This is a genomic window from uncultured Succiniclasticum sp. (assembly GCF_902793885.1).
Classification (GTDB): Bacteria; Bacillota; Negativicutes; order Acidaminococcales; family Acidaminococcaceae; genus Succiniclasticum.
On the sequence record NZ_CADBFF010000012.1, the window covers coordinates 1 to 115,237 of the forward strand.

Here is a 115,237-nt window from a genome sequence, read left to right on the forward strand (position 1 = left end):
GCCTAGGAGATCCACCCCGTTCGACAGTACAAACATCTCCAAGTTTTTTATAGTTCCATTTTTTATTCACGACATTCATCCCTACAAACCCGAATTTATTGACTTAAAAGTTTTTCCAATTCTGCGGTTTCCAATTCAATTTGTTTATTGAGAACCTTGATTTCTTCCAGAATTTGACTGGTAGGCGGATATTCAACCGACTTATATTCAACTACTTTGTATTTGTTAATTGACAAATCATAGCCATTGTCAACAATCTCCTGTTTGGGAACAAAGAAGGATTTTTCTGTTCGTTTACGAGTTTTCTCATCCTCAAGATTCTGGAATCGGTTGATAATATCAGGAATATCATTATCCTGGATGGCTGTACGTTTATCGTCTAAAGAATAACCGTCAGCCTGCATATCATAGAACCAAACATTATCAGTACCGCCGTATCCGGTCTTGGTAAAGATTAAAATAGCAGTAGATACACCTGCATAGGGCTTAAACACGCCACTTGGCATAGAAATAACAGCTTCTAACCGATTTTCCTCAATAATAGCTTTGCGAATTGCCTTATGCGCATTAGAGGAGCCAAACAAAACTCCATCAGGAACGATAGCTGCACACCTTCCGCCGTTTTGTAAAATGCGCAAGAATAAAGCTAAGAAAAGTAATTCTGTCTTTTTGGTCTTACAGACTCTCAACAAATCCGAAGATACAACATCATAATCCAGACTTCCTTTAAACGGTGGATTGGCCAAAACTAAAGAATACTTATTATTATCAGTGTTTTGATCAGACAGACTATCTCTGTATTGGATATTTGGATTCTCAATACCATGCGTCATCATATTCATGGCCCCAATACGAAGCATAGTCCGATCCATATCGAAACCGAAGAACATATCGTTATTATAGTGATTCATTATTTTTTCGTCATAAGAAATATCATCACTATACTTTTCATTGATGTACTCACCAGCTGATACCAGAAAACCACTGGTGCCGCAGGCCGGATCACAAATGATATCGTCAGTTTTTGGTGCAACCAGTTCAACCATCATGCGGATAATATGTCTTGGCGTACGGAACTGACCGTTTGTTCCGGATGTTGCAATCTTAGACAGCAAATATTCATATAAGTCCCCGCGAATATCGCTGTTCTTCCAATCAATATCATCCATGGCGGTAATGATTTTTTCTAACAGCTGCGGGGTCGGTATTTTAAAAATGGCATCTGCCATGTATTTAGAATATGTACTTTCTTTATCTGCATGGAGATTTTTAATAAACGGGAACACTTTGTTTTGGACAATATCATACATTTTCTCTGCCGGAAAATGCTTAAATTTTGACCACTTGCATAATTCATTTCCCTTAAAACGGCTTTCAAATTTAGTACCAAAGAACTGAGCATCGTGACTCTTTTCATCGTCAATAATATCCAATTCCCTTATAAAAATTAAATACGTGATTTGTTCAATCACATCTAACGGATTGGTAATTCCACCAGTCCAAAACATTTCCCATAATTTATCAACTCTGCTACGCAATTCACCGGCAATCATGTTTACACCTCATTAAGTGCATTAAATTTGCATTTTCAGATAGTTTCACTTTATTTTTATCTTAATTAATTATTTTATCATTCCTTACTACTAAAAACAATAATCAGCTCGGCATTTGTTTTTCCATATTATTTCCAGCCTTTCAGTATTTTCATGTTCAAAGCGGATAATCATTGTTTCCTAAGACATTTTTTCAAGCATTCCCCTTGAAGGAATATCGTTAACAGAAAGAATCTTCAAATTTTGATTCCCGTCCAGGTTCATGGCATGCTCCACCAATACTTCCTGAAACAGTTTGTCAATATACCGTCCGTTACCAAAATCTTTCTGCGATGATACTCCCTTCACGCATTCGCCAATCTTTTCTTTTACTCCTTTTTCAAGAACAAACCCTGCTTTCTTTGCCTTGCGGCAGAAGATTTCCACCAGTTCCGCATCGCTGTAATCGTGGAACTCAAAGGTGTAACCGATACGGGATTTCATGCCGGGATTTGTATCTACAAAAGTTTCCATCTTATCCTTATAGCCGGCAAAAATTACAACAATCCTGTCCTTATAATCCTCCATCATCTTAATCAGAACGGCCAGGGCTTCCTTGCCGTAATCGTTGGAGCCGGAACCGTCGCCATCCGTGATTGCATAAGCCTCGTCAATGAACAATACGCCATCCATAGCGTTCTCAATCAATTCTTTCGTCTTCGGCCCGGTCTGTCCCAAATACTGGCCCACCATATCCGTACTCTGGACTTCCGTAAATTTATCCTTCCTGCAAATGCCGCAGTCATACAGCATCCTGGCTACGATACGGGCCACTGTGGTTTTCCCGGTACCCGGATTCCCTGTAAACAGCATGTGGAAATTGGACGCAGGTATGTCCATCCTGGATTCCTTCGCCTGCTGTACAAACCGTACATAATGGCTGAACCGAATCATCTGCTCCTTTACGTTTTCCAGTCCGACCATTTCATGCAACGCTTCTTCAAAGGTTTGCTCATTGCGGGTATTGAAATCAGCCGGCAAATATCCGGTCGCTTTCACGCAATCGGAAAGATAGCAGACCAGCGAATCATTGTCAAACGGAAAATAGTCAAGATTTCTAACTACATACGATATGAATTCATTTTTATCAACAGCTATCTTTGTGCCATCCATCATGGATGTAAACTGACGATACACCTCTTCCGGCGACATATCGGTTACTGCAATCCGATGTTCACCGAACAGTGTTTTGAACGAACTGTCCAGATGCATAAAGCTATCCATCTCTTTTTGGTTTCCCGTCAGGATAATATAAGAACTGGGACGGTACTCGCGTAGAATCTGCAAACAGTGTTTCAACATGCGGGAGCGGTTATTGGTATAATCCGGATTTGCAAACTTCAACGAATACTGCATCCAAAACGAAATCCCGTCCAGAATATAAATCATGTTCCTCTTCGGTTCCAAAAAGTCCACATGGAAGGAATCGGAAGAACCATCACCGCCGCCGGCCATCAGGGATTCCATAAAATCGGTGAGGGAAATAAAAGCGCAGGCAGGACTCAGGTACGGACACTTTGCCTGCAACGCGATTGAAAGCATCGCCGCCTTTAGCATAACAGACTTCTTGTCAGAACCGACAACGGAACCGTAAAAACCATTCCTGTTTTCCCCCAGCCGGAACTCTTTTTCAATCTCTTTCACTGCAGCTTCCTCTTCCTGAAGACAGCGTGTCATATAGGATACATACTTGCCCTGCTGCAGCAAATCATAAACAAATGTCACGAGGCAGAACAGCATCGCCACATTGTCTATCATCTGACCATGGAACACTTTCAGAAAGAATTCATCCTGTTCGATGCCAGCATTAGGAATCGTAATCGTTCGCCAAAAATAATAGGGGATGAGCGGTTTTCCTTCACAGAGTTTCAGCAAATACTCTTCCGAGAATTCGCCATTATAATCCTTCGAAAACAACTCTTCCAGACAGGGAGGGTAAGCCAGGACAAGGCGATACGTTCCTTCTGTTACGTTAAGTGTAACATGGGGCAGAACCGCTCCCATATCAATCATTCTTTTGGCAAAACGCAAAGAAGCAGAAGAAACCGTAAGCTTTTCCAAAAAGTCATCAGAGAAATGGAACGGCAGGGCCTCCATATCCTGATACGTTTTGACTGCCTTGGCCGCGTATTTCATCCGCTGCCGCTTTTCCTCCTCCGGATCCGTCTGACGCAAATAATGAATATACGAAGCAATGTTGGCAAGGCAAAATTTACAGGTCCTGGCCAGATAACAACGGGGTTCTGTTTCTTTGCTGCAAGAGCGCAACGTTAAGAATTCATGGACAAACCCGTCTTTTTTACGGTTTGCTGCTTTAAAACGACGGTTTTTTAAAAGACACGTCTGATTCCGCTTTTCTATACAACCTGCCACACAGGATGCCACATTCATATCCATGTCAGGAGCGTACCACCCCTTGATGGTTACCCCGTCATTATCTTCAGCAATAAGCTCCGTATCATCTGCTTCCATATTAAGAATATAAAATAAATCGCAGGCTGGCTGTATCTGAAGCAAATCCTTCTTATTTTTTGAGCGGTAAAAACTACAGAATTGTTGCATATAAGAGGCAATACGATACCAAGGCTCCGGTATATCAGATAAATCGTACTCATCATGTAACATCCATTTGATTTCGCCCGGAGTTTTTATCGGCTGAATCCCCATCTTGAGATTTACGTTAACGCGAATAGGAGCAGAGTCAGAAATAATTACATCTTTCGTATCAGTATGCGGCATTTGTTTTCCGTTTATTATAACATTCGAGTTCTTGTCTGATCCATTATCCTTGCCAGTCGTATTTAATTCTTTATTTCGGTCTTTTTCATTGGAACCTTTTGCAAGTCTGTCAAAGAACATTATAACTCCTTCTCCCTTCTTTACAGGTCCACATCTTCATCCATTTCTTTTCGCACATCATAAACAGAGTTATCTATGTTAGCACCGCGATTTCTATCAGTCTGCGTATCTTCAATGGCTTTAGCCAACAATTCGATTTCCAAAGCATCATTGTATTCTTCAATTCGTTTCTGCAAAAACACGAAATCAACCAGCCAGCCAATTATAAATCCGCCAAGAGTAAAAAATAACAGAATGCCTTTAAAGAAATCACCGACATAAAACCGATGGACACCAAAAATCCCCAGGAAAAGCCATAGAATATAAGCTATTACAGAACTTTTTTTCTGATTGTCATATTCTTTAGCGTATATGAGGTAACGATTTGTGGAGATTTTATAATTGCCACCTGTGCCTGTTTTTACGGTGTACATTAAAGTATTTTCATTATAAATTACTTTCCGGTATTTCAAAACGGTTTTATCCATCCCTGCTTCATCTCTTTTCTGCATTTGCATTTTTTCCATTAATTATATTTATTATAACTATTAAATGTGACAATGCCATGTCTCTGAGCCAATATGCTTCATTTTCTTGTCCTTTTTCCTGTCACTTCTTTCATAATTATCTTGTAAAAACCTGCATTGTTTCTGCGAAATCAAAAAGGGGGGAACCTCCCCACTATCTACATTATAAATCATTGTGAGTCCAAAAGTCTCCTCTTGCATGCGCAAATTAAAAATCCCTGCCAACCCACCAGTGACGCGTGTTGACAGGGATTAACCTTTTTCTCGTTTTAAAATTCATCAATTTCATGCTTTCATTGATGAATACTCAACGTTCGCTTATTTTGCTTACTAACCTACTTTCTCTTGACAAATAATAAAACCTGACGATTACTATTTATCCAAAAGAACCAGGCCTAACTGTTTCAAAAAACTATCTTTCCTTCACTGCCTCCAGTAAGCCTTTACACCCCTTTACTACATCTTCATAGGTTTCATCAAAATTTCCCGTGTACCAGGGGTCGGCCACCTCCCGGTTTTCCCCGGCAAACTGCAACAACATGGTTATCTTTTTCTCCGGGTCGCCGCCAAACAGCCGCAGCATATCGTGAACATTTTCCGCATCCATGGCAATCAGGTAATCATACGCGGCGTAATCCGCTTTACTGAGCAGCGTGGCCCTGCGTTTCGCAAAAGGAATTCCCATCTGCCGCAGCTTGGCTCTGGTTCCATAATGCGTGTCATTCCCCAGCTCATCACGCCGGGCCGCTTTGGATTCAATCACAAACCTGGTTTCCAGGCCGGCCTTACGCACCATATCTTTCATTACAAACTCTGCCATAGGTGAACGGCAGATGTTGCCATGACAGACAAACAGAATTTTAATCATATGATTTACCCTTGTAAAAAAGATAACGCGGAACTATTCACTGTCTTATTCAGGTTCCGGGAAAAAGGCGGCCCCTTTTACAATATCAAACATTTCTTTCTGGCTGTTTGTTTCCATAATCTTCGCCCGTTCCGCCTCTGTAAACCGCGAGGCGGGCCCGGCCAGGGACAGTGTCAGTTCGCCTGCGCAGGCATCCATGCTTGCTTCACCCGCGGCAGCGGCGGCACGGCGTTTTTCCCACTCCTGACCGGCCAAACGGGATGCCGTGAAGGCAAAAATCTCCCGGATCTCGCCGCAGAATTCCCGGAAATAGTCATCATACGCGTTGCTGGAACGGGAAGCGCAGCCGCCCCGGCAGATAAAGGCATACGGGCAGCTCTGGCAGGCCGGTATCAGGTCCACGGTACGGGTACGCCACTTTGCCTTATTGAAATTCCATAAGAACCGGCTCATACCAGGCTGGATATACCCAGTCGCCTGGTCGTCTTTCCCTACGACGTCCCAGCAGGAAAAGACTTTCCCGAAGGGGTCCACCACCAGCATTCCCATCTCGGCGCCGCAATACGCCGGGGAGAAATCCGGATACCCTTCCTTCTTAAAGAGATTCTTCATCCGGTTCCAGATCATGTTGTACTGGCTCTGGCGGGCAACTGCTTCCTCCGCTGTGAAGCCGATCTTCATCATTTCGTCAATGGTATCCTGCTCGCTGATATTCTTTTCCGGATGCGCGTCATCGGTGGTCGCCTTAAAGTAATACGAGAACTCGCCCCGCTTTGTCTTCGCCTGGGGGTCGGTTTTCCTGAGTTCCTCTTCCTCTTTGGCCCGTTCTTCTTCTTTCGCGATAAAGCCCCGGGCCTTCAGGTCATCGATCAGTTCCTTCATCCCGTGCAGATTCTCTTTGCCCACGTTCACCCGCAGATTTACCCTCACGCCCCGCTGCAGCGCCAGCTCCACATTGCGCAGGATGCGGTCGTAGGTGGGCAGACCGTCCTTGTGGAGACGCCGGCGGTCATTCAGCTCCGCCGTGCCATCCACCGTCACCTGTAAGCTTCTCAGCTTGTATTCTTCTATGAAGTCCAGATACGTTTCCAGATCGTACCCGTTGGTAATGGCGCCCATAGACAGGCCCATTTCCCTGCATTTGTCGGCAATCTTTTTTACCACGCCGAGGTTCTTTGCCAGGAACGGTTCCCCGCCATAGAACGAGCAGCCGTTCACCATATAACCCCGCGCTCTGTAGTCCTTCAGCGCGCCGAAAACGGTTTCTATCATCTCATCGCTTATGGTGTTATCGAGCCAGTCCTGCCCTTTCTTCAGCCGGTGCTGTTCAAAGCAGTACGGGCAGCGGAAATTGCAGTCATAGGTAGGCATGATGACCAGTCCCACACCGCTGCGGCCCTGAATGGTCTTGAAGATGCGTGAAAGAAGTTTCAGGTCCGCCAGTTCGCCCGCTTCGTCTTTTCGGGTGATATGTCCGCGCAGCATAAGCCGTTCCCGCAGCGCGGCGGGCAATCCGGCAAAATCTCCTGCCTGCAGCTTGTCCGCGTCTTCCTTCGGCACTACGTCCACGGCGCCGTACAAGCCGTTCGTCAGCAGCGTGTACCCCTCAATCGGTTTTTCATCCGTACCGACCAGCGGCAGGATGATTTCATAGGTGCTTAGTCTCATGATTCACATCTCCTTTTACTAAACATATTTCTATTATATATACAAGGCAGGGTCATTAAAATTGACGCTGATAAATTTTTTAAATTATATCATGACAATCTTTACTGTGTAAAACATAATTAAACACAAAAAATACATATTTTCGTCAAGCTTTCGCCCTTTTTTTCGATTACTATAATCACAACGAACAGGATTGAATCAATCCGACAAATTCTACAAAACAACGTAAACGATTAAAAGGAGGCGAAACAAGATGAAATTCAACTTCAAAAAAATAGTAACAGCCGCATGCATGGCCGCTTTTCTTGCCACTTCGTTCTTACCGGGAATCAGTGAAGCCGCCAATGGCCGCATGAGCCTTGCGCAGGCACAGCAGCAGGTGAAACGTCCGCTGCACCGTCATTACAAACCCACTGCGAAACCGGGTCATAAGCTTCATGCCAAACACATGCAACACCGGTATGCTAAGCACAGACCGGCCATGCATACCAGAGGTCCTGTCTCTCACACCTGGAAACCCGTACGGCATGCCCCGCTCCACCAAATGAAACGCCACAGCCCCGGTTTTAAATCATACGGCAAAGTACATCGTATGGCGTCGGCACATCATACGCATCACGGTTTCAGACGATAACCGCACTCATAGCCGCCCGTCACCAAACGGGCGTTTTTTTTATTACAGGAAACGCTGATTCATTCGTCTCCTTCATAAAAAAGTTTTCTAAAACTCACACAAATCATTGAATCATTTATGGGCATGCGTTATAATAATAGGGTAAGCTTCCCGTAAGTTTACATTACCTATGATAATTTTAAAATCGTATTAAAATTTTAAAAATCAAGGAGGAGAAGTTTTATGAAAAAAACGTATGTTGCTGGTTCCCTGATGCTGGTTATGGCTCTCATGATGGCCGGTTGCGGCGGCGGGGACAAAAAGCCTGATGCCCCGAAGAAAGACGCTCCGAAAGCAGCGGCGGCCACCGATACCGTAATGCTGTATTCGTCCATGCAGGAAGACCAGCTGAACGCGGTTAAGAAAGCCTTTGAAAAGAAATATCCCAACATTAAGATGGATTATTATTTCGCAGGCACCGGCAAAGTTAAAACCAAAATCTTCACCGAAGCAAAAGGCGGCCAGGTTGCAGCTGACGTAATCTGGGTTGGCGACCCTGCCGACTACATCGGATTCAAAGCCGACGGGAAGATCCTCCAGAAATATGAATCCCCGGAAGCCAAGAACATCGATAAGGCCTTTATCGATCCGGAAGGCTTCTACACCGGCGCCCGTATGATGAACATGGGCATCGCCTACAACACCACCAAAGTAAAGAAGGAAGAAGCTCCCAAGACCTGGAACGATTTGCTGGATCCGAAATGGAAAGGCCAGATCGTTATGACCGACCCTGGCACAGCCGGCACCACCAAATACGCGGTTGGCGCATTGATGGCCAGCAAGGATTACGGTCCTGCTTTCTTTGAAAAACTGAAAGCCAACGGTACGGAACTCCAGTCCGGCACCACCGCTTCCCACAACCAGATCGCGGCCGGCGCTTACAAAGTCGGCATGTGCCTGGACTATGTTACCAACAACCTGAAAGCCAAAGGCTCCACCATCGACTTTGTATATCTGGACAAAGACATCGTTTCCATTTTCAGCCCTGTAGCTTTGGTTAAAGGCGCCAAGAACGAAAAGAACGGCAAACTGCTGATTGACTTCATCCTCTCCAAGGAAGGCCAGGAAGTTCTGGTTGCCAACAACCTGCTGTCCGTCCGCAAAGACGTAAAACAGAAGGGCGAAAGCGCCGAAACCATTGCCAAACGCGCTATGAAGGTTGACCTGCAGGCACTGGCAACCGGTTCCAAAGATATGCTGAAACAGTTTGACGGCATCTTCAAGAAAAAATAATCCGTAACGTTAATTGCAAAGGGCAGCAATTTAGTTGCCGCCTATCCGATTCTAAGGAAGCACTGATGTAACAAGTGTCTCCTGAAACCTCATGGTGAAGACAGGGGATGCCCTGCCTTCACCATTTTTCTATTTCACCATTAATGGAGGAAGACCTATGGCTGATGTCCGTTTTGAAAACATCACGTTCCACTATGGGGATAAATGCATTCTGAAAAATTTTTCCCTCACCGTGGAAGAAAGCCAGATCATGTGCCTGGTAGGTCCTTCCGGCTGCGGCAAGACCACCCTGGTGCGCTGCCTGTTAGGGTTTATCAAACCCGAGACAGGCGCCATCTATGTGGGTGACCGCTGTGTATTCAGCGCCAAAGACCGGATCGACGTGCCCCCCGAACGCCGCCACATCGGCGTGGTGTTCCAGGATTACGCAGTCTGGCCCCATCTGACCGTTTTAGAAAATATCCTGTATCCTATGAAGAAGATGCGGATGAACCGGGACGAAATGGCCCGCCGGTCCAAACATGCCCTGGAACAGGTCCGCATGGTAGGATATGAAAATCATCTGCCCAGCCAGCTTTCCGGCGGGCAGCAGCAGCGCGTGGCCATCGCCCGTGCGCTGGTAAGCAGCGACGAAGTCATCGTCATGGACGAACCCATCACCAACCTGGACGCCAAACTCCGGGAAGAAATGCTGCAGGAGATCCGGGTGATCCAGCACGATATCGGCACCACCATCCTGTACATCACCCACGACCAGGAAGCGGCGCTGCAGCTCTGCGACAAAATGGCGATCATGGATTACGAAGGCAATCTGTGCCAGCTGGGCGCCGACGAGGATATCATCCTGCGTCCCGCCAACCGTTTTGTCTTTGAGTTTATCGGCGTGTCCAATTTCCTTTCCCTGGTGCAGCAGAACGGCCGCGCCTATATCGACGTAGGCGAAAAGTATCCGTTGGATGACTGCCCCATGGACATTTTCGCCGGCGGGCAGAAAATGGAAATGGGCGTACGTTCCAACGATATCGCTTTCGACAACACATCCCCCATCCGTGCCAAAGTCCGCAGTTCCGTCTTTCTGGGCAGCGAGTACAACTACTTTATCCAGTTAGGCAACCGGGACCTGCGGGTACAGCAAAACGCCCTGGATGTAATCCAGCACGGCGAAGTGAAGGAAGGACAGGAAGTCGGCCTGCGTTTTCTGCAGCCCCGTTATTATCCGGCTAAAGAGCAGAAAGGAGGCAACGCATGAATATCGGTAAATCACGCAAAACGTCAGACTTAGCTGCTCTGGACGGCGCAACCTTCGGACTGGATAAGGCCATGACCCTGGTCAGCTTTGTCCTGCTGTTCGTCATCGTATTTATCCCCATCTTCATGATTGTGTACAATGCGTTCTTCTTTGAGGGGAAATTCGATATTGAAATGTTCCAGACGGTGGTATTCAGCAAAGACAATGTGGAAGCCATGACCAACACCGTCATCATCGGGGTTGCGGTGACCATCTTCGGCACCATCGTGGGCCTGTTCTACGCCTGGCTGCTGGGCCGCAGCGACATCCCCTGTAAAGGCCTCATGCGGGCCCTGTTCATGATCCCTTACATGTTCCCGCCTTTCTTCGGGGCCATGGCCTGGGACATGCTGCTATCCGGACGCGGCGGCTATGTGAACACCTGGCTGATGAACACCTTCGGTTTTGAAACCGCCCCGCTGAACATCAACTCCCTGTGGGGCATCATCTTCGTGGAAGTTTCCTACTATTTCCCCTTCGTGTTCATGCAGGTGGTTTCTGCGCTGGAACGCATGGACCCCACCCTGGAAGAATCCGCCCGTATCGCCGGCGCCTCACAGGGCACGGTTATCCGTAAGATCACGATCCCGCTGGTGACCCCGGCCATTTCCGCCGGCGCTCTGCTGATCCTGATCTCCTCCCTGGCGCACTTTGGTGTTCCGGCTATCTTAGGTTTCTCCAAACAGATCTACACACTGCCCACCGTAATTTACGCCTGCATCGACCGGGCGGGCGGCAGTTTCGAAGGCATCCGTCAGGGCGCGGCCCTCTCTATCCTGCTGGTATTCGTCGTAGCCATGGCGCTGATTTTACAGAAGATCGTCCTCAGCTCCGGGTCCTACGACATCATCAAGGGCAAGAGCATGCGTCCTACCCTGATCAAACTGCGCGGCGCAAAATATCCGCTGCTGTTCTTATCGGTCATCACCCTGATCGTCATCGTACTGGTTCCCCTGATCATGATTTTCCTGGAAGGCCTGGTCAAAGCCTATGGCCTGCCGCTTATCCCGGAAAACTTTACGCTGGAGAACTTCCAGAATCTGGCTACCAGCAAGGCGACCATGGATTCCATCCGCAATTCCCTGTTCCTTTCCATCTCCGCCGGTGTCATCTGTATGTTCCTTGGCGTTATGGTGGCGTATGTTGTTATTAAGATCAAACCCAGAGGGAAAGAAATTCTGGAAATGCTCTCCGTACTTCCTTACTCCATTCCCGGCACCGTACTGGCTATCGGCGTAATCCTGGCCTGGTCCGGCGCGCTGTGGGGCATCAGCCTCTACAACACCATCTGGATCATCCTGGTAGCCTACATGGCCCGTTACCTGTCCTTCTCCATGAAGAGCGCTTCCGCCTCGCTGCAGCAGGTGCATCCTTCCCTGGAAGAAGCGGCAAGGGCCTGCGGCGCGTCCCATACGGAATCCCTGAAAGACGTAACGCTGCCGTTGATCCGTCCCGCCATGGTAGCAGGCTTCTTCCTGATTTTCCTGCCCTCCATGCGCGAGCTGACCACGTCCATCCTGTTGTACGGTCCTTATACCCGTACCCTGGGCGTGCAGATCTTCGCACTGCGTGACTCCGGTCAGATTCCCCAGGCATCCGCGCTGGCTGCCATCGCGATCCTCATCATTATCGTCTGCAACTTTATCGTAACCCAGATTACCAAAGACAGAAAGGGTGTGTAAAACATGGCGGAAGATCAGATTATCTTAAAACATGTAACCAAACGTTTTACCACCAAGACCCTGGGCACGGTAACGGCGGTAAACGATTTCAATCTCAACATCCACGAGGGCGAATGCTTTTCGTTCTTAGGTCCCTCCGGCTGCGGCAAGACCACGACCCTGCGTATGATCGCGGGTTTCGAAGACTTGTCGGAAGGTGAGATCCACCTCTGCGGCCAGCCGGTTTCCATCAAAGAAAAAAACCTCTACGTTCCTCCCGAAAAGCGGGGACTGGGCATGGTATTCCAGGCTTTCGCAGTCTGGCCCCACATGAATATTTTTGACAACGTGGCTTTCCCCCTGCAGATCAAAAAGGTTCCTCACGATGAGATCCGCAAACGGGTAAAGGAAGCGCTGCATCACACCAGTCTGGACAACATGGAAGACGTGTATCCTTCTGACCTGTCCGGCGGACAGCAGCAGCGTATCGCCTTAGCCCGGGCCATCGTCACCAACCCCAAGGTCATGCTGCTGGACGAACCGCTGTCCAACCTTGACCCCAAACTGCGGGAAAGCATGCGTTTCGAAATCAAGGCCCTGCAGCGCAAGTTCGGTTTCACCGTTATCTTTGTAACCCACGACCAGAGTGAAGCCATGGCCATCTCCGACCGGATGATGGTCTGCGACATGGGCAACATCATGCAGATCGACACCCCGTCCAATCTGTACAACAAACCGGTGAACCGTTTCGTGCACAACTTCCTGGGCCAGTCCACCTTCCTGCACGTAGTGCTGGATCACGGCCAGGTCTACGCCCGGGGCGACATGCAGAATCCGCTGCCGCTGACCATTCCGGAACATGCCGACAGGGAAATGGTGGTAGCCACCCGGCCCAACGCCATCGACCTGAACCGGGACCACGGTTTCAAGACACACATTTACAGCCGCGTGTTCCTGACCGATACCACCGAGTATCTGGTACCGATGGGCGACCAGCTTCTGAAGATCCAGACGCCGCACCGCATTGCCTTCGGCAAAGGCGAAGAATGTTATGTGGACTTCACCCACGTTATGTGGTATCCGGAAGAAGATGAAAGCGCTGAAGCGGAACGCGCGAAACGGCAGTTAGTGTAAGTTGTGTCACCGTAAGTCATTTTTCAATTTTTACCCGACACATGCTGACAAACCGTTGACGCGAAACCGAAGCGTCTGTTCTGTATCTCAATAAAAATTATTCCCCCAATTACAACTTCGTAATTGGGGGATTTTTTTCACCACGGTAGTATGTTTTGAAAATGTAATAGTCTCCTGCGCTATTTGCAACGCAGGAGACTTCAGCGTATCGTATTTTATTTTGCGTATCCGTGGGCAGCGTCATAGTCTTTGTTTTCCTTTAACGCTTCGGCCTGGGTTGCTTTATCCCGTTCCCATGCGGCATTCTTTTCCGCCTTAATCTGCTCTTCATTTTTCGCTGCCGCTTCTATTTTCTTTTCTGCGGCTTCTTCTTTCAGCTGTTTGACAGATTCATTCTTATAACCGTGGGACGCGTCATAGTCTTTATTTTCTTTTACCGCTTCTTTCTGGGTTTCTTTGTCCCGTTCCCACGCGGCATTCTTTTCCGCCTTAACCTGCTCTTCTTTCTTTTCTGCCGCTTCCTTTTTCAGTTCTTTGGCAGCTTCATTCTTATAACCGTGGGCTGCGTCATAATCCTTGTTTTCCTGCGGCGCTGCCGTCTGGGTCGCCTTATCCTGTTCCGGGCTCGGCGTTACCGTTTGCGCAAGCGCTGTAGAAGCAAACAGACAGGCCAGAACGCCTGCAACCATCATAGATTTTTTAACTACGTGTTTCATGAAACACACCTCCTTCAGTATTTTAATTATAACACTTAACAAGAAATTTTACATTATTTTTTAGAGAGTGCGGATCACAAAAAATGCAAAGGGCGCTGACCGTAAAAATCAGCGCCCTTGTTCATAACTTTATGAATCCATGCTTCCCTCTTTTCAAGCCTTTTCGACTTCACTGAGTATCTTCCGTTCGAATTCAGCAGCAGGCAGCGGTGCGGAGAAATAATACCCCTGCACCAGATTGCAGCCCGCGTTCCGCAACAGGTTCAGCTGCCCTGCCGTCTCCACGCCTTCGGCGATAACAGGAACCTTCAGGGAACGGGCAATGTCTACGATCAATTCCACAAGACGGAAATCCTTTTCATTCCGTTCGATGTTCCGGATGAACGCAATGTCCATCTTTAAAACGTCAATCGGCATGGAAGAAAGCATGTTCAGGGAGGAATAGCCGGAACCGAAATCGTCCATTTCGATTTTATACCCTTTGGCCCGCAATTCTTCAATAACCTGAATCAGCTGCTCCGCGTTTTCGGTATAAGCGGATTCGGTGACCTCCAGCTTGATATCCCCGGCCTGCAGCTCATGCCTTGCGATGATCCCGTCAAGAATTTCCATCAGGTTCGGGTCGAACACATCCACCCGGGAGAGGTTGACGGATACCGGCATGACCACGCCGTGCCGGCTGCGCCAGGTGGCAATCTGCCGGGCAGCTTCTTTCCATACATAGTTATCCAGTTCGGTGATCTGCCCGCTTTGCTCAAACAGAGGGACAAAATCGGCCGGTGAAAGCAGGCCCAGTTCCGGATGCCGCCAGCGGACAAGCGCCTCAGCGCTGGACAGGCGCGGATGTTCCGCCTGAATATCATATTTGGGCTGGTAGTAAACCTCCAGCTCTCCCTTCTCCAAGGCACGGTTCAGGTCATTTAGAAGACGCTGATCCCGGTTTTCCCGTTTTTCCATCTTAGCGTCAAAAATCGCCGCCTGGGTTTTGAACGTTCCGCGCATCTTGTTGCAGGCGGTACGGGCCAGGTCAAACTGGGTAACCGGTTCCATATCCTTTTGCCAGGGCTTCACCCCCATGCGCAGCGAGATGTTGGCATTATGGAAGAGTTTGTCCATGCGTGCCTGGAACCGTTCCAGCTGTGCCTGCCAGTCTTCCCGGTGAGGGCTGTAGATATCAAAACGGTCCGCCTCATACCGGCTGGCTATACTGCCCGTTTCCTCAGCGAACCGGCTGATCTCATCGCCCAGTTCACGTAATACCTTGTCCCCAAAGTCCCGTCCATGCAGCGCGTTGATGGAATGGAACCGTTCAATATTCATGACGACCGCGTCCCTTGGCTGCTCGGGATGTTCGCGACAAAGCCGGCTGGCGTATACGAGGAAAAAGTTCCAGTTATACAGCCCGGTCAGATGGTCGTGTTCCGTTTCGGAAATAATCTGACGGCCTTCTTCCGCTTTTTCTTCCGACTGCATATTCCGTATCTGCATCCAGAAAACTATGGCGACAATGCTGGCAACCAGAGCCACTACGTAGCCCAGATTGTCTCTCACAAAATCGGACAACGTAACCTTCGTATCCCGGAAAGCATAATTGTTCAGCGCGGAATTGAGAGACGTTTCCGGAATGACATGATTGATTTTGTTGAGGATCGAATACAGGCAGTCGTCTTTTTTGCGGACTGCAAAAGACAAATCCCGGTTTTTGTTAGTTGTGAGGACAGACAATTTGTATTTTTCAAACAAATTGCTTTCCAAACCGATACGGTAGTTGCTCACCAAACTATAATCTGCCTCGCCGTTGGCCACCGCCTGATAAGCAGACTGAATATCTTTATAATATTTTGCCTTCCATTTGGGGAAATGATCTTTCAGAAAGGTATCGTACCCGGGGTTACCTTCCACGACAGCAACCTTCATTTCCTTATCCACTACAATGCCCCTGTGATCATCCGTACGGACTACGGCGAACATTTCCGTACTGATAAGAGGATCGGTAATAATGATGCCCCGCTGCTCGCCGTCATAGGCGCTGAGAGCTATGGGGAACACACAGTCGATTTCGCCTTTGGCCAACGCCTGCAAGGCGGCTTCCGTTGTAGCATACGCCCTGGGTTCAAAGGTGGGTTTCGCATTCTTTTCTGCTTTCTCCGCAAACGTGATATAATCCGCCAGGGCGCCCACAAGTTTTTTACTGTTCTCGTCCTGCTTACAGAAGGGGAGAAAATGATCCCGATACCCTACACGGATCGTACCGTGTTGCGACAGCCATTCCCGTTCTTCCATCGTAAGGAACTTGTTTACGGCACTGGACCGGTTAAACTTCTGGGTCATCTGCTGGTTAAAATCCCGGTTCTCTTCAAAAATGCGGTTCATGGCAGTGTCCAGATCGCTTTTCAAATCGGGACGGTTCTTGTTAATGCCAAAGAACGATTCCGCAAAGCCGACCTTGACTACCGGCACCACATCGGCAGAGTTGCCATAGGTGTCCAGGGTCACCAGCATATCGATTTCACCGTTTTTAAGCATCTCCAGCAGCTTGGGGGTTTTGGCCGTCAATTCTACGATGATCGGGTGCACATTATGTTTTTCGACCCACTGCTTAAAAAGCTGCTCCTGAATACTGTTCTTGTTAACGCCCACACGTTTTCCATTAAAGGTGGAAAAGTCGTCCGGCCTGATTTCATTGTTATTGGGCGTAATAAAGACATGATATCCCTCCGCGCCCATCGCTTCTGCGGAATAGAGAATCTTTTCCGCCCGCTTCGGAGTATAAGACACATCGCTGAGGATGTCGATTTCTCCCGCAATCAGTTTTTCCAGCAGTGTTGACCAGCTGCCTTCTACATATTCATACTTCCAGCCGGTGTAGGTTGCAATGCGCTGCTGGTATTCGTAGCCGTAACCGGAGCGCCGCCCGAACTGATCCCGGCGGTGAAACGCCGAATCGTACCAGCCAACCCGCACAAGCTTTTGCGCCCGTTCATGCGCACATGCTGTGAAAGATACTGCCATGGTCAGCAAAGTGATTACACTCAGCAAAACCCCGAGCATCCTTTTGCATCGCATAATATCCGCCTCCGTGTCCATGTATAAAACAGTAATATTTTACTGCATGAATATAAAAAATATATACGACGAACGATTCTTAAAAATCAAACTACTTAATTATTATAACACTTTTTAAGGAATTTTTCCAGCCTGAAGGAAAACAAAAATAACCACGCAAGCCTTATACCTGCGTGGTTACCGAATCCTTTGCAACTGTCTGGTCAAACTTTTCTTTCTCTATCGGTTTCTGCAAAAATTTGCGTGTGCTGTGTCGGATCTTAATCAAAGTCAGAGCATCCATGCGAATCATCTTCTAATTTCTTCCTCACAGTGCCGCAGTATTTTTTCCACCGGCGCACCTTCGATATCAAGTCCTGTCGCTTTGATCAATTTAACGTCCTTAATATGATAAAAGTTTTGCGCCAACGCTTGAATGTACCCAAATCCATATTGTTCCGGGAAGAAGTCCCCGCCGGCCGTCGTGACATAGTACAGCCGTTCCGCCCGGCACAAGCCTTCCGGAATCCCATCCGGCGTGTACCGAAAGGTTATGCCGACCACGTTGATCTGCTCCATATACGACTTCAGAACTGCAGGAAAGGACAGATCCCAAAAAGGAGCAGCAATAATGATCTCATCGGCTTGCGCGAACTGCCTTGCATAGGCAAAGACAGGATTGTCAAAATCCCCTTCCCGCAAAAGGCGATCCCTTTTTTCAAGAAACGCCTCATCCACCGTCGGGAAAACACATTCCTCCAGACGCAGCCGCGTATACGGAGCGTTCAGCGTGTTCAAAAGACAGTCCGCAAGGCGTCTTGTACGTGAGTTTTTCCGAACACAGGCATCAATATATAAGACCATGATAAAACGCCCTTTCTGATTGATTGAAAATAAAAATAGCTATGCAGTTTGAACTCTGCATAGCTACTGGATTTACAATGGTGGCCCCGGAGGGATTCGAACCCCCGACCTTTTGGTTCGTAGCCAAACGCTCTATCCAGCTGAGCTACGGAGTCACATTATCGCTGATTTCAACAGCAAAGCTATTATAACTAAAATGAAAGGGATTGTCAATACTTTTTACAGAAATTTATTGTATCAGCACCGGCGTAAAATTTTGCGTATCGGCGGAAACCAGTTTATAACGGCAGCCGTCCCGTTCCCCTTCAAAGATGGAAGCCGCCCCTTCCGCGCCGTGAATGTGACCGAACACGCAGGTCTTCACGTTGTATTCGTCAATCATCTGTTTGAAAACAGAGTCCTCTTCCGCCGAATAAAAAGGCGGATAATGCAAGGCCAGCAGGATTTCATCGTACCCTTCTTTTTTGGCAGCGTCCAGCGAAGCTCTGATCCGCAACGCTTCATGACGGAGGATACTGTCGTCGGTTTCCGGCTTGTAACCTTCACAGGCGGGCGTCAGCCAGGCCCTTGAACCGCAGATGGCAAGCTTTGCTGTTTCCGTGTTTACCGGATAAAAATTATTTTGCAGAAAGAAGAAGGCGTTTCCTGTCGCCTGTTTCATTTTGGAAAGACCGGTCCACCAGTAATCGTGGTTGCCACGCAGCATCACTTTCTTCCCCGGCAGTTCCGCTATAAAACGCAGATCATCCTGCACCGCGTCCGTCAGCTTCATGGCCCAGGAAATATCGCCGCAGAGAATGACCACGTCTTCCGGTTCAACGGTCTGTTTCCAGTTTTCCATAATGCGTTGCCGGTGATGCTGCCAGTGCTCCCCGAACACCGTCATGGGTTTTGTTTCGGGAACTCCGGAAAAATGCAGATCCCCTATGGCATAAATGTGCACGTTGTTCTCCTCCGCTCATTGATTCCGCAACCATCCAAAGATGAATACGTGAAAGCTTTCCTTCTCCTGTTTTTATCATTGTATCACAAATCCCGCGAAACAAAAACTTTTTGAAAATGAACGGCATGCACATTCCATTTGCTCCCCATACCATGTACATAGTTTCTTCACAGTTTTGCCTAACTTTTGTTACAAATTCCCATACCATTTTCCTTATAATGAAGTCGGTCCGGCAGAGATGCTTGTCCGGTCCCTCTCGATAACACATTAGCGTATGCGCACAGGCGCACGGAAAACGGCTGAAGCCCGCAGCATCTTTGCAGTCCGATTTGAAATCACAGCCGGCTTTCCGCATTATGTATCGTTTCAGGAGGAACAACAATGGACGCACAGACCAGATTGGAAATTCAGAATTTAACCGAACAGCAGCAGCAGTATGTAATACAGACGCTGCCTGTAAAAGAAAAATCTCTTTCGTCTGCTTATATTTTCTGGGTACTGTTCGGGGCGCATTATTTTTATTTGAACAAACCGTTCAAAAACATCTTTTTGTGGGCGCTGTGTTATATTTACATCGGCTTTGCCTGGTGGCTCATTGATCTTTTCCGCATGAAAAGCCTGGTCGCCGAGTGTAACCGTGAAATTGCCAAACAGGTCATTCACGATGCCATTCTGCTTTACCCCAAGCCGCAGAAACTGCACAGCGAAACGATTGACGCGGAGTATAAAGCTTCCTGATCATTCCGGCAGATTTTTCAGGCATGCTTTACTCTGAAAGTCATCAAAAACAAAACCGGCATCTGCAACATGCCGGTTTATTTTTTATGGATTTGTCATGACAGAATTTGTGTTTACTCACATTTCCGCGCTGTCAAACAGCAGCGTAACCGGTCCGTCGTTTACGGAATGTACCTGCATGTCGGCGCCGAATTCTCCGTGTTCCACTGCAAAACCTCTGGCGCGGCAGGTCTCCATAAATTTTTCGTACAGGGGAACCGCCTGCTCCGGTTTGGCCGCGTGGGAAAAGCCGGGACGGCGTTTCTTCAGGTCAGCATAGAGGGTGAACTGGGAAATCACCAAAAGGGCGCCGCCCACCTGGTCCAGGCTCAGATTCATCTTTCCGTTTTCATCTTCAAAAACGCGGCAGTTACAAATCTTTTCCGCCATCTTATCCGCTATGGCTTCCGTATCTTCAGGCCCGATGCCCAACAGGATCAGAAAACCCTGCCCAATCTTTCCCGTAACGTTTCCTTCAATTACTACCGACGCTTCTTTTACCCTGGTTACTACGGCTCTCATCGAATCACTCCTGCTCCTTGTTTTTTATTTTTCTTACATGTGTTATATATAATATCATTGCATACATCGGCCTGCAACATTTTTTCTGTACAATCCCTGCAAAAAACGATTCCCCAATTGCAATCGCAAACTGCAATTGGGGAATTTGTTTATAAACAATATGTAATTACCATGCGCTGAGAATGCTGCCCTTGAAATGGTCAATAATAAACTTCTTGTTTTCTTCCGAACGGTACACTTTCTCAATCTGTTTGATCCGCGGATCGTTGAAATTCTTTTCCGTTGTAACAAAAATATTTACATAGGGATTGTCCGCGCCTTCCACAATGATAGCGTCCTTCAGAGGATTCAGTCCCGCAGGCAGCGCGTAGTTTACATTGATGCAGGCAATGGTCACGTCTTTAATGCTTCTGGGAATGCCGGCTGCGTCCAGCTCCTGGAATTTAAAGTTGTGTTTGTTTTCCACCACGTCCGTTAATGCGGTAACGGAATTTGTTTTATCTTTCACTTTGATCAGTCCCGCATTGTCCAGCATCAGCAGCGCGCGGCCGCCGTTGGACGGATCGTTGGGAATTGCAACCGTTGCGCCGTCGGGAATGGTCTCGCCCTTTTTCACTTTGGTGGAATATACGGCCATCGGGAAAATTACGGTCTTAAAGCATTCTTTTAACTTAAAGCTGGGTTCCTTTTTCAGGGTCGCCGCCAGATACGGCGCATGCTGCATGCTGTTGGCAAACAGTTCGCCCTGGTTCAGGGCTACGTTAGGCGTTACGAAATCGTTAAATTCCACCACTTCGATCTTCAGGCCCTGCTTTTCCGCCAGTTTCTTTACGTTGTCCATGATTTCCGCATGCGGTCCTGCGGTTACGCCAATCTTGATCGGCTTATCTGCTGCCGGTGCTTTCTTTTCTTCTTTCTTGTCTCCGCCACCGCAGCCCGTCAGGCTGAACGCCAGAAGAGCCGTTGCCAGAATCAGTGAAACTTTTTTCAAAAACATATGAAATCCCCTCCAATTTCCTTTTCTTCTCATATCATATGTAAAAAGTATGATATAGAACTATTATTTCAAATTATAACCAACTTTACTGTTCTGTCAATAAAATTTGTGAATCAGTTAACAATTTTATCCAGCGAATCCGAATTCTTTGACAGATTGTACAGGAAGTTACACTCAACAGACTTCCGAAAGCAAAGTCTCCTGCTTTTCCACGCTGATTAAAAGGCTATTTCGGTCTGCCAAAAGGCTGTTTCAATCGGAATTCTTCCGGAATATGATCGTCCCGGCTCCAGTCTGTAATGACCGCTTTGCGATCCCCATCCACTTCCACAATATTTAAGGCGCCATTGCCGATGGGATGCTGCCAGATTTCATCCAGCGGAATGCCCGCAATGGTCAGAAGGATACTGCTGATACACATCATGTGAGATACGATCAGCACGGTTTTTCCTTCATGCTTTTTTACAATTTCCCAAAAGGTTTTCCAGGCCCGCTTCTGTGTTTCCGTAAACGGTTCTCCGCCTTTGAGTCCGACTTTTGTGGGAGCGGTGCGCCAGACATCATACCAGCCCGGATACTTTTCATCTATTTCCGATACCAGCAGGCCTTCCCACTCGCCCACGCCCATTTCCTGCAGCCCTTCTGTGGGATACACAGGAATCCTTCTGTCGCCCCGGATAATCTCCGCGGTTTCCACCGCCCGCTGCAACGGACTGGTGTAAATAGCGTTCAATGTTATATTCTGCAGACCGTTTTTTGCAAAACCGGCCTGCTGCCTTCCCGTATCATTCAGGGGAATGTCCGAAAGGCCCTGAAACCGGTGCAGTACATTCCACTCTGTTTCCCCGTGACGAATCAATATGACTGTTGTCTTCATACAATAATCCTTTTCTCCCGCAACGCAGCCTGCATTACAGTAAAGCAGGTGATTCTCCCGAAACAGGAAAACCACCTGCATTTTTCCTTAACAAACCGTACATTAAACTATCTGTGCACTTGCCGGAATGATTGTCAATCCTTTTGCCGCATTCTCTTACTACAACACCGAAAACACAGCAATATTTATTTTACAGCTTCCCCAAAGGCACGGCCGTACTGACGGCACTCTTCCATGTGCGCTTCATCCGGCACCCACTGGCAGCGGATTCCGTCATTGACAATCGCAAAGCCTGCGCCCTGCAGCAGTTCCGTCATCTGTTTTACCGCTTCGCCGCTCCAGCCGTAGCTGCCAAACGCCGCGGCCTTTTTGTTTTTGAACTTCAGGCCCCGGATCAGCTCCAGCATGCCGCCGATAGAATAGGCGAACCCATAATTGATGGTAGGCGAACCCACCAGGATCGCTTTGGACTTAAACACTTCCGTGGCAATATCGCTCTTGTCTTCTTTGGCCGCGTTCATCAGCTTGATGACCACGTCCGGGTCAGCCTGCCGGATGCCTTCCGCGATACACTCTGCCATACGGCGGGTAGACTCCCACATGGTGTCGTACACAAAGGTGATCTGATTCTCCTGATAATTGGCCGCCCATTTCTGATAGGTCTCCACGATCTGCATGGGATTATCCCGCCAGATGATGCCGTGGCTGGGGCAGATCATGTCAACCGGCACGTTCATGGCCAGGATTTCCTTAATCTTCCGGGTCACCATGGGGCTGTAGGGATTCAAAATGTTTACGTAATATTTCATGGCTTCGCTGTACATTTCATGAACATCTACTTTATCGTTGTACAGTTCTTCGCTGGCAAAGTGCTGCCCGAAGCCGTCGTTGCTGAAGAGAATATTTTCTCCGGTCATGTAGGTGAACATGGTGTCCGGCCAGTGCAGCATGGGCGCTTCAATAAAAACAAGTTTGGAGTCACCCAGGTCCAGGGTGTCGCCGGTCTTTACGTTCACAAAGTTCCAGTCCTGATGATAGTGTCCCCGGATAATGCTTTCGCCTTTTTTGGTGCAGTAAATGGGCACATCCGGAATTTCCCGCATCAGGGCAGGCAGGGCGCCGCTGTGATCGATCTCGTTGTGGTTCATGATCACGTAATCGATCTTCTTCAGGTCGATCGTTTCTTTTAAATTGGTTACATATTCCTCATCGTAGGGTTTCCAGCAGGTATCGATCAGCGCCGTCTTTTTGTCCTGCACCAGATAGGAATTATAGGAAGAACCTTTGTAGGTGGAGAGCTCATGTCCGTGAAAATACACCAGCTCCCAGTCAATCTTTCCTACCCAGGTTACTTTATCGGTAATCTTTTTAGCCATGCAACGTCTCCTTTCCGGCTTATCCGCCGGCTATTGAAAAAAATCAGCCAGGTTGTTTTCCTTATCTTTGAAATATTGAGAAACCGTCTCTGTAACAACGCGAAACCGTGTTTTCCTGTCAATTATCTGTGACTGCGGAAATAATTTAACGCAACATCCGGGAACAGCGCGTAAGACAACACGTCTTCTACACTGAGGCCGGGATAGCCCGCTTCATCCAGACGGTCGCGCATGGTCTTAAGCTGGGGCTTAATGTCATCGGCAGGACGGTGGTCAATGACCGGCTCGTCTCCGATGGCCAGCTTCCGCACTTCCGGATTGATAGGTCCGGCCGTTTTGCCGTACCGGCCGCGGATCAGTTCCTTTACTTCGCGGGGAATCATTTTGTAACGGCCCATAGCCACGTTCATCACCGCCATGGAACCGACGATCTGGCTGGTAGGCGTAACCAGGGGCGGATAGCCTAAATCTTCCCGCACCTGGGGCATTTCCTTCAGCACTTCGTCCAGCTTGTCGCCGATGCCCATGCCTGCCATCTGGCTGCGCAGGTTGGACAGCATGCCGCCGGGAATCTGATACAGCAGCACTTTGGGATTTACGTTAAAGTTCGGGTTCACATGGAACTCATTGACAATTTTACTCTTGACGCCGGTGAAATATTCTGCCAGCTCATTTAACGTTTCCAGATTCAGTCCCGTATCCCGGGGGCTTTCCGCCAACGTGGCCACCATGGCTTCGGTACAGGGCTGGCTTGTGGTTCCCGAGAACGGGGCCAGCGCCGTATCCAGAATATCCACGCCGGCTTCCGCCGCTTTCAGCGCGGTCATGTGACCCAGACCGGTGGTACAGTGATTATGAAGTTCCAGCGGAACCGCAATTTCTTTTTTCAATGCTTTAATCAGATTTTCCGCGCCGTAGGGGCTCAACAGACCCGCCATATCTTTAATGCAGATGGAATCGGCCCCCATCTGTACCATTTCCTTGGCCAGCCGCACAAAGTCCTCCGGTTTGTGATACGGACTGGTTGTGTAAACCAGCGCGCCCTGCATATGGGCTCCGGCCTTCTTGCCTGCTTTAAAGGAAGTTTCCAGATTTCTCGTATCGTTGAGCGCGTCAAATACACGGATAATGGAGACGCCGTTTTCCACGCTCTTTTTAATGAACTCAGACACTACGTCGTCCGCATAATGGTTGTAGCCTAACAGATTCTGGCCCCGCAACAGCATCTGGATGGGTGTGTTCGGCATCCGGTGCCGCAAAATCCGCAGACGGCCCCAGGGGTCTTCATCTAAAAAACGCAGGCAGGCGTCAAAGGTCGCGCCGCCCCAGGCTTCAATAGCATGATAACCAACGTTGTCCAGTTTTTCCAGAACCGGAATCATATCCTGCACCCGCATCCGGGTCGCAACCAAAGACTGCGGGCCGTCCCGCAATACGGTTTCTGTAATTTTCAAGGGTTTTACTTCTGTCATCTTAACACTCCTTTACCGGATTTCGTAAAAATCAAATTTAAATAATTTAAAATTTGTCAAAAATTATGTCCATACATACAACCTACGCGCCTTATTATAACACAAAAAGCCGGTCATGTATACAAAATACACTGAGAATAATTCCTGATTAAAATAGAAATATTTTTTTACAGAAACAGGAGCCTGGAACTTTTATGACAAAAACCTTTTGTTATTAATCGTACGCCATGCAATTATCTTTGCAAAACTGTAATATAAAAAACTGTCATATAAAAAAGACTGCGGAATGTACCGCAGCCTTTCCTGAAAAACCGGAAATCGTATACGCAATCGAAAATCCTTACGCTTTCTGCTTTTCCGCCCGGTTGATAGCGCACAGGATTCCCAGCAGGGACGCCACAACGATACCGCTGTGAATGCCTACACCGAAAATGTGATTTCCGTCCGGTTTCTGAAGTTCAATATAGCAGATAGCCTTGGCATTGGAGCCGACGCTGATTGCATGTTCGTCGTAGTTAATAAACTTATAGCCGGTAATGCCCACTTTGGAAAGCGCATTAAAGAACGCATCGATAGGACCGTTCCCCCGGCCCATCACATCCTCCGGTTTGCCGTCCACAGCAATTACGCCGGTAAAAATCGTCGGGTTGTCGTTATCCTGTTCTTTGTGCTTCTCATAAATAAAATGGCGCTCGATGATTTCGTATTTTCCCTTCAGGTCGATAAACTCTTTCTGGAAGAGTTCCACGATCTGCAATTCGTTCAGTTCATCACCGTACGCATCCGCCGCAGCTTTGACGATGTCGCCGAATTCCGGCTGCATGGCCTTGGGCATGCGATAGCCCTTCGCCTTTTCCAGCACAAAGGCTGCGCCGCCTTTACCGGACTGGCTGTTGATCCGGATGATGGGTTCGTACTGCCGGTTGATATCCGCCGGATTGATGGGAAGATAGGGAACTTCCCAATACTCCGTGCCGGTTTGTTTCATGTAATCAAAGCCTTTTTTGATGGCATCCTGATGGGAACCGGAAAAGGCAGTGAACGCCAGCTGGCCCGCATAAGGCTGCCGGGGCGGGATTGACATCTTCGTACACTCTTCGCAGACTTTGCCCACCGCCTGGATGTCATGGAAATCCAGTCCGGGGTCTACGCCCTGGGTGTACATATTCAACGCCACCGTTACAATATCCAGGTTACCGGTCCGTTCCCCGTTGCCGAAGAGACAGCCTTCAATGCGTTCCGCACCGGCCAGGAGGCCCAGTTCCGCACAGGCTACGCCGGTACCCCGGTCATTATGGGGATGCAGGCTGATAATCGCGGCTTCCCGGTTGGGCAGATGCTTGATAAAATATTCAATCTGGTCTGCATAGGTGTTGGGCGTACACATTTCCACCGTGGCAGGCAGGTTAATGATAACCGGATTTTCTTTTGTCGCTCCCAGCGCTTCCATAACCTCATGACAGATACGGACGGCAAAATCCTGTTCCGTACCGGTGTAGCTTTCCGGTGAATATTCGTAGCGGATATTCATGCCGCTGCGGGCAATTTCTTCTTCCGTCAGTTTGCGGATCAGCTTTGCGCCTTCCACCGCAATCTCAACGATCCCGTCCATATCTTTCTGGAACACAATCTTGCGCTGCAGGGTGGACGTAGAATTATAAAAATGGATTATCACATTTTTAGCGCCCTTCACTGCCTCAAACGTCTTCCGGATCAATTCCGGACGAGCCTGCACCAACACCTGCAGCGTCACGTCATCCGGCACCAGGTCCTGTTCGATCAGGGTACGGATAATCTCATACTCTGTTTCGGAAGCAGAAGGGAAACCGATTTCAATTTCCTTAAAACCGATATCGATCAGCATTTGGAACATGCGCAGCTTTTCATCCAGCTGCATGGGCGTTACCAACGCCTGGTTGCCGTCCCGCAGGTCTACGCTGCACCATACGGGCGCTTTGTCAATTACATGATCGGGCCAGTCCCGGTGTTCCAGCGGAATCTGTGCAAACGGGATGTACTTCTTGGCAGGTGCTTTCATTTTCTAATCCTCTCTTCTCCTTAAACGGGAAAAAACTCCCATGTATGTAACAGAAATTATATCAATTTGTAAAAAATAAGTCAATTTCTGTTGCAGCCTATCCTGAAAAAACCAGTCTCCCGGTTATTTTTCATCAGGAGTTTGCTTTCCGTTTCCGGCTAAATGGGTCACAATTATTTTCTTCAGTCTGTGCTGGTCTACTTTCGTAACCTCAACTTTTAAATCCCGGTAGGTAAACGTATCTCCCTTTTGGGGTACTTCCCCCAGGGATTCCACGACCCAGCCGCTGATGGACTGGTTTTCCAGATTGTAAAGGTCAAAGTCCAGCTGGATGTATTCGAACAGGTCGCGCAGGCTGGCATTCCGGGAATTGCTGTCGCAGGAGACCAGGTACCTGTTGTCTCCCAGTTTATGGAACACGGACACGGCTTCATCGTGTTCGTCCCAGATTTCCCCAACCAGTTCTTCCAGTATGTCCTCAATCGTAATGATGCCGGCAACGCTTCCGTAACTGTCAATGACCGCAGCCATCTGCAGTTTATTGTGCTGGAGATTTTTCAGCAGCAGAGAAATTTTCGTGGAGCGATGGACATACGCTATATTTTTTAAAATCGTTTTAATGTTAAACTTCGGGTCTTTTAAATAGGAATTGTAAAAATCTTTGGCATGGAGCAATCCGATAATATTGTTTTCTTCCGCATCGTAAACGGGAATCCGGGTAAAATGGTTTGTGGTAAACAAACGATAGATTTCCGCATTGCTGTTGGTCACACTACAGGCTACCATATCAACCCGGGGCGTCAGGATTTCTTTCACCCGGATGTCGTTAAACTCGATAGCTGATTTGATCAGATCGCTTTCTTCCTCACTGATGGTTCCTTCGTTTTCCACTTCGTCAACCATAACTTTCAGTTCAGCTTCCGTAATCGTTGGCTTGGCTTCCCCTTTCCCAGAAATCTTATGGCTGAGAAAACCTTTCAGTTGTTTAAAAACAAAATTGAGGGGAGCAAACAGCCAGGTATTCCACCACAGGAGCTTATGTACGGACAGCAAAAACGGTTCGGAATATTCTTTCGCCAGGCTTTTGGGCGAAATTTCTCCCACAACAAGTACAACTACGGTTGTAATAGCAGTAGCGATGGAGACACTGCCCTCATCCCCGATCAGTTTAATACACAAAAGGGTAGCAATGGAGGCCGTACCTATATTGACAATATTATTGCCCACCAAAATGGTGGAAAGAACTTCGTCAAAATGATCCAGCAGTTTTAATATCCCTGCGGCATCCTTGTCCCCGTTCCGGGCCAGATGCTTCATGCGAATCTTGCTCACGGTACTGAGCGCCGTTTCCGACGCGGAATAAAAGGCGGAGCCGCACAGAAAAAAGATAAGGATCACAACATATTCATACAGTTCGTTTTCAACAATCATGAAACTAATTCCTTCCTCATTTGTGATTGCTTTTAACGTCACCAGAGTTCTTATTTAAGGAGATGCTGCCGGAACACTTTACGCAGCAAGTCAACTATAATGATGGACAAAGCGCAAATAATGACGACGCCCCACTCCTGTCCGTGCAACGGGGCCGTGCGAAGTACGCTTCCGCCAAACAGCGTCAGAAGATACTGGATGAGAACGATGCCACCCATGACCTGGATAAACCCTTTATTATCCAGAATATGGTCAAACAGGTCCAGTCCTTCTACCCTGACGTTAAACCCGTTGGCCACCGCCATGAAAATGTAGGCGCAGAAAAAGCCGGTGTAGGTGTAAATATGGTCTGGCGCGTCACGGAAGAGGGAATCCACCCACGCGCTTTTGTAAAACGCAACCGCTACCAGCGTCATCCATAAGCCGCCCAGTACAATTGTTGACATCATGCCTTTGGAAACGATGGGGCCGCCCCGTTCCTTGGGCCGTTCCTGCATATATTTTTCCAGCGCCGGCTCGCCGCCGAAAGCCAGGGCTGCCAACGTATCCATCACCAGGTTGATCCACAAAATCTGGATAATGGTCAGCGGTTTTTCCACACCGATAAAGGGCGCGATGAAGTTAATCAGCACCGCGGAAAAATTGATGGAAAGCTGGAACGTAATAAACTTACAGATAGAATTGTAAATGGTACGTCCGTACAAAATCGCCTGCTTGATGGACAGGAAATTGTCATCCAGGATCACTATATCGCCGGCTTCTTTGGCCACTTCCGTGCCGCTGCCCATGGCAAACCCCACATCCGCCCGTTTCAGGGCCGGGGAATCGTTGACCCCGTCGCCGGTCATGCCCGTTACCAGATTCATTTCCTGGGCAATACTGACAAGACGCAGTTTGTCCAGAGGCAGTGCCCGGGATACCACCCTGAGGAAAGGAAGATTGAGTTTTACCTCTTCATCGGACATAGCCGCCAGTTCCTGACTGGTCCACACCTGCTCTTCAGGCCGCTGCAACAGTCCGGCATCTCTGGCAATAGCCACAGCCGTTTCTTTCCGGTCTCCGGTGATCATGACAATCTGCACGCCGGCTTCGTGTACTTTTTGAATGGCTTCCACCGCTTCCGGACGCACTTCATCCCGAATCGCCAGAATTCCCGTCAGGGCCAGTCCTTTTTGCGGCAGTTCCGGTCCGTAAACGGATTTTGGGAAGGTACATAAGGCCAGCATGCGGATGGCCCGGCCTGCCAGTTCCACCATCTTCTCATCCAGAGCCTGTTTCATGGCCTCTGTAAAAGGAAGGCAGTGCCCTTTTTCGTCCCAGTAATAATCGCAGTACTGCAGCAGTTTTTCCGGCGCGCCTTTGGCCAGGGTATATTCACTGGTCCCCTGTACTCCCGCAAAGGAGTATTTGGTGGCGCTGTTAAAAGGAACAAACGTATTCCGTAACGGCATTTGCAGCTTACGGTAATCGCCAATATACCGGGTCAGGGCCCGTTCCGTAATATTTCCGCCTACAATGGCGCCTTCCGCAACAGCAGCCGACGTATTAAGGACCACATTTTCATAGGTCATTTCCCGAATCGGAACAGGGAGCCGGTCAAAGGACAGGTATTCTTTCAGATCTCCGGTGATAAAGTCCACAACCTCCAACTGTCCTTTGGTGATGGTACCGGTTTTATCCGTAAACAGCAGGTTCAAACTGCCTGCCGTTTCAATCCCGTTCAGTTTGCGGACCAGCACATGGTCGTTAAGCATCTTCCGCATATTCAGGGAAGAAACGATAGCGATCATCAGGGGCAGTCCTTCCGGCACCGCCATCACGATGATGATGACAGCCAGGATCAGCGCCTGCACCACATCGCTGAGGACCTGGGCCGTATTGGCAACATAAAGCGCCCAGCCGCCTGCCAGGAACATCTTGTGCAGCAACACCGCAATAAAAACCAGCAGGCCTCCTGCATAGCCGAAGTAACTGATCTTATCCGCCAGATGCTTCAGTTTCAGTTTCAGCGGGCTGTCCCGTTCCACTTCCTTTAATTCCTGTACCAGCTGCCCGTAGACGGACGCGTCGCCGACCTTCTCCGCCCGCATCAGGCCCTGTCCTTCCACTACGACAGAACCGCGATACAGGCAGTACGGATTCAGGAAATCCGTCTCTGTCCCCCAGGAAAAATCAGGAGAAGCCGGCTTTTTCTTCGCTTCCTCGCTTTCCCCGTTCAAAGCAGCCTGATCCAGTTTCAGGGACCCTTCCAGCAACAAACCGTCCACCGGGACCTTGTCCCCGCTTTCCAACTGCACCGCATCCCCGACTACAATATCGTCAATGCGCAGTTCCACCGGTTTTCCGTCGCGCCATACCTTGCAGGTGATGCGGCTGGCTTCCTCCTGCAGCTTCTGAAAGGCGTTCTCATTGCTGTATTCAGACAGTGTGGACACAAACGTCGCCAGTATAATCGCGACAAAAATACCCGCTGTCTCAATCCAGTCCGCGTAACCCATATACACAAAAACCACATTGACAAGCAAAGCCACAATGAGGATACGGATGATGGGGTCCCCGAAATTGTCCAGCAGTTTGTCAAAAAACGTCTGTTGCGGCGGTTTGCTTAAGGCATTGTTTCCGTATTTTTTTAATGACTGTGCAGCTTCTTCGCTGGTCAGACCAATTTTAGTCATGGAGTCTCCTAATAGTTAAGACAGATTGTTACTGTGAATAAAAATAAGCAGTAAGGAAAAGATATGAGCAAAACATCGGAAACGATTGCGTTATTCCATGAGATGAAATTCGCCGCCGTGGCGAGGCTGTCTGAGGGACAAAGTCCCGAGTTCCGAAGCCACAGGTGAATGAATCCATGGAATAGCAATCGTAGACGGTTTTGCGATATCTTATCCTCACCGCATCATTATTAATGTACCGGATGAATCGGCCGTTCGTCTTTCTCTTCTTCTTCTACATTAACGCCTACCGGGCCGCCCACTACCGCAGGCAGACGAAGCAGTTCACTTTCCAGATGAGGCTGGATTACGTTCAGCAGCATGACCATGATTGCTTCCGGATCAAACGTCTCATCATTGGCAATCAGGCTGCAATCCAGTTCCAGATTTCCGTCCGGGGTCACGATGTATTTGAACGCGCCGAACCGGTTGTTCAGCTGGTTCAGGTATTCCAGCACTTTAGCCTGGTTCTGTTCATTCACCACTTTATGACCCACCAGCACTTTAATCATACCGTAAATGGAATCATTCAGAATAACCTGCACAAACTGCTGCTGTCCTGCCGTCTGCAGTCCGCTGAAGTACACGACGGTACGGAACTGATCGTCGTACTCTTCCCTATGGAAGCCGCTGACTTCATGGTCCTTCATAAACTGGTCAAACCGTTCCGCTTTCACTCTGGGCGGATTCGTATTACCCATCTGATCTTTCACATTTTCCAATGCCATGTTAAACACCTCTCTACATATATTTGAATAAAATTTATTTTCCGGCTGCCAATCACTGTCATCCGGTTTTAAAGGAAGCGCCGATCAGGCAGCATTTCCTTACAAAGCATCATTATATACAATCTGCGATACTGTTTATTGTATCACAAAAGAGTCTTTTCCTGCCAGTACAGGGAATGGGTTTCTTTATCCAGATACAATACTTTCTGATGATATTTGTTCAGGGTACTGCGGTGGCCTACGCTGACCAGGGTAGTCTGTTGCGCTTCTTCCATCAGCAGCGTGTAGACCTTCGCTTCGGTTTCTTCATCCAAAGCGGAAGACGCTTCATCCAGGAACAGCCATACCGGTTTGTAAATCAGAGCACGGACAAAAGCCAGCCGTTGCTGTTCGCCTACGGAAAGTACGTGGCTCCAGTCCGCTTCCAGATACAACTTTTCATACAGGTATCCGATACAGCAGTCTTCCATCAGCTGTTTCAGTTCCTCATCGGTCCGGCTTTCCGTCCCGGGGTACAAGAGGGATTCCTTCAATGTGCCCAGCGGCAGATAGGGACGCTGGGGAATGAACATCAGCTTGCTCTCTTCCGGAATTTCCAGCGTGCCTTTCACATAGGGCCAGATTCCGGCCAGCGCACGCAGCAGTGTACTCTTTCCGCTGCCGGACACGCCTTTGATCAGCACATTGGTGCCGGGTTTCAGCGTGAAGGAAACGTTTTGCAAAACAGCGGATTCATCCGGCAGCGTGACATCCATATCCGTTGCCACAATAGCGTCAGAAGCACCGGGCTTGCGCTGTAAATCCTGCTGTGCATTCTCCTGCTTCACCTGCTGCATATGGAGGCCAAAACCGGTGAGACGTTCTACCACAGCCTGCCATTCCGCAATCGACGAATACATATCCACAAAATAGGAAAGGCTTTCCTGCACACGGCCAAAGGCGCTGGAAATCTGCATCAGACCGCCCAATGTGATTTCTTTGGCCAGATACCGGGGCATGGCCACTACCAGCGGGAAAATGATAGCGATCTGAGAGTACCAGCTGTTCAGCCAGGTCAGTTGTTTCTGCTTCTTGATAATGCTCCAGAAATTATTCAGCAACAGAGAAAAGCGTTTCTTAAAAACGCTGCCTTCATGGCCTTCCCCACTGTAAAAGGCTACGCTCTCCGCATTTTCACGCATACGCATCATAGCAAAACGGAAGTCTGCTTCGTATTTTTGCTGCACGAAGTTAAGGCCGACCAGTTTGTTGCCTACCTTATAGGTCAGCCAGGTGCCGATAATGGAATACAACAGGGCCGTCCATACCAGATAACCCGGGATATGAATATCCATTCCGGCCAGTTTGAACTGCAGCGGACCCGATAAATTATACAGGATTACCACAAAAGATGCAAATGTAGTAAACGCTTTCAGGATGCCGATGCCAAAACGCAGGGTGTATTCCACAAACATCCGGACGTCTTCACTGATACGCTGGTCCGGGTTATCGGTTGCCGTCCCGAACATCTGCAGGCGGTAATAGGTCTTATGGTTCAGCCACTCGTCAATGTATTCATTGGTCAGCCAGCGGCGCCAGTTGATGATCAGCACCTGTTGCAGGTAAAAGGCGTACACGGCCAGGATAATATAAATAAAAGCCAGCCAGCTGAAATGGAACAGTTCCGAAAAAATTTTTTCTTTTTCATAATTCTGCAGCGCGCTGTAAAAAATATTGTACCACTGGTTGAGCTGCACCAACATGAACACCACGCCCAAGGTCAGCGCAATGATGGCCAGCAGCAGCAGGTAGGCTTTTTTCTTTTCCTCGCTCTGCCAATATGATTTTGTCAGCGCCCAGACATTTTTTACAAAGCGGACGCTTTCATCCATTTTTTTCATTTGAAGACACCTTTATATAATTACAAGTACTGATAATTAAGGGTGCTGACACCCGTATGCACGTTTTCCCGTGGTCTTTTGTCTTAGCATCAGTTATGCCATTTCTTTCTGATAAATAATCTGTCTTAACCGTATGTATCATTTTTAAGGAGACAAATTACATTCCTATTTTATAAGAAAGAAAAACGTCTGGCAAGTGTTTCCACATGCCAGACAGTAATATTTACGGATTTTTCACAACCGTGATGTACATGAACCAACAAATAAACAATCATACATGATAAAACAACTGTCACGAATCGTCATTACAATAATAACAATGAGTTACAGGTCAGCCATTTCGTCTTTATGTTTGCCGCGGCTGAAGAACCGTTCCACCACCACGAACAGTACAGGGATCAGGAAGATGCCTACGAATGTATTGAAGGTCATTCCGCCTACTACTGCGTTACCCATGGATACACGGGAACCGGCACCGGGGCCGGTAGCGATAGCCAGGGGCAGACAGCCCAGAATAAATGCGAATGAGGTCATCAGAATGGGACGCAGACGGAGATGGGCCGCATTGATGGCTGCCGTCACCACGTCCTGCCCGCCTTCCAGATTCATCTTGGCATATTCCACAATCAGGATGGCGTTCTTGGCCGCCAGCCCGATCAGCATAATCATGGCAACCTGCATATAAATATCATTCTGCTGGCCTCGCAGGAACTGGGAACCCAGGCAGCCCATAACCGCCGGGGGAACCGACAGCAGTACCGCAATGGGAATGGTCCAGCTTTCGTACAGGGCACACAGCACCAGGAATACAAAGACCAGAGAAATCGCATACAGACCGTAAGCCTGGTCGCCGGCTTCCCGTTCGTCACGGCTCTGGTCGGTCCATTCATAGGTGTAGGTGGTCGGCAGTACTTCGTGGGCCACTTCTTCCAGCGCCGCCATGGCCTGACCGGTAGAATACCCGTCTGCCGGGGAACCGGCAATCTTAAAGGCGCTGGCGCCGTTAAACCGGGTAATGGAAGGAACTGTCATTTCCGGTTCCACAGTGACAAGAGAGTCCAACGGAACCATTTCGCCGTTGTTGCTGCGGACAAAGAAGAACCGCATATTCTTGACATCATCACGGTATTGGGGCTGGGCCTGCATAACTACTTTCCAGGTACGGCCGAAGTTATTGAAGTCATTCACTTCCATACCGCCCAAAAATGCCTGCAGCGTAGTGAACACGCTGGCTACTGGAACGTTCAGGGATTCCGCTTTTTCGCGGTTGACGTTGAATTTATAACCCGGGGTATCCGTATTAAACGTGGTATACGCGATTCCGATTTCCGGACGCTGGTTGGCTTTCATGACAAACTGTTGAGCGTACGTATTCATCTGCTCAATGGAGTCACCGGCCAGATTCATGATATACATACTCAGGGAACCGGTACTGGACAGACCCGGCAGCGCCGGCTCGTTAAAGGCCATGATATTCATTTCCGGCGTCTGGGCTGCCAAGGCGTAGGTGCGTTGGATCAGTTCGAACGTACTGGTAGAACGTTTGTCGTACTCTTCCATCATCACAGGGATGATACCGGCGCTGGCTTTCGGTGCATTGCTCAGAATATCAAAACCGTTAATGGGCATTACATACCGGACGCCCGGCAGTTCACCCAGCTTTCGGGCGAAATCTTCCATCTGCTTCATGCCCCGGTTGGAAGACGCACCTTCCGGCAGATTGTAGGAAATGATATACATGCCCTGATCTTCATCCGGCACATAACCGGACGGAGTAATTTTAAACAAAAGGCCGGTCAAAATACAAATAACCAACAGACCGCACATCATCAGCTTGGAATAGCGGATGCACTTGCCCACCTGAGTCGTGTATTTCGCCAGGGTATTGGCATACCACACATTAAACCGGTAAATCACTTTGCCGATAAATCCTTTATTGGCTTCTTCACTTGCCGCGCTGGAATGGGGCTTCAGCAGCTTGGCGCAGAGAGCCGGGGTCAGCGATAGCGCAACCACAGCGGACAGCATCATGGATACGGAAATGGTCAGGGCAAACTGTTTGTACAGCTGGCCGGTAGAACCGCTCATGAAAGAAATCGGCACAAACACGGCTGCCAGCACGCAGGCAATGGCCACAACCGGGCCGGACACTTCTTTCATGGCCCGGTAGGTCGCCTCTTTCGGAGACAGGCCGGTTTCCTGAATGTGATGTTCCACGGCTTCCACTACAACGATAGCGTCATCCACTACCAGACCGATAGCCAAGATCATGGCAAACATGGACAGGGTGTTAATGGAAAAGCCTAATAATACGAAAGCGCCGAAAGTACCGATCAGAGAAACGGGCACTGCCAGCATGGGAACCAGGGTAGCCCGGAAATTTCCCAAAAAGATGTACACTACAATTAAAACGAGGACTAATGCTTCAAAGAACGTGTGGGCAACTTTTTCCAGAGATTCCCGTACAAACTGCGTCTTGTCCTGGGCAACGATCAGTTTCATATCCGGAGGGAACCGGGTTTCGGCATCCTCCAGTACTTTTCGGATTTCGGCAACGGTTTCAATCGCGTTGGCATCCGAAGTCAGGGAAATGGGATACACGACCGATTCACCGCCTACGCCCTTATCCAGGAACAGGGAAGCAGGTGTATCCATACGTTCGCCTTCGTAAATATCGGCGATGTCTTTTAATTTTAAAATCTGTCCATTCTGTGCCCGGACAATAATGTTACTAAACTCTTCCGGGGTTTTCAGACGGCCCTCGGCACTGGCAGAATATTTGAATTCCAAATCGTTGGTGGTGGGTTTGGAACCGATGGAACCAACGGGAGCCTGGATGTTCTGTGTCTGAATCGCTGCGGCAACATCGGATGCAGTCAGCCCCAGCTGAGCCATAAGGTCCGGCTTCAGTTCCACACGCATGGAGTATTCCGGGCCGTATTCACCAACGGAGGACACGCCTTTAACACGCTTAATCGGGTCTACTACGTTAGAAGCCCCGTAGGTTTTCAGGAACATGCCGTCGTAGGTTTTATTCGGGGACGTCAGTACAAAATACATGATCGTCTGGGAAGACATCTTGGCCGTGGTAATACCGTACTGGGTAACCTCGGTAGGCATGGAAGCCTTGGCCTGGTCTACACGGTTCTGCACTTCTACAGAGGCAATGTCTCCGTTCTTTTCCAGATTGAAGTTAACATCTAATACATAACGGCCGGTATTAGTAGAAGTAGAACGCATGTCTCGCATGTTTTCCACGCCGTTTACCTTCTGCTCAATAGCCTGGGCTATCGATTCTTCTACAGTGGAAGCGTTAGCGCCCACATAGTTGGTCTCCACTTCAATCTGGGGTTTTGTAATATTGGGATACTGTGCAATAGGAAGACTGAACCCTGCAATTACGCCGGCAAAGACGATGACCAGGGAAAGGGCTATTGCAAATATCGGTCGGTCGATAAAGAACTTAGCCACTTAGGTTACCTCCTATTGTTTGCTTTCGTTGCTCAGGTCGGCTTCCGTCATGGCGGCGGGTTTTACTTCAGACCCTTTATTCACTTTCTGGACACCTTCAACTACCAGCGTCTCATCGCCGTTCAGGCCTTTTTCCACCAGCCACAGCTTGCCGACACGGGCACCTAAGGTAACTTCCTTCATATCTACTTTGTTATCGCTGCCTACAACGAACACGAATTTTTTGTAAAGCATTTCACGAACAGCGCGCTGGGGAATCAGCATAGCGTTCTTAATGGTTCCCGCATTGGCCTGCAGGCGGGCAAACATGCCCGGCATCAGCCGATTGTTATCATTGCTGAACCGCGCCTTTAATGTCAGGGCGCCTGTACCGCTGCCGATTTCCCGGTCTACCTGATCCACTACGCCGGCGCCGGTATAAACGCTGCCGTCAGACAGTATCAGTTTTAAATCTTCCAGCGCTTTCGCGCCAGAATCGGAATGAGCCTTGGAAAGCTGCAGGTATTCGTTTTCCGACATACTGAACTTGATGCGTACCGGGTTCGTATTGCTCATGGTGGCCAGCACGGTCTGCCCGGCCGCTACGAAGTTGCCGACAGACAAATCGCTGGTACTGATCCTGCCGGAGAAAGGAGCCTTTACTTCCGTATCGCCCATGTTAATCCGGGCATTTTCCAGAATTGCTTCGTTAGCCGTTACCTGAGCCTGGGCGGAATCCCGCTGGGCAATGGAAAGATCATATTGCTGTTTGGAAACTGCATTCTGTTCATATAACTTTTTGTAACGTTCCGCGTCGGCCACCAGGCGGTTGTACTCCGTCCGTGCCGCAGCCAGGCCTGCCTGGGCATTCAGCAGGTTGGCCTGATAAGTCCGCTGGTCAATCGTGAACAATACCTGACCGGCTTCTACCCAGTCGCCGCCGTTAAAACTCTTACTGGTAATCTTGCCGGAAACATTTGCCGTCAGCTTCGCTTCCTGCTGAGCTTCCACAAAACCGGTAAACTCATGCACATTCGGTGTATCCCTCTTGATTACCTGCATGGTCTTGACCGCCACTGCAGCCGGCGCTTTCTGCTGCGCCTGTTTATTACCGCACCCGGCAAAAAGCAGCAGTCCGGAAACCGCCAGGGCAACAGCTAAACCTTTACCCCATTTACCACGAACATCACGTAACATAAAATAGCTCCTCCTGAAATTGGCACTTGTGTATCATTCAAATATTGTTATTAAAATTAAATTGCAAGAATTCAGCTTGAAACACTTTCGCATTTTTCAGCATGTGTAATATTATAATGTAAAACAAGGCAAAATGCAAATTCGATTAAACTAATTTACATGGATATTTCTCTGATTTTCTTTTGTTTTGTCCCGTTTTCTTTTTATTCTGACTGATTAGTCAGAATTTTTATTTGTCTACTATTGATTTATCTTTGACAAAGGGAAGCAGGTCTTTTTTCTCAATAACGGCCAAATGGATGGCCGCCTCATCCTGGAAGTTTTCTTCAAGCAAACGATCCTGCAGCACAAAATGCCTGCCGGTAAAATGCCAGAATACCGGCTTTACTGTAAGGAAACAGTTTTTTGGCTTTCCAAGCAGGTTTAGGACTTTTAAAAAATCCGGATTTTTGGTGTTAAACATTTCATCCAGTTTAACCAGTTCGCCGTTCCGCATATTAAAATTGTGCAATTCCCGGATTACTTCGCCGTTTTTATTCCTGTAGCCCAGTTCCAGGCTTAACAGGTTCTCACCGGCATATTTCACCTGAAAAGCTCTTTCGTCTTCTTCCGGTGCTTTGGCATACCAGGCGTTCAGCTTATCATTGATTTTATTCTGCAGCTCCGGTTTCTCCTCCACAGCGACAACGGGACGACTGATCACCCGGTCTCCGATAAACGCCCGACGCGGATACAGCTTCCAGTTTCCTGCCCCGTCAGGCCGGTTCGCATCATCGGCATCGGGTTTGAGCAGTTCATCCAGGGTATCCGTCAGCGTAATTTCCTCCGGAATCCACTTTTCTTCTTTCAGCACCCACCTGACCGCAAGGCGCCCCAACAGATCCTGCCCGTTGGCAGCGAGTACATTCTGCTCCGTAAACAGACGACCGCCCAACATGGTTAAAGAAGCAACCTCTGTTACCAGCGGACGCAGGTACGGTTTCGCAATGCTGCCGTCCTTTCTGTAAAGTTGCAGCACGTTTTTCGCACTTCCTGAAAATGATAGTGTTTTTTTGTTTCCGTCTGCTTCTGGCCAGACGCTTTCTACCGTAAACTGATAATCCGGTTTATATTCCGCTTTTGCAGCTATGCCCATACTGTCTGCACCGGAAAACACGGCACGCACTTTCTTATAATCGGAAAAATCCAGAATGCGGCAGCCCACAGCCGCATTCTTACCGCCCTTGGCAGCCATCAGGAGAATCTGATCGTGAGGTTTGTCCGAAATTTTTGCTTTCTTCTTGTCCGTTCCTTCGCCTGTTTCTTCTTTTAACGATTCCAGAAGTTTTGCAAAGCGCTTCTCCGTGTCCTTTTCGTCAGTTTCCTCTTTCTTTTCGGAAAGAGCATCTGTTTGGTTTGTTTCCACATCTTTCATAGCTGCCGCAGCGTTTTGCTGTTTTTCTTTAATCTCTTTCTGCTTTGCTTTTGAATGATTCTGTTCCGCTTTGGCATTCACCGGCACTTTTTCCAGCAGGCAATAATATCCGCCATCCAGGTCGGCCTTCCAGGCGGTCAGCATTTTACCTTCCGCATTTTTCACCATAACCCACAAATTGGAATAATAATTGCTGCCAGGTATTCTTTTATCCCCGGTCAGTTCAACAACTTTTTTCTGACCGCTGCCATCTACATCCGCTTCCACTTTGGCCAGCAACGCTGCCTCTGCCGAAGAAAAGGGCGCTGTCAGCAACAGCCAAGCACTAATTCCGGTCACCACACGTTTTAACATCGTTATCCTCCATCCTGCTGTCCCTTCCGACAGCATGAACATCTTATCTGTATCGTTACGGCGGTCTTTGCTGTTACCCGCCGATAAAATTTCTGTTTTATACTACATTTTATTTTTCCTGTTTGCCTTTATAATCCGGCGGAACTGCAGTCAGCCACTGACGCCTCTTTTCTTTGTCGCGAAACAGATGGGCGTCGAACCACATATAATAGAAACGTGAAGCGGAAATAATGTTATATCCATCCTGCGCATGGTCTGTGGTATCATAGGGATCCGCCAAAATCAGCACATCATTCATCCCTTCCCGATCGCCCAGTGTATCATGGCCGATGATCACACGCCAGTGACCGCCCCAGTCAACATTTTCCACCATGAGGGGAATGCCCTGTTTAAGATTGCTGTCCACAAAATCCAAAAACTTTTCATAGGTTTCCGGAGAACCGTCTTTTAAGGCGTTTTTAACTTTCCATCCTTTTTGTTCAAAATACCGGCTCATACCACGGGTATTCGTGCCAGGATCTTTCATACCGGCCGAATGGGTTCCCATGATTTTTGCCATTTCCATTTCCGAATCGGGCGCGTTGCCAAGAAAATGCTGTACCACCGTCAGCGCCGCAGCCGGGCCGCAGGTGTAGTCCGTATGCTGCTGATATGTTTTATATTTTTCCAGCAAAATCAGCGTACCGCCCGACTTCATGTTATAAACGTCTATTTTTTTAAAATAGGGGGAATCTTTAATATCAGCCTGACTTTGAATGGCAGCCGAACCGCCAGTGTCTTTTCTCAACAGCAGGACAGCTTTAGTGCTTACATCCTCCAGCAAGCCGGATTGTTCCGACTTGCCGGTCGATGTTTTATTAGTGTAAAAATTCAGTAGGGCAACTGCAATAACTGCCGCTGCCAGCAGAATTGCTTTTTTATTCACAGCCATGCCATCATCCTTTGTACATCTCATGATAGAAAAGTTCTGACAATGTTATTCTTTGTCAGTTTTGTTACGAAAACAAGGATTACACTTTTCCAGTTTCCGTTTCAATGCCTGCAGCAACGCAATCTTTTCGTTAGGAATACTGCCGCTCTGCACACGGGCCAGCAGATATTTCATAGCCTCGCCCACAGCCAGGGACGGTAAGGTCTGTGACGATTGCAAAGGCCGTGCCCCAGCACAATCTATTTTTCCCGCACCTGCTTCTGAAAAAGCTTCTCTCGTTTCTTTCGAATTACATGCAACTTCCTGCGCCAGCAGTTCCTGTATTTCACTGCCCCGTACTTTTAAATCCGAAGTGTGCACCGGCATCCGTTCCCGGGCTATCAGCACGGCTTCTTCTCCCAGCCTGCGGCCTTCCTCCATCACCGGCTCCTGCAGTACACCGGCCCAGGTGGCGCCCATATCCGCCAAAAACACTTCGGTCAGCTGGGAAAAAGCCTCTGTCATTTCCTTTTCAGTACGGAACACACCGCTGGTTGCTTCGCTGCGAATCCAACGCAGCAATGTATTGTTTTGATAAATCATCATCGGTGCAAAGCGCATGTGCTTGGCCACCAGCCAACACACCCGCTGCACAAACGGACGGGGGTAACGCAACCGCGTCAGGATTGTTTCCGCTATGATCGCGCTTTCCTTTTCGTGCCCGTGATCGTTGGGATAACCGTCAGGCGTGGTGCCCCGGATCCCCGGCAGCCCCTTTGCCACATCATGCAGCAACAAGGCCCATCGAAGGGTAAGTTCCTGTGGGCCCTGATCCACGGCCGCCAGAATATGCTCCCATACATTATAACAATGAAACCGGATATTCTGTGGCAGGCCCGGAAGGTGAACCAGTTCCGGCAACACATCCACAAAGGCTTCGCTGCCCTTCTCCCTCACCCGGCACTGCACATCTGCCAGCCCGCTGGAAAGAAACAGGGCCAGTCCTTTGCCAGCCGCTTTACCCAGCAGCATTTTATCCAGTTCCGTTTTCACCCGTTCCAAAGAAAGATTGTGGCACCGGCTGACATCAAAGACGTAACGCTTCTTCAGATAATATTTTGTGCCGGGCTGGCCGAACGACAGAGTTTTGGTTTCTTCGACTCCGCGCAATACATCGTACCGCAACAAACCGTCCTGAGCCGAAACGCTCCGTGCCCTGTCGTCCTGCAACGACCCGTTTCGTGCCGCACCATCCTGCAATACGCTCTTAGTCCCGCTGATTGTCGGGCCGTGGGTCAGCTGGGCGTCCGGTCCCATGGTCTTCATGTTTGCCGGAACGATTTTCCCGGCTTTTTCCATGGCAATTCGCAGATTTTGTTCCACTGTCAGGCTTTCATCATACTCGCCGAGCACATCTTCTGCCGTATCGTTTCCTTCCACGTACGTAAAATCCAGCTGCGCCACAAAACGGCAGGCACGGTACATACGCAATGCATCCTCCGCAAAACGCTTCCGGGGATCACCTACCGTACGCAGCAGTTTTGCCTGAAGGTCCTGCTGCCCGCCATAATAATCAAATAATTTTCCCTCACTGTCCATAGCCATGGCATTCACGGTAAAATCCCTGCGGGACAAATCTTCTTTCAGTGTGTCACAGTACCATACTTCCGCCGGCCGGTGAGCATCCTGACCATAGGCATAGCGCTCGTTACGAAAGGTTGCAATCTCCAGCGCACGTCCTTCCGTTACGGCTACTACCACGCCAAAATTTTCCCCTAACTTTTCCGCCAGAGAATAACCGGAAGCACGAAGAACCGCCGCAACCTGCTCCGGACGCCCGCTGGTCGTGACGTCGTAATCTCCGGGCTCCAGTCCCAGCAGCAGATCGCGCACAGCGCCCCCTACCACATAGGCTTCATAACCGGCAGCGTTTAAAATCTGTAAAGTTTTTAAAACATAAGCAGGAAAACGATTTTGCATGGCAGGCTCTTACCTCATTCATATTATCTATATATTATATCATACAAACTGTGAGCCGTTTATTTCTTTTCAAACAAATTCGTTATAAACCTGTTGTTTGATAAAAAACCTGATGCGTGTACTATCCCGCATCAGGTTAGATGACAAACCAAATTTAATTATATTACCGGTTCTGCAAAGCCTCATCTATCGCAAGGGACAACTGGTCTGCACAGGAAGTGCCGCGTCCGCCGCAGTCATTGCCCCGCAGCAGCGCCGCAATTTTTTCCGCTTCCGCGCCTTCCACCAGTTTGCCGATGGCCTGCAGATTACCCGGGCACCCGCCCGTGAATTTTATATTGTGAAGCCTGCCTTCCGCATCCATTTCGAAATCAATCTTGCGGGCGCAGACCCCTTTGGGTAAAAATGAATAGGTTTTCATAACAATTGCCTTTCCGTTTTACGCTTTCAGCAGCGCTTTGGCTACCAGGTCTCCCATCTCCTGAGTGTTGACCTTTGTCATGCCCTCGCCGAACAGATCCGGTGTGCGGTAACCATCTTCGTACACTTTTTCAACGGCGGTTTCCACTGCGTCAGCCGCAGCCTGCTGGTCCAGGGAATAACGGAACAGCATGGCAGCGGAAAGGATCGTGCCCGTAGGATTGGCAATGCCCTGTCCCGCGATATCCGGCGCGCTGCCATGGATGGGCTCATAGAGACCGGTGCCGTCGCCCAGGCTGGCGCTTGGCAAAAGGCCGATGGAACCGCCCAGCACGGATGCTTCGTCCGACAGGATGTCGCCGAAAATATTATTGGTCAGTACTACGTCAAACTGGCCGGGGTTCAGCACCAGCTGCATGGCGCAGTTATCAACATACAAATGATTCAGTTCAATTTCAGGATATTCTTTCGCCTGCATTTCCGTAACGATTTTACGCCACATACGGGACTCCGCCAGCACGTTGGCTTTATCCACGGAGGTTACCTTGCCGCGGCGCACTTTAGCCGCTTCAAAAGCCTTCCGGGCAATCCGTTCCACTTCCGGACGGGTGTAGAGGTCAACATCCGACGCAGTCTCCACGCCGTCAACCATAGCCGCTTCGTTATGGGTGCCGAAGTAAATGCCGCCGGTCAGTTCACGGACGATCAGCAGGTCCGTATTTTCCACCCGCTCCGGTTTTAACGGAGACAGATGTGCCGTAAACTTGCTCACCTTCATGGGGCGCAGGTTACAGTACAGTCCTAAATCTTTACGGATACGCAGCAGCCCTTTTTCCGGACGGATGGACGGATCTACGTTATCCCACTTGGGTCCTCCTACTGCACCTAACAGCACAGCGTCTGCTGCGTTGGCAGATTTTTGCGTCACTTCCGGATAGGGATCGTTATAGGCGTCAATGGCACAGCCGCCCAGCAATTGATGATCGTATTCCAGGGCAAAACCGAACTTTTTAGCCGCCGCGTCCATAACTTTTACAGTAGCAGTTACAATTTCCGGGCCGATGCCGTCGCCCGGTAATAACGTGATTTTCATAACCGACAGTCTCCTTGTCATTGTAATTTCTATGGAAACGCTGATTAAATGAGTTTGTGCGATGACCGAGGGCTTTTTGCGACTGACAAGGAAATGGCCCGAGGGCGCAGCCGTAGCTGCGTTGAGGGACATTGACGCAGTCAGTCACAAAAAGCACCGGTCAGCGTGCAGACGAATTTGTTTCCATATATCTGTTCAGATAAACTTTGTAAGGCGAAGCCGAAATGACTTCGCCTATTTATTGTACCTTTTCTTTCACTTTGCCTGCGCTTTTGCATAATTGACCAGGCCGCCGCAGTCTGCAATCTTCTGACAGAAATCCGGCAAGGGTTTTGTTTTGATGACCAGATTCTTATTCACAATTTTAATTTCGCCGGTCTTCAGATCCACTTCCACATCATCGCCCTTTTCAATTTTCTCTACCTCAGCGCCAATTTCCAGCACCGGCAGACCGATGTTGATGGCATTGCGGTAGAAGATGCGGGCGAAGCTGTCCGCGATGATGCACTTGATGCCTTTTACTTTGATTACCACGGGAGCATGCTCACGGGAAGAGCCGCAGCCGAAATTTTTTCCCGCCACCATGATCTCATCTTTTTTAACATTGGGAGCAAAGGTGGTATCAATATCTTCCATGGCATGTTCTGCCAGTTCTTTGAAATCAGAAATATTCAGATAACGGGCCGGAATGATTACATCCGTATCCACATGATCCCCGTAACGCCAGATCTTGCTCATCCTAATACCTCCTCTGCCGAAGCGATATAACCTTTTACCGCACTGGCTGCCGCCGTGTAGGGGCTGGCCAGGTACACTTCACTGTCCACGTGGCCCATACGTCCGCGGAAATTGCGGTTGGTAGTGGAAACGCAGCGCTCGCCTGCTGCCAGGATGCCCATGTAACCGCCCAGACAAGGTCCGCAGGTAGGCGTGGAAACCGCCGCGCCGGCATTGATGAAAATATCCACATAGCCCAACCGGATGGCTTCCTGGTAAATTTCCTGGGTAGCCGGTATGATGATGCAGCGGACATTTTCGTTCACTTTATGGTCTTTCAGCACTTCCGCAGCCTGGGCAATGTCTTCCAGCCGCCCGTTGGTGCAGGAACCTACCACGACCTGATCAATCTTGATATGATGGGATTCACTGACCGGATGTGTATTTTCCGGCAGATGCGGATATGAAGTTACAGGTACCAGTTTTGACAGGTCAATCTTTACGACACGTTCATAAACCGCGTCCGGATCTGCTTCCACTGCTGTCCACGGACGAGTTACCCTGCCTTTCAGGAAAGCTTCCGTCTTGGCGTCCACCGGGAAGATGCCGTTCTTACCACCGGCCTCAATGGCCATGTTGCAGATGGTGAAACGGTCGGACATGTCCAGTTCCGCTACGCCGGGGCCGGTGAATTCCAGACTCTGGTAACGGGCGCCGTCCACGCCGATCATGCCGATGAGGGTCAGGATCAGGTCTTTGCCTTTTACATATTTGGGCAATTTGCCGGAAAGCTCTACTTTGATGGCAGCGGGAACCTTGAACCAGGTGGTACCGCTGGCCATGGCGCAGCCGATATCCGTCTGGCCCATACCGGTGGACAAAGCATTTAATGCGCCGTACGTGCAGGTATGGGAATCCGCGCCGATGACGATCTCACCGGGGGCTACCAGGCCTTTATCCGGCAGCAGCGCATGTTCGATGCCCATGCGTCCCACTTCAAAATAATTGGTAATATTATGCTTTCTGGCGAAATCACGCATCTGTTTGCACAGGGTAGCGGATTTGATATCCTTGCAGGGAGAAAAATGATCCGGCACCAGCGCGATTTTATCTTTATTAAAAATGGGACGCCCAATTTTTTCAAACTCATTGATTGCCGGAGGACCGGTAATGTCATTCGCCAGAATCAGATCTACCTGGGAAACCAGCAGATCCCCGGCCTCCACAAATTCCCGGCCCACATGCATGGCGAGAATTTTCTGTGTCATTGTCATGCCCATAAGAAACCCCTCCTCATAAACCAAAATGTAAAATTGTAAAAACAAAATAAGGATTTTTGGGAAACAAGAATCAAATCAGCACATATTTTGCAATGAATATCACCGCTAAAATATACAACAGCAGACTCACACGGCTTGTATGACCGGTCAGCGTATTCACGAGCACATAGGAAATGATGCCAAAGGAAATACCTTCCGAGATGCTGTAGGCAAACGGCATGGCGATGATGCACATATAGGCAGGAATTGCTTCCGGCAGATTACGGAAATCAATCTGAGAAATAGAAGAAACCATCAGAAAACCAACCATGACCAGCGCGGGAGCTGTCGCAAACGCAGGAATTGCCATAAAGAAAGGCGACAGAAACAGAGAAAGGAAGAACAGCACCGCCGTAGTGACAGCCGTCAAACCGGTACGCCCGCCTTCACTGACACCGGAAGCCGATTCCACAAACGTCGTAATGGTACTGGTCCCCATCAGCGCACCGGCCACCGTACCCACGGAGTCAGCCATCAGGGCGCCCTTAATATTGGGAAGCGTTCCGTCCTTGCGCAGCATATTCGCCTTGGAAGCAACACCCATCAAAGTTCCCAGTGTATCAAAAAAGTCAACAAACAGGAAAGACATAACGATTACCAAAAAATCAAGGGAAGCAACCTTGCTGAAATCCAGCTTCAGGAAAATCGGAGAAGGATCCGCCGGCAGGAAAGAAGCCAGGCCTGCAGAAAAGTCAGGCAGCACGCTGAAGGCTCCCACTTTGGGATTCGGCACATACAGACCGGTCACTTCACAGAGTATACCCAAGATCCAGGTTGCCAGAATACCCCAGAGAATACCGCCTTTTATATCCCGTGCCAGCATAATGCCCGTGATGACAATGCCAATAATTGCCAGCAATACCGTAATGCCCACTGTATGAAAGGTTCCGCCCGCCATAGACTGTTTAAAGTTAAACAAGGCGATTTTTGTCGCCGGATTACCTACAATAATCTGCGCGTTGAACAAGCCGATCAGGGCGATAAACAAACCGATGCCCACGGATACTGCCCGTTTCAGGCTAAGAGGAATAACGTCAAACACTGCCTGCCGGATATTAGTCAGAGACAGGACAATAAAGATGAGGCCTTCCACGCAGACGGCAGCCAGGGCCATCTCCCAGGAATAACCCATCTGTTTTACTACTGTAAAAGCAAAAAAGGCATTCAACCCCATGCCCGCAGATAACGCAAAGGGATAGTTGGCGAAAGCTGCCATCAGCAGCGTCGCAAAACAGGAAGCCAGTGCCGTAACTGTCAGCAGTGCTCCCTTATCCATGCCTGTCACACTCAGAATCGACGGGTTAACAGCCAGAATATAAGCCATGGTCATAAATGTGGTGATACCGGCCATGATCTCTGTTTTTACCGTGGTGCCATTCTCCCGCAGGTGAAATAGTTTTTCCAATGTTCCGTCCTGCATGATTACCTCCGTTTCCCAGGCTAGGTCCTTAACTTTTGTATTTCAAAATACAATGCCTGGTCCGAATTATCGTACTATGTCTTTTTTCCGTTTCTCAGGTTAAAACTGCCTCATCCCGGTATTTCAATTACACAATGTTAATCCCGCAAAAGCAGTTCCACAAATGCAGAACGGCTGATGACGCCCAAAAGATGTCCTTCTTCCGCTACAAAAACACGTTTCACCTTATCATCAAGCATTACCTGGCCAACTTTTTCAATCGTATCGTCAGGACTTACACAAATTGCGGGAGACGTCATGGCGTCCTCCGCGGTTTGCGCATTCCAGCGGGCCATCGCCTTGCGATATTCCAGCACTTCATTGCTTGAAGCAAGAGCCGCATGGAACAGGTATGTCATGAGCCCCGGTTCATGGGGTTTAACGATTTTACTGATTAAATCGTTCTCACTAATTACACCCACAATTTCATTATACTTATTTACCACAGGAAAGGCAGAAATTTTATTTTCAATCATAAGACGTGCAACTTCCTTGACCGTTGTTTCCGGCGACACAGAAATAATCTCGGTTTTCATTACGTCTTTAGCCAAAATTTTCTCGTTAGCATTTGCATCCATATAAAATAACCTCCTTACAAATCAGAAAACAGCATTGACAACAAAAAGGGCTGAACTAAAATTACATTTTATTATAACATTTTATAAAAATCCTGTGAATCAAATTTTACGATATATAAAGACAGCAAGAAACAGTATCACCTGTCAGAAACAATGTTGCATTCGCTGCTATGTAACTTTCTTATGCAGTTTCCATTTTTAAACGAGAGAAGTACAGGCGAATTAAAATTCAACGCCTCGTAATAATTTTTGGCATCCACCACGATAAAGCTGCCCGGTTTCCCAGGTTCAATTCCATAACGGTCAAGCACATGCAGCGTTCTTGCTGCGTTGGTCGTAATAAACCGGTAACTGTCCATAATATCCTGATAGCCCATCATCTGACACACATGCAGTCCCATGAACACCACGTCCCGCAAATTGCCGTTTCCCATCGGATACCAGGGATCACAGATATCATCGTGCCCGAAGGAAACATTGACGCCTTCCGACAACAGTTCTTTTACGCGGGTAACGCCCCGCCGTTTCGGATACGTGTCTGCCCTTCCCTGCAAATGCGTATTCACCAGGGGATTTGCCACAAAATTGATACGGCTCATTTTCAGAAGCCGCATCAGCCGCTGCACATAGGCGTTGTTATACGAATGCATGGCAGTGGTATGGCTGGCCGTAACACGGTCATACAGCCCCAGTTCCAACGCACGGGTAGCCAGTGTTTCCAGTCCCCGGGACGCTTCATCATCAATTTCATCACAGTGCACATCCACCAGAAGTTCATGCTCCGCAGCCAGATGTAAAGCAAAATTAAGGGATTCCACACTGTATTCCCGGGTAAATTCAAAATGAGGAATAGCCCCCACCGCATCTGCCCCCATGCGCACCGCATCCCGCATCAGCTGCCTGCCGTTGGGATAACTGAGGATACCTTCCTGGGGAAAGGCCACGATTTGGATTTCCATTAAGTCTTTCAGTTCTTCCCTGAGCTCCAGTATGGTTTCCAAAGCCATCAGCGATGGATCGGTCACATCAACATGGGTGCGTATATACTGGACTCCGTGATCCGCATACATGCGAACCGCGCGGCTGACCCGCTCCCGTATATCAACCTTGTTCAGCTTACTTTTCCGTTTCGTCCAGCATTCGATACCTTCAAACAGCGTCCCGGACCGGTTCCAAACCGGATCACCCGCTGTCAGGCAGGTATCCAGATGGACATGGGATTCAATAAACGGAGGAAGAACCAGCCTGCCCCGCAGGTCCGTCACAGTTTCGCCTGCTTCCGGCAGCAGCTTTGTTCCGATTTCCGCAAACAAACCGTTTTTAACCCTGATATCCTGTAGTTTCGTTTTGTTTTCAATACACGCATTGGTAAACAGCATGACAGTCTCCTGTTTTATCAAATCACATCAGCGGCCTGCAACTTTATCATACACAAGATAGCAGAAGCATCCCACAATCATGGCGTTGATACTGGCAATACCGGCATGGAGAAAATTCCCGGTCAGTGCGCCGGCAATGACACCAGCCACTGCACCCCAATGAACGCCCGGGGCCGCTTCTGCCCCTTCTTCGTAATGCTGCGGATGCCCAAAATAGTCAAAGATAATGATGGCGCCTATCGGCGGCAGCGTTGCATTTAAAAAGCTGAGCCAGCTTACAAAGTTATTGTAAAGATAGACGGAAGCTAACGTACCAATCACACCGCTTACGATTACCAGAGGACGCTTGCGGATCCCTGTTATATTCGAAAGACTGAGCCCCCCGCTGTACAGCGCGTTATCATTCGTCGTCCAGATGTTGGCGCCCAGCACAACAAGGGCAGGAAGCAGAAGTCCCTGAGCCATCATCACATAAAAAATATCATCTTTCCCGGTAAAGGCTCCGCCTACCGCGCCGAAAGCAAACATCAGCGAGTTACCGATCAGAAACGCAACAACCGTAGTGAACACAGCGGTTTTTTTATCTTTGGCAAAGCGGGTAAAATTCGGCGTCGTCGTTCCGCCGCTGACAAAAGAACCCACCACCATCCCAATGGCGTTAAACACTGTGATACCGCCTACGCTTCTGGCAAAAACCGCTGCAAGCCCGCCGCCGGCATGAGTAGCCGTAACCATTGAGTACGTACCCAGAACAAGGATCAGCGGAACGGAAACATAGCTGACAATTTCCATGCCCCGTATGCCAAAGTACGCAGAAGCGGTCATACAGAAACCGCCGGCAGCAATCAGCAGCAACGGATTTACACGGAGCACTTCCGCAGCGGGAAACGCAAACATGGCAACCCCCACGCCGAACCAGCCAATCTGCGTCAGACTGATCAACAGGGACGGAAGGCGGGAACCGGCCACGCCAAAGGAACGCCGGGCCAGCAAGTCAAACGAAAGCCCCGTGCCGCAGCCGATATATCCTAAAATGCCGGTGTAGACAGCAAGGATAATGCCTCCAAAAAGGACAGAAAAGATAAATTCAGTAAGGTCCAGGCCGTTGCCCATGGTAGCGCCTACCGACATGCTGGCTGAAAAGAACGTGAAACCCAGCATGATAAAAAACATGGACCAAAAGGATTTTCTTGCATATAACGGAACCGGTTCAAAGCTGAAATCTTTGTCTTTATGCAGCTGTTTATCAGATGACATGGCAAACCTCCCCCTCAATCATGTTTGTCTCATCTTTTACCAGTCTTGTTTGCCTATCTTATACCAGTCTGTAATCATTATAACAAAACAGTCATGGAAAAATCTATGGCAAACAGAAAATACTTTAGGATACGCTGACTAAAAAAGAGGAAACGCAGAGTTCCCCACGTTTCCCCTTAAGATAGTTTTGATGTAAATCAGATTTTAATCAGCTGAACTTTCGTAATGCCATCCAATCCCTGCAGCAGCTTCAGGGTTTCCTTGCCAACCTCACTGTCCACGGTCAGGAACATCATAGCCACACCGTTCTGCTGGTTGCGGCTTACCTGCATGGTAGCAATGTTAACTTTGGAAGCACCCAGAAGCGTACCGATCTGGCCGATCATGCCGGGTTTGTCTTCATTATTGACAGCCAGCATGAAAGCAGCGGGTTCAATGTCAAACTGGTAGCCGTTGATATCTTTGATGCGGACTTCTCCTTCCGGATTCACATTGCCGGCCGCTGTAAACGTACCTTTCTTTGTGTGTACTTTTACCGTCAGCAGGTTCACCGGACTGTTTTCCTTGCTTTCAATCACTTCCACACCGCGGCCTTCCGCCGTCAGTTCCGCATTGACATAGTTTACACGTTCTTTCAGAACAGGCTCAAACAGCCCTTTCAGTACGGCACGGGTCACCATATCGGTTTCGATTTCAGCCAGGGCTCCGCTGTAGATTACCTCAACCTTTTCTACTGCGCTATGCTCCAGCTGATAATACAGTTTGCCCAGGTCTTCGCCAAGCGCCATGAACTTTTTCACGGTATCCAGTTCGCCAGCCTGCAACGCCGGAAGGTTTACAGCATTGGGTACCATTTCACCCCGCAGCGCGGCAATCACTTCTTCTGCAATGGCAATACCTACGTTGTCCTGCGCTTCCTGTGTGTCGGCGCCCAGATGGGGAGTCAGCACGCACTGGGGCAGATCGATCAGCGGGGAGATGGGCTTCGGTTCGTCTACCAGCACGTCGACACCGGCGCTGGCCACCAGACCCTCACGGATCGCTTTTGCCAGATCCTGTTCATTATACAGACCGCCGCGGGCGCAGTTTACCACACGAACCCCCTTCTTGCATTTCTGCCAGTCTTTGTAGGTAATCATATTCATAGTTTCTTCGGTTTTCGGAGTATGAATGGTGATTACGTCGGATTCCTTCAGCAGTTCGTCCAGCGTTTCACATTTCTTAACATTGTATTTTTTGAACCGGGCATCCGCAATGTACGGATCGTAAGCAATGACCTTCATGCCAAAGGCCTGCATGCGGGTGGTAACCAGACCGCCGATGCGGCCCAGACCGATAATGCCCAGAGTCTTTCCCATCAGTTCCATGCCTTTCAGGCCGTCACGGTTCCAGACGCGGCTTTCAATCATCTTATGAGCTTTTACCGTATTGCGGCAGGAAGACAGCATCAGACCGATGGTGTGCTCGGCAGCGGAAACGATATTGGATTCCGGTGTATTTACGACAATGATGCCCCGCTTTGTAGCGCCTTCCATCTGGATGTTATCCACACCGTTACCGGCACGGCCTACAACCTTCAGGTTGGTTGCATGTTCATAAAACTCTTCATTGATTTTCGTTACGCTGCGGACAATGATGGCATCGTACTCAGGGATCCGTTTCAACAGTTCTTCCCGGGAGAGATTCATCTCCACATCAACCTGCAGATCTTTCTGCGCCTTTAACAACGCAACACCTTTGTCCGAAATTTTTTCCGTCACAATAATTTTTTTCATTTTCATTTTCCTCCTTTTCTTTAGGCAGCGCATGGCAATCTCGTTGGCTGCCGATAAGGACCGAAGCAAAAGCAATTAAAAAAACTCCCGTCCTTTCATAAGGACGGGAGTTCGTATGTCATATGAGCTCGCGTGGTGCCACCTTAGTTCACTGCAACCTTTCTTAAAAGCCGGATCACCTGCGTTTTTCGCAAGATGCCTGCTCTCATTGTAAACGTTACAGCCTCATTCCCGGGATATCGGCCGGAACCGGACAGGTTGCAACCCCTGCCTTCTCCAGAGCGGAATTCAATCTTCGACAGGACGGTTCGCACTGCCCACCGTCTCTCTGTAACAGTCTGGGATTTACTTTTCTCTTTCATAAAGTTGCATTTTGCTTTTATAAAAGAGATTATAGGCGTTTCCTCACAAAAAGTCAAATGGAAGTTTTGTAAAATTTGAAACAAAAACAGCATCAGGCAGCGTATAAGCAAAAACGTCAATGATTGCTATTCCATGGATTTATGTGCCTATGGCTTCGAAACTCGGGCTTCGGCCCTCAAACAGTCTCGCCATGACGGCACATTTCATCTCATGGAATGACGCAATCATTTCCTATATTTTGCTTATACCCTGCCTGATGCTGTTTTTGCTACCATTACTTGCCAGCCAAATCTTTCTGATTCAAAAGATCTGTCAGATAGTGAATGGTTTTCAAGGCGGCGCCGCGATTCTCCCGTATGATCTGGATGGAAGCGTCCCCCATTTTTTTACGCAGGACATCGTCATCGGCAATTTCCAGAAACGCTTCTGTCAGACCAGCTGTATCAGATACCATACGACAGGCACCAGCTTTGCTTAACAGGGCGTACGAGTCTTTAAAATCTTCCATGCTGGGGCCCACCAAAATGGGTTTGGCATGAGCCGCCGGTTCCAGTACATTGTGGCCGCCGTAACGCACCAGGCTGCCACCGACAAATACAATATCCCCTATGGCATATATGCGGCCCAGTTCACCAATGGTATCAAGCATAAGTACCGGAAATTCAGGCCGGCTCCCTTCCATTTCCTTCAGTTTGGAACGAAAGCCCATCTCATAACCAAATTTGGCATTCACCTTTTTAATCTCTTCAATCCGGTTCAGCTTACGGGGCGCAATAATCAGGCGGGCATGAGGATACTTCTTGCGCAGGGCGGTAAAGGAAGTCAGCACGGCTTCCTCTTCCGTACGGTGGGTGGAACCTGCCACAATGACAGGATAGTCATCTTCCCCCAGCCCCAGTTCTGTTTTATAGGTTGCCAGATCTTTCGGGGAAACCTCCGCGTAGGTCTGGTCAAATTTCGTGTTGCCGGTGACAATGATTTTTTCAGGATCCGCACCCAGTTGGGTTATATATTTGGCATCAATACTGGACTGCATGCAGAAGAGGTTTATGGTATTCAGCATATCACGCAAAAGACCGGACAGATACCGGTAATTTTTAGCGGATTTTTCCGAGATACGGCCATTCATCATCATCGCGGGGATATTCCGTTTCCGGATGGCCCGCAGGAAATTAGGCCATAATTCCGTTTCTACCATTATAAAGATGCCCGGGCGGATACGACTCACCATGGATGACGCCACAAAGGGCAGATCCAGCGGAAAGTTGATGATGGCATCTGCTTCCGGCATAATCTGCCTGGCCATATCGTAACCGCCTACCGTAACGGCGGAAACCAACACTTTCCGCTCCGGCATTATTTTTTTGATTTCTTTTACCAGAGGACTGATGGCCACCATTTCTCCTACTGACGCACCGTGAAGCCAGATGCAGTTAGTATCCGCTACAGGAGCAATTTCTTCCCTGCGAACCAGTCCCATGTTTTGCCGGAAGCGGTTTCCAAAACCTTTTTCCTTGACCAGCCGGTAGAGGAAATACGGAAGCACTATGATAATAAACGCCAGAATGATTAAAATATTGTAAAGAATATACATAAGTTATAATCAGCTCTCTTCCTTGTTGCGCTACTTCCCGGCCAGATACTCCAGCGCCAGCAAATAGCCCTGCAATCCTAATCCGCAGATCTGCCCGGTACAGCCGGCCGTAGTAACACAGCGATGGCGGAATTCTTCCCGCTGGTGGATGTTGCTGATGTGCACTTCCACTGCAGGGATGTTTACGGCTTTCAGTGCGTCCAAAACTGCCACACTGTAGTGGGTATAGGCGCCGGGATTAATAATAATGCCATCTGTTTTATTATAGCAGATTTGAATCCAGTCTACCAGTTCCCCTTCGGAATTACTTTGTTTAATTTCTACTGCGATATGCAATTCTTCTGCTTTCTTGCGAATCATTTCACACAGGTCTTCATAGGTTGCCGTTCCGTATACACCGGTTTCCCGAACGCCCAGCATATTGATATTAGGTCCGTTCAGCACTAAAATTTTCTTCATGGTCGCACATCCTTTTCTATTTTATAATTCCGCTTTCTTTGCCGCTTCCGCCAATGCGGCCAGTACATCTCTCAGACTGCCCTTGTTCCGCACCGTCACGTCTGCTGCCGCACGGTACAATGCTTCCCGCTGCGCATACAAATCATAGATTCGTTGCCGCCCTGCTGCCAGCAGGGGTCTTGTTTTTGTATCCACGTCACCGATGATATCTTCCGGAGAACGATCCAAAAATATGACCAACCCGTTTTCTTTTAAGCTGCTTATGTTTTCCTGCCGCAAAACGACACCGCCCCCCATGGCCATCACCTTATTCTGTAGCGTAGCCAGACGCTTCGTTGTCAGGGTTTCCTGTCTGCGAAAGCAGTCCTCGCTTATCGCAAACAATTCCGGTATGGTCTTTCCGGCATCCTTTTCAATTTCCGGATCGGCGTCAATAAAATCTCTGCCCAGCCTTTCCGCCAAACAACGCCCCAGCGTACTCTTCCCGCAGCCGGGCATACCAATCAGCACTATATTTTTCATTACTTCCACCAATTATGTACAAACAAAAATTTCAGGTATTGTCAACGCTGGCGCCGCATACGCTTCAGAAACTATAACAATGTTGCAATCGTATCTGTCACGCCCGCTATTAATCCGGCGTCCAGCTTACGCTCCAGCCAGATTTCATCTGCCGCTACCGCCTGGGCAACCAGCATGAACAGTCCGTTTACTGCCGGTTTTCCCTGCTGCCGCGCCAGCTTCATAAATTTTGTTTCTGCCGGATTATAGATAATATCCACTGCCGCCGCAAAGTGTTCCATGACCGCACCGTCCACAGGCGAAGCCTCCACATTCGGAAACATCCCTACCGGCGTACAGTTGATCAGCAAATCGCCATCCAGTGTCTTCAAATCTTCATAGGTTTTTACCGTATAATGCGCCCGTATATCTTCCGGAGCGTTTTCGATTACCCGGGAAATCACCGTGATGCTTTGGGCCTGCATATCCTTAACGCACTGAAGAATCGCCCGGCTGGCCCCACCGGTTCCCAGCACACAGACATCTTTTCCTTCGGGCACCAGTCCATTATGTTCAAGCAGCCGGGCAAAGCCGAAATAATCCGTATTAAAACCTGAAGCCCTGCCGTCTTTAAACAAAATCGTGTTTACTGCACCGATAGCCCTCGCCTCGGCTGCAATATAGTCCAGACTGTCCATTACCGCTACCTTGTGAGGTATGGTTACGTTCAGTCCCCTGTAATTTTTCCGCAGCTCCGCTACTTTATCCGCCAGTTTTTCCGTTGGAACTTCAATCAGTTCGTAAGTCGCTTCAATGCCCAGTTGTCGGAACACTTCCTGATGAATCTGCGGCGACAGGCTGTGCCCCAGTCTGGCGCCTAACAATCCAAATTTCATTTATGCATTCTCCCCATCGGCTACGTAGTTACCCAAAATTTTGCAGTAAGCACTGTATTCCGCCACGTCCTGCAACCCCCGCCGCACTTTGGGATCTGATAAATTGCCCGTCAGGTCAATATGGAAGAAATACTCCCAGGAACGCCCTTCCATAGGACGGGATTCCAGGTTCAGCATATTCAGGCCGCCTTTATAAAAATGCTGCAGCACTTTGTACAGGGAGCCCGGTTCATGCTGTGTAGCGATGACCACGGTAATCTTGTCCGCATCCGGCCGGTGCTCCGGCTGATCGGCGATGATGATGAACCGGGTGCGATTCGCTGAATTGTAATTGATATTAGCCGCCAGGATCTCCAGCCCATACAACTTGGCCGCCTGACGGGAGGCCACTGCGCCTTTTGCCGGATTGCCGCTCTCGCTGACCATCTGGGCGCTGCGGGCCGTATTGAAGAACGGAATCAGTTCAATTGCAGGATGCTTCCTGAAGAATTCCCTGCTCTGTTCCAACCCCTGGGGATGGGAATAGACCTGTTTCAGATTATCGATGCTGGCGCCGGGAAGGCCCAACAGGTTCTGATCTACCTTGATGATCTTTTCCCCGACGATATGACAGTCATACTTTCGCACCAGGTCATACACTTCCGTGATGCCTCCGGTGGAAGAGTTCTCAATGGGCAGTACGCCGTATTTGATTTCGTGATTCTTAACTGCTGTCACTACATCCTCAAAATGGACAAAATTCATCTCCACTTTGGCAATGTCCGCAAAGTAGTCTTCCAGCGCCTGATGGCTGAAAGAACCTTTCACTCCCTGATACCCGACACGGATCGGGTCGGCGTTTTTCTCTTTCTGTTTAATATTCGCCGCCAATATGTCAATCTGCAGATTACGGCTGGTCTCCATAATCTTTTCCATAATCTGTTTCATATGCGGGGCATAGGCAGGATTTTTCAGCATTCCCACCACTTTGGCAGTGACCTGCTCTTCTCTCTCCCGGTCCAGCACCTGCATATTACGGGCATCTTTATACGCGGCAACCTGCTGCACCACATCCATCCGTTTTTCCAGCGTATCGGTCAGGATTGCGTCCAGCCGGTCGATTTCCTGTCGCAGTTTTGTTAAATCCGGTTCCGCCACGTTCGTCATCCTTTCATTATGCGTTCTGCCTTAGCAGCAAACATATTACTACCACACTGAGATAAACAAAACTCAAATCTTTTTAACTGATTTTTACAGTATCAGTCCAACAACATGTCCAGCAACACCCACGCAGTAACCGCTTCGATTACCGGAACAGCTCTGGGAACGATGCAGGGGTCGTGCCGTCCTTTAACTTCCAGAATCGTATCTTTGCCTTCCGTCACGTTCACAGTCTGCTGGGGCTGACCGATGGACGGTGTAGGCTTGATGGCTACACGGAACAGGACAGGCATTCCATTGGTGATGCCTCCGGTTATGCCTCCATTATTGTTGCGGGTCGTTCTGACCTTTCCTTTGTCAAACGTCATCGGGTCGTTGGCCTCGCTGCCTTTCCGTGCCGCCAAAGCAAAGCCTGCGCCGAATTCTATGCCTTTTACTGCCGGAACGGAAAACAGTGCATGACTCAGGCGGCTTTCCAGTGAATCAAAAAAAGGATCTCCGACGCCAGGGGGCATCCCTGCAGCCATCACTTCCACAATGCCGCCCACGCTGTCCATCTGCTCCCGGGCAGCCAGGATTTCTGCTTCCATAAGAGAAGCTTTGCCGTCATCCAGCACAGGCAGGGTAAATTTACGCAACGCCTGCAACCGTTCTGCCATTTCACCCAACGGATTAAACAAATCATCTGTAATCTTTCCGATACGGGCAACATGAGCGCCCACGACGATGCCCTTTTGTGCCAGCACGGTCTTGGCTACGGCGCCGGTAAACACCAGCGGTGCTGTGAGACGACCGGAAAAATGCCCGCCGCCCCGGTAATCGTTAAAGCCTTTATAGCGAACCTTGCCAGCATAATCCGCATGTCCGGGACGCATCACATCTTTCAGAAGACTGTAATCTTTGGAATGCTGGTCACTGTTAGGAATCAGCACACATAGAGGGGTCCCCGTTGCCTTACCCTCAAACACACCGCTTTCTATGATGAAAGCATCTTTTTCCTGGCGCTGGGTACTCATCTGATTCTTCCCCGGAGCCCGCCGCGCCATTTCTTCTTTGATAAACTCTTCCTCTATCGGTGTCCCCGGCGGCAGACCGTCCAGCACCAGACCGATTCCCTTGCCGTGGGATTCCCCGAAGATCGTCATACGCAAGTTGCGTCCAAAGGTTGCACTCATTTCTTTACGTCACCTCAACTCTTCCGCTTTACCTCCCACGGAAGCATAATCGTTCCAGAATTCCGGATAGGATTTGCTGACGCTTTCGCCTCCTGTCAGGGTAACCGGTTCTTTACACGCCAGTGCGGCAACAGCCATGCTCATGGCAATCCGGTGGTCGTTCCAGGCATCCACAACCGCTCCGCCTTTCAATCCTTCCGGCTTGCCTTTAATCAGCAGACCTTCCGGTTCTTCTGTAATGTCCGCTCCCAGTTTCGTCAGTTCCGAGTGCATAGCAGCCAGACGGTCGCATTCTTTGATTCGAAGCCGTCCCGCATGGATGATGTGGGTAGTTCCTTCAGCCACTGCCGCTGCTACCGACAGGACCGGTACCAGGTCCGGACAGTCCGACGCATCAATTTCACAACCGTGCAGCCGGGCCGGAAGAACGGTAATCATGTCCTTCCGTACTATAAATTTTGCGCCCATTCTGCGCAATATTGTCAGAATCGCCCTGTCTCCCTGAAGAGAATCTCTGTTCAATCCTTTACAGCGTACTTTTTCCCCACTTCCGATTGTGCCAGCCACCAGCCAGAACGCCGCCTGGGACCAGTCTCCCTCCACCTGCACACGTTCCGACGGCGCACGGTAAGTCTGCTTGCCGTATATTTTGTAATAGAACCGATTTTTACGCTCTATGTTTATGCCAAACATTTGCAGACTGCTCAAGGTCAGTTCAATGTAACTGGAGGATTCTAACGGAGGCAGAATCTTCAGTGTGGAGTCATCCGGCAGCAACGGCAACGCGAATAACAGTCCGGAAACGAACTGGGAACTCACATCTCCCGGCAGTACATAAGCTCCCGGTTTCAGCCTGCCGTATACTGTTAAAGGCAGTTGTCCGTTTTCAGCGGTATAATAACGCAGTTCCTGTTTATCAAATATATCATAATACGGTTGCAGAGGCCGCGAAACCAGTTTCCCCTGGCCCTTAAACGTAAACGGCCTGTTGCACAGAGCGCCTAACGGGATAAAAAAACGCAGCGTAGAACCGGATTCCCCACAATCTACAGTAACCGGCCCTAACGAGAACTTGTGAAGCCAGTAGAACTGAAATGCAGTGCGCCCTTCATGCCGGGAAGCCACTTCTGTAATTGTGACGCCCAGCCCTTCCAGGCAACGGTTGGTCGCTTCGATATCTTTGGAAATAGCTATATTGTCCACTATACAATTACGGCCGGACAGTCCCGCACAGATGCACATACGGTGCCCCATGCTTTTGGAAGACGGAACCAGCACGCTGCCGTTAATAAACTGAGGGGTAATTTTATAAATCGTCATAACCAATCCTTTTCAAATTTTCTTAATACCTTTTGTTCTAACTATCTCATAGAATAAAATTTTAACCTTAGGAAGCACAGACCGACCAGCACATCACGTACCGAACTGCAACATTAAAAGCCTTCATGTACTTGCCTAAGCCGGTACAACAGTACAACAGGTATTCCATGCTTCTTTTCTTACGGAAGATACCGGGTCAATTCATGGAACGCAACGTTTTGCAGGAAACTATCCCCGATTTCTTTCAGCAGAATCAGAGTCAGATGTGAACCGCGCTTTTTCTTGTCCAACGCAATGGCTTGCAGGAAATCATCCCGTCGCATATCCACAGCAATTGGAAGCTGGAATTTCTGCAGTAACGCAGCAATCCGGTCAGCAGTGCCCCGTTCTGTCAGCCCGAGTTCTTCAGACTGACGTGTCAGCAGCACCATACCGATACCCACGCCTTCCCCGTGACTGTATCTGTCAAAATGGAATGTCTTTTCCACCGCGTGGCCCAGGGTGTGTCCGAAATTCAGCAGCATCCGTTCCCCCGTATCGAACTCGTCATGCTCCACAATGCGCGCCTTTATGTTGCAGCATATTTCTATAATCTCGTCCACATGATTCAGCAGTTCCTCATCGCTTTGTATCTTCTCCAGCATCACAAACAACTCTTTGTCCATGATGCAGCCATATTTTATCACTTCTGCCAGCCCGTCATGAAGGTAACGTACCGGCAGCGTTTTCAACAAGTCCGGATCAATAAAGACTGCCTTAGGCTGGTAAAAAGCGCCCACCAGGTTTTTACCTCCAGATAAATCAACGGCAACCTTTCCGCCCACGCTGCTGTCTACCGTAGCCAGAAGAGATGTAGGAATCTGGATAAAGGATATACCCCGCAAAAAGGTCGCCGCCGCAAGGCCGCCCATGTCACCGGTCACACCGCCGCCCAAAGCAATCAACGCGTCACTGCGGGTCAGGCCGGCTGTCGCCAGACCGTCGTACAGGGTTCCCAGTGTTTGCAGATTTTTGCTTGCTTCTCCGGCAGTAAAGGTAAGCATCGCAACAGAGAAACCTGCGTTTTCCAAAGATTCCTGCAACAGCGAAGCATACAGCGGCCCTACGTTACTGTCCGTAATGACTGCTACTTTTTCTACTTTGGGAAGAAGCGTTTTAATTCTGCTGCCAACATGAGGCAGCAGTCCTCTATCAATTACTATATCATAACTTTTTGATCCTAACTCCACATGCACGTTTCGCATATAATCTCCCTTAAACCTGTCAGGCTATATTATACCTCATCCGATGACTCTTTAAAAGATGATATGATCAGTACAGCTGTCTTCTTCTGGGTCCGGCTTCCCGCATAATTTCCTTCAGCGTTTCCCTGTCATTATTCTCAATCGCCTTTTTCCAGCGTTCCAGCTGATTCTGATAATTCTCAATCTCTGCAATCACATTGGCCCGGTTAGACAGGAACAAATCGCTCCACAGGTCCGGATTAATATCCGCGACCCGGGTAGCATCCCGGAATCCGCCCGCAATGAAGTACTGTGTGTTTTCATTATAGGATGCGCTGTTCACCAGCGCCACTGCTGTAATATGAGGCAAGTCACTGGTATACGCAATGATTTTATCATGGTCTTCCGTGGAGACCTTTACCGAACGGGCACAGCCAAGAGCTTTTGCAAACTCTTCCAGCCAACGGACTGCTTCCGGTGAGTTTTTTTCCGTAGGCACGATAATATAATTGGAATTGTTAAAGATGGCGGCATCCGACATGCCCAGACCACTGCCCTGCCGCCCCGCCATGGGATGACCGGATATAAACTCACAGCCTTCCGGCAGCAGTGCCTGAATATCATGCGGCATTGTTCCCTTGACGCCGGTGGCATCCGTCATCAGCATGCCTTCCGCAAAATTCTGCACATTCTGCCGCACAAAACCCACGATAGCCTCCGGATACACACTGCAGATAATCACGTCCGCTTCTTTCAGATTACTGCCATCCGCTTCTACTATTTCGTCAATCATATTGGCGTTCAGGCAGGCCCGGGCAATGCCATGACTGATGTCCATGCCAAGAATCTTCCTGACTTTTAAATTGCGCAGCGCTTTTGCATAGGAACCGCCAATGAGCCCCAGTCCCACAATGGCAAAGGTTAAGTCTCGTAACGGTTTTTCCTGATACTGTTTAATCATGTTCGCCTTATTCTCCTGCAATAACAACTGAAACTAATACTACTTGTTTCACATTTTTTCTTTGCGACACAGGGTATCGAAGCTTGCTGCCACTTACAAATCTCGCCCGATAATGCGGGCAATGCCTTTCAACTCGCCCATCAGCTCTGCAAAACGTTCCGGTTTCAATGACTGCGCCCCATCACACAATGCCTTTTCCGGATCGTTATGTACCTCGATGATCAGTCCGTCTGCGCCCACCGCAACCGCTGCCTTGGCCAGGGCCGGCACCATCCACCACAGGCCCGCTGCATGACTGGGATCCACGATAACCGGCAGATGGCTCAGTTTCTTTGCCGCGCAAACGGCACTTAGGTCCAACGTGTTGCGAGTGTAGGTCTCATAGGTGCGGATGCCCCGCTCGCACAGGATGACATTGGTATTGCCTTCCGCCATGATATATTCAGCGCTCATGATCCATTCCTGAACCGTAGCGGCTAACCCGCGTTTCAGCAAAATCGGTTTGTTCGTCCTGCCCAGTTCTTTTAACAGGGAATAATTCTGCATATTGCGCGCGCCAACCTGAATCAGGTCTACATCTTCCACAAACTTATCCAACACATCGGCGCTCATGATTTCCGTAACGATAGGTAAACCGGTTTCTGCCTTTGCCTCTTTCAGCAGCTCCAGTCCGGGCATCCCCATGCCCTGGAACGAATACGGAGAAGTACGCGGTTTGAAAGCGCCGCCACGCATCAGGTGCGCCCCTGCCATTTTCACTGATTTAGCGACACCAATGATTTGCTCCCGGGTTTCTACACTGCAGGGACCTGCGATGACCTGCATCTGTCTACCGCCGATTTTCACTCCGCCTACATCAATGACACTGTCCTCGGGATGGAAGGCCCGGTTCGCCCGTTTAAAAGGTTCCTGAACCCGCAAAACTTTCTCAATCCAGTCATTGACCATAATATCATGTGGATTGAGAGTACTGGTATCGCCTACAACACCTAAAATGGCCGCCTGATTACCGGTACTCAGGTCAATCTTAAAACCTTTTGCTTCCAGACCGGCAATAATCTTATTTCTTTCTTCAATGGGGGCATTGGGTTTCATTACGATAATCATGGTAAACGCACTCTCCTTTTTAAAATGATATATGATTATTTTTAATTAATATCATTACTTTTCTTTTCTATGCCTGCGCATCTCTTTTAATCTTTAGAAGGCAAACGGGTTGATTTTTACATCTTTTTTATACTAAAAAAGCGGGCTCGTAAAAGAGCCCGCCTGCATTTGGTTGGCAGCCTTTGAAGTCCCTTCGCCGGCCTTTTCTGTTTACGATTCTATGCTTTCTTCTGTTTTTTCCACGCAAAATAGCCATAGCCGTAATAATAGCTATAGCCAAAGGAAAAAACATAATTTGCCGCAAACACAGAATTCGTTTTCATACTTGCACCTGAACCATTAAATGAAATCATGAATTACATTTTACTAATTACGCTTACATACAGTCAGTGTAAACCCATTTGATATTTCCGTCAAGAAGCATTTGTGTAATGCATTTAACAGTTTTGCAGAAACTGGAATCTGCAGGGTGGGAAAAGGCAGAAGCAAAACATTGGGAACAATTGCGTTATTCCATGAGATGAAATTCGCCGCAGCGGCGAGACTGTCTGAGGGGCGCAGCCCCGAGTTTCGAAGCCGCAGGCGAATAAATCCATGGAATAGCAATTGTGTACGGTTTTGCGCTGCCTTTCACAAACCTGCAGATTCTATTCCTGCAATTTGTCTCCCGGCAATCCGCTCACATAATATGTGTACATGACATAATTCGCCAGCGCATCTTCATATTCGTGTTGCGGATATGGCTCGTCAATCTTATCCACAAACTGCATATCCCGGCTGAAATAATAGGCTTTGTCCCCAAAAAAGCCTAACGCACAGTCCGGTTCCTTATATTGCTGCAGCAGATTTCGTCCGATAAACCGTTGCGGCGGCTGAATGCCCTGCAGGCACAACAGGGTCGGCGCTATATCAATCTGGGAACTGTAGGCACTGTTATCCAGATTTTCCAACGGTGCCAGGTTTTTGGAAACAAAAATAAGGGGAATCGGCGCAATGCTCTGCCTGTCTTTTTCATTTTTCACCAGTTCCGTATACTCTCCGCCGGAATGAGGATTGTGGTCGCTGGTTATGATGAATAAAGTTCGTTCATCAATCAGCCCCGCTTCTTCTGCTGCTTTAAAAAATGCCTTCAGCGTACAGTCAACCCAGTACATCCCATGGATGGATACGATTTGATTATTCCGGAAGGACTCCGGCGTATCAGCCCATTTGGTAGCATAATACGGATAGGGCTGATGCATGTCCAGCGTTTTGGTTACATAAAAGAACTTCTGCCCTTTCAGTTTTTTCATCTGTTCCAATGTCCGCCGGTACATCTCGTCATTGTGGAACCCCCAGCCGGAAGCACCGGAATACCCGGCATTCTCCAAATCTTCTCTGGCTTCGTAATGGGCCATGCCAAACTGCTCCGTATACTGCCGGAACTCACTGTTGTAATAGCGGCTGGAAGCACTCTGGAAGTAACCGTCAAAGCCATTCGCCTGCATGCTTCGGAAAAGAGAAGGTTTATCGGCACCGTCCACGTCCCCGTCAAATAACAGCTGGGACCGGAAGGTAGCGTTCAGGCCTTCCGTAGTAGGTATGGCAGAAGAATAATAATTATCGATACGCGGGTACCTCTTTATAAGAGAATCCAGATACGGCGTGGCCTCCGCCGGAATATCCTTATTATAAAAATGAATGTAATCCCGGTGTACCGACTCCAGGACCAGCATGACAATCCGGTCATAGGCCGGAGATGGCAACGGTTGGGAAGACTGTTTTCGCATAACTCCCAGTTTGTACATCCATTCTTTATCTTTTTCCGTCAATTCCTTTTTCTTATGCTGGGTAGCCTGAATCACCTTTTCCTTGTTAAATGCCGCCTTGCTTATTATATTCATAGCAACTGGCGTCACCAGCATGTCCCGGTATTCCTGCCGGCTTTTTTCAATCTGCTCTTCGCTCCAGAAACCGGATTCATGTAAGGCGTACAGCCCCAACTGGCTTCCGGTAAAATACAACAGATTAAAAAGAAGCGTGAATCCCAGCACCGCCAGCAGAGCCCAGGCAACATTGGGTTTATGTCTTCTGGGCTTCGTTACCCGGAACAACAGAAGGATAGCCAGAATACACCCTCCGATTTCCTTAAGCTGCGTCTTGGAAAAAGAGGACATGACCCCCTGAATCGCATAGATGTTAAAGTTACGGAAAAATACCGCCTGTACATGCATGGACGTCTGCCAGAAATAAACCACATCCATCAATATGGCAACCGCACATAAAAAATATACCGCAAAATAAAAAGCTTTATTCAACCTGGAAGGATTGTGATGGTACCACACTGCAGCCAGGATCACCAATACAATGTTATTCAGCAGGCCGGCAAAGATGGCCAGTGTTGTTAAAAAATAGGAATCCAGCGCAAGCTTTTGCTGCATATACCAGGCAAAGCCCAAATAAGCCGCCCCCAGCACTACCGCTGGGAAATAGCGCTGCACCCGGTCCGGTATCCGTTTCCGGCGCAAAAAAAGCAGACCTGCTGCAATCAGAAGCAATACATCACGCAACAGTGCATTAACCAGTGTATTCCAGTAATCGTCTTCAGGAAACGGGGAAATACCTGCAAAAAGCAGCCGGACATGATTCTCTTCCCAAAAGTAAATGGCGCCTGCAATTAGAATAAACAACAGCAGAACGCCAATACGCTTTCCAGTATGATTCCTATCCATACGGATACCTGCCTGATTATACTTACGGAATGAACCGTAACGATTCATCCATGATCTCAAGTTTCAACGGGGTAGATGCCACTACGTCTCCGTCCAGTTCCACCGGAAAATCTTCTACAAGATTAACGGATTCAATCTCAACTTTCCGTGCTTTGCGACATAAAATACCTTTGTCCATATCCAGTCCCTCCAGCGCAATGAGGGAAGCATATTTCAAGATATCAGCCCGTTTATTTCCCGGAAAGACGGCCACATGCAGATATGGCGAAGACAGGGCGGCATCCTGAAACAGATTGTAGCGTCCGGCATAGTACCGGCTTTTTCCTACAATTACAGAAGAACCGGTATGCCACTCCTCTTCCTCATCAAAGCGCACCCGGAACGAATAACGCCAATTACTGAATACCAATTCCTGACGAACCAGTTGTGTGCTTTGCAAAACATAGGCGAATTTATTCAGCAGACGTTTCTGCATGGCTCCTACGCCATCTACCACAAGAGAATCAAAACCGACGCTTGCTACAGTCAGGAACAGATTCCCGTTGGCCCGGGCGGTATAAAAGGGATAAACATATCCTTTCAATGCACGGTACACCCAGCGAACCGGTTCATTCCGCAAAGACATCTCTTTCGCTATCAGATTTACCGTTCCTGCCGGGAACACACTGATGTACGGACGATAATCCAGCCGCAGCATATCTTCCACAAAGGCGCGGATGGTTCCGTCACCTCCGGCAATAATGACCCAGTCATATTGTTTTTCAGCAGCTTCTTTGGCAATTTCCGGCATCTGTTCAAAAAGCTTTACATCCACCAGATTAATCTCTGCAGCCAACTCCTGTTTTAACAATTTATAAACCTCATTGATGCGGGACATCATACTGGCAAACAGCTGCTTGCCGGAATAGCGGTTATAAAGTATAAGGACTCTCTTAAATTGTCTTACATTGATCTGCGTTTTAGGCTGCACCAGCAGTCCTCCCTAACAAAGCCATTTATCACAGGCATCCAGCACCTGCTTCACTGTCAGTTCTTTCATACAGCGCATATTGTATTTTGCATCACGACAATGGTGTTTCATCCCGGCTGCGCAACCGGGGCAGGGCGGCTGGGCCGTTACAACAGTGGCCAGCCTCGTATAAGGCCCATACAGCTCCGGATGGCTGGGGCCGTACATAGCTACAATGGGAACCCGCTGGCTGATTGCTACATGCATAGGACCGCTGTCATTGGTAATAATCAGACTGCAACGACGCATAGCGGCAGCCAACTGCCCTATAGAAAGCTGCCCGGTAGCAATCACCGGCTTTGTCTTCATATGTCCGACCGCTTCCTGTACCATGTCTTCATCCATGGTACCGCCAAAAAACACTGTCTTATATCCTCTGGCAGACAGGGTATCTGCCACTTCCGCAAACCGTTCCGGCGCCCAGCGCTTCGTTTCCACTGCGCTGCCAATATTAAATCCCACCAGTTTATCAGAAGGAAGTACGCCCTTTTCCTTCCAGAATGTTTCCGCAAAAGCCCTGTTTTCTTTTCCCGGAAAGATTTCCAGACCGCGGTGACTTAATTCTTTTACGCCAAGCTGTGTCAGAACATCCAGATACATGTCTGCCGCATGCTTTTTCCGGTCCAGCGGCGTCAGCACATCAAACCAGGGTTTGAGAAGGCAGTGGGTACAACCGGTACGCATTCCTACTTTGGTCATAACACAGATAAAAGAACAACGTATGGTCGGATGCAGGTTGATCAGAATATCGAACTGCATCTTTCCCAGATTATGCGCACAGCTCAATAATGCCAGAATACTGTTGTCCCTGCCGTGTTTATCAATGGTGATCACTTCATCCAGACAGGGGTTATGCAGCACCACGTCCTTCAGCTTTTCGTCTACCAGCATTGTGATATGGGAATCCGGTGCTGCTTCCCGCAGAGCCCGTATAAACGGCGTGGTCAGGGTCAGATCGCCCAGGTGCATCAGAAATGTCACCAGGATTTTTTTACGGTTTAATTCCACGCCTTTCACTTCACTTTCTTCTTATATTCTTCAAACACCATTTCCGGCGTAATCGATTTCATACAGTCCCAATGGTTACAACGCTTTTTCAGGCAGCCTGCACAGGGTAACGGAGTGGTCAAAACCGTAGCGTCCTTACTGCCGTAGGGCCCCGTCCGATAAGGACGGGTAGGACCGTACATGGCAACCAGCGGCCGTTTCATGGCCGCTGCAATAAACAGCGGGCCTGTATCGCCACTGATATACACTGTACAATGCTGGATGAGCGCTCCCATCTCCCGCAGACTGGTCTTTCCGGTCAGGTCGGTGACGCCGGGTGCCAGTCCGGTAATCTTAGAGCCTAAAGGAGCATCTTCCGGTCCCCCGGCCAGCACAACCTGCTTTCCGTCGCGAAGGATCATGTCTGCCAGTTTTGCAAAATGTTCCGGCGGCCACATCTTCGTATCCCAACGGGCGCCGGGGACCAAAACCACATACGGACTTTTGACAGCATCTGTCTTTTCCTGTACAGCCTGCCATTCTTTCTGCAGGTCCGGCATGGGAAACTCAATCTCATCCACCGTGCAGCCCAGATACCGGACCACGTCCAAATACCGTTCGATGACATGATCTTTGGCATGCGGCCCTGTAATCGGTTTACTGATAAATCCGCTTCCTTCCCCCATCTCACAGTAGCCGATCCGATTATCACACCCGCTGATAGCTGCCAATACTGCACTTTTGAACAAACCATGCATATCGATGACCAGATCGAAATGCTTACTGTGAAGCAAGTCCCGCATCTGCCAGAAATAAGACCACTTTTCTGCAAGGCTCATCTTTGTAAATTTTACCTTGTCAAAATAAATGACCTCATCAATGATGGGCGGATCCGGCACAAAAGCGCCGAACTGCGGATGCACCAGCCAGGTCAGCCGTGCATTGGGAAACGATTTACGCAATACCGCAACAGAAGGCAGCGTATGTATTATATCGCCCAGCGAACTCATTTTGATGATGAGTATATTTTTATATTCCATACAAGTCCCCAAGAATGTAATTATTTTAAAAATTGTTGCAGTTATTTTCACAACCGCAGTAAAAATCCGTTCTTTCAATCTTCCGCCAGCTTCAGATTCCACACAATTTTCTGTATAAAATCCAACAAATTGCCTCCGGTATACAGAAAGCCCTTTACCCCTGCGGCCTCCGCCGCTTCAACATCCCGGAGACTGTCTCCTGCCAAAAACGCATTACAGGGTTTTACATCAAAATCGTTCAGCGCCTGCAGTATCATGCCCGGTTTCGGCTTACGGCAGTCACAATCTACATCATACTGTCTGACTACAGCCCCCGGCAGATGAGGACAGTAATAAAAGGATGCAATTTCACCGCCGGATTTTTTTACCTCTGCTGCCATCCAGTCATGCAGTTCCCTGACAACGTCTTCCGTAAAAAAGCCCCGGGCTACGCCGCTTTGGTTGGTCACGACCACAACCTGAAAGCCCTGGCGGTTCAGCCAGGCAATCGCTTCACGGCTTCCGGGAACCCACTCCACATCTTCTGTTTTACACAGATAGGCCTTGTCAACATTCAGGACACCGTCACGATCTAATAAACACAACTTCTTTTCTGTCATAAAAATATTCATAAATTCTGCAATCAATAATCAATACATGCAACAGCTTCCAACTAATATGGAAGCAAAGCGATATCAGGCATGATTCTGCCTTGTATAATACCCGCCAGTCTGATCCAGTACCTGGCAATATTCTGCCACAGCCTCTTCAATATCAGTAAAACCGCCATCATAACCCACCGACAGCAACCCGGTTTCATCTGCCTGCGTATAACTCTGGTATTTCCCTTTCAGCACATCCGGGAACGGTACATATTCCAGTTTTTCCACAGGCGCCCCAAAATGTTTCAGTACAGCTTTGGCAACCGTGTTAAAGGGATGGGCATGACCGGTGCCGCAGTTAAAGATGCCTTTCAGTTCCGGATGATCCCAGAAGAAAAAGTTAACTTTCACCACATCTTTGACATATACAAAGTCACGGGTCTGTTCACCGGGTCCGTAACCGTCATACCCCTCAAACAGCTTCACTTTGCCTTCTGCCTTAAACTGGTTGTACATCTGGAAAGCCATGGAAGCCATTTTTCCTTTGTGATTTTCCTGCGGACCATATACATTAAAATACCGCAGCCCGACCACCTGGCTTTCCAACCCGTCCAGATAGCGACGGATGTAATTATCCATAAACAATTTGGAAAACGCATACACATTCAGTGCTTCTTCGCATTCCGGCTTCTCAATAAAACCATGTTTACCGCTTCCATAAGTAGAAGCAGAGGATGCATACATAAACTGAATCTTGCGGTCTGCAGCAAAATGGAACAGGTTCTTTGTGTACTCAAAGTTGTTCTCCATCATGTACTTGCCGTTGTATTCCATCGTATCAGAGCAGGCGCCTTCATGGAAAATGACGTCAATCTTTTCATGGTCAAACATGCCATCCAGGATTGCCTCGCCAAAGGCAATTTTATCCATGTAGTCCATAACCTTCAGACCCTGGATATTTTTGAATTTAACCATATTGGTCAGGTTATCCACCACAAGGATATCATCCCGGCCCCGTTCATTCAGACCTTTTACAATATTACTGCCGATAAAGCCGGCGCCTCCGGTTACAATAATCATAATTACGATCCGCCTTTCTGCGAACAATACTGCCAATACAAATACAGATTCTTAAAGCTTGCCTTCCCGAACCATCCCGGCAATCCGTTCTACCAGTCCGGTCGTAGAATACCCTTCCTCAAATTCAATAATTTCTACTCTTCCTGCATATTCACGTCCTGCCACCTGATCCGGACGATAATCCCCGCCCTTTACCAAAATATCGGGGCGAATTGTTTTTATCAGTTTTGCCGGCGTATCCTCATGGAAAATAACTACGGCATCCACACAGGCAAGGGAAGCCAGGATCCGCGCCCGGTCCAGTTCATGGACCAGAGGCCGGGTCTCACCTTTCAGGCGCTTCACCGAAGCATCAGAATTCAGTCCTACGATCAGGTGCTTGCCCAACTTGGCCGCTTTTTCCAGATAGGATACATGTCCTACATGCAAAATATCAAAACAGCCATTAGTAAAGACAATCTTCTCTCCGCTTTTGTGCCAGATTTGTGCCAGATCCGCCACTTCCTTCCAGGAAAGAGGCCGGAACCCATATCCCAGTTTCCGTTCTTCATTGAGCAGATCCTGCAGCAGTTCGTCCCGGTGCACAGGGTATGTGCCAACCTTGCCGACCACAATGCCGGCTGCCCGGTTTGCCATGTATACGGCATCCGGCAAGGTCAGACCGCCGGCAGCCGCTGCAATCAGTACGGCAGCCGCTGTATCCCCTGCGCCGGAAACATCAAACACTTCCAGTGCAGAAGCCGGACTGTGGATCACGGTCCGTTTTTCTCCTACCAGGGTCATCCCCTTTTCACTGCGGGTCACCACCACATTCCGGATCCGGTAACGTTCCCGTGCCATCTGGGCAATCTGCAGCACAGGCCAATCTTCATTGGGAACCGTCTGCCCGGCCGCCTCGCACATTTCCTTCAGGTTCGGAGTAATAAATGTACAGCCTTCATATTTTTCCCAGCGGGGACCTTTCGGATCTACCAGCACTGGAATGCCATGCGCTTCCGCCATTCGGATCACCCACTGGCAGAACGCATCGGAGCATACGCCCTTGGCATAATCCGATACCGCAATACCGTCCAGCCCGTCCTCCATCAGATTCAGCAGCCACTGTTTAATCTGATCCGCCTCTTCCGGATACAGGTCTCCTACTTCTTCAAAGTCCAGCCGCAGCATCTGCTGACTGGCTCCCAGGATGCGCATCTTGGTAATCGTAGAACGGCGCCTGGATTTCACCAGGCCGCCAAAATCAATTTTTTCTTTGGTAAGCAGGCCTTCCAGAATTCTGCGGTTATCATCATCCCCTGTGACACCGCCCACAAACACGTTGCAACCCAAATTAGCAAGATTGGCGGCTACGTTTGCCGCCCCTCCCAGTACCGAATCAACCTTTTTTACCCGGTTGACAGGTACCGGCGCTTCCGGGGAAATACGTTTGACTTCCCCATAAAAATACCGATCCACCATCACATCGCCGATAACGGCAATGCGCAGGCTCTGTATCTTCTCAGCTAAAAATGAAGTACATTTCATCTCATTCATGATCCACCAGTTCGCACAAAATATGTCCCATCAGTATATGCATTTCCTGTGCACGGGCCGTCACCCTGGCCGGCACGGCCAGACAGATATCACAGGCTGCAGCCATTTTGCCGCCGCCTTCCGCCGTCATGCCGATACAGGTAATGCCCTTTGCCCTGGCTTCCTCAATCGCCAGCAATACATTTTTACTGTTTCCGGAGGTTGATATGCCAACCAGCACATCCCCCGGCTCGCCTAACGCCTGTACCTGACGGGCAAAGACGGTATCATACCCGTAGTCGTTGGCCACCGCCGTCAAGATAGAGGTATCAACCGTTAAAGCAATCGCCGGAAGCCCTTTCCGTTCTTTCTGGAAACGTCCCACAAACTCCGCCGCCAGATGCTGACTGTCCGCGGCACTGCCTCCATTGCCGCAAAATAACACCTTATGTTCATCAGCCAGCGCTTTTTCAACATATTTGGCACAAGTCTCCAACTTTTCCGGCAGATCGGAATCCATTAACTTTTGCAATACTTCTAAATGATCCGCTAAACGCTGTTTAATAATCCGGTTCACAGGCCCTCCACTTTTTTTGCCTCATAATTCGTACATGCAAATTGCGTTTTACCATTACCAATTCAGGAAATCAAATTTAATTGTCCATTTGTGATCTTTATTGGTATCATAATACCTTTTCTCATAGGAAACAGAAAGCATTTCGCAACAGAAACGATGGCGCCAGGAAAATGTAGTTGTATAATTTCCATAGGTACGCGTTTCACTATCCAGATTCCTGCGGTTAACAATCGTAAATGAATTATGCTTATCCGGATTCCAGGCAACACCTATACTCAGGTCTTTTACGAAACTTGGCTGTCCTTTACTGAAAAGATAACTGGTCTTATGCTCATTGTGATAGGTCGTCCAAACATTCCATTTATTAGAAAAACGATACCCTAACGTTCCATGATAAATATTCGTATGCAAACTGTTACCGTATCGCCGGGTGGTAGCGTTATTCAGGCTTTCATGAATCCACTTGCGGCCAAACATCAGATCCATATACAGTTTTTTCCCGCCCAGCGGATAAAAGCGATCATGACGCAGAAAAACAGCTTTTTCCGTGTGCCAGCTCTCCCAGTTTTGATGCGAATACTTCCATTTTCCATGAGTAATATATCCATCAAACGATAACGGCAAGCCTTTCGCAATACGGTGCGGTCTCAGGAACAATCCCCAGTCTATCTTTTTCTGAAGCCATATCCCTTCGTCTAACGCATCATTGTCCGAATCATATACATAACCCGTGTTTACACGCACATAAAAATCTTTTCGATCATGCGTGATTCCATAAAACGGCTTATATTTGGATTTCGTATAGTAAATCTGATCCATATAAAAAGTCGTCGGGTTTTTCAACCGCGGATTTCCGATTGGACGACTGTACTCAAGAGCTACATACCAGCCTTTTTCATCGTCCCAGCCTATGCGTGGTTTCGTTTGCTTATTCTCTTTATTCAGCTCATTGATCCATACATCCCGGGAATAAACATGCTTTCCTTTGACAAAGACCTGTACGCCTCTGGCTATAATACGATCATTAGGGATAATTGTAATCGTTTTTGCCTTAACCGATACACAGGGAGGGTGTTTGACTGCCGGACACCTGGTCGACATTCCGCCCTGATCCATAATCAGCATCCCATGCTCTATCAGACCATGAGGCGCTTCGTAATAATCAAATTTACCGCTGCGCGGATTCGCGCTGGAAGCCCCTTTCAGATGCAGGAGCTCACCGGTTTCTTTATTAAAATTGTAATGGGCCCAGCGGGCATTTACCCGGTTGGTCGGTTCCTGCAGTGTTCCGCCTTCCAAAAGCCAAATATCTCCTGTATTCGCATTCCCAACAGCTTTGGTAGATGTAACATTTGTCAGCCCCTGTTTCAGACGGACATTTCCTTCAATGATAAAATCTCCGCTTTCACTGGAATACTGAGCGTCATCTCCTTTAATAATCAAAGGTAACGGCTGGGCGCCATTTTTAGTTGCCAGTTTCTTCCCCTTGTTAGCAGGTGAAGGTGGCTTTTTTTCATTTCCTGCTCGCAACGATTTTGTTTCTGTCTTTTTTACATTACTGCCCAAAGCAGATAAACCTGTACCGCCAGTATTTAACTCTGCCGGTTTTGAAGCTATATTATTTTTCTGCTGCAAGTACTCCCTAAAATTCGCTGATTCAGAATAGGATTTAATCTGCCTGCCTGCCTGATACTCCTGTCCGGGGTACTCTTTATCCTGAGCAGGTTCAAAGTTATCATCTGTTTCTGACAATACTTTTTCCGCCTGCTGACCGGCTTTTTCCAACGCAGCCTTTTTTGCAACGGCCACCTTATCCGGTTTTGATTCTTTTTCTTTTTTCGTTTCATCGACCGAGGCAACGTCCCGCTCAGAAGTAACAGATGTTTCCTGCATTACCGTCTTCTGACCGGAAACATCTCTATTCGAAACGTCTCTATGTATCAGCTGTTCGGCAGCCCGTGCAAAAGCATCACCATCATCAGCAGATTCTGCTTTGGGGTGATCATTTACAATCGGACCATAGGACTGTTCCAGCGGCGATTTATATTTTTCAGAATCATCTTCATCAGGCGTCAGTGCATAGGCAGCATAACCAGGAACTGCAAACATCATGCTGGCAAGCAACACAGATGCCATTATCTGTTTTTTCATGGAATCCTCCACATGTAAATAAGTATCCAGTAAACATTATAACATAAAATTGCAAAAAAAAATACCAGTGCAACCTGATTACACTGGTATTTCACATCATAATGATTAAAAACAGTTACTTTGCAAACACTTTAAGAACCCTTCATTGAACTATGCGATAAAGCTAACGAATCGCTCACGCATCAGCTTTGAGCACCTGCAGCAGTAGTTTCCTGATACACGATCCCGCTGATTTTCTGATCTTCCACTACCTGCACATAAGTGGTAGAACCGGTCTCGATCGTTTTGGATTTACCTGTTACAAAAGCGCCGCCTACAGCGCCGATGGGGCCTAACACAACCATGCCGCCGATCGTAGCGCCTGCTGCGCCAATGGCCGTTTTGGCTTCCTGCTGCGCCAGCTTGCCAATATAAATAGGAACTTTGCTGCCGTCAACCGCAAAAACATGACTGAACTTCACATCAATGCGGGCATCCCGGCCGAAGCTGCGGGGCTGTACTACCTTGGAAACTTCCCCTACGCCGTCAGCGCCTTTAGACAGTACCAGAACATCGTTCACGTACAGATTATCCGCTACGCGGAATTTTACCGGGTCACCGGGCTGAGCAGTTTTGCTGCTTAAGGGAGCGGTGAACTCAATTTTTACCAGGGAATCCTTTGGCAATACCACAGCTTCTACCGGAACCTTGCCGCCGTTATATGTGGTTGCCACCAGACGCTCCAGACGCTGATTCAAAGTACCACCCTGAATCTGCCCGAACAGGGTATTTTCCAGTTCTTCAATCCGGGTTTTTGCCGGACCGGCAGTGACTCTGGCATTCAGACGGGCATCGGCGCCATTCAGCTTCTGCAAAAAGCTTCCATTGCCGCCGTTTGTTCCACAGATATATTCATAGGTGCTCTGTATACGGTCCAGAATATTGCGGCCGGAGTCCGGCGCTCCGTAAATATCATCTTCCAGGCTTTCCATCCGTTCCATCATGGAACTGCTCTGATGCGTTCCGTACAATGCAGTTTCAATGGCGTCCAGCTGTTCTGAAGCAACAGGTGCGGGACCCTCTGCAAAGGCAAAAGAAGTCAGCCCCAGGCACAGAGCCAAGCCGACTATTAATGAAACAAGTTTTTTCATTTTGCATCCCTCCGAATTATTCTTCTGATTCTATAAACAACTATAGATAGAGTTATTATGGTTCTATTATAGCATATTTAGTGGAATGTCAACAAAAAAATTCATGATTTTTTACTTTTTTTACAGAAAAAACAAAAAAACGCCTCATTTTAGACGGAGTCCGCTAAAATGAGGCCTCTTTTCTCTGCTGCCGACAGGCGTAAAAGAAACGCTATCAGTTAATTTCCGCTGTTATCCAGAATCATAAAGGCTTCCACATGGAGAGAGGCATCAGCCTCCACCGTAAGATGGCAGGACAGTTCCCGGTTCCAATCCTTTAGCAAATTCTGTTGCAGATATTCTGCTTCCAGCGGATGCGTCACCAGCAGAATCTCTTTTGCGCTTCCCTGTTTTTTTAGCAGTCCCCGCACCCGGCGCTTGATTTCCAGTGCAATCGCTTCTTTGGACTGGACCCGTCCGCTGCCGCTGCACACAGGACAATCGGCAAACAGTACCGCTTCCAGATTCTGCCTCGACTTTTTCCGGGTGATCTCCACCAGGTTCAGCGCGGTTATATCCTGCACCCGCGGCCGCATCTTATCCCCGGCAAAAGAACTCTCCAATACAGACAGTATCTCCTGCCGGTTCTCCTCACTGTGCATGTCAATAAAATCGACTACAATAATGCCACCAATATCCCGCAGGCGAAGCTGGTGCGCAATCTCCCGGGCCGCCTGCCGGTTTATCTCCATGATGGTTTCTTCCAGATTGCTTTTGCCACTGTAGCTGCCGCTGTTCACATCAATCACGGTCATGGCCTCGGTATGGTCTATCACCAGATACCCTCCGCTGGGCAGTTCCACCCGGCGATCCGCCAGAGAAGCCAGCGCGTCTCCCAGTCCAAAGCCGGAAAACACATCTTCCCCGCTGTCCCACAGCCGCAGCACCGTATCCTCTGCGCCCTGCATCTCGGCCAGCAGATCCTGTATCCGCTGAAACACATCCGGATTATCTGCCACAATTTCTTTTACATCTCTGGTAAAATAGTCGCGCACCATGCGTACCGACAAATCCAGTTCCCGGTGCAGAAAGGCCGGCGCCTTGGCCCGTTTCGCCCTGGCAGCTACCACATTCCATTCGGCAAGCAGGCTCCGGATGTCCGTTTCCAGTACCTCTGCCTCAATTCCTTCTGCTTCCGTACGCATGACAATGCCCATCCCGTCGGGTTTACACTGTTCCGCAATTTTACGCAGCCGGATCCGTTCCTGTTCATCATTTATCTTCCGGGAGATACCGATATAATCGGAAAAAGGAAACAGTACGGCATAATGTCCGGGAAATGTGATTTCCCTGCTGGCCGTAGGTCCTTTTGTCCCCCGGGGATCCTTGGTGATCTGAATCATCACCGAAGCACCTTCTGTCAAATCGCTGGAATCACCCAGATACAGAAATGCATTCTGATCCAGTCCGATGTCAATAAAAGCAGCCTGTATCCCTTTCACCACATTACTGACGCGACCCAGAAAGATGCTCCCTACCAAATGGGCAGACATGGCCCGTTCCACCATAAACTCCTGCAATATTCCATTATTCACCAGTCCCATCCGGACTTCTTCCGGGGTACTGCTGATGATAATCTGCTGCGGCATCGGTCTGCCCTCCTTTCGTCAGTTTCAACACAGAACCACCCCTGCGGGCAACTGCCTCCCACGCAGGCTGGCCCTGTTTTTTATAAGTCAGCCCCGCTCAAACAACGTATCCAGCATGGGCCACTTGTTCCCCATCTCATCTACCCTGTACAGATCCATCCGTTCAATATCCGCCTTTTCCACCGGCAGCTGCAAACCGTACTGTTCATTCAATGTATTGAGCAAATCCACTGCTTTCATGCTGCCGTTAGGGGTGATACGGCAATGGAAATGCAGCTCTGTTTCCTTTTCCCGCTGTACCGCTGACAATTCGGATATATAAAACTTCACATCAATTCGCTTGACTTTTTCTTTGGCTTTGGGAGCCTGTTTTTCAAAAAATACGGCTTCTGCCAGGTTAAATGCCTCCACCGCCGGCGCAATGTCCCCCGTCCAGGGAAGCGTTACCCGGTACTCCGCGCCTCCTGCCACGCTCATGAGAGCCGGGGCACTGTTCTCCACCGCGTCCACTGCCAGCACCCGGATGCCACGGGGCAACGCTTTCTGTAACGCTTCTGCTGCTTCCAGCGGATGAACCGGTTCTGCCAGTTCCAGCTCTACAAATTCCGCATAACTGACGACTCCCACACCTAAGGCAGATGCCAGGGAATATTTCATATGCGGATTAAAACCCTGGGAATAGGCCGCCGGTAATTTGGCCCGCCGTATGGCACGGCCAATGGTGCGTACATACTCCAGGTGGGAAATGAAACGGATTTCTTTCTCCTTGGTAATCTGAAACCGCAGCTTCATTCCGCCTCACCTCCCTCTTTCGGCAGACCGGGCCGTTGGGTTGCGGCACTGTAGCTTTGATTATCCCCATCGGCCATCTTTTCTGCCAGAGGAGCAAAGCCCTTTTCTTTTGATGCGTCATAGGCCCTGCCGCTCCAGTCCATAACCGGAACACCCAGTCGCTGACACACGCCGCAGCCGTTGCAACGGCCCTGCCGGCAGTCTGCTGTCAGCAATCCCTGTTTGGCCTTTTTATACTCACTGGCCAGGAATGCCCGGTTCACCGCAGGCTGCAAATGCTCCCAGGGGAACACCTCGTGATCGCGCCGCACCCGGTGATTATAAAAACCAGGTTCCAGTCCGCAATCCTGCAGCGCCTGCTGCCAGCGTTCAAAATCAAACACATCCGCCCAGCCGTCAAAGCGCTGCCCGCGCTGCCAGGCCAGATACAACGCCTTGCCCAGACGGCGGTCGCCCCTGGCAAAGATGCCTTCCATAATGCTGGTCTTGCCGTCATGATACTGGAAGGTAATATTTTTGACCCGTGTCGCTTCAATCAGAAGACCCTGCTTCCTGCGAATCTCCTCCAGCGTATCCTGCGGTGCCCACTGAAACGCCGTATAGGGTTTCGGCACAAAGGAGGACGCACTGATGGTTACCTGGCAGCCCCCTTTGCCTGTAATCTCTTTAAACTTCCACTGTACCTTTTTCGCCAGCTGGGCAATGGCCAGCACGTCCTCATCCGTCTCACCGGGCAGGCCGATCATGAAATACAGTTTTACTTTTTTCCAGCCGTTGGCAAAGGCCGCGCTCACCGCGTGCAGCAGGTCTTCTTCCGTAACGCCCTTGTTGATTACGTCACGCATCCGCTGGCTGCCTGCTTCCGGCGCAAAGGTCAGACCGCTCTTCCGTACCGCCTGCACTTTTTTAGCCACGTCCACACTGAACGCATCAATACGCAGACTGGGCAAAGATACACTGACCTTCCTGTCCTGAAAGTCTGCAATCATCGTATCTAAAAACGGACCCAGGCAGGAATAATCTGCCGTGCTTAAAGACACCAGAGAAATTTCCTCGTAGCCCGTATTATCCACCTGCTTATGGGCAAGCTCCCGCAACACTTCCGGGCGGCGCTCCCGCACGGGACGGTACACCATCCCCGCATGGCAGAAGCGGCACCCCCGGCTGCAGCCCCGGAACATTTCCAGCATGATGCGGTCATGGACAATTTCCCCAAAAGGCACCACCGGCGCCGTGGGAAAATCTACTTCATTTAAATCAGCCACTACCCGTTTAGTTACAGCGGCCGGCGCGTCCGGTGTATTAGGAGTCACTGCCTGTATTGTAAAATCTTCATTGTAAGTTACATTATAAAAAGAAGGAACATAGACGCCCGGAATCCGAACTGCCCGATGCAGAAATTCCTGCCTGCCTCCCGGTTTTCCTTCCCGTTTCCAGTTACGGTAACAGGTCAGTACTTCCGGCAGCGCTTCTTCCCCTTCACCCAATATGGCAAAATCAATCACATCTGCCAGGGGCTCCGGATTGAAGACACAAGGCCCCCCAACTACCACAAAGGGTTCCTCGTCCACACGCTCCGCTGCAAGAACAGAAACACCGCCCAAGTCCAGCATGTTCAGGATATTGGTGTAGCTCAGCTCATACTGCAGGGTAAAGCCTACCAGGTCACATTCACAAAGGGCCTTTTTGGTTTCCAGGGTAGTGAGTACAATATTGCGTTCCCGCATCAGCTGCTCCATGTCGATCCAGGGAGCATAAGCTCGTTCCGCCGCAATGCCCTCCATTTTGTTGACCAGATGATATAAAATTTTAAAGCCCAGATAGCTCATTCCCACTTCATACACATCGGGGAACGCCAGAGCGATCCGCACTTCTGCTTCTTCCTTGAAAATACTGCCAAACTCCCCGCCGGTATACCGGGCCGGTTTCTTTACCGCCGCCAGCATGTCAATGGCCAGTTCCTTGTTCATGTGAGAGCCTCCAAATAGTCATCTAAAACTGCAATCGTGTATGTCGAACATTGATATTCAGCAGCACCCCTGCCAGCAGCATATTGGTAGTCAGGGAACTGACCCCGTAACTGAGAAAGGGCAGCGGCACCCCCGTTACCGGCATAATGCCGATGGTCATGCCCACATTGACCAGCACATGGAACAGATACATACCGGTAATTCCTGTGGCCAGTAGCATACCGAAACGGTCTTCCGCATTCAGGGCAATGGTCAGGCCCCGCCAGATCAGTACCAAATACAACAGCAAAATCACAACAGCGCCGACAAAACCAAACTCTTCCCCTGCTACCGCAAAGATAAAATCCGTATGGTTTTCCGGTAAAAAGTCCAGCTGACTCTGGGTTCCCTGCATAAAGCCCTTACCCCACAGCATACCGCTGCCGATGGCAATCTTGGACTGGATCACGTGATACCCTGCCCCGAAAGGGTCCAGTTCCGGATCCAGAAAGACCCGGATACGGTTCCTCTGATATTCATGCAAAAACCGCCACAACACCGGAGCCGCACAGGCAAACACCCCCGCCAGCACGCCAATCCACTTCAGTTTAAAGCCACAGACCCAGAACATGGAAAAAGCGATAGCCACAAAAACCAAAGCCGTCCCCAGATCCGGCTGCCGCAACACCAGCACAAAGGGAATCACCATAAACAGACAGGCAGGAATATAATCTTTCCACTGCTCCAGATATTCACTGCGCTCATCCAAAAAGGCAGCCAGACAGACAATCATAAAGGCTTTGGAAAACTCGCTGGGTTGGAATGTCACCGGACCGATCTGGATCCAGCGCTGTGCCCCGAGACTGGCATGACCAAAAAACATAACCCCCAGCAGCAGCAAAACCGTAAAACCGTATAAAGGCAGAGCAATCCGTTTTAAAGAATGGTAATCCAGCGAAATGATTCCCACTGCCAGCAGCACATCCACCAGCAGAAACAACCCCTGCCGCTGCACAAAACGGTTGCTTCCCGACACCAGCGCATCCCCGTGGGTGGCACTGGCAATCAGAACCATACCGATACCGGTCAGCAGCAGAACCGTCCATATTAAAATCCAGTCCAGATTTCGTAAATAGCGATGCAACGTTCTGTTCCTCTCTGCCTGTTGTTTGAAAATAACATAAAAACCCTGGCATAAAATTATTTCCTGCTGTTGCTTTTTGCAGCCAGACTCTTTTCTTCTTTGCGCTGTTCTTCCGTTTCAGGCTTCATCTTGCCGCTCAGATAATCTTCCAGCACTTCATACACAATGGGACCGGAAGCCGTAGCGCCGTAGGAGCCCTGCTCTACGATACAGGCAATGACCAGATCCGGTTTTTCTGCCGGGGCATAAGCGATGAACCAACCGTGATCCTGTCCGTGAGGATTCTCCGCAGTGCCGGTCTTGCCTGCTACCGGTACCGGCAGGTTGGCAAACCAGGCGCCGGTCCCTCCTGGCTGGGTCACACCCTTCAGCCCTTTCTGGATCAACTGGATCGTCCGGGGCTCCAGCTCCAGTTTACGGCTTTCCGGTCGCTTCGGTGTTTCATACACGCTGCCATCCGCATTTACGATTTGTTCCACTAAGTAAGGAGGATGAACCACCCCGTCTGCCGCCACCGCCGCCAGCATCTGACAGATCTGCATGGGCGTCACTAAGGTCAGCCCCTGGCCGATGGCCGCATTAAAGGTGTCCCCTAACCCCCATTCTTCATTAAACACTTTCTTCTTGGCTGCAGGTCCGGCAATCAGGCCGGAAGATTCCCCCGCCAGCTCAATGCCGGTCGGCCTGCCGAACCCGTATTTTGCCGCACAGGCATTCAGGTTCTCAATACCGGCCCGGCGTCCCATTTCATAAAAATATACATTATCCGACATGGCGAAGGCAGTCTGGAAATTGATCCAGCCCAGGGCTTCCCCGCCGGCATTTCCCATATCCGCCAGCCAGTGCTTCCCGGAGTCAAAGATCAGTTCCTCCGGTGTCACTCCGTGACAGTCTAACACGGCTGAACCGGTAACCACTTTAAAAGTAGAACCCGCAGGATATTCCCCGTTAATCACCCGATTCGTCAGCGGGTGAAACACGTTCTCATTGATCAGTTTCCAGTGGGCAGAAGAAATACCGCCCACAAACCAGTTGGGGTCATAACCGGGACGGGAGACCAGGGCACGCACCGCGCCGGTGTTGGGATCCATGGCTACCGCCGCCGCCCCAAACGCATTGGGAGCGATTCCACTGCTGCGCAAGGCAGCCAGCTGCTTGTCCATGACCCGTTCCAGGTCCTGCTGCAAGGCAAAATCAATCGTGAGGACCAGGCCTTTACCGGAAAGCGGAGCCTGTCCCCCCAGCTTGCGGACCACCTTGCCCCGCACGTCAACCTCTTCTGTCTTGCGGCCGGTCTGTCCCCGCAGCACAGTATCGTAAACAAACTCCAGGCCTTCTTTCCCCACAATACTCCCCGGAGAAAGTCCCTTATATTTTCCCTGCTTAAGCTGTTCTTCCGAAACTTCACCCACATACCCCAGCACATGAGCCGCTGACTCCCCATACAGATAATGCCGCATGGGCTGCAGGTCCAGGGACACGCCCGGCAGCTCTTTTACATGTTCCTCCAGCAACGTGATCTCCCGGGAGGTCAGTTCCCCCTTGATCACAATCTGCTCATAGGTATTGGCTGCTCTGTCAGCCTTTTTGCGTATCACGTCCGACGGCATGGCCAGCAACTGGGCCAGCAGATTCACTTCCGAATCCGAAAAGGAATGCCCTGCCTGGAGACTGAGCACGTAGCCCGGCGAACTGTCTGCCAGTACCTTGCCGTGCCGGTCCATGATCCGTCCCCGGGGCGCCATGATCACCGAGCTGCGCATCCGGTTTCCGTCAGCCTGCCTGCCGTAATATAATCCTTTATAAAGTTGCAGCCAGGCCAGCCGTCCGCCTAATATCAAAAAAACAGCCAGTGCCACCGCAAGCATTTCTTTTAAACGATTCCCGGAAGTTCGGTTCACCCCAATAGCCCTTTCAATCCCAATTCATCCGTCCGGTTCCGGCACGTCGGACACCAAAACAGTAAACGTTTTCCTACAGGTTTTATATATCAATACGTTACATCTTCCTCGGCGACCCAATGATATAAAGCAAGCAAGATTCGGGCCACCGGTAATATCAGCAGCATATTTCCCAGGCAATACCACAGCGAATCCTGAAGGTACAGGAAAAGGGCTGTTGTCCCAAACGCGTTCAGCCAAAGAAACGGTATGGCGTACAAGACACGCAGCAACAGGCTGAGACCGCCAATGATCAGCACATGGTACCCGTAATTATTCTTAAAAATCATTTCCTTGATGCAGCCGATTCCATATCCGGTCAGTCCACGTGTCAGGAGACAAAAGCCAAACACCACCGGCGAAGAGATATCCTGCAACAACCCGAACGCAAGACCACAGAGTAAACCGGCCCGGGCGCCGTAAAACAATCCTATACTATAAATAAAAAGCAAGGGCAAGTCGAAAAACAGATTGCCCCCGAAAAATCCCAAAGAAGTCGTCTGTAACACCAGAATAACAAACGCTGCGGCAATCCATGACCACATCCTCATGGTTTGGCCTCCCCGGCTTCTTCCGCTATTTCCTTTTCGATACGCCGTTTAACATCTTCCTGTAAAATCACAAATACTCTGTCCGGATGGCTGAGATCAGCCGCCGGCTCTACCTGCGCCAGCTTTTGCAGACCGGTTACATCCGCGTCTACGGCACTCACCGTACCGATGCACAGCCCTGCCGGATATTTGCCGCCGATGCCGCTGGTAACCAGCATATCCCCGGGCCGAACGTCATCGTCCCGGCCAAAATACTCTGCCTGCAGCAGGGAACGGTTAGGTCCCAGACCGGTCAGCACGCCTACAGCCCGGGACTCTCTGCGCAACACCTTGACTCCCATCCGGGACTGATTGGCAGAAATAAGCATAAAACGACTGTAATGACGATAGACCTGGTCTACCACACCAACCACACCCTCACTGGTGGTCACCACCATATCAGGATGCACCCCGTCAGCATCGCCTTTATCCAAAAAGAAAAACTCATGCAGGTCTCCCAGGCTCACCCCGATGACACGGGCCGGCAGCAGGGTCAGTTCGTCCCGCTGCTGTTTATAGCCTGCCATAGCCTGCAGTTCTTTATTCTCTGTTTCCAACAGCATCAGACGGTATTCCGCGCTGCGAAGATTATCCAGTTCCTTCTTCAACCGCCTGTTCTCTTCCTGCAGTGTCGCATTCAGCCGCTGACTGTCACGAAAGGAAGAAACCGCATCACTGAACTGGCGGACCACCGCATTTACAGGCAGCAACACAGTATTCACAACCGCGTTCACCAGTGGGAAGCGCCACCGCTGATGCACCGCCAGTACCATGCAGGCACACAGGCCCAGCACTGCCAGCGTTGTCACAAACTGCTGTTTTTTCATAATCTGTCATCCAACCGGCAACACAACGCTGCAAAACACATCCCGCGGTTTTGCCCACCTTATTTTTACAGCTTGCTGCTGGAAGCCATAAAACCTTTCTTATAGGTATCAATATTTTCCACACAGATGCCGGTACCCAATACCACGCAGGCCAGCGCCTCATCACTGACATATACAGGCATGCCCGTTTCCCTGCTGATCAGCTTGTCCAGGTTCCGCAACAGGGAAGAACCGCCCGTCATGATAATGCCGTGATCAATGATGTCTGACGCCAGCTCCGGCGGCGTCCTCTCCAATGTATTGCGCACTGCATCCACAATATTGGCAACCGGTTCCGCAATACCGGTGCAGACCTGGTTCGCGTTGATCGTCAGATTCTTAGGCAGACCGCTGATCAGGTCCCGCCCCCGGATTTCCATGGTATCCGGATTGTCCACAAACATGGCGGTGCCTAATGTAATCTTGATTTGTTCTGCCGTACGTTCCCCAATCAGCAGACTGAACGTCTTGCGGATATAACGGGAAATTGCGTCATCAATGGCGTCACCGCCGGTGCGGATGGAACGGGAAACTACAATACCGCCCAGGGAAATCACTGCCACCTCACAGGTGCCGCCGCCAATATCTACCACCATGCTGCCGGTTGCTTCCTGTACAGGCAGCCCCGCACCGATAGCAGCAGCCATCGGTTCCTCAATCAGATAGGCTTCCCTGGCCCCCGCCTGGATCGCTGCATCCACAACCGCCCGCTTTTCCACTTCCGTAACACCGCTGGGAACCCCCACAACGATACGGGGCCGCACCAGCGAATGAAAACCGATTGCTTTATGAATAAAATATTTCAGCATGGACTGGGTAATGTCAAAATCCGCAATGACACCATCCTTCATCGGGCGAATGGCAACGATGGTACCCGGCGTGCGGCCAATCATCTTCTTGGCTTCCTCGCCGATTTCCAATACTTCATTGGTTTCGCTGTCTACCGCCACCACCGAAGGTTCACGGATGATGATCCCTTTTCCTTTGCAATGCACCAACGTATTAGCGGTGCCAAGATCAATTCCCAGGTCATGGGAAAATCTGTTGAATAAGCTGAACATGCTGCTTCACCCCATATTTCCAAAATCACACAGCCCTCTGATGTTAACAAAACACTGTGTGAGCCCAACTATATAACACTGTTAACTACACGAAATCAACCTACAGATCCCCATGCTCCTTAAAGCTGTAATACCGTCCGTCCCCAATGACTAAATGGTCTAACAAGGGAATGCCCAAAACGTTTCCCGCTTCCTCCAAAGCCTGGGTCAGATGGCGGTCTTCCGCACTGGGGTACGGATCCCCCGACGGATGGTTGTGAGCCACCAGGATACAGGCCGCATGGGCCGTCACAGCCGGAGCAAACACCTCCCGAGGATGCACCACGGCACTGGTCAGGGACCCTTCTGCGATCTGTTCGGTTTTAATAATCCGGTTCTTTGTATTCAAGAGCAAAACTATAAACTTTTCATGTGTTTCGTTCCGTAGTCTGCCCATCAGGTATTGCGCTCCGTCACCCGGCGAGGTGATATGTTCGGAATCAATCGCTGATGCGCAGGCTATCCGCCGTCCCAGTTCCATAGCCGCCAGAATTCGTGCCGCCCGGGCATTGCCAAGCCCTTTGATGTGTTTGAACTCCTGCACCCGGTGCCAACGCGCCACCTGCCGGTACAGTCCTTCGTTCCGTGTCATCTCTTCCGCGATACGCAGGGCGGAATGCTCCTTCGTACCGCTGCCGATCAGAATCGCCAGCAGCTCCGCATTGGACAGTGCCTCGGCTCCTTTCGTACACAGCCGTTCCCGGGGCCGGTCCTCTTCGCTCATCTCTTTAATTTTAAAATCTGACAAAATAACAACTCCTTTATATTTTTTTATATGCCTAAGCGGGAGCCGTTTGCATAGCGCTCAGCTAACGCTTCGGAGTCGCGACGGGCGGCATCTCGCCTCCCACTTCCTCACTGCGCACGCTCACTATGTTCGCGTTGCTCGGTATCGTCAGACTGGGAACCCTTCCGGGATGCCGTCGTCGCTCAACGTAATAAACGTTCCTCGCGCCCTCCGGGTGGACGCTTCGCGTATTCAAACGGCTCCCACCCAGGCAATCCAAATTATCTTCCACTATACAAAAACGACTTGGGCTTCTCCGCCAATTCTTCTACTTCCTCTTCCGTGTTAATCAGGAACGCTGCCGGTTCAATCTCCGTCACGGTGAGCTGCTCTTTTTTACTGACCGCGTCCCGGCGGAAAATCTTAATATAGTTGTAAGCAATGAACAGCCACACCACTACACTGCCGGCCACAAAGGGCCAGAACCAGAACTCCATCTTGAAAAAGCCTGCCAGGGCATGACCGAAGATACCGCCGGCAGCCAGACACAAAACAGGAAGCAAAATCTGGAACCATTTTGCTTTCTTTTCATCCACCTTGCGGTATTCTATGACCACGTTATCACCAGGGTGGGCACTGATGGGATTCCAGCAGTCAATGTACGCCCGCATGCCCCTCTCCGTCGTCTCTTTAAAATTAACACGAACCTTGGCGCGCTCGCCGTGGGTTTCGGTTACGGTTCCTTTAATCACTTGCAAACTCCTTCTATGATTCTCCCTGAAAATTCATACAACAACAGAATGCATCATTTTGAATGACGCCATTCCCCGAATGCGCAAGCGCAAAACATATCAAGCCATTTACGCGTAGGGATAAAAACAAATGTACCCGATGGCAATGATAAAGATCAAGCCGTACATACCCAGTGCCACCAGCAGCCCCTGCCAGGTCCGCGGGTAGCCGAAATTCATATATTCGCCAAAAATGCCCCGCCGGTTCAGCAGCGTGTATTTGGTGCGGCGTTTGAACCACCGCTCTTTCCTTTCACTGCCAAGAATCCGCGCCGTAATTATGAAAACAAAAAATGACAGAAAAAATACAGTCAAAATCCGGTTGGCAAGCGCCTGGGTCGGCACCGTAGAAAGATCAATCATACAGAACTCCATTCCGTTGTCATGAGCCAGAGCCATGCTTTCGCTGCCTCCTGCTTCTGACAACTCCGTGTAAAATCAAAACTCCAGATACTTATCCGGCATCAGCCGCACCAGTTCCTTTAAAAACTCATCACTGCAACAGAAAATGACCGCAGCCAGCCCTTTTCCTTCTTTAAACGCAAGGATGCGGGTGGGGTTGGCATCCGCCATATTGTAACGGTGGATATAATGCTTGATGCGGGTACGACGGAAAAAGTCGTGACGGTAATGCTGGGCAAAGCTTTCCGTTTTGCTCAGATCCACTTTGTAGCTGCCCTGCTTCCACAAGCCGATGCTCACAATCTCCAATTCATTCTGGCGCAGGATCACCTCGTAGCGGTAAAACACTTTCCAGATCCAGAGCCCCAGCCAGAGAAAATTGAGCCCCATACCCACAGGACTGATAACGCCGGTACTGTTAAAACGAAACCCCTCATACGCCCAGCTGCAGCAGATTGCCAGCAAGGCCATATAAGCCAGCCCCATCTTGCCGCTGCCCCGGGTGGTCGTCTCCCGGCAGATTTCCTTATTCTTCAAAAAACTCCCTCCAATACGCGTGAACGTTTCAGCGAGACACACTGATGCTATCACAAAGATTGGATACATGTGCCTTTTCTTCGCTTCCAACAGCATACAAGTACCCACTTTAAAATTATGCCATATTATTATAACAGAAATGAAAAAAAAAAGATAGAGGGGAAAGTAAAAAAAGGGAGACTACCATGCCATAGCATAGTGCGTCTCCCTTATTGACTGAAAGTGCAGCCTGCCATTTGACAGGCCGCAGTGGAAGCAAAGTCCGGTCTAACTAATTTTAATATTTATTATATATTTTAATAATACAACTACAATGCCACAACTTCCGGCAAAGGAAGAGCTGTTACCTTGGCAATCTTTTCATTGGGCATACCATCGTCTTTCAACGCCTTGGCAATCGCAAGCGCCTTTTTCTTTTCGCCTTCTAACCGGCCTTTTTTTTCCGCATCTTCCTGTATAATTGCTAAATCCATTTCCCAAGTCACGAATCTCTCCCTCCAATCTTGGTCACTCCTCACACGCTTTGTCTCCGCGTCAATGGCCTGCGTAAATTTACTACCAGCCTTGCCACTGTCAACGTAAGACAGAAAATCGGCCAGCGCCGGGTCTTCTGTTTTTTCTGCTGCCTTGGCATTTAGATAGATGTTCTCCGTCAGGTCACCCATCTCAAGCTGCATATCCTCTTTACAGCGATAGGTAAAATGATACATGGGCAGACCTTCCCCGAACGGGTCAAAGGTGCAGATAAAAATCACATAGGACTTGCGCAGCTCCCGATACTTCATTCCCCGTTTCAGCATGTCCATGCTGATCAGGCTCTGGTAGTACCTTGTGCGCAGGGGTAAACCTTTAATCACAGCGGCTTCATCCTTGCCGACATTCACCGTGCTTTTTTCACCGGTCACCTGCATCTCGATGTCAAGTACCGTTCCTTCCTGATTTTCCACATACACATCAAGCCGTATGCTTTTACTGCTGATTCTCGCGCTGTTGATATGTCGTTCTTCTATGAGATATCGTATATCCTTGATCTGTATGTGTAAAATCTTCTCTATCAGATACTTGCAGAGTTCTTTGTTCTTCAGCACCTCCTGAAAAACATAGTTGTTTACAAACGTTAACGAATCCCAGTCTATTATTTTCAAGTTTTACCTCTTTCCGACCGGGGCTGTTACTTCCACAGTTTTATTGTAGCGCGGTTTGGCGTCAGATGCAAGGAAAGATAGAAGATTTCACAAAAGGATACAGTTTCAAGTTACACCACTATAACCGTAGGCGGGCGGTGGGGCAGAGGCGGGGAAACCTCTGCGCCTCCACTCTCAAGCAGTTTGACAGTTGTATCTTACGGCTTCGCCTGTAGAGACATATAAATGTCTATCCTTTATATATTAAGAGGTGCCACCACTTCAGCCCAGTATCCATGTTGGTTTGCGCTCCGAGGTTGGTCGTTGTAACGACCAACTTTCCGGAAGTTGTTGTGAATGTGGATTTACTACTTATTTTTTCAGCTAATCTACTATGATTAAAAAACCAAATCAGAAAAAAGAACAGACTGCAACGGTACTGTTGCAGTCTCGGATTTCATTCTCACAAATTCAATATTAAACTATCATTTTTTCTTTTTCGGCTTCGTATTATCTTCCATAACACGGTTAATATAACGCTTCAGGTTAGAAGCAAACGCATCCTGCTGCCAGTCATTCTTTAATGTCAATACTTCTTCAATCTCTTCTTTGTAATAAATCTTTTTATAGTAATATTTTCCGGTAAGACGATTATAGCCGGCAAACTCACCCTTCATAATACATTCCAGCATCGGCTCGCGTCTAAATGAAAGCGGATTCTCTTCTACCTTGTCCAGTTTCATAGCAACCACAATCTCCGCATCCGTTTTCTCACAAAGGGTTGCTAAAACCGTCTTTTCATATGACTGGAGTCCCTCCTCCGGAATCACGTTCGATACCTTTTCGTCGTCCATCAGTTCATATTCCGGGTATTTAAATTTATCAATCATAATATCCCAGTAATACCCGTTAAAGTCTGCTGCACGCTCCACTTTCTGATCATCAATCTGAATGGGTACCACGGCCACTCGGGCCGCTTCCACCACGCCCCCCAGCGGGGTGGATAAAAGCAACACCGTTAATGCCATAAAAATAAAATTAAATACTTTTTTCATTTTAGCTTCTCCTTGTTTTCTAATTTCTTTCCATTTTTGCCGCAAACACTCCCAGCATAGTCCAAACCTTCATCCCAGCGATCCATAACCCTGTTCCGTCGGGCTTGAAGCAATGCGTGCAATCTTATCTGCCGTTTGCTAAAAAGTATGATACCATATTTTCTATAATTGTGCCAGTCCGATTTATAAATTTCCCAGACTTTTTACCAAATCGTCATAAAAAGGTCAAATTTTTTATCATATACAACACAAAAACGGGACTGCTTACGCAGTCCCGTTAACGTTACGCTATGTTACTTTACCCTCATACGGGCTTTCTAACATACTTATCTGCCAACAACTATCCTTACATCAACAGATTAGAAGGATACATTCAGAGCAGTCCAAATAACTCTGCTCTTGGTATCTTCTTTCAAGTCCTTGGTATCCCACCATGCAACCTCTGCTACCATGTTCTTGGCAACAGTATAATTAGCGCCAATCTTGTAGCCTTTAAAGCCGTTCTTTATTGGCTCAAACAAGTTATCCCAGCCATGGGCCATGCATACGCCATCGCCCCAATGGTAATACTTGGCCTGCAGACCCCAAGAACCGGGTTTGGCTGCCGCAGCACCCTTATATTTCAAATCAACGTAAAAACCATTATCTTTGTAATAATCATCGTTAAGACCAGTGTCCGCGTTTATGCCCTTCTTGTCAGCACTGTTCTTTGCATACGTAGCCGCGAGGCTGACATCTTTCATTTTGAATTCAACGCCAACATTAAAAATGGAGCTGTCATCGCGACCATCATTTACCTCATCGTTATTTTTAAACTTATCCCAACCGACCCACATGGTAACATTCTTGCCGAGATCGCCTTCCAAGTTCACGCCATAGCCTTTTTTCCAACCGTAATCATTCTTACCAACACGTTCGCGCCAGTCAAATTTGGACGGTTTGCCATAGTAAGCGCCAAAACGCACTTTATTGCCATAGCCAATTTTGATACCGTCAAACCGATCGCTGTAAATATCGTCTTCACTGTGGCCCAGACCATGCTGGAAACGGCCAGCCGTTACAGCTACACCGCCCAAACGGCCTTGCAGGTACGCACGCTGCCACTGGGTTTTTCCATCTTCACCAGTATGGTTAGATTCCGGCAAAACATCGTCGTGGAATACCTGACGATTTTCCAACAGGCCAACATAGTTCCAGTTGTCATTCACTTTGCCGGTAAAGGTCAGACGGGTACGGAGAGCAGAATGAACTGATTTATCATCGCCAACTTTGCCATTGGACCAATGATAACGTATAGCGCCGGTAATCTTCACGTTGTCAGCTTTCTTTTCCAGAGCTGCTACGCGAACGCCCAGGGCATCCAGTTCATCAGCGAATTCAGCAGCCAGTTTGTCAACGTTTGCGCCTTTGGCCATTGCTTTCGCAACGATCTGAGCCATTTCATAACGGGTCATCAGACGGTCGCCACGGAAGGTGTCGTCGCCATAGCCTTCGATTACGCCAGCAGCCGCCAGTTTGGAGATGCTGTCATAGGCCCAGTGGCCAGCCGGTACATCGGAGAACGGGTTGGCAGCATAAGCGGAAGCGGTTACGCCTAACGCCATAGCCATTGCCAGTACTAAAGATTTTTTCATTTCGTTTTCCTCCTTTTAGAAAAACATATTGTATTTATTACAAAATGCCTTTCCGTCCGGATTCTTTACACGCTTCCTGCTCGAGTGACCGTGTTTCCTCTGCATCACATGTAAATCCTCTTTTTGGAACCGCATCTGTAACCAGAATAACAGAAGTTTTGAGCCAACATAAAACCTTCAAAACTTATTGATACTTATTCCTGCTTTACAGAATAGCACGTTCCTATAACTTTGTCAAGCGTTAAGAAAAATAAAAATGAAAAAATGTAAAGTGCAGAAAGACAGTGGGATAAAATCAGTGGATAACACAAAACCTCAAATAGCTAAAAAAGAAAAGCAGGACTGCCGACGCAGTCCTGCTGAACTTTTAACTATTTAACTTTGAACACTCGCTTACTCTTCTGAATTAGAAGGTTACGATCATTTCGCCGTAGAAAGTCTTAGCCTTGTTCTTATTATCATCTTTGCCTTTCAGGTCAAAGTAAGAAACGCGGGTTACCATGTTCTTAGCAATGGTGTAATCAGCGCTAATACGGAATCCTTTGAAACCGGATTTAGTAGTAGGCAGGAATGCGCCCTTACCGGTGGCAACGGCATGATCTACATAAGTCAGGTTGCCCTGATCATAGTATTTTGCCAGGAAGCCCCAGGAACCCGGCTTAGATGCTACAGCACCTTTATAAGCCAACTGTACAGTGAAACCATTCTTCTTATCAGTGTTTACTTCATTGTCTTTGGAACCGTGCAGATAGATAGCAGTAGCTTTCACGTCACCAAATTTAGCATTGAAGCCTACGTCGAAGATTTTAGTTTTATCCTTTGCGAGATTTTCCAGAGCATCGTAACCTACAAACAAATCAGCCTTTTTACCAATGTCAAAGCCGAGGTGTGCGCCCCAGGATTTCTTGCTGCCAGCAGTGAAGTCTGTGGCCTTTCCAGTATTCTTTTTCGCCATCTTGCCATACCAGCCCATCAGACGTACTTTATCACCATACTGCACTTTGATACCGTCAATACGGTTGGAATATACATCAGAGTCGCCGCCAACCAGTTCTTCATGGTAACGACCAGCGGTAACCTTGGTGCCGCCCAGACGGCCCTGCAAGTAAGCACGCTGCCAATCAGTGTTGCCATCTTCGCCAGTATGATTGTAATCAGGATCAGTATCTTTCAGATTTTGATGGAAGTTCTGAATGTTTTCCAACATACCAACATAATTCCAGTTTTCGTTTACCTTACCGGTAAAGGTCAGACGGGTACGCAGGTCATGGTTGATAGGTCTCGGGCCGTCACCAACACGGTTGGTCTGCATACGATAGCGATAACGAATCTGGCCGGTGATCTTAACATTGTCAGCTTTCTTTTCCAGAGCTGCTACGCGAACGCCCAGCGCATCCAGTTCTTCTGCAAATTCTGCAGCCAGTTTGTCAACGTTAGCGCCTTTTGCCATTGCTTTTGCAACGATCTGAGCCATTTCATAACGGGTCATCAGACGGTCGCCGCGGAAAGTGTCGTCGCCGTAGCCTTCGATTACGCCAGCAGCTGCCAGTTTGGAGATGCTGTCATAGGCCCAATGGCCAGCCGGTACATCAGAGAACGGATTTGCGGCATAAGCAGAAGCGGTTACGCCCAATGCCATTGCCATCGCCAATACTAAAGATTTTTTCATTTCGTTTTCCTCCTTCTTAGAAAAACATGTTGTATTTATTACAAAACGTTCTTCCAGTCGGAATCTCCACATGCTTCCTGCTCGAGTGACCGTGTTTCCTCTGCATCACATACGGGTCAACTTTCCGGAATCGCGCCTGTAATCAATAATAGGCAGATTACAAGAATCTCGTAACCCATACTGACTTTACCACTTTGTTGAAATTTTGTCAAGCTTTTTATGAAAATATTTAATGCATTCTCAATAGCAGGTTTTTTATACACTGTCAAATCCGAAACAAAACCTGAACTGACTGCTCAACTCTGCAGTTAAAAATCACGCAAGATAAAAATGAAAACGGAGCCGCCGCAGCAGCTCCGCCTGTATTTTGAGATTATTATTATACTGTACCGATTTTTGGATGGCAATCCGTCATTCGTACTGTAACATCCTCTTAGAAGTAAACGTTAAATTCAGTCCAGAGGACTTTCGTCTTGGCGTTGTCGTCCTGATCGCCCTTCAACGCTTTGGTGTCATAGTAGGTTGCGCTCAAAACCATGTTCTTAGCTAACGTTACATCGCCACCGAAAGACCAGCCTTTGAAGCCGGAATTAAAGTCGGTATCACCATCAATGGTGTGTGCCAGGTAGGTGCCTCTGCCCTGATGGTAGTATTTTGCAGCAAGACCCCAGGAACCGGGTTCGGAAGCCTCTGCTCCTTTGTAGCCCAAGCCAAACACGTAACCGCCTTTCTTAGATTCCGCACCTTTAAACTTATCCCGGTTGGAATGGAGATACATAGCATCTAAAGTCAGATCTTTGGCTACATTAAAGTTCGCACCTACATACAAAATCCCGACGTTGCCATTATTATCATAGTCAGCCTTTGCATTATCTCCCAATGTGGTTTTCAAATAGCCGACTTTTCCGTTTACAAAGCTGCCATCAATGTTGCTGCCAATTTCAGCATTCCAGAATTTCTTTGAATAAATAGGACCATCTTCATTTATATCGGTCAGTTTGCCATAGGCGCCGGTAACATACCATTTCTCGCCATAAGATAATTTAACGGCATCATACTCGCCATCAAAAATGTAACCATCCGCAAAGATATCGTCGTCGCGGCCTGCAATTACCTTCACGCCGCCCAAACGGCCTTCCAGTTTGGCAATGTTGAATCTGGTATCGCCATCTTCACCTACATGGTTCACTTCAGGAGTTTCATCATCATGGAACCACTGCTCGTTCTGAATACGGCCAACATACTTCCAGTTGTCATTTACCTTACCGTTGAAATACAGACGGGTACGCAAAGCATTTTCATGTGATTTATTGGAGTCCAGACCATCTCTGTTTCTCTTGGAATACTTGTAGTGATAACGAATCGCCCCGGTGATCTTTACGTTGTCGGATTTCTTTTCCAAAGCAGCTACACGAACATTCAGCTTATCCAGTTCGTCTGCAAACTCTGCAGCCAGTTTGTCAACGTTGGCGCCTTTGGCCATGGCTCTTGCAACGATCTGCGCCATTTCATAACGAGTCATCAGACGGTCGCCGCGGAAGGTGTCGTCTCCGTAGCCTTCGATAACACCGGCAGCCGCCAGTTTGCTGATGCTGTCATAAGCCCAGTGACCGGCCGGTACATCGGAGAACGGGTTGGCAGCGTAGGCAGAAGCGGTTACGCCCAATGCCATAGCCATTGCCAGTACTAATGATTTTTTCATTTTGTTTGCCTCCTTTAAGACAATTAAAAAATTTTTATATAAATTGTCAGAAGGCTCTGCAGGCTGTCTGTTTCTCCGGGGCGAGTTGCCTGGTTTCCTCTCCGGTTCCGCAACAACACACAAAGGTTCCAACAAGTTATATCAAAGACTGGTACTTTAATCAAAGTAATTTTAGCACAATCAGTAACAAATTGCAATAAGCAATTTTAATCATTCACTACATCTTTGCTTTTTGTAAAAATGTAGTTGCATTTTCCCCTGCCCTGGTCGTAAAAACGACCAACCTTGCAACGTAAACCCGCATGGTTATTGGGTTTAAACCATGGTACCTCTTAATACATAAAGGTAAAACCCTTATTGGAAGCTTTAGCTGTAGAAATAACTGTCTGACAGTGCATTTCAACTGCTAAAAGAGGTGTGACTCAGGGTTTCCCCGCATTTTTCGCTGATCAGGATCGGTTAGCCAAAATAAAATACCCGCCATTGCTGACGGGTATGGGGAATCATCGGGAGTCTGTAATATCTGCAAATAACTTAAAGTGTTTCTCTGAATTTTAGGCTGTTTGTTCTGTGACGTGCTCCAAGGAATACAAGCAGTCCATCATAATTACCCTCACATCTTACTTCTGCTGTGCTTTATAGGCTTCCAGTTTCTGTCGCATGGTCATTGGCTTTGTTTCCGCAGTTGATTCCTGTTTCTGTTTTGCTTCGGCTTTAGCAGTACTTCGTTTGGAATTATTGTCATCTTTTATTTCTTCGGTAACCACAGTCCTTACATTGCTGCTGCTCAAAATATCCCGCAACCTCTTTTCAACCGCGTCCGCATCCGCCACGCCATCAAAACTCATGACAGGTTGTTCGCCTACTAACAATGTATTTTCACTGTTGGTCCACACCGCATCGTGCTGCCCGCCGTCGTGGAACACTGCGGACAGGTTCCCGGCAATCAGGAAGGCCTGCTCCTGAGGGCTCATATTCGTAGTCTTAGCCGGTGTGTAGAAGGGCTTACCTGCTACCGTGATCAGCCCGGTTTCTTTATTAACAGTTACCTGGTTTTTGCTCCACTCTGTAATCTTCTTATTGTAATTGTCGCGTCGGCTCACACTGGTGGGATGGTCGTTGAACAGTTCCGCAAAACCGCTGGACTTGCTGCCGTTCTGTTCCAGGATGTGCTGCCACAGGGCCGCGCCGGCGCCCACGTTGTATCCGGCCGCCACGGCATAGTCAAAGGCCAGCTTGTCCGCCTGACTTTCCATGGGTTTGGTCACCCACTTTGCCGTACCGATTGTTGTAACTAATGCCGCACCGACGGACGAGGCGGAGTTCCGGTTCTGGCTGGCATACAGCGCGCCAAGGATCGAAAGGGGCAGCGCCCGCTTTACACCGGCGGCAGGGTGGTTCTTCTGACCGTGGCCCATTTCGTGGGCAATGACAAAAGCCAGCTCGTCTTCATTGTAATTTAATTTATCGAACGCGCCAATGTTGACGCTCATGTTGTGGCCCAACGTACAGAACGCGTTGAAGGATTTATCGTTGTTGACGAAATAATTGTAAGGTTTTTTTACGATGGAATCATCGGTCAGTGCCACAGCGTCGGACAGGCGGGTCATAATCCGGGCCAGCATGGCATTGGCCGTAGGGTCTGTGTTGACGCCGTACTTGTCTTTGATCTGGCCCATGTATTCGTCTCGGCCCTTGTTGTCCAGATAGCTCACCTGTTTATTGAGGTAAGCATACTCCGCGCCTACCTGGAACAGGGCCAGCCCGGCAGACAACCAGTCCCAGGCCAAGGCCTGCTTCGGCATCACGGCGCCGGTAGTCAGTGACAGACAAAGTGCAGCGGAAGCTGCGGTACGGATAATGGAAGATTTTTTCATAATGATAACCTCCAATTATTGGTGTCTAAATTGAAAGCACGTTTGCAAACCGTCATGGACAACCTGGAAAGGTTTGCCCCATCGCTGCGCTTTAGGCGGCGACTGCTTGCAGGATGCCGCCGTAGCAAAGCAGGGGAGGGAAGGTTGCCCATGACGGTTGTACATTTTTATTTTAGAATCGTCCAACCATCCTCCTGGTACACCTTGCCTTCTTTCATCAGACGGCCCAGGGCACGCTTAAAGGCAGCTTTGGAAATACCGAATTTCGTTTTGATGATCTCCGTAGGCGTATCGTCACAGTAAGGCATGCGCCCGTTCCGGGACTGCAGCGTTTCCAAAAGCATCTGCGCATCGTCCACCATGGCGTTTTCCTTCTGCTTGCGCAGGGACACATCCACATGGCCGTCTTCCCGGATAAAGGTGATACGGGCCGTGACCTGTTCCCCGTAAGCCAGATAGCGTTTGGGGTCCGCCTCGCTCCGGTGCAGGAAGGCAATGTGACGGTCATTGGTAAAAATGAAAAATCCTTCTTTTGTAATATTATAAATCGTCCCGGTTACGGTATCCCCTACTTTGGCCTCTTCCCCAATGGGTTTCGCCGCTTTGGCCAGGTCCTTGTCCACCTTCATGGTCACGGCAGGCCGGCCGCTTTTGTCCCGGTACAGCTTGATCCAGATTTTCTGGTTGGGGTTCACCCTGCCCAGCATTTCCGTATAAGGGAGGAACACGCCCCGTTCCGCCCCAATGTCCACAAAGCCGCCGTCCCGGGTCACGCTGATGACTTTCGCGTAACCCAGCTGTCCTTCTTTCATCTTGGGCAGCTTCATGCTGGCGGTGAGGCGCTTATGGGGGTCCAGATACAGGTACACCCGCACTTCGTCCCCCACTTTCACCGGGGTTGTCTGCTGCAGTTTGTGCAGCAGGATGTCGTCCGAAGTGTCACCGGTGCCCGCGTCCAGAAAGGCTCCCATTTCGGAGACCCGGACCACCTTCAGAGTGACCACGTCGCCAGCTTTGTACTGCAGGTTATTGTCCATCATCGGTCCCCTCGAAGGCTTCGCTGGGAGCATCGGCCCACAGCTGTTCCAGATTATAGAAATCCCGTTCTTCTTCCAGGAATATATGCACCACCGCGTCGCCGAAATCCATCAGCACCCAGCGGCCTTCGTTATAACCTTCCTTGTGGCTGCAGAACACTTCCTGTTCCGCCAGCTTATCCTCAATGGCATCGGCAATGGCCCGCACCAGCGTGGTGTTGGACGCGCTGGCGATGACAAAGTAATCTGTCATATAGGATATGCCTTCCATGTTCAGCAGTAAAATGTCTTTTCCTTTTTTATCGTCTGCAATCGTTGCAATCTTCTCTGCCAGTTCTCTTGGCTGCATGGTCATACAGTCTACCTCCGCTTACGTTTCATTTCTATTTTAATCAGATTTCTTCTATATAATATATGTACGTCAGCCGTGACGCACGGGGTACACATCTCAAAATGCTCCTGCCTGTTACCGCACCGTTCTCATCCGTCCCGGCTCAGTTCTTCGGCGCCGGCTGGGGCCTGTTGCTGACCACCGGTTTACGGATGACCGGGGGCGCGTTTTTCTTCGGAGCCGGTTTCGGCGCGCTGCTCACCGATGGCTTCGGCGTACTGAATACGGTAGAGGAAGACTTAGACGAACCGGATACTGAGGAAGAAGAGCCGGACGAACTACTGCTCTTCTGCTGTGACGTCGTCCTCTTTTCCGATTCGGACCGGCGGACCTCAGCTGCTTTTTTCTTCGTATCGGAAGAAGACCGTCTGGCAGCAGCGGCAGCCGCGCTTCTCCGGGAATCGCTGTTGCTTCCCTCACCCAGCGCATCCACGCCTTCTACCGGGTCGCCGTCACCGGGTCCTCCGCTCATTGTCATAAAAGGAATATCAACCTCTTTCAGGGATTTTTCAATATCGGCCCGGTTGGCCCTCCAGTAGCTGATACCGCTGGAAGGAGAGTCGTAGAAGTTACCGTACAGCATGCCGGAACGGATATTGTTGTCCGACATGATATTAAAGCTGCGGGCCGCCTTCAGCATGGTGACCGTGTCCATATCCGTTTCAATATATTGTTTGGCAGTAGAAAGCAGCTTGGGTATTTTGGTTATATTCTCAATGGAAAACATCTGCAGACCCAGTGCTTTCAGGAATTTCTGCTGGCGCTGTACACGGCCGATATCCCCCAGCTCGTCAGAACGGAAGCGCACATACTGGCCGCTCTTTTCCCCGTCCAGGTGCTGGTAGCCGTGTTTGATATCAATTTTCAGATTTGCATACGGGTCTTCATACCGCATGTCCTTGTCAACGTACAGGTCCACGCCGCCGATCAGGTTGATGATTTCAATGAATCCCTGCCAGTTGGCCAGCGCATAATAATGAATCGGGATGCGCAGCAAATTGGCGATAGTCTGCTTGGCCATGGCCACCCCGCCATACGTATAGGCTGAGTTCAGTTTTTCATACTGGGTATGACCCGGCAGGATCACCATGGTATCCCGGGGCAGGGAAATCAGCGAGATTTTGTGGTCTTTCGGGTCGAAGCTGGCCACGATCATGGCATCTGTCCGCTTGGGTTCGCTTTTATCCGCTTCGCTGTCCCCGTCGTCAATCCCAAGCAGCAGCACATTGATGCGCTGGTTCAGCTTTTCATCTTTTTCTATAGCCGGATCTGCCGCCACCACTTTCTTTTCCGGTGCATTGATGATGTTCGTGTACACCCACACAGAACCCCAGAAGACCGAGGTCAGCAGCACCGCCAGTATGATCAGCAGCAGAAACAGCCGCCCCCAGCGCATCCTGCGCCGTTTGGACGGATGATAATGCCTGTTGTCATGTTCCGTATTGTTACCGTTCTTGTTTTCCGAATCCATTTAGTTCCTCTTTTTTAGTATTATTTATAATTGCGATTAAAATTGCGCTTCCTTCCCGGAAACGCTGGCACAACCGGTCTGTTCCATGATGGGAACGTAACGTTGCACGTCATTTATCTTAAGGAAACACTGATTCATCAGCGTCTCCTTATTTTTTCTTTTGCTTTTTAGCCTGTTCTGTCCTGTATTTTGCCGCCAGCTGGTTATACCCGGCAATGGCGTCAGGATGAATCAGCAGACCGTCCTCCAGCAGATACCGGATAGTGTTTTCGTATGACAAAAACATGCCTCTGTCCAGATCTTGAAAGGATGCTTCCCGCAACGCTTCCACGCCTTCAAAATCCCGGCCCGGTTCAATCAAATCTGCCAGAAATACAATTTTAGCGGTTTCCGTCATGTCCGCCTTCCCCGTAGAATGATACCGGATGGCATCCAGCACTTCCGTATCATCCGGGCTGATGCCGTATTTCCGCACTGCGAAATAAACGCCCAGCTTGGCATGCAGTAAAATCGGCTGGGCTTCCTCTACCGAATCAACCGGCAGTCCCAGGTCTTTCGCTTTCGCCACACTGGTCTCTTTGGGGACCTGGCGTCCGCAGTCATGAATCAGCGCCGCTACGGCCACCTTTTTTACATCTGCATGGTAATGCTCTGCCATTTTCAATGCCGTTTCATATACGCGCACCGAATGTTCATAGCGTTTTGGTTTCAGGCTCTGCTGCAGCAAAGCTCGCATTTCCTCTATGGTCATTGCTGAGTTCTTCTCTCCTTTTCTATAGTAAAAGGTACTCTTACAATTTTAATGTTTCTGCCCGGTACAACCCATGTTCAAAAATATACCGTTCCACAGCAAGGGGCGCCATGCCCCGTATGGGTTTTCCGTCCCGCAGCCGTTTTCGTATCTCGGTAGACGAAATGGCCGTTTCCGGAACCTCCACATGGATGATTTTTTCTGCGGCCCAGGATCCGTAGGCCTTGGTCAGCCTTTCTACACCGGCTTCTCCTTCATAGCCCGGGCGTTCCGCCGCCGCAAAATACACCAGACGCAACAGATCCTGCACCCGATACCAGGTGTAAAGCTGGGTCAGGGAATCTTCCCCGATGATGAGATAGATGTCCGCGTCCGGCCACATTTCCTGCATAACATTTACGGTATCGTAGGTATAGGACAGGCCGCCCCGGTCAAATTCCAGACTGCTGACCACAAAGTCTTCATACTCTTGGATTGCCAGTTTCACCATGGCCAGCCGGTCCTGCCAGGACGCAAAGTCCGACCGTTTCTGCTTATGGGGAGGAATGTAAGCCGGCAAAAACACCACTTTGTCAAATTCCAGCTGCCGTTGCACCGCATGCGCCATGCGCAGATGTCCCATATGGATCGGGTCAAAGGTCCCACCCATGATCGCCAGCCGTTCCATGGCCCTGCCTCCCTGTTTTTGTACTGCTGAATCGGTTTGCGCTGTTACTTCAGCGTTTCCTTAAAGTATTACATTATATTATAGCAATCTATCCCTGCATTTGTAAATAAAAGGAAACATAATTCCCCGCTTATTTCACATTTTATAATCATAGTAGCCAGAGATACAAAACGCAATGCGGCTGCGCTTTCCTGTTCCCATCCTGCGCAACTGCCGGAAAATCCGTCAGCCGTTTTTTATGCGATAGATTATGAATTCCAAAACCGCAATGACAGCAATCAGAAGCACAAGCAGGCGGAACCGGTCTTTCATATCAAAAATGGTTTTAGGCCTTCTCAGAAACTCCGAGAAGGCCTGCGAAAAATCTTCCATTTTTTGCATTGTGCTCCGCTCATCCTGCATATTGCATTTCCTCAATTCACGACCGTATCGCCTGCACCTGTACAAACCCCACCGACTGCTGCCGGCCGAAAGTAAATCTCCTTTTTATTCATACCGCAACGCTTCGATGGGATCCAGCAGCGCGGCTTTGCGTGCCGGATAGATACCGAAGAATACGCCGATACCCACAGAGAATACCACGGAAATGATGATGATCGGAACCGAGATGACAGTTTTCCACTCTGCAAAGGTGCTGATGGCATAGGATGCGCCGATACCCAGCAGCACACCTAAGAAGCCCCCGATGATACCGATAACGGCCGATTCGATCAGGAACTGGAGCAGAATATTATTGTACGTTGCGCCCAGTGCTTTCCGGATCCCGATTTCCCGGGTACGTTCCGTTACGGATACCAGCATGATGTTCATGATGCCGATGCCGCCTACCAGCAGACTGATGGCCGCAATGCAGCCCAGCAACATGGTAATGGTGTTGGCCGTGCTCATCATGGTGTCCATCAGCGCCGCCAGGTTACGCACGGAAAAATCGTCATCGTCCGAATTTTTAATCCGGTGACGGATGCGGAGCAGATGCTCCACTTCTGCCTGCACACTGTCAATAACATTTTCATTCATCGCCTGTATGGTGATGTTATTCACGTATGTAATACCCATCATACGGTTCATGGCCGTGGTCAGAGGCACAAAGACCACATCATCCTGGTCCTGGCCGCCGGAAGACTGCCCTTTGGCGCCCAGTACGCCCACCACCTTGAAAGGCGCCTTGTTGATGCGGATGGTCTTGCCGATAGGATCCCCGTCCGGGAACAGGTTGTCCACAATGGTCTTGCCAATGACGCAGACCCGGTCCTTGCCTGCCATGTCATGGTCGTTTATGTTACGGCCTTCTTCTACCGTATAGTCACGGATATCAATAATGTTAGGGGTAGAGCCCTGCACGTTGGTCGTCCAGTTCTGATTGCCCACTACCAGCTGGTAACCGCGGGAGACCATAGGCGCTACATATTTGATTCCATCAATATTCTTCTCAATGGCTTTGGCGTCGTCATCGGTCAGACGCGCCCCGCTGCCGGCCTGGATGCGGGCCCCGGTAGCCGTGCGGCCCCCGGACTGGACGATAAGCAGGTTGCTGCCCAGACGGGAAATATTATCTTTGATCTGTTCCTTGACCCCAAAGCCCAGGCTGACCATGGCAATCACGGCGCCCACGCCGATGATGATACCCAGCAGTGTCAGCAGCGTGCGCAGCTTGTTGGATATCATGCCGTCAATGGCCATCTTGATCGACTCATTGAACATAATCGTGTACCAGCCTTTCGTCACTGTTCAGGTGACCGTCCCGCATGACCAGGATGCGTTTGGTCTGCTGCCCGATATCCGGCTCATGGGTAACCATGACAATGGTTTTACCCATGGCATTCAGCTTTTTAAAAATATCCATAATTTCATAACTGGACTTGGTATCCAGGTTACCGGTAGGTTCGTCTGCCATCACGATGGCCGGGTTGTTGATCAGCGCCCGGGCGATGGCCACCCGCTGCCGCTGCCCGCCGGACAGTTCGTTTGGCTTATGGTCCAGACGGTCCTCCAGTCCTACATCCCGCAGGGCAATCCGGGCCCGCTCCATGCGTTCTTCTTCCGACACGCCTGCATACACAAGAGGCAGCGCCACATTCTGCTGGGCCGAAATCTTGGAAAGCAGATTAAAATTCTGAAATACAAACCCGATTTTGGCGTTCCGGGTGCGGGCCAGCTCGTCGTCGCTCAGTCCCGCCACTTCTTTCCCATCCAGATAATACTTTCCGGAAGTGGGACGGTCCAGGCAGCCCAGAATATTCATCATGGTGGATTTGCCGCTGCCGGAAGGTCCCATGATGGCCACAAAATCCCCTTCTTCCACGCTGAAGTTCACATGGTCCAGCGCCTGCAGAATGGTATCGCCCATGGTAAACTGTTTCACAATATCTTCCAGTACAATGACATCTGCCATGCTAATCCCTCATTTCCTGTGCCGTTTCTGTGGAACCGGCATGCCGTAAAAGCGAGCCGGTTTCGACTGCTTAGCAGCTGCTGCATTCAGTGCAACACTCACTTTAAGGCTTGTTCTTTAGTGCGGACCGCCCGGCATCGGGCTCCGTCTGTTGTTATTAGTCTGTTTTGCTTTCAGCGTTTTTACCATCACCTTGTCGCCCTGACGCAGCTGATCGCTCTTGACGGCAATGTTGTCGTCGCCGGCCATGCCCACTTCCACATCAATTTCCGTTTCCTGTTTGGTCTGGGGGTCGTACTTCTTCACATACTTACGGCCGCCGTCATAGAAGATGCAGTTCTGGGGAACCATCAGCACGTCGCCGGCCTCATGAATGATAATGCTGGCCCGGGCCGTCATGGTGGGGAACAGTTTGTTTTTGGAATTGGCAACATCTACATACACTTTATAGTAAACTACGTTGTTGGTGGTAGTAGCGCTGCGGGAAATCAGCCGCACCGTACCTTCAAAGGTCTCTTCCGGATAGGAATCTACCGTGAACTCAACCTTCTGGCCTACCTTGATCTGCCCGATATCCGATTCGTCCACCAGGGTTTCGATCTGCATCTTGTCCAGGTTGGCGATGGACATGATGACCTGAGGCGAACTGATACCGGAGCTGATGGTCTGGCCTACAGGGGTAGGTTTGCCGATGACATAGCCGTCAATCGGCGAATAGATATAGGTATCATTGGTGTTGGAAACCGCCTGCTCATGGGCAGCCTTGGCAACCCTGTAGTTCATCAGGGCCGTATCATATTGCTGCTGCGAGATAGCGCCTTTACTCAACAGCGCCGAATAACGGTTCATGGTCAGCGTGGCTTCATTCAGCGTAGCTTCCCGCTGCTCTTCCGTCGCTTTCAGGGACGAATCATCTAGCCGCAGCAACAGCTGTCCGGCGGTGACGTGGTCGTTTTCCGCTACCAGTACCTCTACGATACGACCTGTAATCTTGGAGCTGATATCCACATTATCCAGCGCGCTGAGGCTGCCGGTAGCAGAAACGCCTTTCTGCAGGTTCCCGTATTCCACGGAAACCGTTTTTACCGTTTCCGTTTTCGTGGCTTTCTGGCTCTTGTAATATTTGTAGCCCCCGAAACAGGCTCCGAGAAGAATTGCCAAAAACACAAGGGCATAGAGATTATTTTTTAAAAATTTCAACATGCTGACCACACTCCCGTACCGCATTTTCCTGTATCATTACAACAATGCATGCTTTGCTGGTTCTTTACGGTTTTATTGTAACAATGAATTGTGACATTTTTATGTTGGGAACTGCAAAAATCCATAATTCTTATCGCAGCAGGCGGCTTTGCAATTCCTCCAGGGTTTCGTCGGTGATCCCGATCACCTGTTTCAAATATCCCAGAGGCGTACCTCCCAGACTGCACATTTCCTCCCGGGCCGTCTGAAGGCAGTCGGCGTCTGCCAGGTACATCATGCGCAGCACTGCCCTTGCCTGTTTATTCTGATATCTGTCCGGCAGGTTCTCCAGTTTCCTCTCCAGCCAGGGCTCCACCACTTTATTGGTCTCCATGTAATCCGCCGCAATGATATCCCAGGATACATTCAGGGCTGTCAGCAGAAACGCGGTGATGATACCGGTGCGATCCTTGCCGCCGTTGCAGTGATACAGCAGCGCACCGCCCTTCATGGACAGCAGCAGCTCAAAAAAGCGGCGTGTGGCGTTCTGGGCCTGCTTCGATGTGATAAATTTGCGGTAGATATCCTGCAGATACTGCTGCGGCGTATAAACCGGCCCGCTGGTCATATTAATCAGCGCATCCAGTACGCTGATCTTGATCTGTGGCGAACCGGCAAACGACCCAAAGCCCATCTGGTCGTCGCTCAACAGGGAAATACGGGAATAAGCGGCAACTCCCCAAGGGGGATCCGGGCGTTCGTCACTTTCTTTGGCACTCCGCAGATCCACAACCGTACGGACCCGGCAGATTCCCAGCAGATACATGATATCGGCATCGCTGAGCTCGCTTAAGCGGCCGCTGCGAATCAGTTTGTTCCGCCGTATGACGCGTCCATCCAGGGTCACAGTGTCCCCCAGGTCACGAATATTTTTCTGTTTTTCTAACCGAATTGGTATCATGGTCTAACCTGTCCGTCTCCACTGATTAAATATTTGTAGGTGGTTAATTCCGGCAGGGCCATGGGACCCCGGGCATGTAATTTCTGTGTGCTGATACCGATCTCCGCCCCGAAGCCAAACTGGAATCCGTCCGTAAAGCGGGTGGACGCATTGGCGTATACACAGGCGGCATCCACCATCTGCTGGAATTTTCTGGCATTGGCAAAGTTGCGGGTCACGATGCACTCACTGTGCTTTGTGCCATACCTGTTAATATGTTCTATCGCCTCATCTGTATTCTCTACCACTTTAACAGAAAGACGCAGGTCGCCGTACTCTGTTGCCCAGTCTTCTTCCGTAGCAGGCAGGGCTTCCTTATCCATCGCGCAGACCGTTTCATCGCCTATGATCTGCACGCCTTTTTCTTTTAGTGCCTGCAACATATGGGGCAGGAACTCCTGCACCGCACCTTTATGCACCAGCAGGGTTTCCATGGCGTTGCACACGCCGGGGCGCTGGGTTTTGGCATTGATGATGATGGCCTCTGCCATCCCATAATCCGCACCGGCATCCACAAAGGTGTGGCAGACACCTACGCCGGTTTCAATGACCGGCACACTGGCGTTGCCTACCACGGCCTGGATCAGACGGCCGCTGCCCCGGGGGATCACCACGTCCACCAGCCCGTTCAGGGTGATCAGCTCCTGCACCGCCGCATGGTCCGTACTGGTGATGAACTGGATGCTTCCTGTGGGAATACCGGCCTCTTCTGCAGCGGCCCGCAGCACCGCAGCAATTTTTGTGTTAGAATGGATCGCTTCGCTGCCGCCTTTCAGGATGACCGCATTACCGCTCTTCAGGCACAGCCCAATAGCATCCGCCGTCACGTTGGGACGGGCTTCATAAATGATGCCGATGACTCCCAGCGGTACACGGATTTTTGTCACAGTCAGCCCATTGGCCAGTGTGCTGCCGCCAATAATTTCCCCTACCGGATCTTTCAAGGCAGCCACCTGCCGCAACCCGTCGGCCATATCCGCCAGTCGGACGGAGGTCAGCAGCAACCGGTCCAGCAGGGAAGCTTTCATATTTTTCGCTTTGCCGGCTTCCATATCCTTTGCATTGGCCGCCAGAATCCCTTCCTGTTCCGCCAGCAACGCATCAGCCATGGCTTCCAGGGCTTTGTTTTTGATTGCCGGCGAAACCGCAGCCAGTTTTCTTGCCGCTGCCGCAGCTTCCATCGCCTGTTCCCGTATTGTCATCTTCGCACCTTCTTTTCAAAACTTACAGGTCAGTCATTATATTGGTTTTCTATAATAATTATTATCTTCCATTAACTTTATCTGACGACTGCCGTCCCAATTGCAGACGGCCACCTGCCCGATACATCAAAGAATTACCAGATCGTCCCGGTGAATCACTTCATCATAGGTCTTTTCCCCTAAAATGCTTACGATCTCGCTGCTCTTATGGCCTTTGATCTTTTCCAGCTCCTGGGATGAGTAATGACTCAGGCCCCGGGCCAGCTCATTTCCTGCTTCATCCCGGACGCTTACCGTGTGTCCGGCTTCAAACTCACCGGTAACAGCGGTGATGCCGGCAGGCAGGATACTGCTGCCTCCCGGACGGCGGATGGCTTTCGCGCAGCCGATGTCAACCAGAAGGGAACCTTCAATGCGGGAGCCGAAGGCCAGCCAGCGTTTGCGGAACTGCAGCCGGTTTTCCCGGGAAATAAATAAGGTTCCCAGCTGTTCTCCCTGCAGGATCCGTGTGATGGCGTTGGGTTCCGTACCCGATGCAATGATCATGCTGATACCGGAACTGGTTGCCGCTTTTGCCGCCTGAATCTTGGTAAACATGCCGCCGGTGCCAAATCCGCTGCCGGCAGCTCCGGCACTGGCTTCCACTTCCGGTGTAATTTCCCGTACTTCGTACACAAGCTTTGCATCCGGATGGGTTTTGGGGTTGGCTGTGTACAGCCCGTCTATATCACTGAGCAGAATGTCCAGGTCCGCATCCACGATACCTGCCACCAGCGCAGACATATTGTCGTTGTCGCCGATCTTCAGGTCATCCAGGGCCACCACGTCATTCTCGTTGACAATGGGAATGACCCCCTGCTTCAATAATTCCATAAAGGTATTACGGGAATTGGTATAGCGGTGCCGATCCAGCACTTCCGTGCGGGTCAGCAGCACCTGGGCCACGATCTGTCCGTATTCGGCAAACAGCTTTTCATAGGTATTCATCAGAATCCCCTGTCCAACCGCTGCCGCCGCCTGTTTTCCCGGAATGGTCTTTGGCTTTTCCTTCAGCCCCAGCCGTTCCGACCCAACCGCTACGGCGCCGCTGGTCACCAGAATCACTTCCAGCCCCTGGTTGTGCAGATCCGCCAGTTCCCGGCACAGGTGATCCATCCGGGTGAAGTTGCGGCTGCAGTTAGGATAGGTGATGGTACTGGTACCCACCTTCACAACAATTCGTTTTACTTTTGCCAGATCTTTGCGGTTACGAATCATTAGATACACTTCCCCTCGTCCAAGGTCTCGTTTAGACGAATTATGGAGAACGGGATACCGGCATTTCTGCGTAACCCGTCTCGATGTCACAGCAAGCGGACGCTCATAAACTACAGAGTAAGCAAATCGTTCTTATTTTTTGTCAGCCCACTTACTCTTCTGATAATTGAACACCATGTCCAGAATGCGTACCGTCTGCCCTTCCTGAATGCCGGCTTCCAACAGCGCTTCTTCAATCTTCAGGCGTTTCCAGATCAGCTGGAAACGGTACAGTGCTTCCTCATTATCAAAATTCGTCATGGCTACCAGGCGCTCGATGTTCTTGCCTTTTACTTCAAAATCCGCATCCTCGGCACCCCGGATAATTTCAAAGCTGTCCGGGTCTCCCTCGTCGATGACTCCGATTTCTTCTTCCGGCTCCGCCACATACTGCCGGGACATCTCCCAGGCTTTCCACATCAAATCCTGCAGGCCCTCGCCTGTAGCTGCGGAAACCGGCATGATCTCATAGCCTTTTGCCTCAACATATTCTTTTAACAGAACAAAATTATCTTCACTGTCCGGCAGGTCCATCTTGTTGGCCACTACCAGCTGCTTACGGCGGGCCAGTTTAGCGCTGTAAGCCTCCAGCTCGTGATTGATTTTCTCAAAGTCCTCAATGGGGTCCCGGCCCTCGCAGCCGGAAACATCCACCACATGAAGCAGCACCTTGGTCCGTTCAATGTGACGCAGGAAATCATGACCCAGACCCACGCCTTCCGCGGCGCCTTCAATCAGCCCGGGAATGTCCGCCAGCACAAAGCTCTGCTCCTCGCTTAAACGGACAACCCCCAAAACCGGAGTCAGCGTGGTAAAATGATAGGCCGCGATTTCCGGTCTGGCCGCACTGACCCGTGAGATGATGCTGGATTTTCCCACGCTGGGATAACCCACCAGCCCCACATCCGCCAGCAGCTTCAGCTCCAGCCGCAGCCATCCTTTGGTTCCCGGTTCTCCTTTTTCCGCAAAGGTCGGAGCCCGTTTGGTACTGGTGGCGTAGCAGGCATTTCCCTTGCCGCCCCGGCCGCCTTTTGCAGCCACAAACTCCTGGCCGTCTTCCGTCAGGTCCGCGATCATGATATTCGTTTCGTCATCCCGCACAACCGTACCCAGGGGGACCTTGATAATCACATCTTCTCCCCGGTGCCCGGTCATGTTGGAAATGCCGCCTTTATCGCCACGTTTTGCGATGAATTTCCGCTTGTACCTGAAATCAATCAGGGTGTTCAGGCTGTTATCGGCCCGTAAGATCACGTTGCCCCCCCGGCCGCCGTTGCCGCCATTGGGGCCACCTCTTTCCACAAACTTCTCACGGCGAAAACTGCTCATGCCGTCGCCGCCGTTGCCTGCTTCCACATAAATCCTTGCTTTATCAATAAACATGCGAATCTCCTGTTTTGAATTACATATTATCTTATATTATACCACAGCACCCTACCAGGCGGCAACAACTCCATCGGCACGTGGCTCGGTAGCAGCCGCGTAAACACCGTCGGACTGACGTATAATCATCTGCCCCCTGCCAAAGGAGGTGAAATCTTCCATAACCTTAATATCATGTCCCCGCTGTTTCAGGTCTTCTACTATCTTCCTGTCATAATTTGCTTCCACTTCCACGGTTTTCCCGCCGGTCCACTGCCACCGGGGCGCATCCAGCGCTTCCTGGGGATTTAACCCGAAATCGATCAGGTTATTGACCACCTGGACCTGTCCCTGAGGCTGCATGAACGCGCCCATGACGCCAAAGGGGCCAACGGCCTCTCCGTCCTTCAGCAAAAAGCCGGGAATAATGGTATGGTACGGCTTCTTTCCCGGGGCCAGACAGTTATCCATTTCCGGGTTCAGACTGAAATTCTTTCCTCTGTTATTTAGCAGGATGCCTGTCCCCGGCACGGCTAATTTGGAGCCAAAGTTATTAAAATGACTCTGGATCAGCGACACCATGTTACCTTCCCGGTCAGCCGTGCAGAGATAGACCGTGCCGCCACAGTTCAGATCTACCGGTCTGGGAAGCTGTGCTTGATGGCCAATTTCCGCCGCCCGTTTTTTACCGTATTCCTCACTGAGGAAATATTCCACACTGGCCTTCATGTAACGGGGATCCGCAATGTACATCTTACCGTCAGTGAACCCGATCTTCATGGCTTCCAGCTGTTTATGAACGGTTTCCGAATCTTCCTTCTTCCCAAGAGATAACTGCTGCAGAATATTCAGTGTCATCAGAACCACCAGGCCATGTCCGTTAGGCGGAATCTCACACACCTCATAGCCGCGGTAATGCAACCGAAGCGGTTCTACCCATTCCGGTTTGTAGTTTTGTAAATCTGCTTCCGTAAGATAACCGCCCGTTGCATCGGCAAAGCGGAGTATCTCCCGGGCAATATCTCCTTTATAGAAACTGTCACATTTGCTTTCCGCAAGGTTGCGCAGCGTCGCTCCCATTTCCGGAAGCCTTACTACCTCTCCGGATTCCAGTTTTTTGCGATTGAAAAACGTATCCAACATCGGTTGATACATCGTTTCGTCTTTCAGTCCGGCAACCTTGGGCACATTTTTCTTCCATATCCTGCTGCAGATCGGTTGCAGAGGAAACCCCTCTTCCGCGTAGCGGATCGCCGCATCAAACAGTGAAGCAAAATCGGCAACGCCAAACCGTTCGTGGAGCGCTTTCCAGGAAGCAGGCGCTCCGGGGACGGTCACCGTCTCCCAACCATGATCCGGCATGTCAGAGACAGACAGGTCCAGGATTTGGCCGCCGTCTGAATAATGCCCCGTTGCTCTCGCCTCCATGCCAAGCTTCGCCAGTACCTTTTCTCTGGTGAGTGCAAGCGGCGCCGGGCCACTGCCATTCAATCCGTACAGCTTTCCTTTGTACCAGATCAGCGCAAACAAATCACTGCCAATGCCGTTGCTGGGCGGCTCCAATAACGTCAGGCTGATAGCCGTGGCAATGGCTGCATCAATGGCATTGCCTCCACTTTTCAAAATGTCAAGGCCGGCCTGGGCCGCCAGTGTCTGCGATGTACAGACCATGCCGTTTTTTCCGTATACAACACTGCGACGAGAGGGATATTTGTTCGCATCGCTGTTAAAAGAAAGATATGTGCTCATGGCGTTCTGTGTAATTCAATCAGCAAAATGTGATTGGATTTTTCCTTTCTCCCAGGGTTCCGGGTAATTCAGCTCCATAACAACATAGATTATCTGCATCATTAACATTATTAAATATTATTATATCACAGCTTGCTGTAATTGTTCTTTATTTGGCAAAAAAATAAGCATCCGGTATTTTCACCAGATGCTTGTATGCCAGAAATATGGCGGAGTGGCCGAGATTCGAACTCGGGCGAGCCTTGCGACCCCTAACGATTTAGCAAACCGTCCTCTTCAGCCAGCTTGAGTACCACTCCGTTTCATTGCCGCAAGGGCAACTCACTTGGCTATTATAGCTTATTTTTTACAATTTGACAAGCTTTTCTTCAGTATTTTCTTAAAAATTATGTCCGAGCCGGCTCCGGAGAGATCCGGAACACCGCCCTAACCGGCAGGGAACAAAAATAAAAATACTGATTGGACAGACCCGGCTTGCCGGGCCTGTCCGCTTTTGATTAAATTACTATGTAACTAACAAATATTCCCAGATAATTATTTGCCGGGGAAGAAAGGCCAGAACATAGGAATCAAAATCAGGGAGATTACGAAGCATACGATTACCAGACCAGTACCGCATTTTACATAGTCCATGAAGGTAAATTTGCCAGGGCCTAATACCAGGGTGTTAGGAGGCGTACCTACAGGAGTAGCAAATGCGCAGGATGCTGCAACGGCGATAGCCATCAGAACGGCTGCCGGATCAGCGCCCAGCTGTTTGGAAATTGCGATGCCGATGGGGCACAGCAGAGCTGCGGATGCAGTGTTGGACATGAACTGGGTCAGACCGCAGGACAGGATGAACAACACAGCAGTAACAATCAGCGGAGACGGAGTACCGCCCATCATGCCAACTGCCCATTCAGCGATAACTTTGCCAGCGCCGGTTTTGCTCATAGCAGAGGATACGGGCATCATGCCAGCGAACAGGAAAATGGTTACCCAGTCGATGGAGGCATAAGCCTGTTTTTCTGTTAAGCAGCCGGTCAGTACGGCAACGATAGCGCCGGTGATGGCAGCCATTTCCAGGGTAACACCTTTGATACCCAGAGCCATGGTCAGAACTACGGCTAACAGGATAACGCCGGAAACTACCATCTTGCTGGAAGAAGTTTCGTTAGCTTCTACTTCCTGCTCGATTTCCTGATTGGCATCCAGTTCCCGTTTCGGTAACAGGTGTTTGCCGATGAACATCATGTAAATCAGGGCAGCCAGGGTCAGGGGGATACCGATTTTTGCGAATTCAAAGAATCCGAATGCACGATAGCCAGCCTGTTCCAGAGCGCCGGAAGCGATGATGTTAGGAGGCGTACCTACCAGGGTGATGATACCGCCAACGCCGCAGGCAAATGCCAGAGGCATTAATTCGGTAGAAGCAGGGATCTTTGCTGCTGCGCACACGCCTAATACTACAGGCAGTAAGCAGGCAGCAGTACCGGTGTTAGACAGAACGGAGGATAACCCCGCGCCAACCAGCATGATACCAATCATCAGGCTGTTTTCACCAGTACCGGTGAATCTAACAACGGTTTCACCGATTTTCTGAGCCAGGCCGGTGTAGAACATGGAAGCGCCTACAACGAACATGCCGGCGAACAGAACAACGGTGGAGTTAGACAGGCCGCTGAATACCTGCTTTGCCGGGATAAATCCCAACAGGCCGCAGGCGATAGAGCCAGCCATAGCGGTAACTGCCAGAGGAATAATTTCGGTAACGAAGAATAAGGCAATTACGGCTAACAGAATAAGACACTTTGTGGACTGAGCCATTATATAACTCCTCCTCTTTTAAAATTTATATCGAGCGTACGGCCTAATACGCAGCGGGCAGTGTTCCGTACGCTTAATATACAACTATGGAATTCTCAAGGTTCTTGGCAATATTATAGCACTACTTTTCAAATTTTAAAAGTATGTATGACACAATTTTGCCACATTTTTTGAAAACCCATTTTCATTGAAAAAGACGAACGTCTTTTCCTGACAAACATTACAATTTGTCAATACCCTTTACGTGCTATAGGGTAACTCTTTAAAAAAGCCTGTTCCGAATGAACGATATGAACATTCAGAAACAGGCTTATGGTACTAAAGACTACTTGCCGGAAATGCTAATTATTTGCCGGCAGGTCCGATCATAGCCAGCATGGTGCCCGCTGCAACAGCGGTACCGATAACGCCTGCTACGTTGGGGCCCATAGCGTGCATCAGCAGGAAGTTGGAAGGATTAGCCTTCTGGCCAACAACCTGGGATACACGGGCAGCCATCGGAACGGCAGATACGCCGGCCGAACCGATCAGCGGATTAACTTTACCACCAGAGGTAATCTTCATAACCTGACCAAAGAGACAACCCAGTGCAGTACCGGCTGCGAAAGCAACCAGACCCAGGCAGATGATCAGGATGGTCTGATAACGCAGGAACTTTTCAGCTTCCATGGTTAAACCGGTACCAACGGACAGGAAAATCGTTACGATGTTCATCAGTGC

The 115,237-nt window shown here is 49.4% G+C and carries 92 protein-coding genes and 2 tRNA genes; 6 read left to right on the forward strand and 88 right to left on the reverse strand.

Going from position 1 to position 115,237, the window contains the following annotated elements:
• Nucleotides 1-95 precede the first annotated feature (95 nt).
• The 5 genes from QZV31_RS07140 to QZV31_RS07160 form a co-directional block, all read right to left on the reverse strand.
• Nucleotides 96-1,553, reverse strand: a complete 1,458-nt coding sequence (locus QZV31_RS07140) for a class I SAM-dependent DNA methyltransferase (protein WP_295359382.1) — start codon at nucleotides 1,551-1,553, stop codon at nucleotides 96-98.
• Between the two features lie 180 nt (nucleotides 1,554-1,733).
• Nucleotides 1,734-3,989, reverse strand: coding sequence for an AAA family ATPase (locus QZV31_RS07145; protein WP_295359383.1), 2,256 nt, complete (start codon nucleotides 3,987-3,989; stop codon nucleotides 1,734-1,736).
• A 482-nt stretch (nucleotides 3,990-4,471) separates the two neighbouring features.
• Complete coding sequence (locus tag QZV31_RS07150; RefSeq protein WP_295359384.1) at nucleotides 4,472-4,942, reverse strand: TM2 domain-containing protein; 471 nt, start codon at nucleotides 4,940-4,942, stop codon at nucleotides 4,472-4,474.
• A gap of 427 nt (nucleotides 4,943-5,369) precedes the next feature.
• Nucleotides 5,370-5,825, reverse strand: a complete 456-nt coding sequence (locus QZV31_RS07155) for a low molecular weight protein-tyrosine-phosphatase (RefSeq protein ID WP_295359385.1) — start codon at nucleotides 5,823-5,825, stop codon at nucleotides 5,370-5,372.
• Between the two features lie 45 nt (nucleotides 5,826-5,870).
• On the reverse strand, nucleotides 5,871-7,493 hold the full coding sequence (locus tag QZV31_RS07160; RefSeq protein WP_295359386.1) for a radical SAM protein: 1,623 nt from the start codon (nucleotides 7,491-7,493) through the stop codon (nucleotides 5,871-5,873).
• 253 nt (nucleotides 7,494-7,746) lie between these two features.
• On the opposite strand from QZV31_RS07160, the gene QZV31_RS07165 reads away from it, so the two are divergent.
• The 5 genes from QZV31_RS07165 (at nucleotide 7,747) to QZV31_RS07185 (ending at nucleotide 13,482) form a co-directional block, all read left to right on the forward strand.
• A complete protein-coding gene (locus QZV31_RS07165; RefSeq protein WP_295359387.1) occupies nucleotides 7,747-8,127 on the forward strand; it encodes a hypothetical protein in 381 nt (126 codons plus the stop codon).
• A gap of 222 nt (nucleotides 8,128-8,349) precedes the next feature.
• Complete coding sequence (locus QZV31_RS07170; protein WP_295359388.1) at nucleotides 8,350-9,399, forward strand: ABC transporter substrate-binding protein; 1,050 nt, start codon at nucleotides 8,350-8,352, stop codon at nucleotides 9,397-9,399.
• A 157-nt stretch (nucleotides 9,400-9,556) separates the two neighbouring features.
• A complete protein-coding gene (locus QZV31_RS07175) occupies nucleotides 9,557-10,648 on the forward strand; it encodes an ABC transporter ATP-binding protein (protein WP_093729316.1) in 1,092 nt (363 codons plus the stop codon).
• On the forward strand, nucleotides 10,645-12,369 hold the full coding sequence (locus QZV31_RS07180) for an iron ABC transporter permease (protein WP_295359389.1): 1,725 nt from the start codon (nucleotides 10,645-10,647) through the stop codon (nucleotides 12,367-12,369). Before QZV31_RS07175 ends, QZV31_RS07180 begins: the two co-directional genes overlap by 4 nt.
• 3 nt (nucleotides 12,370-12,372) lie before the next feature.
• Nucleotides 12,373-13,482 (forward strand): ABC transporter ATP-binding protein, encoded by a 1,110-nt coding sequence (locus tag QZV31_RS07185; RefSeq protein ID WP_295359390.1) that lies wholly within the window; start codon nucleotides 12,373-12,375, stop codon nucleotides 13,480-13,482.
• A gap of 215 nt (nucleotides 13,483-13,697) precedes the next feature.
• On the opposite strand, the gene QZV31_RS07190 is transcribed toward QZV31_RS07185, so the two are convergent.
• From QZV31_RS07190 to QZV31_RS07210, 5 genes are all read right to left on the reverse strand, one after another.
• Complete coding sequence (locus QZV31_RS07190; protein WP_295359391.1) at nucleotides 13,698-14,198, reverse strand: hypothetical protein; 501 nt, start codon at nucleotides 14,196-14,198, stop codon at nucleotides 13,698-13,700.
• A 153-nt stretch (nucleotides 14,199-14,351) separates the two neighbouring features.
• Entirely contained in the window at nucleotides 14,352-17,264 is a 2,913-nt protein-coding gene (locus QZV31_RS07195) for an EAL domain-containing protein (RefSeq protein WP_295359392.1), read from the reverse strand.
• A gap of 288 nt (nucleotides 17,265-17,552) precedes the next feature.
• On the reverse strand, nucleotides 17,553-18,107 hold the full coding sequence (locus tag QZV31_RS07200) for an NAD(P)H-dependent oxidoreductase (protein WP_295359393.1): 555 nt from the start codon (nucleotides 18,105-18,107) through the stop codon (nucleotides 17,553-17,555).
• A gap of 78 nt (nucleotides 18,108-18,185) precedes the next feature.
• Nucleotides 18,186-18,262 (reverse strand) — tRNA-Arg (locus QZV31_RS07205).
• Nucleotides 18,263-18,336: 74 nt separating this feature from the next.
• On the reverse strand, nucleotides 18,337-19,050 hold the full coding sequence (locus QZV31_RS07210; protein ID WP_295359394.1) for a metallophosphoesterase: 714 nt from the start codon (nucleotides 19,048-19,050) through the stop codon (nucleotides 18,337-18,339).
• Between the two features lie 381 nt (nucleotides 19,051-19,431).
• On the opposite strand from QZV31_RS07210, the gene QZV31_RS07215 reads away from it, so the two are divergent.
• Nucleotides 19,432-19,788 carry a TM2 domain-containing protein gene (locus tag QZV31_RS07215; RefSeq protein WP_295359395.1) on the forward strand — a complete coding sequence of 119 codons (357 nt, stop codon included), beginning with the start codon at nucleotides 19,432-19,434 and terminating at the stop codon, nucleotides 19,786-19,788.
• Nucleotides 19,789-19,905: 117 nt separating this feature from the next.
• Here QZV31_RS07215 and dtd read toward each other — a convergent pair whose 3' ends face one another.
• From dtd to QZV31_RS07605, 78 genes are all read right to left on the reverse strand, one after another.
• A complete protein-coding gene (gene dtd, locus QZV31_RS07220) occupies nucleotides 19,906-20,349 on the reverse strand; it encodes a D-aminoacyl-tRNA deacylase (RefSeq protein ID WP_093729343.1) in 444 nt (147 codons plus the stop codon).
• 166 nt (nucleotides 20,350-20,515) lie between these two features.
• A complete protein-coding gene (locus QZV31_RS07225) occupies nucleotides 20,516-21,346 on the reverse strand; it encodes a MetQ/NlpA family ABC transporter substrate-binding protein (RefSeq protein WP_295359396.1) in 831 nt (276 codons plus the stop codon).
• 226 nt (nucleotides 21,347-21,572) lie between these two features.
• Nucleotides 21,573-22,223, reverse strand: a complete 651-nt coding sequence (locus QZV31_RS07230) for a histidine phosphatase family protein (RefSeq protein ID WP_295359397.1) — start codon at nucleotides 22,221-22,223, stop codon at nucleotides 21,573-21,575.
• Between the two features lie 185 nt (nucleotides 22,224-22,408).
• On the reverse strand, nucleotides 22,409-23,599 hold the full coding sequence (locus tag QZV31_RS07235; protein ID WP_093729346.1) for an anaerobic nitric oxide reductase flavorubredoxin: 1,191 nt from the start codon (nucleotides 23,597-23,599) through the stop codon (nucleotides 22,409-22,411).
• Nucleotides 23,600-23,721: 122 nt separating this feature from the next.
• Nucleotides 23,722-25,071 carry a pyruvate carboxylase subunit B gene (locus QZV31_RS07240; RefSeq protein WP_093729347.1) on the reverse strand — a complete coding sequence of 450 codons (1,350 nt, stop codon included), beginning with the start codon at nucleotides 25,069-25,071 and terminating at the stop codon, nucleotides 23,722-23,724.
• Nucleotides 25,072-25,411: 340 nt separating this feature from the next.
• On the reverse strand, nucleotides 25,412-27,109 hold the full coding sequence (gene leuA / locus QZV31_RS07245) for a 2-isopropylmalate synthase (RefSeq protein WP_295359398.1): 1,698 nt from the start codon (nucleotides 27,107-27,109) through the stop codon (nucleotides 25,412-25,414).
• 123 nt (nucleotides 27,110-27,232) lie between these two features.
• Nucleotides 27,233-28,540, reverse strand: a complete 1,308-nt coding sequence (locus QZV31_RS07250; protein ID WP_295359399.1) for a hemolysin family protein — start codon at nucleotides 28,538-28,540, stop codon at nucleotides 27,233-27,235.
• Nucleotides 28,541-28,590: 50 nt separating this feature from the next.
• Nucleotides 28,591-31,215 carry a calcium-translocating P-type ATPase, PMCA-type gene (locus tag QZV31_RS07255; RefSeq protein WP_295359400.1) on the reverse strand — a complete coding sequence of 875 codons (2,625 nt, stop codon included), beginning with the start codon at nucleotides 31,213-31,215 and terminating at the stop codon, nucleotides 28,591-28,593.
• 230 nt (nucleotides 31,216-31,445) lie between these two features.
• Nucleotides 31,446-31,982, reverse strand: coding sequence for a hypothetical protein (locus QZV31_RS07260; protein WP_295359401.1), 537 nt, complete (start codon nucleotides 31,980-31,982; stop codon nucleotides 31,446-31,448).
• Nucleotides 31,983-32,125: 143 nt separating this feature from the next.
• On the reverse strand, nucleotides 32,126-33,862 hold the full coding sequence (locus QZV31_RS07265; protein ID WP_295359402.1) for an ABC transporter ATP-binding protein/permease: 1,737 nt from the start codon (nucleotides 33,860-33,862) through the stop codon (nucleotides 32,126-32,128).
• Between the two features lie 324 nt (nucleotides 33,863-34,186).
• Nucleotides 34,187-37,333: an efflux RND transporter permease subunit gene (locus QZV31_RS07270; RefSeq protein WP_295359403.1), complete on the reverse strand. Its 3,147-nt coding sequence runs from the start codon at nucleotides 37,331-37,333 to the stop codon at nucleotides 34,187-34,189.
• 12 nt (nucleotides 37,334-37,345) lie between these two features.
• On the reverse strand, nucleotides 37,346-38,509 hold the full coding sequence (locus tag QZV31_RS07275; RefSeq protein ID WP_295359404.1) for an efflux RND transporter periplasmic adaptor subunit: 1,164 nt from the start codon (nucleotides 38,507-38,509) through the stop codon (nucleotides 37,346-37,348).
• Between the two features lie 229 nt (nucleotides 38,510-38,738).
• Nucleotides 38,739-40,277, reverse strand: coding sequence for a hypothetical protein (locus QZV31_RS07280; protein ID WP_295359405.1), 1,539 nt, complete (start codon nucleotides 40,275-40,277; stop codon nucleotides 38,739-38,741).
• Nucleotides 40,278-40,386: 109 nt separating this feature from the next.
• Nucleotides 40,387-41,208 (reverse strand): C39 family peptidase, encoded by an 822-nt coding sequence (locus QZV31_RS07285; protein ID WP_295359406.1) that lies wholly within the window; start codon nucleotides 41,206-41,208, stop codon nucleotides 40,387-40,389.
• A gap of 45 nt (nucleotides 41,209-41,253) precedes the next feature.
• On the reverse strand, nucleotides 41,254-43,167 hold the full coding sequence (locus QZV31_RS07290; protein WP_295359407.1) for an HD domain-containing protein: 1,914 nt from the start codon (nucleotides 43,165-43,167) through the stop codon (nucleotides 41,254-41,256).
• Nucleotides 43,168-43,330: 163 nt separating this feature from the next.
• Nucleotides 43,331-43,588, reverse strand: coding sequence for a TIGR03905 family TSCPD domain-containing protein (locus QZV31_RS07295; RefSeq protein WP_295359408.1), 258 nt, complete (start codon nucleotides 43,586-43,588; stop codon nucleotides 43,331-43,333).
• Nucleotides 43,589-43,606: 18 nt separating this feature from the next.
• On the reverse strand, nucleotides 43,607-44,680 hold the full coding sequence (gene leuB, locus QZV31_RS07300; protein WP_295359409.1) for a 3-isopropylmalate dehydrogenase: 1,074 nt from the start codon (nucleotides 44,678-44,680) through the stop codon (nucleotides 43,607-43,609).
• Between the two features lie 255 nt (nucleotides 44,681-44,935).
• Nucleotides 44,936-45,418: a 3-isopropylmalate dehydratase small subunit gene (locus QZV31_RS07305; protein WP_093729360.1), complete on the reverse strand. Its 483-nt coding sequence runs from the start codon at nucleotides 45,416-45,418 to the stop codon at nucleotides 44,936-44,938.
• Nucleotides 45,415-46,677, reverse strand: a complete 1,263-nt coding sequence (gene leuC, locus QZV31_RS07310) for a 3-isopropylmalate dehydratase large subunit (protein WP_295359410.1) — start codon at nucleotides 46,675-46,677, stop codon at nucleotides 45,415-45,417. The genes QZV31_RS07305 and leuC overlap by 4 nt, the downstream gene beginning before the upstream one ends.
• Before the next feature lie 70 nt (nucleotides 46,678-46,747).
• Nucleotides 46,748-48,136 carry an NCS2 family permease gene (locus QZV31_RS07315; protein ID WP_295359411.1) on the reverse strand — a complete coding sequence of 463 codons (1,389 nt, stop codon included), beginning with the start codon at nucleotides 48,134-48,136 and terminating at the stop codon, nucleotides 46,748-46,750.
• Nucleotides 48,137-48,273: 137 nt separating this feature from the next.
• Nucleotides 48,274-48,753 (reverse strand): CBS domain-containing protein, encoded by a 480-nt coding sequence (locus QZV31_RS07320; RefSeq protein ID WP_295359412.1) that lies wholly within the window; start codon nucleotides 48,751-48,753, stop codon nucleotides 48,274-48,276.
• Between the two features lie 137 nt (nucleotides 48,754-48,890).
• Complete coding sequence (gene codA / locus QZV31_RS07325; RefSeq protein ID WP_295359413.1) at nucleotides 48,891-50,132, reverse strand: cytosine deaminase; 1,242 nt, start codon at nucleotides 50,130-50,132, stop codon at nucleotides 48,891-48,893.
• Between the two features lie 27 nt (nucleotides 50,133-50,159).
• Nucleotides 50,160-51,389, reverse strand: coding sequence for a cytosine permease (gene codB, locus QZV31_RS07330; protein WP_295359414.1), 1,230 nt, complete (start codon nucleotides 51,387-51,389; stop codon nucleotides 50,160-50,162).
• 197 nt (nucleotides 51,390-51,586) lie between these two features.
• The gene (gene serA / locus QZV31_RS07335; RefSeq protein WP_295359415.1) at nucleotides 51,587-53,164 is read right to left on the reverse strand and encodes a phosphoglycerate dehydrogenase; all 1,578 of its coding nucleotides are present in this window, start codon (nucleotides 53,162-53,164) and stop codon (nucleotides 51,587-51,589) included.
• 637 nt (nucleotides 53,165-53,801) lie between these two features.
• Nucleotides 53,802-55,121, reverse strand: a complete 1,320-nt coding sequence (locus QZV31_RS07340; RefSeq protein ID WP_295359416.1) for a 3-deoxy-D-manno-octulosonic acid transferase — start codon at nucleotides 55,119-55,121, stop codon at nucleotides 53,802-53,804.
• Between the two features lie 30 nt (nucleotides 55,122-55,151).
• Nucleotides 55,152-55,580 (reverse strand): type II 3-dehydroquinate dehydratase, encoded by a 429-nt coding sequence (gene aroQ / locus QZV31_RS07345; RefSeq protein ID WP_093729369.1) that lies wholly within the window; start codon nucleotides 55,578-55,580, stop codon nucleotides 55,152-55,154.
• Nucleotides 55,581-55,601: 21 nt separating this feature from the next.
• Nucleotides 55,602-56,102: a shikimate kinase gene (locus tag QZV31_RS07350; RefSeq protein WP_295359417.1), complete on the reverse strand. Its 501-nt coding sequence runs from the start codon at nucleotides 56,100-56,102 to the stop codon at nucleotides 55,602-55,604.
• A 71-nt stretch (nucleotides 56,103-56,173) separates the two neighbouring features.
• Nucleotides 56,174-56,977 carry a shikimate dehydrogenase gene (aroE, locus tag QZV31_RS07355; RefSeq protein WP_295359418.1) on the reverse strand — a complete coding sequence of 268 codons (804 nt, stop codon included), beginning with the start codon at nucleotides 56,975-56,977 and terminating at the stop codon, nucleotides 56,174-56,176.
• A complete protein-coding gene (locus QZV31_RS07360; protein ID WP_295359419.1) occupies nucleotides 56,978-58,114 on the reverse strand; it encodes a bifunctional chorismate mutase/prephenate dehydratase in 1,137 nt (378 codons plus the stop codon).
• 101 nt (nucleotides 58,115-58,215) lie between these two features.
• Entirely contained in the window at nucleotides 58,216-59,292 is a 1,077-nt protein-coding gene (aroC, locus tag QZV31_RS07365; protein ID WP_295359420.1) for a chorismate synthase, read from the reverse strand.
• Between the two features lie 9 nt (nucleotides 59,293-59,301).
• Nucleotides 59,302-60,612 (reverse strand): 3-phosphoshikimate 1-carboxyvinyltransferase, encoded by a 1,311-nt coding sequence (aroA, locus tag QZV31_RS07370; RefSeq protein WP_295359421.1) that lies wholly within the window; start codon nucleotides 60,610-60,612, stop codon nucleotides 59,302-59,304.
• Nucleotides 60,613-60,791: 179 nt separating this feature from the next.
• Nucleotides 60,792-61,856 (reverse strand): 3-dehydroquinate synthase, encoded by a 1,065-nt coding sequence (gene aroB / locus QZV31_RS07375; RefSeq protein ID WP_295359422.1) that lies wholly within the window; start codon nucleotides 61,854-61,856, stop codon nucleotides 60,792-60,794.
• A 67-nt stretch (nucleotides 61,857-61,923) separates the two neighbouring features.
• On the reverse strand, nucleotides 61,924-62,796 hold the full coding sequence (locus QZV31_RS07380) for a prephenate dehydrogenase (RefSeq protein ID WP_295359423.1): 873 nt from the start codon (nucleotides 62,794-62,796) through the stop codon (nucleotides 61,924-61,926).
• 93 nt (nucleotides 62,797-62,889) lie between these two features.
• Complete coding sequence (gene aroF, locus QZV31_RS07385) at nucleotides 62,890-63,903, reverse strand: 3-deoxy-7-phosphoheptulonate synthase (RefSeq protein ID WP_295359424.1); 1,014 nt, start codon at nucleotides 63,901-63,903, stop codon at nucleotides 62,890-62,892.
• A 647-nt stretch (nucleotides 63,904-64,550) separates the two neighbouring features.
• Entirely contained in the window at nucleotides 64,551-66,614 is a 2,064-nt protein-coding gene (locus QZV31_RS07390; protein WP_295359425.1) for a sulfatase-like hydrolase/transferase, read from the reverse strand.
• A 22-nt stretch (nucleotides 66,615-66,636) separates the two neighbouring features.
• Nucleotides 66,637-67,584 carry a diacylglycerol kinase family protein gene (locus QZV31_RS07395; protein ID WP_295359426.1) on the reverse strand — a complete coding sequence of 316 codons (948 nt, stop codon included), beginning with the start codon at nucleotides 67,582-67,584 and terminating at the stop codon, nucleotides 66,637-66,639.
• Between the two features lie 12 nt (nucleotides 67,585-67,596).
• Complete coding sequence (locus tag QZV31_RS07400; RefSeq protein WP_256324735.1) at nucleotides 67,597-68,640, reverse strand: glycosyltransferase family 9 protein; 1,044 nt, start codon at nucleotides 68,638-68,640, stop codon at nucleotides 67,597-67,599.
• Nucleotides 68,637-69,650: a lipopolysaccharide heptosyltransferase II gene (gene waaF, locus QZV31_RS07405; protein ID WP_295359427.1), complete on the reverse strand. Its 1,014-nt coding sequence runs from the start codon at nucleotides 69,648-69,650 to the stop codon at nucleotides 68,637-68,639. Before waaF ends, QZV31_RS07400 begins: the two co-directional genes overlap by 4 nt.
• A gap of 74 nt (nucleotides 69,651-69,724) precedes the next feature.
• Nucleotides 69,725-70,261 (reverse strand): HAD family hydrolase, encoded by a 537-nt coding sequence (locus tag QZV31_RS07410; RefSeq protein WP_295359428.1) that lies wholly within the window; start codon nucleotides 70,259-70,261, stop codon nucleotides 69,725-69,727.
• A gap of 63 nt (nucleotides 70,262-70,324) precedes the next feature.
• Nucleotides 70,325-71,311, reverse strand: coding sequence for an ADP-glyceromanno-heptose 6-epimerase (gene rfaD / locus QZV31_RS07415; RefSeq protein ID WP_295359429.1), 987 nt, complete (start codon nucleotides 71,309-71,311; stop codon nucleotides 70,325-70,327).
• A gap of 51 nt (nucleotides 71,312-71,362) precedes the next feature.
• Nucleotides 71,363-72,835, reverse strand: a complete 1,473-nt coding sequence (gene rfaE1 / locus QZV31_RS07420) for a D-glycero-beta-D-manno-heptose-7-phosphate kinase (protein ID WP_295359430.1) — start codon at nucleotides 72,833-72,835, stop codon at nucleotides 71,363-71,365.
• Nucleotide 72,836: 1 nt separating this feature from the next.
• The gene (gene gmhA, locus QZV31_RS07425) at nucleotides 72,837-73,343 is read right to left on the reverse strand and encodes a D-sedoheptulose 7-phosphate isomerase (protein ID WP_366508700.1); all 507 of its coding nucleotides are present in this window, start codon (nucleotides 73,341-73,343) and stop codon (nucleotides 72,837-72,839) included.
• Nucleotides 73,344-73,454: 111 nt separating this feature from the next.
• Nucleotides 73,455-75,551 carry a hypothetical protein gene (locus QZV31_RS07430; protein ID WP_295359432.1) on the reverse strand — a complete coding sequence of 699 codons (2,097 nt, stop codon included), beginning with the start codon at nucleotides 75,549-75,551 and terminating at the stop codon, nucleotides 73,455-73,457.
• Between the two features lie 182 nt (nucleotides 75,552-75,733).
• On the reverse strand, nucleotides 75,734-76,681 hold the full coding sequence (locus QZV31_RS07435) for a hypothetical protein (RefSeq protein ID WP_295359433.1): 948 nt from the start codon (nucleotides 76,679-76,681) through the stop codon (nucleotides 75,734-75,736).
• A gap of 218 nt (nucleotides 76,682-76,899) precedes the next feature.
• Complete coding sequence (locus tag QZV31_RS07440) at nucleotides 76,900-78,309, reverse strand: Rne/Rng family ribonuclease (RefSeq protein WP_295359434.1); 1,410 nt, start codon at nucleotides 78,307-78,309, stop codon at nucleotides 76,900-76,902.
• A gap of 87 nt (nucleotides 78,310-78,396) precedes the next feature.
• Nucleotides 78,397-79,101: a TIGR03936 family radical SAM-associated protein gene (locus tag QZV31_RS07445; protein ID WP_295359435.1), complete on the reverse strand. Its 705-nt coding sequence runs from the start codon at nucleotides 79,099-79,101 to the stop codon at nucleotides 78,397-78,399.
• On the reverse strand, nucleotides 79,098-81,071 hold the full coding sequence (locus tag QZV31_RS07450; protein ID WP_295359436.1) for a TIGR03960 family B12-binding radical SAM protein: 1,974 nt from the start codon (nucleotides 81,069-81,071) through the stop codon (nucleotides 79,098-79,100). Before QZV31_RS07450 ends, QZV31_RS07445 begins: the two co-directional genes overlap by 4 nt.
• Before the next feature lie 22 nt (nucleotides 81,072-81,093).
• On the reverse strand, nucleotides 81,094-82,194 hold the full coding sequence (gene rodA / locus QZV31_RS07455; RefSeq protein ID WP_295359437.1) for a rod shape-determining protein RodA: 1,101 nt from the start codon (nucleotides 82,192-82,194) through the stop codon (nucleotides 81,094-81,096).
• A gap of 56 nt (nucleotides 82,195-82,250) precedes the next feature.
• Entirely contained in the window at nucleotides 82,251-84,095 is a 1,845-nt protein-coding gene (mrdA, locus tag QZV31_RS07460) for a penicillin-binding protein 2 (RefSeq protein WP_295359438.1), read from the reverse strand.
• An 89-nt stretch (nucleotides 84,096-84,184) separates the two neighbouring features.
• A complete protein-coding gene (locus QZV31_RS07465) occupies nucleotides 84,185-84,685 on the reverse strand; it encodes a hypothetical protein (protein WP_295359439.1) in 501 nt (166 codons plus the stop codon).
• Complete coding sequence (gene mreC, locus QZV31_RS07470; RefSeq protein WP_295359440.1) at nucleotides 84,682-85,551, reverse strand: rod shape-determining protein MreC; 870 nt, start codon at nucleotides 85,549-85,551, stop codon at nucleotides 84,682-84,684. The genes QZV31_RS07465 and mreC overlap by 4 nt, the downstream gene beginning before the upstream one ends.
• A gap of 65 nt (nucleotides 85,552-85,616) precedes the next feature.
• Nucleotides 85,617-86,651: a rod shape-determining protein gene (locus QZV31_RS07475; protein WP_093729390.1), complete on the reverse strand. Its 1,035-nt coding sequence runs from the start codon at nucleotides 86,649-86,651 to the stop codon at nucleotides 85,617-85,619.
• A gap of 100 nt (nucleotides 86,652-86,751) precedes the next feature.
• Nucleotides 86,752-87,438 carry a DNA repair protein RadC gene (radC, locus tag QZV31_RS07480; protein WP_295359441.1) on the reverse strand — a complete coding sequence of 229 codons (687 nt, stop codon included), beginning with the start codon at nucleotides 87,436-87,438 and terminating at the stop codon, nucleotides 86,752-86,754.
• 260 nt (nucleotides 87,439-87,698) lie between these two features.
• Nucleotides 87,699-88,169 carry a SoxR reducing system RseC family protein gene (locus tag QZV31_RS07485; protein ID WP_295359442.1) on the reverse strand — a complete coding sequence of 157 codons (471 nt, stop codon included), beginning with the start codon at nucleotides 88,167-88,169 and terminating at the stop codon, nucleotides 87,699-87,701.
• A gap of 108 nt (nucleotides 88,170-88,277) precedes the next feature.
• The gene (locus QZV31_RS07490) at nucleotides 88,278-88,607 is read right to left on the reverse strand and encodes a hypothetical protein (protein ID WP_295359443.1); all 330 of its coding nucleotides are present in this window, start codon (nucleotides 88,605-88,607) and stop codon (nucleotides 88,278-88,280) included.
• Between the two features lie 39 nt (nucleotides 88,608-88,646).
• A complete protein-coding gene (locus tag QZV31_RS07495) occupies nucleotides 88,647-89,147 on the reverse strand; it encodes a hypothetical protein (protein WP_093729392.1) in 501 nt (166 codons plus the stop codon).
• Between the two features lie 308 nt (nucleotides 89,148-89,455).
• Nucleotides 89,456-90,292, reverse strand: a complete 837-nt coding sequence (locus QZV31_RS07500) for an Rpn family recombination-promoting nuclease/putative transposase (protein ID WP_093729393.1) — start codon at nucleotides 90,290-90,292, stop codon at nucleotides 89,456-89,458.
• A gap of 464 nt (nucleotides 90,293-90,756) precedes the next feature.
• Nucleotides 90,757-91,326 carry a hypothetical protein gene (locus tag QZV31_RS07505; RefSeq protein ID WP_295359444.1) on the reverse strand — a complete coding sequence of 190 codons (570 nt, stop codon included), beginning with the start codon at nucleotides 91,324-91,326 and terminating at the stop codon, nucleotides 90,757-90,759.
• A 359-nt stretch (nucleotides 91,327-91,685) separates the two neighbouring features.
• Complete coding sequence (locus QZV31_RS07510) at nucleotides 91,686-92,960, reverse strand: S-layer homology domain-containing protein (RefSeq protein ID WP_295359445.1); 1,275 nt, start codon at nucleotides 92,958-92,960, stop codon at nucleotides 91,686-91,688.
• Nucleotides 92,961-93,366: 406 nt separating this feature from the next.
• Nucleotides 93,367-94,629, reverse strand: a complete 1,263-nt coding sequence (locus QZV31_RS07515) for an S-layer homology domain-containing protein (protein ID WP_295359446.1) — start codon at nucleotides 94,627-94,629, stop codon at nucleotides 93,367-93,369.
• Nucleotides 94,630-95,062: 433 nt separating this feature from the next.
• Nucleotides 95,063-96,331 (reverse strand): S-layer homology domain-containing protein, encoded by a 1,269-nt coding sequence (locus QZV31_RS07520; protein WP_295359447.1) that lies wholly within the window; start codon nucleotides 96,329-96,331, stop codon nucleotides 95,063-95,065.
• 620 nt (nucleotides 96,332-96,951) lie between these two features.
• Entirely contained in the window at nucleotides 96,952-98,208 is a 1,257-nt protein-coding gene (locus tag QZV31_RS07525) for a M48 family metallopeptidase (protein ID WP_295359448.1), read from the reverse strand.
• A gap of 167 nt (nucleotides 98,209-98,375) precedes the next feature.
• Nucleotides 98,376-99,245 (reverse strand): S1-like domain-containing RNA-binding protein, encoded by an 870-nt coding sequence (locus QZV31_RS07530; protein ID WP_366508701.1) that lies wholly within the window; start codon nucleotides 99,243-99,245, stop codon nucleotides 98,376-98,378.
• Nucleotides 99,235-99,594 carry a ribosome silencing factor gene (gene rsfS / locus QZV31_RS07535; RefSeq protein ID WP_366508702.1) on the reverse strand — a complete coding sequence of 120 codons (360 nt, stop codon included), beginning with the start codon at nucleotides 99,592-99,594 and terminating at the stop codon, nucleotides 99,235-99,237. The genes QZV31_RS07530 and rsfS overlap by 11 nt, the downstream gene beginning before the upstream one ends.
• Before the next feature lie 145 nt (nucleotides 99,595-99,739).
• Nucleotides 99,740-101,107, reverse strand: a complete 1,368-nt coding sequence (locus QZV31_RS07540; RefSeq protein WP_295359451.1) for an LCP family protein — start codon at nucleotides 101,105-101,107, stop codon at nucleotides 99,740-99,742.
• Nucleotides 101,108-101,255: 148 nt separating this feature from the next.
• Nucleotides 101,256-101,858 (reverse strand): bis(5'-nucleosyl)-tetraphosphatase (symmetrical) YqeK, encoded by a 603-nt coding sequence (yqeK, locus tag QZV31_RS07545; protein WP_295359452.1) that lies wholly within the window; start codon nucleotides 101,856-101,858, stop codon nucleotides 101,256-101,258.
• Between the two features lie 40 nt (nucleotides 101,859-101,898).
• The gene (nadD, locus tag QZV31_RS07550) at nucleotides 101,899-102,525 is read right to left on the reverse strand and encodes a nicotinate-nucleotide adenylyltransferase (protein WP_295359453.1); all 627 of its coding nucleotides are present in this window, start codon (nucleotides 102,523-102,525) and stop codon (nucleotides 101,899-101,901) included.
• A gap of 486 nt (nucleotides 102,526-103,011) precedes the next feature.
• A complete protein-coding gene (locus QZV31_RS07555) occupies nucleotides 103,012-104,226 on the reverse strand; it encodes an ABC transporter permease (protein WP_093729406.1) in 1,215 nt (404 codons plus the stop codon).
• On the reverse strand, nucleotides 104,216-104,917 hold the full coding sequence (locus QZV31_RS07560) for an ABC transporter ATP-binding protein (RefSeq protein WP_093729407.1): 702 nt from the start codon (nucleotides 104,915-104,917) through the stop codon (nucleotides 104,216-104,218). The genes QZV31_RS07555 and QZV31_RS07560 overlap by 11 nt, the downstream gene beginning before the upstream one ends.
• 117 nt (nucleotides 104,918-105,034) lie before the next feature.
• Nucleotides 105,035-106,120: an efflux RND transporter periplasmic adaptor subunit gene (locus tag QZV31_RS07565; RefSeq protein ID WP_295359454.1), complete on the reverse strand. Its 1,086-nt coding sequence runs from the start codon at nucleotides 106,118-106,120 to the stop codon at nucleotides 105,035-105,037.
• Between the two features lie 130 nt (nucleotides 106,121-106,250).
• Nucleotides 106,251-107,060 carry a tyrosine-protein phosphatase gene (locus tag QZV31_RS07570; RefSeq protein WP_093729409.1) on the reverse strand — a complete coding sequence of 270 codons (810 nt, stop codon included), beginning with the start codon at nucleotides 107,058-107,060 and terminating at the stop codon, nucleotides 106,251-106,253.
• Nucleotides 107,057-108,301, reverse strand: a complete 1,245-nt coding sequence (locus QZV31_RS07575; protein WP_295359455.1) for a glutamate-5-semialdehyde dehydrogenase — start codon at nucleotides 108,299-108,301, stop codon at nucleotides 107,057-107,059. The genes QZV31_RS07570 and QZV31_RS07575 overlap by 4 nt, the downstream gene beginning before the upstream one ends.
• A 126-nt stretch (nucleotides 108,302-108,427) precedes the next feature.
• Nucleotides 108,428-109,558: a glutamate 5-kinase gene (gene proB / locus QZV31_RS07580; RefSeq protein ID WP_295359456.1), complete on the reverse strand. Its 1,131-nt coding sequence runs from the start codon at nucleotides 109,556-109,558 to the stop codon at nucleotides 108,428-108,430.
• A gap of 132 nt (nucleotides 109,559-109,690) precedes the next feature.
• Nucleotides 109,691-110,980, reverse strand: coding sequence for a GTPase ObgE (gene obgE / locus QZV31_RS07585; RefSeq protein WP_295359457.1), 1,290 nt, complete (start codon nucleotides 110,978-110,980; stop codon nucleotides 109,691-109,693).
• A 51-nt stretch (nucleotides 110,981-111,031) separates the two neighbouring features.
• Complete coding sequence (locus QZV31_RS07590; RefSeq protein WP_295359458.1) at nucleotides 111,032-112,630, reverse strand: gamma-glutamyltransferase family protein; 1,599 nt, start codon at nucleotides 112,628-112,630, stop codon at nucleotides 111,032-111,034.
• Nucleotides 112,631-112,915: 285 nt separating this feature from the next.
• A tRNA-Ser gene (locus QZV31_RS07595) sits at nucleotides 112,916-113,007 on the reverse strand.
• Between the two features lie 235 nt (nucleotides 113,008-113,242).
• The gene (locus QZV31_RS07600; protein ID WP_295359459.1) at nucleotides 113,243-114,517 is read right to left on the reverse strand and encodes an SLC13 family permease; all 1,275 of its coding nucleotides are present in this window, start codon (nucleotides 114,515-114,517) and stop codon (nucleotides 113,243-113,245) included.
• A gap of 345 nt (nucleotides 114,518-114,862) precedes the next feature.
• On the reverse strand, nucleotides 114,863-115,237 hold a 375-nt coding region (locus QZV31_RS07605), incomplete at its 5' end, for a sodium ion-translocating decarboxylase subunit beta (RefSeq protein ID WP_295359460.1).

Bases quoted from the DNA above. Each gene is read 5' to 3' on its own strand.
- QZV31_RS07140 (WP_295359382.1), bottom strand. From the start codon at position 1,553: ATGATTGCCGGTGAATTGCGTAGCAGAGTTGATAAATTATGGGAAATG.
- QZV31_RS07145 (WP_295359383.1), bottom strand. From the start codon at position 3,989: ATGGATATGAATGTGGCATCCTGTGTGGCAGGTTGTATAGAAAAGCGG.
- QZV31_RS07150 (WP_295359384.1), bottom strand. From the start codon at position 4,942: ATGCAGAAAAGAGATGAAGCAGGGATGGATAAAACCGTTTTGAAATAC.
- QZV31_RS07155 (WP_295359385.1), bottom strand. From the start codon at position 5,825: ATGATTAAAATTCTGTTTGTCTGTCATGGCAACATCTGCCGTTCACCT.
- QZV31_RS07160 (WP_295359386.1), bottom strand. From the start codon at position 7,493: ATGAGACTAAGCACCTATGAAATCATCCTGCCGCTGGTCGGTACGGAT.
- QZV31_RS07165 (WP_295359387.1), top strand. From the start codon at position 7,747: ATGAAATTCAACTTCAAAAAAATAGTAACAGCCGCATGCATGGCCGCT.
- QZV31_RS07170 (WP_295359388.1), top strand. From the start codon at position 8,350: ATGAAAAAAACGTATGTTGCTGGTTCCCTGATGCTGGTTATGGCTCTC.
- QZV31_RS07175 (WP_093729316.1), top strand. From the start codon at position 9,557: ATGGCTGATGTCCGTTTTGAAAACATCACGTTCCACTATGGGGATAAA.
- QZV31_RS07180 (WP_295359389.1), top strand. From the start codon at position 10,645: ATGAATATCGGTAAATCACGCAAAACGTCAGACTTAGCTGCTCTGGAC.
- QZV31_RS07185 (WP_295359390.1), top strand. From the start codon at position 12,373: ATGGCGGAAGATCAGATTATCTTAAAACATGTAACCAAACGTTTTACC.
- QZV31_RS07190 (WP_295359391.1), bottom strand. From the start codon at position 14,198: ATGAAACACGTAGTTAAAAAATCTATGATGGTTGCAGGCGTTCTGGCC.
- QZV31_RS07195 (WP_295359392.1), bottom strand. From the start codon at position 17,264: ATGCGATGCAAAAGGATGCTCGGGGTTTTGCTGAGTGTAATCACTTTG.
- QZV31_RS07200 (WP_295359393.1), bottom strand. From the start codon at position 18,107: ATGGTCTTATATATTGATGCCTGTGTTCGGAAAAACTCACGTACAAGA.
- QZV31_RS07215 (WP_295359395.1), top strand. From the start codon at position 19,432: ATGGACGCACAGACCAGATTGGAAATTCAGAATTTAACCGAACAGCAG.
- dtd (WP_093729343.1), bottom strand. From the start codon at position 20,349: ATGAGAGCCGTAGTAACCAGGGTAAAAGAAGCGTCGGTAGTAATTGAA.
- QZV31_RS07225 (WP_295359396.1), bottom strand. From the start codon at position 21,346: ATGTTTTTGAAAAAAGTTTCACTGATTCTGGCAACGGCTCTTCTGGCG.
- QZV31_RS07230 (WP_295359397.1), bottom strand. From the start codon at position 22,223: ATGAAGACAACAGTCATATTGATTCGTCACGGGGAAACAGAGTGGAAT.
- QZV31_RS07235 (WP_093729346.1), bottom strand. From the start codon at position 23,599: ATGGCTAAAAAGATTACCGATAAAGTAACCTGGGTAGGAAAGATTGAC.
- QZV31_RS07240 (WP_093729347.1), bottom strand. From the start codon at position 25,071: ATGACAGAAGTAAAACCCTTGAAAATTACAGAAACCGTATTGCGGGAC.
- leuA (WP_295359398.1), bottom strand. From the start codon at position 27,109: ATGAAAGCACCTGCCAAGAAGTACATCCCGTTTGCACAGATTCCGCTG.
- QZV31_RS07250 (WP_295359399.1), bottom strand. From the start codon at position 28,540: ATGATTGTTGAAAACGAACTGTATGAATATGTTGTGATCCTTATCTTT.
- QZV31_RS07255 (WP_295359400.1), bottom strand. From the start codon at position 31,215: ATGACTAAAATTGGTCTGACCAGCGAAGAAGCTGCACAGTCATTAAAA.
- QZV31_RS07260 (WP_295359401.1), bottom strand. From the start codon at position 31,982: ATGGCATTGGAAAATGTGAAAGATCAGATGGGTAATACGAATCCGCCC.
- QZV31_RS07265 (WP_295359402.1), bottom strand. From the start codon at position 33,862: ATGAAAAAAATGGATGAAAGCGTCCGCTTTGTAAAAAATGTCTGGGCG.
- QZV31_RS07275 (WP_295359404.1), bottom strand. From the start codon at position 38,509: ATGTTACGTGATGTTCGTGGTAAATGGGGTAAAGGTTTAGCTGTTGCC.
- QZV31_RS07280 (WP_295359405.1), bottom strand. From the start codon at position 40,277: ATGTTAAAACGTGTGGTGACCGGAATTAGTGCTTGGCTGTTGCTGACA.
- QZV31_RS07285 (WP_295359406.1), bottom strand. From the start codon at position 41,208: ATGGCTGTGAATAAAAAAGCAATTCTGCTGGCAGCGGCAGTTATTGCA.
- QZV31_RS07290 (WP_295359407.1), bottom strand. From the start codon at position 43,167: ATGCAAAATCGTTTTCCTGCTTATGTTTTAAAAACTTTACAGATTTTA.
- QZV31_RS07295 (WP_295359408.1), bottom strand. From the start codon at position 43,588: ATGAAAACCTATTCATTTTTACCCAAAGGGGTCTGCGCCCGCAAGATT.
- leuB (WP_295359409.1), bottom strand. From the start codon at position 44,680: ATGAAAATCACGTTATTACCGGGCGACGGCATCGGCCCGGAAATTGTA.
- QZV31_RS07305 (WP_093729360.1), bottom strand. From the start codon at position 45,418: ATGAGCAAGATCTGGCGTTACGGGGATCATGTGGATACGGATGTAATC.
- leuC (WP_295359410.1), bottom strand. From the start codon at position 46,677: ATGGGCATGACAATGACACAGAAAATTCTCGCCATGCATGTGGGCCGG.
- QZV31_RS07315 (WP_295359411.1), bottom strand. From the start codon at position 48,136: ATGCAGGACGGAACATTGGAAAAACTATTTCACCTGCGGGAGAATGGC.
- QZV31_RS07320 (WP_295359412.1), bottom strand. From the start codon at position 48,753: ATGGATGCAAATGCTAACGAGAAAATTTTGGCTAAAGACGTAATGAAA.
- codA (WP_295359413.1), bottom strand. From the start codon at position 50,132: ATGCTGTTTACCAATGCGTGTATTGAAAACAAAACGAAACTACAGGAT.
- codB (WP_295359414.1), bottom strand. From the start codon at position 51,389: ATGTCATCTGATAAACAGCTGCATAAAGACAAAGATTTCAGCTTTGAA.
- serA (WP_295359415.1), bottom strand. From the start codon at position 53,164: ATGAAAAAAATTATTGTGACGGAAAAAATTTCGGACAAAGGTGTTGCG.
- QZV31_RS07340 (WP_295359416.1), bottom strand. From the start codon at position 55,121: ATGTATATTCTTTACAATATTTTAATCATTCTGGCGTTTATTATCATA.
- aroQ (WP_093729369.1), bottom strand. From the start codon at position 55,580: ATGAAGAAAATTTTAGTGCTGAACGGACCTAATATCAATATGCTGGGC.
- QZV31_RS07350 (WP_295359417.1), bottom strand. From the start codon at position 56,102: ATGAAAAATATAGTGCTGATTGGTATGCCCGGCTGCGGGAAGAGTACG.
- aroE (WP_295359418.1), bottom strand. From the start codon at position 56,977: ATGAAATTTGGATTGTTAGGCGCCAGACTGGGGCACAGCCTGTCGCCG.
- aroC (WP_295359420.1), bottom strand. From the start codon at position 59,292: ATGAGTGCAACCTTTGGACGCAACTTGCGTATGACGATCTTCGGGGAA.
- aroA (WP_295359421.1), bottom strand. From the start codon at position 60,612: ATGACGATTTATAAAATTACCCCTCAGTTTATTAACGGCAGCGTGCTG.
- aroB (WP_295359422.1), bottom strand. From the start codon at position 61,856: ATGCGAAACGTGCATGTGGAGTTAGGATCAAAAAGTTATGATATAGTA.
- QZV31_RS07380 (WP_295359423.1), bottom strand. From the start codon at position 62,796: ATGATTAAACAGTATCAGGAAAAACCGTTACGAGACTTAACCTTTGCC.
- aroF (WP_295359424.1), bottom strand. From the start codon at position 63,903: ATGATTATCGTAATGAAACCCAATGCCCCCATTGAAGAAAGAAATAAG.
- QZV31_RS07390 (WP_295359425.1), bottom strand. From the start codon at position 66,614: ATGGATAGGAATCATACTGGAAAGCGTATTGGCGTTCTGCTGTTGTTT.
- waaF (WP_295359427.1), bottom strand. From the start codon at position 69,650: ATGGAATATAAAAATATACTCATCATCAAAATGAGTTCGCTGGGCGAT.
- QZV31_RS07410 (WP_295359428.1), bottom strand. From the start codon at position 70,261: ATGAATATTTTTATGACAGAAAAGAAGTTGTGTTTATTAGATCGTGAC.
- rfaD (WP_295359429.1), bottom strand. From the start codon at position 71,311: ATGATTATTGTAACCGGAGGCGCCGGCTTTATCGGCAGTAATATTGTA.
- rfaE1 (WP_295359430.1), bottom strand. From the start codon at position 72,835: ATGAAATGTACTTCATTTTTAGCTGAGAAGATACAGAGCCTGCGCATT.
- gmhA (WP_366508700.1), bottom strand. From the start codon at position 73,343: ATGGATTCCGATCTGCCGGAAAAGTTGGAGACTTGTGCCAAATATGTT.
- QZV31_RS07430 (WP_295359432.1), bottom strand. From the start codon at position 75,551: ATGAAAAAACAGATAATGGCATCTGTGTTGCTTGCCAGCATGATGTTT.
- QZV31_RS07435 (WP_295359433.1), bottom strand. From the start codon at position 76,681: ATGAAAAAACTTGTTTCATTAATAGTCGGCTTGGCTCTGTGCCTGGGG.
- QZV31_RS07440 (WP_295359434.1), bottom strand. From the start codon at position 78,309: ATGCCGCAGCAGATTATCATCAGCAGTACCCCGGAAGAAGTCCGGATG.
- QZV31_RS07445 (WP_295359435.1), bottom strand. From the start codon at position 79,101: ATGAAGCTGCGGTTTCAGATTACCAAGGAGAAAGAAATCCGTTTCATT.
- QZV31_RS07450 (WP_295359436.1), bottom strand. From the start codon at position 81,071: ATGAACAAGGAACTGGCCATTGACATGCTGGCGGCGGTAAAGAAACCG.
- QZV31_RS07465 (WP_295359439.1), bottom strand. From the start codon at position 84,685: ATGAGGATGTGGTCATGGATTGCCGCAGCGTTTGTTATTCTGGTGTTA.
- mreC (WP_295359440.1), bottom strand. From the start codon at position 85,551: ATGAAAAAACAGCAGTTTGTGACAACGCTGGCAGTGCTGGGCCTGTGT.
- QZV31_RS07475 (WP_093729390.1), bottom strand. From the start codon at position 86,651: ATGTTCAGCTTATTCAACAGATTTTCCCATGACCTGGGAATTGATCTT.
- QZV31_RS07490 (WP_295359443.1), bottom strand. From the start codon at position 88,607: ATGGCTCTGGCTCATGACAACGGAATGGAGTTCTGTATGATTGATCTT.
- QZV31_RS07505 (WP_295359444.1), bottom strand. From the start codon at position 91,326: ATGAAAAAAGTATTTAATTTTATTTTTATGGCATTAACGGTGTTGCTT.
- QZV31_RS07510 (WP_295359445.1), bottom strand. From the start codon at position 92,960: ATGAAAAAATCTTTAGTACTGGCAATGGCTATGGCGTTAGGCGTAACC.
- QZV31_RS07515 (WP_295359446.1), bottom strand. From the start codon at position 94,629: ATGAAAAAATCTTTAGTATTGGCGATGGCAATGGCATTGGGCGTAACC.
- QZV31_RS07520 (WP_295359447.1), bottom strand. From the start codon at position 96,331: ATGAAAAAATCATTAGTACTGGCAATGGCTATGGCATTGGGCGTAACC.
- QZV31_RS07525 (WP_295359448.1), bottom strand. From the start codon at position 98,208: ATGAAAAAATCTTCCATTATCCGTACCGCAGCTTCCGCTGCACTTTGT.
- QZV31_RS07530 (WP_366508701.1), bottom strand. From the start codon at position 99,245: ATGGACAATAACCTGCAGTACAAAGCTGGCGACGTGGTCACTCTGAAG.
- rsfS (WP_366508702.1), bottom strand. From the start codon at position 99,594: ATGCAGCCAAGAGAACTGGCAGAGAAGATTGCAACGATTGCAGACGAT.
- QZV31_RS07540 (WP_295359451.1), bottom strand. From the start codon at position 101,107: ATGGATTCGGAAAACAAGAACGGTAACAATACGGAACATGACAACAGG.
- yqeK (WP_295359452.1), bottom strand. From the start codon at position 101,858: ATGACCATAGAGGAAATGCGAGCTTTGCTGCAGCAGAGCCTGAAACCA.
- nadD (WP_295359453.1), bottom strand. From the start codon at position 102,525: ATGGAACGGCTGGCGATCATGGGTGGGACCTTTGACCCGATCCATATG.
- QZV31_RS07555 (WP_093729406.1), bottom strand. From the start codon at position 104,226: ATGTTCAATGAGTCGATCAAGATGGCCATTGACGGCATGATATCCAAC.
- QZV31_RS07560 (WP_093729407.1), bottom strand. From the start codon at position 104,917: ATGGCAGATGTCATTGTACTGGAAGATATTGTGAAACAGTTTACCATG.
- QZV31_RS07565 (WP_295359454.1), bottom strand. From the start codon at position 106,120: ATGTTGAAATTTTTAAAAAATAATCTCTATGCCCTTGTGTTTTTGGCA.
- QZV31_RS07570 (WP_093729409.1), bottom strand. From the start codon at position 107,060: ATGATACCAATTCGGTTAGAAAAACAGAAAAATATTCGTGACCTGGGG.
- QZV31_RS07575 (WP_295359455.1), bottom strand. From the start codon at position 108,301: ATGACAATACGGGAACAGGCGATGGAAGCTGCGGCAGCGGCAAGAAAA.
- proB (WP_295359456.1), bottom strand. From the start codon at position 109,558: ATGATTCGTAACCGCAAAGATCTGGCAAAAGTAAAACGAATTGTTGTG.
- obgE (WP_295359457.1), bottom strand. From the start codon at position 110,980: ATGTTTATTGATAAAGCAAGGATTTATGTGGAAGCAGGCAACGGCGGC.
- QZV31_RS07590 (WP_295359458.1), bottom strand. From the start codon at position 112,630: ATGGTCTGTACATCGCAGACACTGGCGGCCCAGGCCGGCCTTGACATT.
- QZV31_RS07600 (WP_295359459.1), bottom strand. From the start codon at position 114,517: ATGGCTCAGTCCACAAAGTGTCTTATTCTGTTAGCCGTAATTGCCTTA.